Annotated in this window: 104 protein-coding genes, 2 tRNA genes and 1 pseudogene (1 of these 107 only partly in view); 63 read left to right on the top strand and 44 right to left on the bottom strand. The window is 61.6% G+C overall.

The genetic code is table 11. The features are described from left to right. Positions 1–586, top strand: partial view of an SDR family NAD(P)-dependent oxidoreductase gene (locus tag C0V97_RS04750; RefSeq protein WP_127101204.1) — the 3' portion only. It extends 176 nt beyond the left edge of the window; the window shows 586 of its 762 coding nt (coding positions 177–762); its start codon lies beyond the left edge, outside the window; it ends in the stop codon at positions 584–586. 69 nt (positions 587–655) lie between these two features. Here C0V97_RS04750 and C0V97_RS04745 read toward each other — a convergent pair whose 3' ends face one another. Next, positions 656–1300 carry an SDR family oxidoreductase gene (locus tag C0V97_RS04745; protein WP_233581986.1) on the bottom strand — a complete coding sequence of 215 codons (645 nt, stop codon included), beginning with the start codon at positions 1298–1300 and terminating at the stop codon, positions 656–658. A 261-nt stretch (positions 1301–1561) separates the two neighbouring features. Between C0V97_RS04745 and C0V97_RS04740 the strand changes: the two genes are divergently transcribed. Both C0V97_RS04740 and C0V97_RS04735 read left to right on the top strand, forming a co-directional pair. Then, the gene (locus C0V97_RS04740; RefSeq protein ID WP_127101202.1) at positions 1562–2461 is read left to right on the top strand and encodes a LysR substrate-binding domain-containing protein; all 900 of its coding nucleotides are present in this window, start codon (positions 1562–1564) and stop codon (positions 2459–2461) included. 350 nt (positions 2462–2811) lie between these two features. After that, positions 2812–5784, top strand: coding sequence for a TonB-dependent receptor domain-containing protein (locus tag C0V97_RS04735; protein WP_127101200.1), 2973 nt, complete (start codon positions 2812–2814; stop codon positions 5782–5784). Positions 5785–5878: 94 nt separating this feature from the next. On the opposite strand, the gene C0V97_RS04730 is transcribed toward C0V97_RS04735, so the two are convergent. Both C0V97_RS04730 and C0V97_RS04725 read right to left on the bottom strand, forming a co-directional pair. Further along, positions 5879–6934 (bottom strand): glycosyltransferase, encoded by a 1056-nt coding sequence (locus C0V97_RS04730; RefSeq protein ID WP_127101198.1) that lies wholly within the window; start codon positions 6932–6934, stop codon positions 5879–5881. 10 nt (positions 6935–6944) lie between these two features. Continuing rightward, a complete protein-coding gene (locus C0V97_RS04725) occupies positions 6945–9857 on the bottom strand; it encodes an ATP-dependent DNA helicase (protein ID WP_127101196.1) in 2913 nt (970 codons plus the stop codon). 290 nt (positions 9858–10147) lie between these two features. Between C0V97_RS04725 and C0V97_RS04720 the strand changes: the two genes are divergently transcribed. From C0V97_RS04720 to C0V97_RS04710, 3 genes are read left to right on the top strand one after another with little or no spacing between them, the layout of a single operon-like run. After that, positions 10148–11767 (top strand): lysine--tRNA ligase, encoded by a 1620-nt coding sequence (locus C0V97_RS04720; RefSeq protein ID WP_127101194.1) that lies wholly within the window; start codon positions 10148–10150, stop codon positions 11765–11767. Positions 11768–11811: 44 nt separating this feature from the next. Beyond that, positions 11812–13905, top strand: a complete 2094-nt coding sequence (locus tag C0V97_RS04715) for a lysylphosphatidylglycerol synthase domain-containing protein (protein ID WP_127101192.1) — start codon at positions 11812–11814, stop codon at positions 13903–13905. Beyond that, on the top strand, positions 13905–14627 hold the full coding sequence (locus tag C0V97_RS04710; protein WP_127101190.1) for a MarC family protein: 723 nt from the start codon (positions 13905–13907) through the stop codon (positions 14625–14627). Before C0V97_RS04715 ends, C0V97_RS04710 begins: the two co-directional genes overlap by 1 nt. On the opposite strand, the gene C0V97_RS04705 is transcribed toward C0V97_RS04710, so the two are convergent. After that, positions 14619–15287 carry a uracil-DNA glycosylase family protein gene (locus C0V97_RS04705; protein ID WP_127101188.1) on the bottom strand — a complete coding sequence of 223 codons (669 nt, stop codon included), beginning with the start codon at positions 15285–15287 and terminating at the stop codon, positions 14619–14621. The genes C0V97_RS04710 and C0V97_RS04705 overlap by 9 nt on opposite strands. After that, the gene (gene thpR / locus C0V97_RS04700) at positions 15281–15844 is read right to left on the bottom strand and encodes an RNA 2',3'-cyclic phosphodiesterase (protein WP_127101186.1); all 564 of its coding nucleotides are present in this window, start codon (positions 15842–15844) and stop codon (positions 15281–15283) included. The genes C0V97_RS04705 and thpR overlap by 7 nt, the downstream gene beginning before the upstream one ends. Before the next feature lie 317 nt (positions 15845–16161). Between thpR and C0V97_RS04695 the strand changes: the two genes are divergently transcribed. Further along, positions 16162–16944, top strand: coding sequence for a Bax inhibitor-1/YccA family protein (locus tag C0V97_RS04695; RefSeq protein WP_127101184.1), 783 nt, complete (start codon positions 16162–16164; stop codon positions 16942–16944). Between the two features lie 458 nt (positions 16945–17402). Here the strand turns inward: C0V97_RS04695 and C0V97_RS18775 are convergent, their stop codons facing one another. After that, entirely contained in the window at positions 17403–17537 is a 135-nt protein-coding gene (locus C0V97_RS18775; protein ID WP_255424151.1) for a hypothetical protein, read from the bottom strand. Between C0V97_RS18775 and cyoA the strand changes: the two genes are divergently transcribed. The 4 genes from cyoA to cyoD are packed head-to-tail and all read left to right on the top strand — an operon-like array spanning position 17537 to position 21416. After that, entirely contained in the window at positions 17537–18466 is a 930-nt protein-coding gene (cyoA, locus tag C0V97_RS04690) for a ubiquinol oxidase subunit II (RefSeq protein ID WP_127101182.1), read from the top strand. The genes C0V97_RS18775 and cyoA overlap by 1 nt on opposite strands. Positions 18467–18472: 6 nt before the next feature. Continuing rightward, positions 18473–20461 carry a cytochrome o ubiquinol oxidase subunit I gene (gene cyoB / locus C0V97_RS04685; protein ID WP_127101180.1) on the top strand — a complete coding sequence of 663 codons (1989 nt, stop codon included), beginning with the start codon at positions 18473–18475 and terminating at the stop codon, positions 20459–20461. 2 nt (positions 20462–20463) lie between these two features. Then, positions 20464–21081: a cytochrome o ubiquinol oxidase subunit III gene (gene cyoC, locus C0V97_RS04680; protein ID WP_127101178.1), complete on the top strand. Its 618-nt coding sequence runs from the start codon at positions 20464–20466 to the stop codon at positions 21079–21081. Next, the gene (gene cyoD / locus C0V97_RS04675) at positions 21081–21416 is read left to right on the top strand and encodes a cytochrome o ubiquinol oxidase subunit IV (protein ID WP_127101176.1); all 336 of its coding nucleotides are present in this window, start codon (positions 21081–21083) and stop codon (positions 21414–21416) included. The genes cyoC and cyoD overlap by 1 nt, the downstream gene beginning before the upstream one ends. Positions 21417–21648: 232 nt before the next feature. Here the strand turns inward: cyoD and fdxA are convergent, their stop codons facing one another. The 3 genes from fdxA to C0V97_RS04660 form a co-directional block, all read right to left on the bottom strand. Continuing rightward, a complete protein-coding gene (gene fdxA, locus C0V97_RS04670; RefSeq protein WP_025841814.1) occupies positions 21649–21981 on the bottom strand; it encodes a ferredoxin FdxA in 333 nt (110 codons plus the stop codon). A gap of 156 nt (positions 21982–22137) precedes the next feature. Beyond that, on the bottom strand, positions 22138–22434 hold the full coding sequence (locus C0V97_RS04665; protein ID WP_127101174.1) for an RNA-binding S4 domain-containing protein: 297 nt from the start codon (positions 22432–22434) through the stop codon (positions 22138–22140). Further along, a complete protein-coding gene (locus C0V97_RS04660; RefSeq protein WP_233581972.1) occupies positions 22431–24977 on the bottom strand; it encodes a helicase-related protein in 2547 nt (848 codons plus the stop codon). Before C0V97_RS04660 ends, C0V97_RS04665 begins: the two co-directional genes overlap by 4 nt. A 108-nt stretch (positions 24978–25085) precedes the next feature. On the opposite strand from C0V97_RS04660, the gene C0V97_RS04655 reads away from it, so the two are divergent. From C0V97_RS04655 to C0V97_RS04645, 3 genes are all read left to right on the top strand, one after another. After that, positions 25086–26528, top strand: coding sequence for a M17 family metallopeptidase (locus tag C0V97_RS04655; RefSeq protein ID WP_199751634.1), 1443 nt, complete (start codon positions 25086–25088; stop codon positions 26526–26528). A 261-nt stretch (positions 26529–26789) separates the two neighbouring features. Next, positions 26790–27194: a MarR family transcriptional regulator gene (locus C0V97_RS04650; RefSeq protein WP_127101172.1), complete on the top strand. Its 405-nt coding sequence runs from the start codon at positions 26790–26792 to the stop codon at positions 27192–27194. A 164-nt stretch (positions 27195–27358) separates the two neighbouring features. Then, complete coding sequence (locus C0V97_RS04645; RefSeq protein ID WP_127101170.1) at positions 27359–27889, top strand: GNAT family N-acetyltransferase; 531 nt, start codon at positions 27359–27361, stop codon at positions 27887–27889. 8 nt (positions 27890–27897) lie between these two features. Here the strand turns inward: C0V97_RS04645 and C0V97_RS04640 are convergent, their stop codons facing one another. Beyond that, on the bottom strand, positions 27898–28908 hold the full coding sequence (locus C0V97_RS04640; protein ID WP_127101168.1) for a hypothetical protein: 1011 nt from the start codon (positions 28906–28908) through the stop codon (positions 27898–27900). Positions 28909–29038: 130 nt separating this feature from the next. Here C0V97_RS04640 and C0V97_RS04635 point away from each other — a divergent pair, with 130 nt between their 5' ends. From C0V97_RS04635 to C0V97_RS04625, 3 genes are all read left to right on the top strand, one after another. Further along, positions 29039–30997: a nucleoside-diphosphate sugar epimerase/dehydratase gene (locus C0V97_RS04635; RefSeq protein ID WP_127101505.1), complete on the top strand. Its 1959-nt coding sequence runs from the start codon at positions 29039–29041 to the stop codon at positions 30995–30997. Positions 30998–31072: 75 nt separating this feature from the next. Then, positions 31073–32230: a DegT/DnrJ/EryC1/StrS aminotransferase family protein gene (locus C0V97_RS04630; RefSeq protein WP_127101166.1), complete on the top strand. Its 1158-nt coding sequence runs from the start codon at positions 31073–31075 to the stop codon at positions 32228–32230. After that, a complete protein-coding gene (locus C0V97_RS04625) occupies positions 32227–32688 on the top strand; it encodes a hypothetical protein (protein ID WP_127101164.1) in 462 nt (153 codons plus the stop codon). Before C0V97_RS04630 ends, C0V97_RS04625 begins: the two co-directional genes overlap by 4 nt. A 173-nt stretch (positions 32689–32861) precedes the next feature. Here C0V97_RS04625 and C0V97_RS04620 read toward each other — a convergent pair whose 3' ends face one another. Beyond that, the gene (locus C0V97_RS04620; protein WP_158625340.1) at positions 32862–33668 is read right to left on the bottom strand and encodes a MerR family DNA-binding transcriptional regulator; all 807 of its coding nucleotides are present in this window, start codon (positions 33666–33668) and stop codon (positions 32862–32864) included. A gap of 716 nt (positions 33669–34384) precedes the next feature. After that, positions 34385–35704 carry an aspartate aminotransferase family protein gene (locus C0V97_RS04615; protein ID WP_127101160.1) on the bottom strand — a complete coding sequence of 440 codons (1320 nt, stop codon included), beginning with the start codon at positions 35702–35704 and terminating at the stop codon, positions 34385–34387. Positions 35705–35813: 109 nt separating this feature from the next. On the opposite strand from C0V97_RS04615, the gene C0V97_RS04610 reads away from it, so the two are divergent. Further along, positions 35814–36983 (top strand): MFS transporter, encoded by a 1170-nt coding sequence (locus tag C0V97_RS04610; protein ID WP_127101158.1) that lies wholly within the window; start codon positions 35814–35816, stop codon positions 36981–36983. Positions 36984–36995: 12 nt separating this feature from the next. Here the strand turns inward: C0V97_RS04610 and C0V97_RS04605 are convergent, their stop codons facing one another. Together C0V97_RS04605 and C0V97_RS04600 are read right to left on the bottom strand one after the other, a co-directional pair. Beyond that, positions 36996–38270, bottom strand: coding sequence for a Zn-dependent hydrolase (locus C0V97_RS04605; RefSeq protein ID WP_127101156.1), 1275 nt, complete (start codon positions 38268–38270; stop codon positions 36996–36998). A 320-nt stretch (positions 38271–38590) separates the two neighbouring features. Then, the gene (locus tag C0V97_RS04600; protein ID WP_127101154.1) at positions 38591–39187 is read right to left on the bottom strand and encodes a TetR family transcriptional regulator C-terminal domain-containing protein; all 597 of its coding nucleotides are present in this window, start codon (positions 39185–39187) and stop codon (positions 38591–38593) included. A gap of 328 nt (positions 39188–39515) precedes the next feature. On the opposite strand from C0V97_RS04600, the gene C0V97_RS04595 reads away from it, so the two are divergent. From C0V97_RS04595 to uraH, 8 genes are read left to right on the top strand one after another with little or no spacing between them, the layout of a single operon-like run. Further along, entirely contained in the window at positions 39516–40250 is a 735-nt protein-coding gene (locus C0V97_RS04595) for an HAD family acid phosphatase (RefSeq protein ID WP_233581971.1), read from the top strand. A gap of 1 nt (position 40251) precedes the next feature. Continuing rightward, the gene (locus C0V97_RS04590) at positions 40252–41694 is read left to right on the top strand and encodes an NAD(P)-binding domain-containing protein (RefSeq protein ID WP_127101152.1); all 1443 of its coding nucleotides are present in this window, start codon (positions 40252–40254) and stop codon (positions 41692–41694) included. Continuing rightward, positions 41691–41864 carry an AtzG-like protein gene (locus C0V97_RS04585; protein ID WP_127101150.1) on the top strand — a complete coding sequence of 58 codons (174 nt, stop codon included), beginning with the start codon at positions 41691–41693 and terminating at the stop codon, positions 41862–41864. Before C0V97_RS04590 ends, C0V97_RS04585 begins: the two co-directional genes overlap by 4 nt. Beyond that, positions 41861–43186, top strand: a complete 1326-nt coding sequence (locus tag C0V97_RS04580; protein WP_127101148.1) for an AtzE family amidohydrolase — start codon at positions 41861–41863, stop codon at positions 43184–43186. Before C0V97_RS04585 ends, C0V97_RS04580 begins: the two co-directional genes overlap by 4 nt. Then, entirely contained in the window at positions 43186–44763 is a 1578-nt protein-coding gene (locus C0V97_RS04575; protein ID WP_127101146.1) for a gamma-glutamyltransferase family protein, read from the top strand. Before C0V97_RS04580 ends, C0V97_RS04575 begins: the two co-directional genes overlap by 1 nt. A gap of 20 nt (positions 44764–44783) precedes the next feature. Next, entirely contained in the window at positions 44784–45680 is an 897-nt protein-coding gene (gene puuE, locus C0V97_RS04570) for an allantoinase PuuE (protein WP_127101144.1), read from the top strand. Continuing rightward, positions 45677–46171, top strand: coding sequence for a 2-oxo-4-hydroxy-4-carboxy-5-ureidoimidazoline decarboxylase (uraD, locus tag C0V97_RS04565; protein WP_127101142.1), 495 nt, complete (start codon positions 45677–45679; stop codon positions 46169–46171). The genes puuE and uraD overlap by 4 nt, the downstream gene beginning before the upstream one ends. After that, the gene (uraH, locus tag C0V97_RS04560) at positions 46168–46500 is read left to right on the top strand and encodes a hydroxyisourate hydrolase (protein WP_127101140.1); all 333 of its coding nucleotides are present in this window, start codon (positions 46168–46170) and stop codon (positions 46498–46500) included. The genes uraD and uraH overlap by 4 nt, the downstream gene beginning before the upstream one ends. Before the next feature lie 108 nt (positions 46501–46608). Here the strand turns inward: uraH and C0V97_RS04555 are convergent, their stop codons facing one another. Beyond that, the gene (locus C0V97_RS04555; RefSeq protein WP_127101138.1) at positions 46609–49329 is read right to left on the bottom strand and encodes a DUF4175 domain-containing protein; all 2721 of its coding nucleotides are present in this window, start codon (positions 49327–49329) and stop codon (positions 46609–46611) included. Between the two features lie 3 nt (positions 49330–49332). Further along, positions 49333–50646 (bottom strand): diaminopimelate decarboxylase, encoded by a 1314-nt coding sequence (gene lysA / locus C0V97_RS04550; protein ID WP_233581970.1) that lies wholly within the window; start codon positions 50644–50646, stop codon positions 49333–49335. A gap of 91 nt (positions 50647–50737) precedes the next feature. On the opposite strand from lysA, the gene C0V97_RS04545 reads away from it, so the two are divergent. The 4 genes from C0V97_RS04545 (at position 50738) to C0V97_RS04530 (ending at position 53265) form a co-directional block, all read left to right on the top strand. Next, positions 50738–51160 (top strand): cytidine deaminase, encoded by a 423-nt coding sequence (locus C0V97_RS04545; RefSeq protein WP_158625339.1) that lies wholly within the window; start codon positions 50738–50740, stop codon positions 51158–51160. Beyond that, complete coding sequence (locus C0V97_RS04540; RefSeq protein ID WP_233581969.1) at positions 51157–51933, top strand: serine protease; 777 nt, start codon at positions 51157–51159, stop codon at positions 51931–51933. The genes C0V97_RS04545 and C0V97_RS04540 overlap by 4 nt, the downstream gene beginning before the upstream one ends. Before the next feature lie 80 nt (positions 51934–52013). Further along, positions 52014–52418 (top strand): response regulator, encoded by a 405-nt coding sequence (locus tag C0V97_RS04535; protein WP_127101134.1) that lies wholly within the window; start codon positions 52014–52016, stop codon positions 52416–52418. A gap of 142 nt (positions 52419–52560) precedes the next feature. Beyond that, a complete protein-coding gene (locus C0V97_RS04530) occupies positions 52561–53265 on the top strand; it encodes an SDR family NAD(P)-dependent oxidoreductase (RefSeq protein WP_158625338.1) in 705 nt (234 codons plus the stop codon). 24 nt (positions 53266–53289) lie between these two features. On the opposite strand, the gene C0V97_RS04525 is transcribed toward C0V97_RS04530, so the two are convergent. From C0V97_RS04525 to C0V97_RS04515, 3 genes are all read right to left on the bottom strand, one after another. Further along, positions 53290–53366: transfer RNA gene (locus tag C0V97_RS04525), tRNA-Arg, on the bottom strand. A gap of 32 nt (positions 53367–53398) precedes the next feature. After that, positions 53399–53475: transfer RNA gene (locus tag C0V97_RS04520), tRNA-Arg, on the bottom strand. Between the two features lie 64 nt (positions 53476–53539). After that, positions 53540–54001 (bottom strand): hypothetical protein, encoded by a 462-nt coding sequence (locus tag C0V97_RS04515; RefSeq protein WP_233581968.1) that lies wholly within the window; start codon positions 53999–54001, stop codon positions 53540–53542. Between the two features lie 134 nt (positions 54002–54135). Here C0V97_RS04515 and guaA point away from each other — a divergent pair, with 134 nt between their 5' ends. After that, positions 54136–55731, top strand: coding sequence for a glutamine-hydrolyzing GMP synthase (gene guaA, locus C0V97_RS04510; protein ID WP_127101130.1), 1596 nt, complete (start codon positions 54136–54138; stop codon positions 55729–55731). A 280-nt stretch (positions 55732–56011) separates the two neighbouring features. On the opposite strand, the gene C0V97_RS04505 is transcribed toward guaA, so the two are convergent. Together C0V97_RS04505 and C0V97_RS04500 are read right to left on the bottom strand one after the other, a co-directional pair. Then, a complete protein-coding gene (locus C0V97_RS04505) occupies positions 56012–56839 on the bottom strand; it encodes an SDR family oxidoreductase (RefSeq protein WP_127101128.1) in 828 nt (275 codons plus the stop codon). Between the two features lie 433 nt (positions 56840–57272). Beyond that, a complete protein-coding gene (locus C0V97_RS04500) occupies positions 57273–58106 on the bottom strand; it encodes an SDR family oxidoreductase (protein ID WP_127101126.1) in 834 nt (277 codons plus the stop codon). Between the two features lie 136 nt (positions 58107–58242). On the opposite strand from C0V97_RS04500, the gene C0V97_RS04495 reads away from it, so the two are divergent. Together C0V97_RS04495 and C0V97_RS04490 are read left to right on the top strand one after the other, a co-directional pair. Next, positions 58243–59139: a LysR family transcriptional regulator gene (locus C0V97_RS04495; protein ID WP_127101124.1), complete on the top strand. Its 897-nt coding sequence runs from the start codon at positions 58243–58245 to the stop codon at positions 59137–59139. A gap of 168 nt (positions 59140–59307) precedes the next feature. After that, the gene (locus C0V97_RS04490) at positions 59308–59667 is read left to right on the top strand and encodes an ArsC family reductase (protein ID WP_127101122.1); all 360 of its coding nucleotides are present in this window, start codon (positions 59308–59310) and stop codon (positions 59665–59667) included. A gap of 29 nt (positions 59668–59696) precedes the next feature. Here C0V97_RS04490 and C0V97_RS04485 read toward each other — a convergent pair whose 3' ends face one another. Next, positions 59697–60260: an HNH endonuclease gene (locus C0V97_RS04485; protein WP_025885762.1), complete on the bottom strand. Its 564-nt coding sequence runs from the start codon at positions 60258–60260 to the stop codon at positions 59697–59699. Positions 60261–60398: 138 nt separating this feature from the next. On the opposite strand from C0V97_RS04485, the gene gluQRS reads away from it, so the two are divergent. Beyond that, entirely contained in the window at positions 60399–61262 is an 864-nt protein-coding gene (gene gluQRS, locus C0V97_RS04480) for a tRNA glutamyl-Q(34) synthetase GluQRS (protein WP_127101120.1), read from the top strand. Between the two features lie 102 nt (positions 61263–61364). Here the strand turns inward: gluQRS and argH are convergent, their stop codons facing one another. Continuing rightward, the gene (gene argH / locus C0V97_RS04475; RefSeq protein WP_127101118.1) at positions 61365–62846 is read right to left on the bottom strand and encodes an argininosuccinate lyase; all 1482 of its coding nucleotides are present in this window, start codon (positions 62844–62846) and stop codon (positions 61365–61367) included. 60 nt (positions 62847–62906) lie between these two features. Here argH and C0V97_RS04470 point away from each other — a divergent pair, with 60 nt between their 5' ends. The 9 genes from C0V97_RS04470 (at position 62907) to C0V97_RS04430 (ending at position 71383) form a co-directional block, all read left to right on the top strand. Then, positions 62907–63680 carry an N-formylglutamate amidohydrolase gene (locus tag C0V97_RS04470; RefSeq protein ID WP_127101116.1) on the top strand — a complete coding sequence of 258 codons (774 nt, stop codon included), beginning with the start codon at positions 62907–62909 and terminating at the stop codon, positions 63678–63680. Then, positions 63617–64564 (top strand): shikimate dehydrogenase, encoded by a 948-nt coding sequence (locus tag C0V97_RS04465; RefSeq protein WP_233581967.1) that lies wholly within the window; start codon positions 63617–63619, stop codon positions 64562–64564. Before C0V97_RS04470 ends, C0V97_RS04465 begins: the two co-directional genes overlap by 64 nt. Before the next feature lie 2 nt (positions 64565–64566). Beyond that, entirely contained in the window at positions 64567–65160 is a 594-nt protein-coding gene (coaE, locus tag C0V97_RS04460; RefSeq protein ID WP_127101112.1) for a dephospho-CoA kinase, read from the top strand. Next, entirely contained in the window at positions 65157–65834 is a 678-nt protein-coding gene (gene dnaQ / locus C0V97_RS04455; RefSeq protein WP_127101110.1) for a DNA polymerase III subunit epsilon, read from the top strand. The genes coaE and dnaQ overlap by 4 nt, the downstream gene beginning before the upstream one ends. Continuing rightward, positions 65831–66742 (top strand): glycosyltransferase family 9 protein, encoded by a 912-nt coding sequence (locus C0V97_RS04450; RefSeq protein ID WP_127101108.1) that lies wholly within the window; start codon positions 65831–65833, stop codon positions 66740–66742. Before dnaQ ends, C0V97_RS04450 begins: the two co-directional genes overlap by 4 nt. A gap of 116 nt (positions 66743–66858) precedes the next feature. Beyond that, positions 66859–67878 (top strand): glycosyltransferase, encoded by a 1020-nt coding sequence (locus C0V97_RS04445; RefSeq protein ID WP_127101495.1) that lies wholly within the window; start codon positions 66859–66861, stop codon positions 67876–67878. Positions 67879–67881: 3 nt separating this feature from the next. Continuing rightward, the gene (gene asnB / locus C0V97_RS04440; RefSeq protein WP_127101106.1) at positions 67882–69630 is read left to right on the top strand and encodes an asparagine synthase (glutamine-hydrolyzing); all 1749 of its coding nucleotides are present in this window, start codon (positions 67882–67884) and stop codon (positions 69628–69630) included. A 13-nt stretch (positions 69631–69643) separates the two neighbouring features. Further along, positions 69644–70963: a dihydroorotase gene (locus C0V97_RS04435; RefSeq protein WP_127101104.1), complete on the top strand. Its 1320-nt coding sequence runs from the start codon at positions 69644–69646 to the stop codon at positions 70961–70963. 48 nt (positions 70964–71011) lie between these two features. Next, complete coding sequence (locus C0V97_RS04430; protein WP_127101102.1) at positions 71012–71383, top strand: hypothetical protein; 372 nt, start codon at positions 71012–71014, stop codon at positions 71381–71383. Between the two features lie 144 nt (positions 71384–71527). Here the strand turns inward: C0V97_RS04430 and bla are convergent, their stop codons facing one another. Then, positions 71528–72511 (bottom strand): class A beta-lactamase, encoded by a 984-nt coding sequence (gene bla / locus C0V97_RS04425; protein WP_233581966.1) that lies wholly within the window; start codon positions 72509–72511, stop codon positions 71528–71530. A 148-nt stretch (positions 72512–72659) separates the two neighbouring features. On the opposite strand from bla, the gene C0V97_RS04420 reads away from it, so the two are divergent. The 4 genes from C0V97_RS04420 to C0V97_RS04405 are packed head-to-tail and all read left to right on the top strand — an operon-like array spanning position 72660 to position 76746. Next, the gene (locus C0V97_RS04420; protein ID WP_158625337.1) at positions 72660–73352 is read left to right on the top strand and encodes a tetratricopeptide repeat protein; all 693 of its coding nucleotides are present in this window, start codon (positions 72660–72662) and stop codon (positions 73350–73352) included. Next, positions 73352–74743, top strand: coding sequence for a PQQ-binding-like beta-propeller repeat protein (locus C0V97_RS04415; protein ID WP_127101098.1), 1392 nt, complete (start codon positions 73352–73354; stop codon positions 74741–74743). The genes C0V97_RS04420 and C0V97_RS04415 overlap by 1 nt, the downstream gene beginning before the upstream one ends. Positions 74744–74746: 3 nt before the next feature. Then, on the top strand, positions 74747–76153 hold the full coding sequence (gene der / locus C0V97_RS04410) for a ribosome biogenesis GTPase Der (protein WP_127101096.1): 1407 nt from the start codon (positions 74747–74749) through the stop codon (positions 76151–76153). Continuing rightward, positions 76150–76746 carry an isochorismatase family cysteine hydrolase gene (locus C0V97_RS04405; RefSeq protein ID WP_127101094.1) on the top strand — a complete coding sequence of 199 codons (597 nt, stop codon included), beginning with the start codon at positions 76150–76152 and terminating at the stop codon, positions 76744–76746. The genes der and C0V97_RS04405 overlap by 4 nt, the downstream gene beginning before the upstream one ends. Before the next feature lie 27 nt (positions 76747–76773). On the opposite strand, the gene C0V97_RS04400 is transcribed toward C0V97_RS04405, so the two are convergent. Then, a complete protein-coding gene (locus C0V97_RS04400) occupies positions 76774–77412 on the bottom strand; it encodes a YitT family protein (RefSeq protein ID WP_233581965.1) in 639 nt (212 codons plus the stop codon). 97 nt (positions 77413–77509) lie between these two features. On the opposite strand from C0V97_RS04400, the gene C0V97_RS04395 reads away from it, so the two are divergent. Continuing rightward, the gene (locus tag C0V97_RS04395) at positions 77510–78466 is read left to right on the top strand and encodes a LysR family transcriptional regulator (RefSeq protein WP_127101092.1); all 957 of its coding nucleotides are present in this window, start codon (positions 77510–77512) and stop codon (positions 78464–78466) included. Positions 78467–78516: 50 nt separating this feature from the next. Here C0V97_RS04395 and C0V97_RS04390 read toward each other — a convergent pair whose 3' ends face one another. Continuing rightward, complete coding sequence (locus C0V97_RS04390) at positions 78517–79857, bottom strand: gluconate:H+ symporter (protein WP_127101090.1); 1341 nt, start codon at positions 79855–79857, stop codon at positions 78517–78519. Positions 79858–80120: 263 nt separating this feature from the next. Here C0V97_RS04390 and C0V97_RS04385 point away from each other — a divergent pair, with 263 nt between their 5' ends. The 4 genes from C0V97_RS04385 (at position 80121) to C0V97_RS04370 (ending at position 83886) form a co-directional block, all read left to right on the top strand. Then, positions 80121–80870 carry a dienelactone hydrolase family protein gene (locus C0V97_RS04385; RefSeq protein WP_127101088.1) on the top strand — a complete coding sequence of 250 codons (750 nt, stop codon included), beginning with the start codon at positions 80121–80123 and terminating at the stop codon, positions 80868–80870. Between the two features lie 3 nt (positions 80871–80873). Then, a complete protein-coding gene (locus C0V97_RS04380; protein WP_127101086.1) occupies positions 80874–82238 on the top strand; it encodes an MFS transporter in 1365 nt (454 codons plus the stop codon). Positions 82239–82330: 92 nt separating this feature from the next. Beyond that, positions 82331–82855, top strand: coding sequence for an HD domain-containing protein (locus tag C0V97_RS04375; RefSeq protein ID WP_158625336.1), 525 nt, complete (start codon positions 82331–82333; stop codon positions 82853–82855). Beyond that, positions 82852–83886, top strand: a complete 1035-nt coding sequence (locus C0V97_RS04370; RefSeq protein WP_127101082.1) for a DNA polymerase beta superfamily protein — start codon at positions 82852–82854, stop codon at positions 83884–83886. The genes C0V97_RS04375 and C0V97_RS04370 overlap by 4 nt, the downstream gene beginning before the upstream one ends. Before the next feature lie 7 nt (positions 83887–83893). Here C0V97_RS04370 and C0V97_RS04365 read toward each other — a convergent pair whose 3' ends face one another. Together C0V97_RS04365 and ubiA are read right to left on the bottom strand one after the other, a co-directional pair. After that, positions 83894–84547: a methyltransferase gene (locus C0V97_RS04365; protein ID WP_127101079.1), complete on the bottom strand. Its 654-nt coding sequence runs from the start codon at positions 84545–84547 to the stop codon at positions 83894–83896. Continuing rightward, complete coding sequence (ubiA, locus tag C0V97_RS04360; RefSeq protein ID WP_127101077.1) at positions 84544–85464, bottom strand: 4-hydroxybenzoate octaprenyltransferase; 921 nt, start codon at positions 85462–85464, stop codon at positions 84544–84546. The genes C0V97_RS04365 and ubiA overlap by 4 nt, the downstream gene beginning before the upstream one ends. A gap of 75 nt (positions 85465–85539) precedes the next feature. Here ubiA and C0V97_RS04355 point away from each other — a divergent pair, with 75 nt between their 5' ends. From C0V97_RS04355 to C0V97_RS04345, 3 genes are read left to right on the top strand one after another with little or no spacing between them, the layout of a single operon-like run. Then, positions 85540–86262: a 16S rRNA (uracil(1498)-N(3))-methyltransferase gene (locus C0V97_RS04355; protein ID WP_127101075.1), complete on the top strand. Its 723-nt coding sequence runs from the start codon at positions 85540–85542 to the stop codon at positions 86260–86262. A 57-nt stretch (positions 86263–86319) separates the two neighbouring features. Then, positions 86320–87702: a glutamate--cysteine ligase gene (locus tag C0V97_RS04350; RefSeq protein WP_127101073.1), complete on the top strand. Its 1383-nt coding sequence runs from the start codon at positions 86320–86322 to the stop codon at positions 87700–87702. A 10-nt stretch (positions 87703–87712) separates the two neighbouring features. Then, positions 87713–88336 (top strand): outer membrane lipoprotein carrier protein LolA, encoded by a 624-nt coding sequence (locus tag C0V97_RS04345; protein ID WP_199751631.1) that lies wholly within the window; start codon positions 87713–87715, stop codon positions 88334–88336. A gap of 12 nt (positions 88337–88348) precedes the next feature. Here C0V97_RS04345 and rsmI read toward each other — a convergent pair whose 3' ends face one another. Continuing rightward, a complete protein-coding gene (gene rsmI, locus C0V97_RS04340) occupies positions 88349–89308 on the bottom strand; it encodes a 16S rRNA (cytidine(1402)-2'-O)-methyltransferase (protein WP_199751628.1) in 960 nt (319 codons plus the stop codon). On the opposite strand from rsmI, the gene C0V97_RS04335 reads away from it, so the two are divergent. Further along, entirely contained in the window at positions 89293–90672 is a 1380-nt protein-coding gene (locus C0V97_RS04335; RefSeq protein WP_127101069.1) for a penicillin-binding protein activator, read from the top strand. The two genes, rsmI and C0V97_RS04335, sit on opposite strands and share 16 nt — an antisense overlap. A gap of 116 nt (positions 90673–90788) precedes the next feature. Here the strand turns inward: C0V97_RS04335 and C0V97_RS04330 are convergent, their stop codons facing one another. From C0V97_RS04330 to pdxH, 6 genes are all read right to left on the bottom strand, one after another. After that, positions 90789–91160, bottom strand: a complete 372-nt coding sequence (locus C0V97_RS04330; protein WP_199751625.1) for a hypothetical protein — start codon at positions 91158–91160, stop codon at positions 90789–90791. Positions 91161–91346: 186 nt separating this feature from the next. Next, complete coding sequence (locus C0V97_RS04325) at positions 91347–92270, bottom strand: lauroyl acyltransferase (protein WP_127101065.1); 924 nt, start codon at positions 92268–92270, stop codon at positions 91347–91349. 9 nt (positions 92271–92279) lie between these two features. Further along, positions 92280–93272, bottom strand: coding sequence for a tetraacyldisaccharide 4'-kinase (gene lpxK, locus C0V97_RS04320; protein ID WP_127101063.1), 993 nt, complete (start codon positions 93270–93272; stop codon positions 92280–92282). Next, positions 93263–95212, bottom strand: coding sequence for a glycosyltransferase N-terminal domain-containing protein (locus C0V97_RS04315; RefSeq protein WP_158625335.1), 1950 nt, complete (start codon positions 95210–95212; stop codon positions 93263–93265). Before C0V97_RS04315 ends, lpxK begins: the two co-directional genes overlap by 10 nt. Positions 95213–95290: 78 nt before the next feature. Next, complete coding sequence (locus C0V97_RS04310) at positions 95291–96178, bottom strand: universal stress protein (RefSeq protein ID WP_127101059.1); 888 nt, start codon at positions 96176–96178, stop codon at positions 95291–95293. A gap of 95 nt (positions 96179–96273) precedes the next feature. Continuing rightward, positions 96274–96885 carry a pyridoxamine 5'-phosphate oxidase gene (gene pdxH, locus C0V97_RS04305; protein ID WP_127101057.1) on the bottom strand — a complete coding sequence of 204 codons (612 nt, stop codon included), beginning with the start codon at positions 96883–96885 and terminating at the stop codon, positions 96274–96276. 142 nt (positions 96886–97027) lie between these two features. Here pdxH and fabI point away from each other — a divergent pair, with 142 nt between their 5' ends. Further along, complete coding sequence (gene fabI, locus C0V97_RS04300) at positions 97028–97870, top strand: enoyl-ACP reductase FabI (protein WP_127101055.1); 843 nt, start codon at positions 97028–97030, stop codon at positions 97868–97870. Position 97871: 1 nt separating this feature from the next. Beyond that, complete coding sequence (aroC, locus tag C0V97_RS04295; protein WP_127101053.1) at positions 97872–98969, top strand: chorismate synthase; 1098 nt, start codon at positions 97872–97874, stop codon at positions 98967–98969. Positions 98970–99011: 42 nt separating this feature from the next. On the opposite strand, the gene C0V97_RS04290 is transcribed toward aroC, so the two are convergent. Continuing rightward, positions 99012–99440 carry an OsmC family protein gene (locus C0V97_RS04290; RefSeq protein WP_199751622.1) on the bottom strand — a complete coding sequence of 143 codons (429 nt, stop codon included), beginning with the start codon at positions 99438–99440 and terminating at the stop codon, positions 99012–99014. Positions 99441–99845: 405 nt separating this feature from the next. Between C0V97_RS04290 and C0V97_RS04285 the strand changes: the two genes are divergently transcribed. The 3 genes from C0V97_RS04285 to C0V97_RS04275 are packed head-to-tail and all read left to right on the top strand — an operon-like array spanning position 99846 to position 103551. Then, positions 99846–101699 carry a ribonucleoside-diphosphate reductase subunit alpha gene (locus C0V97_RS04285; protein WP_127101485.1) on the top strand — a complete coding sequence of 618 codons (1854 nt, stop codon included), beginning with the start codon at positions 99846–99848 and terminating at the stop codon, positions 101697–101699. Then, entirely contained in the window at positions 101690–102529 is an 840-nt protein-coding gene (locus C0V97_RS04280; RefSeq protein WP_127101051.1) for an META domain-containing protein, read from the top strand. Before C0V97_RS04285 ends, C0V97_RS04280 begins: the two co-directional genes overlap by 10 nt. Continuing rightward, complete coding sequence (locus tag C0V97_RS04275) at positions 102526–103551, top strand: ribonucleotide-diphosphate reductase subunit beta (protein WP_127101049.1); 1026 nt, start codon at positions 102526–102528, stop codon at positions 103549–103551. Before C0V97_RS04280 ends, C0V97_RS04275 begins: the two co-directional genes overlap by 4 nt. Before the next feature lie 870 nt (positions 103552–104421). Here the strand turns inward: C0V97_RS04275 and C0V97_RS04270 are convergent. Further along, positions 104422–105237: a tRNA1(Val) (adenine(37)-N6)-methyltransferase gene (locus C0V97_RS04270; protein ID WP_127101047.1), complete on the bottom strand. Its 816-nt coding sequence runs from the start codon at positions 105235–105237 to the stop codon at positions 104422–104424. A gap of 158 nt (positions 105238–105395) precedes the next feature. Between C0V97_RS04270 and C0V97_RS04265 the strand changes: the two genes are divergently transcribed. Then, positions 105396–106460, top strand: a complete 1065-nt coding sequence (locus C0V97_RS04265; RefSeq protein WP_199751619.1) for a polyprenyl synthetase family protein — start codon at positions 105396–105398, stop codon at positions 106458–106460. A gap of 163 nt (positions 106461–106623) precedes the next feature. On the opposite strand, the gene murI is transcribed toward C0V97_RS04265, so the two are convergent. Together murI and C0V97_RS04255 are read right to left on the bottom strand one after the other, a co-directional pair. Continuing rightward, complete coding sequence (murI, locus tag C0V97_RS04260; RefSeq protein WP_233581964.1) at positions 106624–107448, bottom strand: glutamate racemase; 825 nt, start codon at positions 107446–107448, stop codon at positions 106624–106626. A gap of 1 nt (position 107449) precedes the next feature. Then, positions 107450–108202 carry an orotate phosphoribosyltransferase gene (locus C0V97_RS04255; RefSeq protein ID WP_127101043.1) on the bottom strand — a complete coding sequence of 251 codons (753 nt, stop codon included), beginning with the start codon at positions 108200–108202 and terminating at the stop codon, positions 107450–107452. 177 nt (positions 108203–108379) lie between these two features. Here C0V97_RS04255 and C0V97_RS04250 point away from each other — a divergent pair, with 177 nt between their 5' ends. After that, a complete protein-coding gene (locus C0V97_RS04250) occupies positions 108380–108616 on the top strand; it encodes a hypothetical protein (RefSeq protein ID WP_127101041.1) in 237 nt (78 codons plus the stop codon). 117 nt (positions 108617–108733) lie between these two features. Here the strand turns inward: C0V97_RS04250 and C0V97_RS04245 are convergent, their stop codons facing one another. The 5 genes and pseudogenes from C0V97_RS04245 to C0V97_RS04225 form a co-directional block, all read right to left on the bottom strand. Further along, entirely contained in the window at positions 108734–110050 is a 1317-nt protein-coding gene (locus C0V97_RS04245; protein ID WP_127101039.1) for a citrate synthase, read from the bottom strand. A gap of 99 nt (positions 110051–110149) precedes the next feature. Next, positions 110150–110713, bottom strand: a complete 564-nt coding sequence (locus tag C0V97_RS04240) for a histidine phosphatase family protein (RefSeq protein ID WP_127101037.1) — start codon at positions 110711–110713, stop codon at positions 110150–110152. Then, positions 110682–110984: a chorismate mutase gene (locus C0V97_RS04235; RefSeq protein ID WP_127101035.1), complete on the bottom strand. Its 303-nt coding sequence runs from the start codon at positions 110982–110984 to the stop codon at positions 110682–110684. The genes C0V97_RS04240 and C0V97_RS04235 overlap by 32 nt, the downstream gene beginning before the upstream one ends. Further along, a complete protein-coding gene (locus C0V97_RS04230) occupies positions 110977–111693 on the bottom strand; it encodes a metallophosphoesterase (RefSeq protein ID WP_233581984.1) in 717 nt (238 codons plus the stop codon). Before C0V97_RS04230 ends, C0V97_RS04235 begins: the two co-directional genes overlap by 8 nt. A gap of 96 nt (positions 111694–111789) precedes the next feature. Beyond that, positions 111790–113385, bottom strand: a pseudogene (locus tag C0V97_RS04225) (chromosome segregation protein SMC); the annotation flags it as partial.

The following is a 113385-nucleotide window of genomic DNA, read 5'->3' as shown; positions in this document are numbered from 1 at the left end:
CCTGCAACTCGATGTTGGCGATACACGCAGCTTTGCGCAATTTGCCACTTCTGTGGACGAGATCCTGAAGGGATGGGGCCTCACCCATTTCGACTATCTCATCAACAATGCGGGCAGCGCGCATAATGGCGGTCTGGCCGATACTACTGAGGATGAGTTCGACCGGATCTATCGCGAGCATCTCAAGGGGCCTTTCTTCCTGACGCAGGCGCTTCTGCCCTTGCTCCGGGATGGCGGGCGTATTCTCAATATCAGCAGCGGTCTGACCCGTTTCACCTTCCCCGGCCGGATCGTGTACGCCTCGATGAAGGGGGCCGTAGAGGTTATGACGCGTTATATGGCCAAGGAACTCGGGGTACGGGGGATAACGGCCAATGTTGTCGCGCCCGGTGCCATTCAGACCGATTTCTCGGGGGGCATGGTACGCGACAATCCCGAGATCAGCCGCCATATTGCCGGGCTGACCGCGCTCGGGCGCGTGGGCGTGCCCGAGGATATCGGCCCCATGATCGCTTCGCTCCTTTCGGAGGATAATCGCTGGGTGAACGCGCAGCGTATCGAGGTTTCGGGCGGGCAGTCTCTCTGAAGCAATAGTCTTCGGGAGACGCCTATGGTCTCTCCATGATTGGAGAGGTCTCGAGCAAAGGAAAGTCGCTCAGGGATTCAGGCGCGTCAGTCGGGCATGGCGCGCCGCCTTGACCGGTTCGGGCGTGAGCCTGTTTTCCTCCACCATTCGCCTGGTCGCATCATCACCGCCCACAACATGGTCGAGATCCTTCATCAGGGCCTCATAGCCCTGACGAGCCACCAGGGTCTTGTCATTCTTGGGGCCTTGATCGATCGCGCTGCGCGCCATGCCAGCATTTTTGTGAAAGCGGCTATCTGTGGCGCCCGGTAGCAGGGCAGTGACGGTGACGCCGCTTCCCCTCAGTTCCTCGCGCAGGGATTCCGCAAACATGAAGCCGAAGGCTTTCGAGGGGCCATAGACGGTCTCGAAAGGTGTGGGGAGCGTCGCAGAGACCGAGGAGGTGATGAGAATACGCCCGTGGCCCTGTGCGACCATGAAGCGCGCCACATTCTTGGCCATATGGACAGTGCCGGTGATGTTGATCGCAATCACGCGCAGGTCGTCCTCCAGGGCCGTATCAATGAAAGCGCCCCCAAGCCCAATCCCGACATTCAAAGCCGCAGCCTCAAGAGGTCGGCCAAGCCCTAGAGTAAATTGCCAGAAGCTTTCCACCCCCTCATGGGTCGCTGCATCGGCCCGATGGGCATAAGCGGTCGCACCGAGGTCCTCAATGTGTTTCGCGGCATCGAAAATCTGCGCGCTCGATCCGGAGAGGGCGACATCATATCCGTTTCATATCCGTTTCGCGCAAATTCGAGCGCAAGTTCAAAGCCGGTGCCGGATGAAGCGCCGGTCACGAGAGCGAGGGGGCGATGGGTCACGGGGTGAGTCCTTTCCTGAAAGCGATCCGTCTGATCGCCGGGACAGGGAACATTCCGGGCCATTTCCGGTTTACAGCGCTCATTTTGATGGTGCGATGAAAGAAATTCACGAATGAACGCGAGTGGGATCAGCAAGGACAGCCTGGAGAGCTTTCTTGCCATCGCCCGGGCGGGCAGCTTCACCCGTGCAGCCTTGCAACGTGGCGTGACGGGTTCGGCACTGAGCCACGCCATGACGCAGCTCGAGCGCAGACTGGACGTGCGACTATTCCATCGGACGACACGACAGGTCAGGCTTACCGGCGCGGGTGAGATGCTTCTTGCGGAGATCGCCCCGCATTTCGAGCGGATCGACGCCTCGCTGGCGCAGCTTGAGGCTTTTCGGAGGCTTCCCTCGGGCAGGTTGCGTATCACGACCCTGCGCGATGCAGCGACTTTGCTCCTGGCGCCAAGGCTGGCGGCGTTCATGGCGCTTTATCCCGCCATCGAGCTCGATATCGTGGTGGATGATCGCGTCGTGGATGCAGTATCCGAGGGGTTCGATGCGGGCATACGCTATGGGGGCACTGTCCCTGAAGGCATGATTGCCAGACGTCTGACCGACGATCTCAACTGGGTTGTTGTGGGTGCGCCGGCTTATCTCGACGTCATGGGACGTCCCCGCCAGCCAGAGGATCTGATGCGCCATCGCTGCATTCGTATCCGCACGGGAACCGGACGGCTCTATTCCTGGGAGTTGGGCAGAGGCGAACGACAATGCGCGCTCGATGTGCCGGGCCAGGTCATTCTGGGCGATAGCGAATTATCGCTGGCCTGCGCTTGTGCAGGGGGAGGGTTGTTTTACTGCCTTGAGAACAGAGCCCGAGCGGCTCTCGATTGTGGCGCGCTTGAACTCGTCCTGCCCGAATGGACGTCAGTGGGAGAGGGCTTTCACCTCTATTATCCCTTCCGCAAACACGTACCCTCCGCATTGCGGGCTTTCACGGCGTATTTCTCGACCCGCAGCGCCTGAGAGATTCACCTCGATTGCACGGACGGCGCGTAAATCCCGCATGGGACGGCGCCTCTTCCCCATAGATGAGAGATATTCAAGGGGTGATCATCTACCCATCTGTCTGCATTCCCCGTCCGGAAAGACGTTATCTCCGGAGACGTTTCTGAGTGATTCTGATTATTTCAAAAGTGTATCTATAATAACCGAAAGTAATATATGAGTTCAATTTACAACTCAGGTAAGTAACTTTGTGATAAAAATACAATGATTCGCTTCTGCGCGCCCAGATCCGCAATAACCCTCTGGACGTAATTTCGTTTGTGAAATCTTTTCGCTTCCAGAACGCCTTACTGGAGGTCAAAAGCATCATGAAGATCATCAGGAACAAGCAAAGACTGCTGCTTGTCTCCACACTCGGCGCCGGACTGGCCCTCGGGCATTTCCACGCTGCGCAAGCCGCTGCCGCATCGTCGTCTTCAATAGGAACGACTCACAAGGCTCATAAGCGTACGGCATCCAAAAGCGCGCAGAACAGCGTCCGCCGCCCGGCCGCGGCATCTATTGCGGCAACTCCGGCGGCTGCGTCGTCTGCCATGCCCGTCACGCGTACGGCTACGGCACAGCGTAATGCCTTCGCGCCGGTCAATGATTCGACCGGCCGCAGCGGGAGCGAGAATATCGTCGTGACCGGTTCGGCGCTCAGCACGTCGAACAACGTCAATGCCAATCCGGTGCAGATCGTCACCGCCAAGCAGATTATGCAGACAGGCGCCACCACGGTGGGCGACTATCTGCAGCGTCTGCCCTCGGTCGGTTCCTCGGGCACCTATAACTCGCAGACCAACGGCACAGGCGGCTCGTCATGCGTCGATCTGCGTAACCTCGGCCAGAACCGCACGCTGGTGCTTATTGATGGCAAGCGCACCACGCTCAACGGCAATAACAGCTGCGTCGACCTGAACACGATCAACGTCTACCAGGTTCAGAGCATTGAAATTCTCAAGGATGGCGGCTCTGAACTCTACGGCGCCGATGCGGTTGCGGGCGTCATCAATATCAAGATGCGCCACGACCTGAACGACGCGAACATCACCGTTCGTGGCGGTATCACCGATGTGGGCGATGGCCAGACGGGCCAGATCTCCGGCTACAAGGGCTGGAATTTCGATCACGGCAAGGGCAATGTGACGCTGTTCGGGTCGTACATGACCAAGAGCGGCATCATGCAGCGCAACCGCGCCTGGTCGCGTAATGTGCAGACCAATGACCCGACCGATGCGTCCGATCTGCTGTTTGGCTCGTCCATCCCGACCACTGGCAAGTACTTCACGGATTCAGGCACTTATGTGCCGAATGCCAGCGGGACAGGCTATCACACCGCGACCTCTGCCGATCGGTATAATTACGGTTCGCAGCAATCCCTGACGAATTCGCTGCAAAACTCCACGCTGTCCTTTGACGCGCATTATGACGTGAACAGCCATTTCACGCCCTATGCCAATTTCCAGTACAGCCACCGTACCTCCAGCACCACTCTGGCGCCGGAGCCGATGACGGGCAGCATCTACCCGTCCAACCTGCCATCCAGCCTCGTGATTCCGGCCGATGCGCCCTACAACACGTTTGGCGAAGATGTGCTGATGTACAAGCGCTATGGCGAATGGGGCAATCGTCGCACCGAGACGGCGACAGACACCTATACTGCCATCGCAGGGGCCAAGGGTGAGATCACCCATGGCTGGATGTACGATCTGTCCTACACCTATGGCTGGAATCAGGTGACCTCGCAGATGTCCGGCGTGGGCAATTATGCGAAGCTTCTGCAGGAATACGGTCTGGAGCAGGTTGACCCGACCGACTCAAGCTCGGCTCTCGTGTACAACCCTTCGGTCTGTCAGACGTCGTCGGGGTGCGTCCTGTCCGATCCGTTCAAGCCGCTTTCTTCGGCTGCCGCGGCTTATTCGAATTATACCAGTCACGATCACTATTATTACCAGCTGCGCGACCTGAATCTGCGTATGCATAATAACCATGTCGCGACCATGCCCTGGAAGGGCGGTGGCGATCTGGGCTTCGCGCTTGGTATGGAACATCGTGGCGAACAGCTGGCCTATCATCCAGATGCCGTCGTGGCCTCTGGCGATACGCTGACCAACTCGGCCTCCTATACTGGCGGCGGATTCAACGTCACGGAAGGCTATCTGGAAGGCAAGGCCACGCTTTTGCGTGATGTGTTCCTCGCGAAGGATCTCACCATCGACGCCCAGGGCCGCTATTCGTCCTACAGCACATTCGGTGGCACCAAGAACTGGAAAGCCTCGATCAATTGGGCACCGATCCGCGATATTCGCTTCCGCGCCACGATCGGCACCTCCTATCGTCAGCCGAATGTCTACGAGCTCTATTCGGGCGGCAGCCTTGGTTATGCGTCGGCAACCGATCCCTGCGCCCAGGCCAGTTCCTATGGCTCGCTTTCTGCCAATGTCGTGGCCAATTGCGCCAAGCAGGGCATCAATACCTCGACCTTTGTGGCCGCAAACTCGGGTCAGGTGCCGACGCTTTACGGTGGTAACGCTTCTCTGAAGCCGGAAACCGGTCGTACCTATACAATTGGTACGGTGATCACCCCGCGCTGGGTGCCGGGTCTCTCGGCTTCGGTGGAGTACTGGCATTACACGATCAAGAACATGGTCTCGTATCTGAGTTCCCAGTACATTCTCGATCAGTGCTACACGGGAGCCAGTACGAATTACTGCAACAACATCACCCGCGTCTCGAGCACAGATCAGCTGAACTCGGTGACGGATTACTACGCCAATATCGGCGGTCTGCGGACGAGCGGCATCGATTTCGATCTCGATTATCGTATCCGCGTGACGCGCAAGGACGTGGTGACCCTGGGCAACAACTTCCAGCAGCTCATCAGCTATCTGCAGCAGAACGAGCCGGGTGGGCAGTGGTACAACTATGCCGGTCGCCTGATGTACCAGTCGGGAACGGGCCAGCCGCGCGTGCGTGACTATGCGACGGTCAACTGGCAGCACGGCAACTGGGGCGTCACCTATATGATGAAATATACGGGTGGCATGGTCTGGAATAACGGATCGCAGGATCTGAGCACGGCCCTTGGCTATGGCCGCTACAAGACCCCCGGCGTGTTCTCGCATGATCTGACGATCGATTATCGCCTGAACAAATGGACGTTCCAGGCGGGCGTAAACAATCTGTTCGACAAGCAGCCGCCTTTCGTGGCCGATGCCTCGACCAACAGCGCCGCCGGTCTTTATGGCGACCTTTATTACGGGCGCTATGTGTTCCTGCAGGCCGGGGTCAATTTCTGATCCCTCCACGCGCCCCGGCATTCATGCCGGGGTGTCACATTTTCCGCTGCCCTGACGGGATAGGCGTAAGACTGCGCGCCGGGTGCGCGTGCGCTCAAAGGCGATAGGTTTCATTGCCTGTCACGAGGGCCGTCTGAGCGGTACGATAATTACTGCCGCTGCGTGCGCGATGGTCTTCCATCACTGAATAGACGAGTCCTTCCGTTTCGGAATCGATCATCCTGTGCGGATGATCGTCGCGCACAGGATAGATGGCTTTGGTAAAGGCATGCGGTCCGGTGACGTTGAAGGTCGTGACCGCGCCGATCCCATGCAGATCGGGGCGATAGATTGCGATCCTTGTCAGAACGAGCTGGATCACCCGGCGCAGATAGGGGTGGAGCGGTCGGGCGATCAGAAACCATTGCTGATACTCGCCGCCCTTCACATGGGCGATGGTGGCACCGAGCCCCCAGTTCCTGTGCACGCCGGACCCTGACATGTTCCATTGCGAGAGGATGAATGTATCGTCTTCGCGCAGGATCGCATCGAGAGGGCGTGCAGTGGTGGATTTCAGATCGAGATACACGCCGCCTAGCTCGTAGATCAGCAAATAGCGGAACAGATCGGCCTTGGCTGCGCCATATTCCGGCCCGATCATCAGATAGAGCTTGAGCACATCCCAGCCATAATGCTCGGTGATGAACTCGAAACGCGCGGCTTCGTCCCAGAGGGTGACTTCCCAGCCGGGATTGATCGCGGCGGTACGCTCGATATTGGCGACAAGCGCTGGATCGAGCGTCGCTCGGTCGTTGCAGATGAAATGCAGTCGGCGCGGTATGGGCGAGAATGCATCCGAGGCGGGGGTGATGGCGGGAAATCGCCTCAGGGCGAGGCAGGAGAGGGTGCTCCAGCTCGGACGGTCCATCGCCTCGTCACGGGTTCCGTCAGGCGCGCAGGACCAGATCCTGCCGGTTGCATCGCGCAGGTGATAGAGTGCGGGCGATGTCTGATACAGGGTCAGCCCGGCTGGCGCATTGATCATGCATTGTCTGACCGGATCGATGCCGAGAAACGGGCGTGACAGGTCATCGAGCACGGTACCCTCGATCCGGTCGCCAGTTGCCACAAGCGCATCGCCGAACAGCGAGATCAGGGCTGTCTCGTTCACAGGGCGTGCCTCATTCGTCTAACTCTATCCTCGGAATAGACCCTGCATGCGGGACGTCGCCGGTGTTGACGCCGGGCAGGAACGCGCCGATCTGTCGAACAGCCTCCGCAAGACTGACCCGTTCGATAGAGACCCCTTCCGGAAAGGCGGAAAGCAACCGCGAGGGCATGCGCCGGTCGAGAATGACAAATACACCCCGGTCATCGCCCTTGCGTATCAGCCGCCCGAAGGCCTGACGCAGCTTCATGCGGGTCAGCCTGTCATCGTAATCGCGCGGGTCATCGGGGGAGAGAGCCTTGCGTCTCTCGCGATGGAGGATGTCGGGCCGTGGCCATGGTGTGCGCTCGAACACGACGAGCCGAAGCGCCTGACCTGGCACATCCACGCCATCTCGCATCGCATCGGTGCCTAGCAGGCAGGAATGGAGCTCGGTACGGAAGATGTCGACCAGGGTCGCATTATCCATCGTATCGACATGCTGGGCATAGAGCGGCAACCCGGCTTCTTCGAGTGGTGCGGCGATACGCTGATGGACGGCGCGTAGGCGCGAGATGGCCGTGAACAGTCCCAGCGCGCCGCCGTGCGATGCCAGAAACAGCAGACGATAGGCGCCGGCCAGCGCATCGAGATCATTCTGCGGTATATCGGTCACGACGAGCGCGCGCGTCTGGCGCGCGTAATCGAACGGGCTGAGCAGGGAGGCCCTGAAGGGTGGCTTGATGAAATGCGGGGTTCCCAGACGAATCTCGGCCGCATGCCAGCTCTGCTCGACCTGTCTCGGATCAGGGCCATCATTCATTCGGGCGGGCGTTTGGTCGCGCAACGTCGCCGAGGTGATGAGCATGCCATGCGCCGGGCCCTGCATGACCGAGGCAAAGGGGATGGTCGGGTCACGCCAGTGGCGATGGAGCCCGATATCCTGCTCACCGGGGCGTCCGGGGATATACTCGGCGCGGATGAGGTCGATATAGGCGCTCTGGGCTTCGTCCTGCGGGTCGAGCACGGTATCGAGCATGGCGATCCAGCCCTCGACCCGCGCGATGGCGCGCCGACGCAGGGAGCGGATCATGGCCTCTATGCGCAGGCGCTGCGCCGCCTCGAGCGCATCGTCGGGCTCACTCAGCAGCGCTTTCAGACGCTCCACAAGTGTGTTGAGCGGTGCCAGCAGGCGGCGCAGTGCCGTGTCGAGTGGGGCAGTGGCCTCTCGCAGCGCCTCGCCAGCAGGATGCAGGCCGCATTCCGAGGAGTCGTTTCCCTGCGCGCCGATGCGGCGTGCCTCAAGCTGAGCCCTTAGGGCCTGAAAGAATTGTTCGGAAGGATTGGTGATCAGTTCCGGCACCGCAGGCTGCGGGGCATCGTCCTGACCGTTCAGGCGGCCCAGCCAGCCGGGGGCAGGAAGCCCGTGGGCTGCACCCAGTATGGCCTCGAGCGGGGCGTCGAGCACCGGCGATCCAGCGACCAGATCCTCCAGCCTGCGACGAAGCCCGCGCGCCCGGGAGCGGCTCCCCTCGGCCCCAAGCAGCCATCGGCGTAATTCCGCCGCTTCAAGCCCGGAAAGCGCGAGGGAGAAGGCGCTATCGGCAGCCTCGGGAAGATGATGCCCTTCGTCGAAGAAATAACGGGTCGGGAGTTGGTCCTCATCTGGCACGTCGTCGCGCCCCAGGCTGGACCAGCTGGCCTGCGACAGGACAAGGGCGTGATTGGCGATCACGAGCCTCGCACCCCGTGCGCGTCGGATGGAATGCTCGACGAAACAGGTCTGGTAGTGCGGGCAGGCTCCGTGGATGCATTCGCCCCGGCGATCGGCCATGCCGAACAGGGTACCGGCGCCGAAGATATCGCCAAACCAGCCAGGCAGATCGCCCCCCATCAGATCCCCGTCTTCGCTCGCCTCGGCCCATCGGGCCAGCATGGCAAGACCGATCAGGGCAGGAAACGAGGGGGCAGGGCGCGAGGCAAGCGTGTTGACCGCATCTTCCATGTTCAGAAGGCAGAGATAATTCTCGCGACCCTTGCGCAGCACGACCGCGTTGCGCCTTTCTGACTCATCGGGATAGAGACGCCTTACCTCCTGCTCGATCTGGCGCTGAAGATGCCGCGTATAGGTCGAGATCCAGACGGGCCCGTCATTCTGCTCCGCCCAAACGCTGGCGGGGGCGATATAACCCAGGGTCTTGCCTGTGCCCGTCCCGGCCTCGGCCAGCACAATTTCAGGAATGCCTGCGCCTTCGCGAGGGGCCAGGGCCTGGGTCACCGCCGAGGCGTAATCGGCCTGGCCGGGGCGTGTTTCCGCCCCGTCACCAAGAATGCGTGTCAGGCGCAGACGGGCTTCGGCAGGGGCGACCGGACGGCTGCCCGGCGGCGGTCTCTGGGCCATTTCCTCCCAGCGCGGGAGACGACGCCAGACGCGCAGCGCCTCATAAGGGTGGCGATGTTGGCCCGGATTGGCCTGCAGGACGGACTCGACAAAGCCCGACCAGACCCAGCCTGCGCGTGACAGGAGGGGTAGCAGAGCGCTGAGCGTTTCCGCTTCGCGGCTGTCCTTCATGGCCTCGAGCGCCTGGCGGAGGCTCTCAAGGATCAGCAGGAGGAAATCGGCCTCGCAAGGGTCGGGAGGCGTCAGGCCGAGCGCCAGCCCCATGCCGCGCGGTGTGGGTACCACTGAGCGCGTCGGGAAAAGGAAGAGAAACAACTCCAGCAAGTCGAACCAGGGCACAACCTGTCCGGGCGGGGTCAGGCCCAGACGGCGAATGGTCGCTGGACCATGGATGAGCAGCGGAGGGGGCAGGGTGGCCAGCACGGCCGCAGACTCGCTTGCATCGAGCGACAGGATCTCGCCATCGGGCGTGAGAATTGAGGCACGCGCGCGCGTCGTGATCAGGGCGGGGGCATCATAGGGCGAAGCGCGGGAGGGCGTGGGCATCGCCCTCATGATAGAGGCAGCGGACCCAGATCGCCAGTACGTGTTCACGCTTCGTCCGCCTGAACGTCTTTTACAGGGACGAAACTGCGGGTGAACGTTATCCTTCTCGCGCATCGGGCGGCCAGGATGCGTATTCAGGTTTCACAAGAGGGAGGAGATCACAGCGTGGCAAGCGATGCGCAATTAATCGATCGATAGGGTTATTATGCGGTATTCGGGGGGTGCGCACGGGGCGCATAACGCCATGTTGCTTGACCCGGAACGGAACTATTTCTAGTTTTCATCCAATCATGTCCGACCTTGTCCAAAACACCGCTCCTGTCCCTCCCGATGCTCTCGCCCTGCCAAAAGCCTGGCCGTTCGAGGAGGCGCGAAAAATCGCGGCGCATGTCGAGGCGCGCGGTGGAGAGGCTCCGGCCCTTCTGGAAACCGGGTACGGGCCCTCAGGCCTGCCTCATATCGGCACGTTCGGCGAAGTGGCACGTACAACCTGGGTGCGTCTTGCCTATGAGCGTCTGACCGGTCGCAAGACGCGTCTTCTCGCGTTTTCCGATGATATGGACGCGCTGCGCAAGGTGCCGACCAATGTGCCCAATCAGGAGATGCTCGCCAAGCATCTTGGTCTACCGCTCAGCCGAATTCCCGATCCTTTTGGTCGCTTCGAGAGTTTCTCGGCCCACAACAATGCCATGCTCTGCGAATTTCTGGACCGTTTCGGGTTTCAGTACGAATTCGCTTCCGCCACGGATTATTACACCTCGGGGCGTTTCGATGCGGCCCTGCGTCGCATGCTTGAAGTGCATGACGAGGTGGTGGCAACCATCGCCCCGACACTCGGCGCCGAGCGCCGCGCGACCTATTCGCCAGTACTGCCCATCCATCCGCGTACCGGTCAGGTCATGCAGGTGCCGGTGACCAAGGTTGATCCTGTTGCCGCGACCGTGCAGTGGCAGGACCCTGAAACGGGCGAGACCTTCGAGACCTCTGTGCTCGGCGGTCATGCCAAGATGCAGTGGAAGGCCGACTGGGCCATGCGCTGGTATGCGCTGGGCGTCGATTATGAAATGTCGGGCAAGGACCTGATCGACAGCGTCAAGCTCTCGAGCAAGATCTGCCGTATTCTGGGCAAGGCGCCCCCGGCTGGGCTCACCTATGAGCTCTTCCTTGACCAGAACGCCCAGAAGATCAGCAAATCCAAGGGTAACGGCCTGTCGATAGAAGAATGGCTGCACTATGCGCCCCCCGAGAGTCTGGCGCAGTACATGTTCAACCAGCCCACACGAGCCAAGCGTCTGTTCTTCGATGTGATCCCGCGTGCGATGGACGAGTATCTGGCCAATCTCGACAAGGCCGTGGTGACCGAGGATGAGTCAGTGCTGCGCGCCAATCCTGCATGGTTTATCCATGGCGGCGCGCTTGATACGCGTCTGTCCAGCCCGGTTTCCTTCACCGCGCTGCTCAATCTGGCCTCGGTGGCCAATGCGGAATCCAGCGACACACTCTGGAAGTTCCTGCGCCGTTATGATCCGAGCCTTTCGCCGGAAACCCACCCTTACGTGGATCGTCTGGTCGGGCACGCCCTGGTCTACTTCAAGGAGTTCGTGCGACCGGCCAAGACATTCCGTGCGCCGACCGATCTTGAACGCGTCGCGCTTCAGGATCTGGCAGATGCCTTGAAAACTGCCGATCCCGGCCTATCTCCCGTCGAGGTTCAGGATATCGTCTTCGAAATCGGCAAAAAGCATCAGATCCAGCCCCTCCGTGCCTGGTTTGGGTGCCTCTATGAGGTTCTGCTTGGCCAGACGGAAGGGCCACGTTTCGGGATCTTCGCTTCCCTGTTCGGCCTGCCGGAAACGGTTTCGCTGATCGAGGCAGCGCTCGCCCGTGACATTTCCGACGCTGCAGAGTGAAAGTGACCGCAACAGAGACGATCAGCTTCCTTGGTTGAGGGTTCATGACCGTTCAGGAACAGACAAAAAGCAGCTGTGAGGAAAGCGAGCCCCGCTCGGCGAGTGGGTGGCGCCGTCTGGCTTGTCGGCTGCCCGCGCTGCTCGGGCTGATTCTTCTCGTTGCGGCCATCTATGTCATCCAGAAGGAGCTCAAATCGCTCTCTCTGGCTGACATCAGGACAGCATTTCAGTCTATTCCGGCCGAGGCGCTCGCTGCCGGTGTGGGATGCACGGTGCTCTCCTACTTCATCTTGTCCTTCTACGACCGGCTGGCCTGCTATCATATCGGCACAAAGCAGTCCTTTCTGAGGACCGCCTTCGCCGCTTTCTGCTCCTATGTGCTCTCGCATAATCTTGGATGCTCGGCCATTTCGGGTGCTGCGGTACGCTTTCGGCTCTATCGCAACTGGGGCGTCTCACCCGTTGGTATCGCCCAGATCATCGCGTTCTGCTCCACGACCTATCTGCTGGGCGCCATGGCGCTTATCGGCGGCGTGTTCCTGTTCGAGCCGGGTCACATACCGCTGGTCGATCATCTTCCCCATATGGTGCTGCAACTGGCCGGTGCGGTAGCCTGGCTGGGTGTGCTCGCCTATCTGGGCGTCTCCCTGCGGTACCGCCAGATGCGCATCTGGCGGTACACACTTGATGTTCCTGGCTTTCGCGTGGCGCTGGCCCAAGTCGTGGTCAGTGCTGCGGACATGGCCATGACGGCCATGATCGCCTACGTGCTGTTGCCTCCCCAGGCGGCGATCGGTTTCCCGGCTTTTCTGGCGATCTATATCGCCTCCTACACGGCAGGCCTCGTGGCCAGCGTGCCAGGCGGTCTGGGGGTGTTCGACGGGGCCATGTTGCTCGCGCTCGGGCCCTATCTGCCGACACCGCAGATCCTCGGCGTCATCCTCACGTTCCGGCTGTTCTATTACATCATCCCGCTTTTCCTCGCGGGCGGCATGTTCGCAGCCCATGAGCTGTTCCTGCGTGGGGATGCCGCCTGGGCGCGCCGTCGCGGTGCTGTGGCGGGGGCTTTGGCCGTACGCCGCCCCAGCCAGGTCGTGCGCGAATCAGAAGCGGATTTTTCGGTCACGGTCGCAACGGGTGTGGTAGCCGGGACCGGCATTCTGCTCGTGTTCTATGCGGTGGCGGTACCAGCGCCCCTGGTCGGCAGCGCCTTTACCCATCTCATGCTTCAGGCAGCTGAATTTCTGCTCTGCCTGACGGGGGTGATGTTGGTGGGTGTGGCGGCAGGGCTGGCGCAGCGCGTTACGGCCGCATGGCGTGCCGCACTGACCCTGCTCGGTCTGGCTATCCCGCTTGTGATTCTGCGTCAGGGTCCGCTCGGCATCCCGCTCTGTCTGATGATGGTGATGTTCCTGATCGCGCCATTTCGGTCCTGCTATTACCGCAAGGCAAAGCTGTTTGCGGAGCCGCTCAGCCCGACTCTTATGGCGCCTGTAACTCTCTGGGTCGTCAGTCTCGCCAGTGTGGGGCTGTTTGCGCTGCGGCACCACCTTGGCCATTCCTGGTGGCGTTCGCTCATCTATGATGCGCATACGTCTGTTGTACGCTGGGCGCTGGGTGTTTCTGCTGTTTTTGGTATTGTTGCGGTTATCCAGATGTTGAGGCGCAGCCATGTTTTGGTACGCCCTTGGAACAGTGAGAGCGAGGTCTTGTATAGAAACCTCGCTCATGCTCTTGAGGAGCTGGGCCCTAGGCGTCCAAGCGGACTTATACTGAACGACAACGGGCGGGCAGGTATTCCGTTTCTTCGAACGGGTCAATTCATTATTGGGGTTGGGGATCCGGCGGGCGCGGAGGCCGAATGCATTGCCGCGATCTGGCGTCTGCGCGATCTTGCCGTGGAGGAAGGGCGCCATCCTGTCTTTATCAAGGTGGGTCAGGCTCTGCTTGGGGTCTATCATGACATCGGCATGACCGTGTGTCCCAATGGCCCGGGGGAGAGTGGGGTGCTCTGCTGTCTTGCCCAGGATCTGCAGGCCGTGCGGGCAGTTCTGGACGGCGAGCATCGGCGCTTGCGTCGCTTGCTGCATTCGCGGAATTTTCTGTCCGTCAAGGCGCGTCACGACAGGGCAGGGTAATGCATCTGCCGCATGTGCTGACGCAGCCTGTCAATTTCAGTGATGTCACCGCAATCTGGCTCATGGCGTATTCGGCGCTGTTTTCCATCGTGAATCCGCTCGGGGCCTCCCTCATCTTCGCTCAGACGACACTGGGCCGGCCACGTCCTCAGGTCGTTAAGCTTGCCCGTACGGTCGGGTTCTATTCCTTTATCATCCTCATGGTTTCGGTCTGGCTGGGTGGCTGGATCCTGAGTTTTTTCCGTATCACCATCGACGCCCTGCGCGTGTCCGGCGGGCTCGTAGTGGCTTCCCGCGCTTGGACGCTGCTCCTTGCACCAGAGGAGAGCGAAGCGCGCAAGGAACGGCAGGTCTTCGATCACGATACGGCCAACCAGGATAATGATCTGGGCGACCGCGCATTTTTTCCACTGGCCATGCCCTTCACTGTCGGACCAGGGAGCATCGCCGTGGCGATCGCTCTCAGCTCGGGGCGTACATTGGGCGCATCTTCAGCAAGCTATATCATCGGCCTGTCGCTTGCAGTCCTTGCCATCGCGCTGACGGTGGTCGTGCTTTACAGCTATGCCGAGCGGATCGTCAGTTCGCTTGGGCGCACCGGGGCGCGCATCGTCAGTCGGCTGGCTGCTCTGATCCTCCTTTGCATCGGCATTCAGATCCTGTTCGCGGGGCTGGAGGGTTTTGTCGTGTCCACGCTGAAGCACGTACGCGCGCTAGGCTGAGCCATTCCGTTCTTGTGCCATTGAGACAGGATGAGTTCCGGAGGGCGGGTTATCGTCCGATAGCGCTTTTTGTATGGCCTCGCGCAAGGCATGGATGACCTCGGCTTGAAACCAGGGCGCGCGCTTTTCCCACACCCCTGTGCGCCATGAGGGGTGTGGGAGTGGGAAGTACCGCGGCAGATAGCGCCTGAATTCCCGGACCCGATCCGTAACGGCGCCGCGACCCAGCGTATAATGCTGGCTGTAGGACCCGACGAGCAGAACCAGGCGCAGTTCGGTCAGACGCGCAAGAACCTGATCGCGCCAGGCCGGCGCACATTCAGCTCTGGGTGGTTTGTCTCCCCCATTGGGGAGGCGTCCCGGATAGCAAAGCCCCATGGGCAGGATCGCGACCTTGTTCGTATCGTAAAACGCTTCCTCATCCAGGCCCATCCAGTCGCGCAATCTGCGACCGGATGGGTCGTAGAAGGATTTGCCGCTCTCATGAGCGATGGTCCCGGGTGCCTGGCTCGCGATCAGGATCCGCGAATGCGGCGATACGTGGATAAGCGGCTTGGGGCCAAGGGGAAGATGGGGCGTACAAAGGCGGCATTGCCGGACACGACCGACCAGATCTGCAAGAGTTTCGCCAGCGCCCCCGGGGGCGTGAGCGTTCACCATGCCTCGTTCCGCGGCAGAGCATGGGCACCGAGCGGATAGTCGGCGCAAGCTTCGTAATGTGGCTCGTCCGCTGTGCGATGAGAGCGGAAGAGAGTGAAATGTTCCACACTCAGGGCTTTTCCGCGCATCAGATTATTTTGCTGCATCCAGCGTATGATATCCGCGCCCGGCTCATCCGGGCCTATCCCAAGGGCGATATGCGGAACGAAACGCCTCTTTTCCACACCAACTCCGCAGCGACGCAGGACGCTCTCAACGCGCGACTGAAGGGTGGTCAGGCTGGGGGAGGGGGCGACACCGGCCCAAAGTCTCGTGCGCGCCGTTTGCGGGGTCAATCCCACACCGCAAGGGGTCAGGTCGAACGGCTCGGCCGTGATTCCTGCCAGAGCGTGGTCGATCTCTTCCATCATGGGACGTGCGCGTATGTCGCCGATGAAGCGCAGCGTGAGATGGTAGCTCTCCGGGGGATACCAAGTCACACCTGCAAGCGGGCGACGAAGAGAGGAAAGAAGGCGCTTATGTTCGCTTGCAAGATCGAGAGCGATGAAGAGGCGCATGGAGAGATCCTGCTGCAAAGGGGGGAAGGCCCAAACGGCATGCGTGATGGGCAGGCTTTGGCGTGGCGCTATCTTACCGAGGTTTGCCAGTGGCGAGCGCACCCGAGCCTGGCGCTTCGGGCGCGCAATTCGATGGCGCGTGGTGAGGGTTTTGCATTATCATCACAAACCTTAACGCGCGGCTTCGCTCCGGTTTCAGAACGGGTCGCCTCTGTATCTTAGCATGTCGGATGACCTGCCTCACTTGACCGCTATGTTAAAAACGCCACATTGAAACGATAAAAGGCCGGTCCGGCCATATTTCAGGAAAGGGTGTCATGGCTTTCGTTCCAAATCCTCGTTCTAGCAGCCCGTCGCAGAAAGCAGGGGCTGCCAGCTTCGATACGGTCGATGCCGGTCTGCGCGCCTACATGCTCAGCGTGTATAACTGGATGACGGCCGGTCTGGTTGTCACCGGCGTTGTGGCCTTTGCTGTGGCCGAGACTTCGCTGCGCGATCTGTTTTTCCATCATGTGCTGACCCCGGCAGGGATGCAGATACGCCCGACAGGGCTCGGGATGCTGACCATCTTCGCGCCGCTTGCGTTCGTTATGGTCATGTCGTTTGGTGTCAATCGCCTTTCGCGCCAGGCGGCGCAGGGTTTGTTCTGGGCGTTCTGCGCCGTCATGGGGGCAAGCCTTTCGAACATCCTGCTGGTCTATACGCACACCTCGGTGGCGAGCACGTTCTTCGTCACTGCAGCGACTTTCGCCGCTATGTCGCTCTGGGGGTACACCACGAAGCGCGACCTCAGCTCCCTGGGCTCGTTCCTGTTCATGGGTCTGATCGGGCTCGTGATTGCGTTGGTGGTGAATATCTTCCTCCAAAGCGCGATGATGGCGTTCGTTGTCAGTGTGGTCGGTGTCGCGCTGTTCACCGTGCTGACGGCATTCGATACTCAGCGTATACGGGCTACGTACCAATACTACCTGGCCTATGTCGGCCCTGAGGAAATGGGCAAGCGCAGTGTTTATGATGCGCTCTCCCTTTATCTGAACTTCATCAACCTCTTCACCTTTCTGCTCCAGTTCATGGGCGTTCGTAATAACAATAACGGATAATTAGTATCCAGCTTGTCTGTATACTTGGCGGGGCGCATCTCAGATGCGCCCCGTTTTTGTTTATCCGTACTATTTCGGTCTAATTAACTTGTCATTTCTATCTGAACTGAATCTAAAAAATCCGCAATGAATTGAGGCGAAAACGTGCCTCTCTGCGTTAACCTCCTGAAAAACAACGCTTTAGCCTGTGTTCAAATTGTGAACAGACACCGGAAAAGTAAGGATCAGTGCTTGCTTTGCTGGCCAATCGGGCGGAAACAACAGAACAGTGCTGGGCGCCGATGCCCGGTGTGCAGGCATGCGGGATTTCCGATCGGAAATACTCCATGCTGAAGTAAGGCGAGGCAAGGATGACGCATACCAACGCTGAGGGTCGATGTGCCATCAGCATACGTAACGTTATATCTTCATTCGACAAATGCCGGATGCAGGTATCACGTTGCGCAACCGATGCGTCGTCAACTGGAATAGGAGAGATGGATGACATCCCCTGAAGGTGTTGTCGCCATGTTCGACCAAGCCGTGGTCGGGTTGAGCGGCAGCGTAGCGCAGCCAAAGAGCTTGACGGTCGGTTCAACGAGCGGGGCAGACAATGAACAATAGACTTTTGCCGAAGTTGCGGCGGCTCCTGCCGCTAGCGCCGGCACTTCTTCTCTCTGGCTGTACGCTCGATCTGCTCGATCCGCGTGGGCCGGTGGGAATTCAGAACCGAAACGTTATCCTGATCGAACTGGGCGTGATGCTGTGCATCGTGATTCCGGTGATCCTGATGACGCTTTTCTTTGCCTGGAAGTATCGCGAGGGTAATCAGTCGGCCGAGTATCTGCCGAACTGGGATCATTCCACGAAGATTGAGTTCTTCGTCTGGGGTGTTCCGGCGGTCGTGATCGTCATTCTGGGTGCGATTGCGATCTGGACGAGCTATACACTCGACCCGTATCGCCCCCTTCACTCGGCTGAGGCGGCAGGGCGCAAGCCCCTGAATGTCGAGGTTGTGGCGCTCGACTGGAAATGGCTGTTCATCTACCCGGATCAGGGTATCGCAACGGTTAACCAGCTTGCGGTTCCGGTGAACACACCGATCAACTTCCGCATCACGTCTGACTCCGTCATGACGTCATTCTTCATCCCCCGTCTGGGCACGCAGGTCTATGCAATGGCCGGCATGCAGACCCAGCTTCATCTTCTGGCCAGCGCGCCGGGCGATTATCTGGGTGAAGCAGCGCATTACACGGGTCGCGGCTTTTCGGACATGAAGTTCCGTACGCTGGCAATGACTGATGATGACTTCAACCAGTGGGTCGACAAGGTGAAGGGCGCGTCTGACTCGCTCGACTCAGCCGACTACCCGCAGGTTGCTGCTCCCCAGGAAGCGGCGCCGGTCAAGTATTTCGCGCATGTTCAGCCTAACCTCTTCGACACGATCGTGGCCAAGTACAATAACGGTACGGTCATCGACAAGTCGACAGGTCAGGTGATGCACATGCAGTCCGCCATGTCCGACATGCAGATGAAGGAATAGGGACACATGCTAGGTAAGTTAACCCTTTCAGCGATACCGTTGGATGTGCCTATTCTTGTTGGCACATTCACCGGTGTCGTTATTGCCGCTCTCGCCGTTCTGGGTGCCATCACCTATTTCGGCAAATGGGGCTATCTGTGGCGTGAATGGCTGACCTCGGTCGACCATAAGCGTCTGGGCATCATGTATATTGTGCTTGCCCTCGTCATGCTGTTCCGCGGCTTCGCCGACGCCATCATGATGCGCAGCCAGCTCGCTCTGGCCTATAATGGCAACCCGGGCTATCTGCCCCCGCACCATTACGACCAGATCTTCTCCGCCCATGGCACGATCATGATCTTCTTCATGGCCATGGCGTTCATGACGGGTCTGCTCAACGTCATCGTGCCGCTGCAGATCGGCGCACGTGACGTGGCCTTTCCGTTCCTGAACTCGCTGAGCTTCTGGATGACCACGATCAGCGCGGTTCTGATCAACGTCTCGCTGTTCATTGGTGAATTCGCTCAGTGCGGCTGGCTGGTTTACCCGCCTCTGTCCGAGCAGCAGTTCAGCCCCGGTGTCGGTGTGGACTATTACATCTGGGCGGTGCAGCTCGCAGGTGTCGGTACCTTGCTCACTGGCGTGAACTTCTTCGTCACCATCGTGAAGATGCGCGCTCCGGGCATGGGCTGGATGCAGCTCCCCGTTTTCACCTGGACGGCTTTCGTCACGGTCGTTCTGATCATGGCGGTCTTCCCGGTTCTGACGGTTACTCTCGCGGAGCTCGCGCTCGACCGTTATCTGGGTATGCACTTCTTCACCAATGATGGCGGCGGCAGCGTTCAGCTGTATCTTTCGCTCATCTGGACGTGGGGTCACCCGGAAGTTTACATTCTGGTTCTGCCGGCCTTCGGTGTGTTCTCGGAAATCACCCAGACATTCTCGCGCAAGCCCCTCTTCGGCTATCGCGTGATGGTTTACGCCACGCTTGCGATCGGCGTTCTGTCCTTCATCGTCTGGGCTCACCACTTCTTCACCATGGGCGCAGGCCCGAACGTCAACGCCTTCTTCGGCGTCGCCACGATGATCATCGCCGTCCCGACGGGCGTGAAGATCTTCAACTGGCTGTTCACCATGTACAAGGGTCGTATTCAGTTCAACGGCATCATGTACTGGGTCATCGGCTTCATGGTCACCTTCTCCATCGGTGGCATGACGGGCGTCATGATGGCGATGCCGGCAGCCGACTTCGTGCTGCATAACTCGCTGTTCCTTGTTGCCCACTTCCACAACGTGATCATTGGTGGCGTTTACTTCGGTTACGTTGCCGGTCTGAACTTCTGGTGGCCGAAGGTTCTCGGCTTCAAGATGAACGAGGCCTGGGGCAAGCGCGCCTTCTGGCTCTGGTTCGTTGGCTTCTATCTTGCATTCGTGCCGCTCTATATCGCGGGCTTCGAAGGCATGACGCGCCGTATGAACCATTACGACAATGCCGACTGGCATGTTCAGATGCTGATCGCAGGCTTCGGCGCTGCCGTCATCGCTCTGGGTGTCGTCTGCCAGCTGATGCAGATCTACGTGTCGATCCGCGACCGCAACCTGCCGGAAAGCCGTGATTTCACGGGCGATCCGTGGAATGCGCGTACGCTGGAATGGTCGATGTCCTCGCCTCCGCCGGCTTATAACTTCGCCGTCCTTCCTGACATTCACGGTATCGATACGTTCCATACCGAGAAGCAGATGGGCCGTCGCAGCTATGAAGGTAAGGTGCTCGCACCGATCCATATGCCGAAGAACACGGCTGCCGGTTTCTTCGTCGGTGCCTTCAGCTTCGTGCTTGGCTTCGCGGCGATCTGGTACATCTGGTGGCTCGCAGCGCTCGCCCTTATCGGCGTGTTCGCAACGGTCATCCTGCGCAGCTTCAACAATGATGTGGACTACTATGTCCCGGTCAGCGAAATCGAACGCGACCAGGAAAACTATGTCCGCTCGCTGACAGCACAGGCGGCAGAATAACAATGGCAAATATCTCAGCAACGCCGCACGGCACCGCACACGGCATCGACGACCACGAACACCACCACACGAATAACGTGTTTGGTTTCTGGGTCTATCTGATGACGGACTGCCTCCTTTTCGGAACGCTGTTCGCCACCTTCGCTGTCATGCGCACCCAGTTCGCCGGTGGCCCGACGGGCAAGGAGCTGTTTGATCTGAACGGGGTGGGGCTGGAAACGGCCCTCCTCCTGCTCAGCTCGATCACCTTCGGTTTCGGCATGCTTTCGGCCTATGCCCGCAAGCAGGGCGCCATGCTCGCATGGCTCGCCGTCACCTTCCTGCTCGGCCTGGGCTTCCTCGTCCTCGAGGTCAATGAATTCGCTCACCTCATCCATGAAGGTGCCGGTCCGGATCGCTCAGCGTTCCTTTCCGCCTTCTTCACGCTGGTGGCGACACACGGGCTTCACGTTACCTGTGGTCTGGTCTGGATCGCCGTTCTGATGGTCCAGAGCTTCAGCTCGCAGGTGTTCAGCACACGCTACATGGACAAACTCCAGTGCCTGAGCCTCTTCTGGCACTTCCTGGACATCGTCTGGATCTGCGTGTTCACCTTCGTTTATCTGTTGAGTGTGATCTGATGAGCCAAGCATCGACCCATCAACACGAAGGCGAGTCTCACGGCAGCTTCGCCTCGTACATCATCGGCTTCGTGATTGCGGCCATCCTGACGGTAGCGGCGTTCGCTATCGTCGAGATGCACCTTATGTCCCCCGGCATGACCTTTGGGGTCATCGCTGCGCTGGCAGTGGTTCAGATCTTCGTGCATCTGATCTACTTCCTGCATATGAACAGCAGTTCGAGCCAGTCCTGGAACAACACGGCATTTGCCTTCGCGGTCATCTGCGTGCTCATCATCGTCGGTGGAACAATCTTCATCATTCACGATGTCAGCATGAACATGATGTCGCGCTGACATTTTCCCGTCTGCAGGCGCCCCCCTTAACGGGCCGGGGCCTGCAGCGAAAATGCCGCGTCATGAAAAAAGGCCCCGAGGATGTCCTCGGGGCCTTTTTCCTTATCTCAAGCGTCTCAGTCACAGAGACCGTCACCGGATGATCCGGTGAAAACACCGCCTTGGGCCGGGCTCCTGCCAGGGCGTTCGGGGCCAATGTCGGCCCAGAACGCGTCGGGCGTCCTCTGCCAGATCAGTCCTTGTGCGGCTCCGGGGACAGCATCGCGTCCTTGCCCGGTTTGTCTTTCCATTCATCAGCATCGGGCATCGAGTCGATCTTGCGCGTGATGTTGGGCCAGACAGCCGCGTATTTGCTGTTGACCTCGAGCCACGGCGTCGCTCGGTCGTCGCTATCGGGGAAGATCGCCTCGGCAGGGCATTCCGGCTCACAAACGCCGCAATCGATGCACTCATCGGGATTGATCACGAGGAAGTTCTCACCCGCATAGAAGCAATCGACGGGACAGACCTCGACGCAATCCGTATATTTGCAGCGTATGCAGTTTTCGGTGACCACATAGGCCATTGGTGTCTCCGATCTTAGGCTGGGGCCACTCGGCCCGAGATGATCCCGACTGGGGTAAGTCACCCCAAGGGGATTATGCAAAAAGGAATGCCGCAGATAGGCGGAACTTCCTGCTTCTGGCAAGCATATGTTTACTTCGTATGAGGCAAAGCACGGTCAGGCGGCGCTGTTCTCACTGATGACTTCATAGAGCAGGGCAGCCTGGGTGGCTGACCCGCGGCGCTCGGCCAGATCCAGTACACGCCAGATCCTAATCTCGGGCCAGGGATGTCCGGGCAAACCCAATACATCGCCAATCCGGACGCGGGCATGGGGTTTGTTTGTCACCTGTCGGTTGATCCGCACTGCCCCCTTGGTGATCAGGGCGGCGCAGTCGCTGCGCTGGCGGCAGACACGCGCATGCCACAGCCAGAGGTCTAGGCGCTGGCAATCCTTGTCGTTGTCGGCCGTCAACGCTGTTTCCTCCCTAGATCAAGTGCGGACAGGGCCGCGAAGGGACTGTCCGGCGATGGACGGTTGGCATGCGCTGCGTGCGACACTTTTCGGTGCGGGGCAGCATGATGACGGTTTTTGACTGGCCCGAGCAGCAGGGCCGGCGCTTCGGGACCAAACTGATCCGGCGCGAGTGTCAGGGGCGCGCGCACACGGATAGTGAGCGCCTTGAGGGTTTCCATCAGGGTTTTGGGCGGCAGACCGTAGCGGGCGGCCAGGCCCTCCGGCAAGGGGCAGGGGCCATGGCGTGTCGCCCGATGAAGCTCACCGAGAAGCTTCTCGACACGGTCTAAACGCAGCCACACCCGGCAGGCATGTACCCAGCCCAGTGTTGCCAGGGGCGCAATGGCGGGGGCGTCGAACGTGACCTGGCGGGCATCGAAGGAGGGGAGCGCATGACCATGCCACAGGCTGAGCAGGATCGCCCTGAGCGTCATGGGTGCGGGCTTGAGCAATGCGGGCATAAAGACACCGTAAGGGGTGAACAGAATGCCGAGCCGGCGAAAATGGGCGATGGCCTGTCCCCCATGGCTCGCTGGCTCCAGAGGAAGGAGAGGCGCGACACCGCCATATTCCATGAGACGATGGGTAAGCCCCCGCAGGGCCGGGTTGGGCTGACGTAGGGCCGCCAGGGCATAGAGCGGCGCGAGGGAAGCACGCAGATGGGCCCTGACAAAATCCTGCAGGCGCTCCTGAACGAGGTCGCGCTGCTTCGTATCCGCAAATTCCCCCCCGAGAATCTGGATGGCGGGTGAGAGGAGCGCCGTGCCGCGCACCAGTCGGGCGATCACGACATTCTCCCACGAAAGCCGACCCGTTGCGGGATCGAGCGAGAAAGCCTCGTCCGACGCGGTAACGAGGGCCTGAACGCGTCGTGGGATCTCGTGCAGCAATGCGCGGCGACCTGCGCGCATCATGAGTTTCTTCTCCGGCAGGGCCTCCTCGCGGTCGGGCATGAGCGTGAAACCCTCGATCCGCCCCACTGCGTGTCCTTCCACGATCACCTGGCCTTCGCGCGTGACGGCCGAAAGCAGATCCCGGGCCCCCTCGCTATCGAGGCGGCGCAAGAGCGAGGTGGCCCGTCTGTCGACAAAGCGCGCGGTCAGCCGCTCATGCAGGGCATCGGAAAGCAGGTCCTCGACTTCCCGCGTCCGATCCTGCCAGTGCTGCGCGCGATCGCTCCATTCGCTCCTTGCGGCCACATAGGCGCAGATCCGAATCCCTGTCAGTCGATGCATGAGCGTGTCGATATCGCCCTCAAGCCGGGAAAAACCGGCTATATGAGAGTCGAACCACGACGCGGGAATGCCGCCATCCTGGAGCAGGTGAAGGAACAGGCGGTGGCAAAGCCGGACATGCGAGTCATCGCCCAGCTTGCGGAAATCCGGGATCTGGCAGACCTCCCAGAGGAGCTGTGTCGCCTTGCGCCCACGCGCCGCGTCGCGGATGTCGCCCTCGCCGGCGAGGCTCTCCAGCGTGAGTACGTCGGAAGCTGGTCTCCCGGCCACGAGTCCACGTCGCGGGGGGGGCGCGTTCAGGCTGTCGAGCAGGGCATAAGGTGTAGCGAAGTCCAGGTCTGCATTACGCCAGCTCACGCGCTCGATCGGGTCGAAACGATGGGCCTCGATGGCATCCACAAGCGCCTCTGACATAGGACGCGCTTCGCCAGTGGTACCGAACGTGCCGTCCTTCATGCCACGCCCGGCGCGCCCGGCGATCTGGGCACATTCCTGCGCCGTCAGGGGGCGCAGGGAGGCCCCGTCAAATTTGGTCAGCGAGGCGAGAGCCACATGGTTCACATCCATGTTGAGCCCCATGCCGATTGCATCGGTGGCGACCAGGTAATCGACATCCTTGTTCTGGTAGAGCTCGACCTGCGCGTTCCGCGTTCGTGGAGAGAGCTGTCCCATGATCAGGGCACAGCCGCCCCGCCTTCGCCGTATGATCTCGGCGATCGCGTAGACCTCAGCCGCCGAGAACGCCACGATGGCCGAGCGGGCGGGAAGCCGCGAAAGCTTGGTGTGGCCTGTGTGGATGAGGCTCGACAGGCGGGGGCGCGTATCGATTTCAATTCCCGGGACCAGCCGCTGCAGAAGGGGACGTATGGTTTCCGCCCCGAGGAACAGGGTTTCGACATTGCCACGCGCATTCAGAAGCCTGTCCGTGAACACATGGCCACGATCGGGATCGCTGCTGAGCTGGATCTCGTCCACGGCCACGAATTCGACCTTGCGGGTCAGGGGCATTGCCTCAGTCGTGCAGGAGAGCCATTTCGCGTCGGGAGGAACGATCTTTTCCTCCCCTGTGATCAGCGCAACATGGCGTACCCCTTTGAGCCTGACCATGCGCTCGTAGTTTTCGCGCGCCAGCAGGCGCAGCGGGAAGCCGATGATTCCCGAGTCATGGGCCAGAAGGCGCTCGAGCGCATAATGGGTCTTGCCGGTATTGGTAGGGCCGAGCACGGCGCGAACCCTGCGTGGCATGACATGGTGCTGCGACTTCATGACATGATGCTTGTGCATGATGGTTGGAATTGCAAGACGAGGCCGTGACTGTCACAGCTCGAGAAGGCCCGTCCGGCCGAGATGGATCTGTACGAAAGGGTGAATGAAATGCGCAATCCGGAACAACTCTGTCTGGTGCAGCACGCCTCTATGGCGGAACAGGAAACGCCCAGAGCAGTTCATATCGTCCCCGAGGGGCAGGACATCAATGCCCTGCTCGGCGCGCAATCCGAAGCGCTTCTTGAAATGGTCGGCCCCGTAGAGGCCGGACGGCTCTATCTGGTGCCAGGTTCCTCCGGCATCGCCCATGGGATTTTCGTTTTCGATCCCACCCGCAGAGATGCCGCCTGTTTCGGAGCGCTCGCAACCGGGCTTCCGAAAGGCACATGGATGCCCATGGTCGACGCGACAACAACGCAAAATTGTCCGGATATCCTCTCTGATGTGGTGCTGGGATTCTGCATGGGGGCCTACCGTTATGCTGTGGGTCGCACGCTCAGCTTCGACACGAAGCTCGTTCTGCCTGGAGCGGGGGTGCATTTGAGCCCCTGTGTACTTCCAACTGCGCAGGGTTTCTGGCTCGGACGGGATCTGATCAATCAGCCAGCCAATCTGCTGGGCCCAAAGGAGCTCGCCGAGAGCGCTGCCGAGACGCTCAGGGCGCACGGAGCGACATGTACGCTCCTGTCCGGAGAGGCACTCGAATACGCTTATCCGTGCCTCGCTGCTGTGGGGGCGGGTTCGGATCGTCCCGCCCATGTCGTTCTGGCGCAGTGGCGTGGAAGCTGTGCCGGGGAGTCCGCCCCTTTACTCTCCCTCGTTGGGAAGGGGGTCTGTTTCGATACGGGCGGGTATGACATCAAGCCCGCAAGCGGCATGCTACGCATGAAAAAGGATATGGGTGGAGCCGCACTGATGCTCGCACTGGCCCATGTCATCATGGCCATGGACCTGCCCATTCGAGTGGAGATACGGCTTGGGTGCGTCGAGAACAGCATCTCGGGCCATGCCATGCGTCCCGGCGATATTCTGGAAACACGCGCCGGGCTTAGCGTCGAGGTCGGCAATACCGATGCCGAAGGACGGCTTGTTCTCGCTGACCTGCTCACCGAAGCCTGCGAGTCGAAGCCGGACTGGCTGCTTGATGCGGCGACTCTGACAGGCGCCGCCCGTGTCGCCTTGGGTCCGGATTTGCCTGCCTTGTTCTCGAACAACGCCGAATGGGCTCAAATCCTCTTGAGCGCTGCCGAGGCAGAGGGAGACGCCATGTGGCAATTGCCACTCTGGCATGGCTACAACGCATGGCTCCGCCGCAAAAATGCCCATCTTGGCAATGTGACCGATAAGCCGATGGCGGGGGCGATTACGGCAGCGCTCTTCCTGCAGCACTTCGTCGAACCCACTGTAAAATGGGCACATATCGACACTTACGCCTGGAATGACAGTGCGGCGCCAGGCCGTCCGGAGGGTGGCGAAACGCTCGCACTTCGCGCCCTCGTGGCCGCTACATTACGTATGATTAATGAAAACGCAGGGTTTGCGCAGGCTTAGTCACTGAGTTTCAACAAAAAGATACTAAACCGATTACCAAAACGAACCTATATGACTGCGTATCGTTTGGCGGATGTTGTAGGAATGCAACGCTCATCGGGATTGAACCCGGGACCATTCCCTCCGACAGGCGTCAACAGGACACGCACCCAAGGCGTGGCGTCCCCGGAAGCAGAGTGGCTGCGCGGGGTGGCTTACTTGGGCGACGGGTAAGACCATTTCAGCCGCGCCCCCTGCGCGATGCATTCAGGAGTTTTTTCGATGGCCCAGGCACAGAACGACCAGATGCTGAACCTTCTTCGCGACACGATCGTCTCACTCGTCCGCAAGGATGGTCCCGATCTTTCCGCACGCCAGCTCGGTGTTTTCCTGACCTGCTACCTGCAGGACGGCGCGCATACGGTGCGTGGACTGGCGCAGGAGCTCAACGTTTCGAAGCCCGCCATCACCCGCGCGCTTGACCGTCTCGGCGAACTCGATCTTGCCCGCCGCAAGGTTGACCCGCTTGATCGTCGCTCGGTGCTCGTGCAGCGCACCCTGAAGGGCTCGGCTTTCCTGCGTGAGATGCGTTCGCTGATGAGCGAAGCTTCGGGCGTGGTCAAGCCGGCCGCCAAGACCAGCCGTGGCTCTGTCGAGCGTATGAACGTACGCCGCATCGCAGGCTGATCTGCCTCTTAGGCAGGGGCGAGGGTGCTGACTGGTTCCGCCTCCACGCCTCTTTAGACAGGAAACCGCGTCCCGTAAGGGAGCGCGGTTTTTTTTTACCTGGTTTCTCGCGCTTGCCGGCGTGGACGCTATGATCCAGGCTCTTTCGGGTGAGGGAGAAGACAATGACGGTAACGTCCTTCGCGCTTGAAACAGAGCGCCTCATTTTAACTCGGCCTGAACGATGCGATTTCGACGATTTCGCTGCCATGCGGGCCGAGCCGGAAGTGATACGCTACATCACCGGCATACCGTCCACGCCCAGAGAGAGCTGGGAACGCCTGATACGCTATCGAGGCTTCTGGGATATCCTTGGCTACGGGTTCTGGGTCGTCAGATCCCGCGAGACAGGGCGTTTTGTTGGAACCGTGGGCTTTGGAGAGAACAGGCGCGGGCTTCATGAGGCCTTCGAAGGATTCCCCGAGGCAGGATGGCTGCTCGCCTCCTGGTGTCATGGTCAGGGTTTCGGCAGCGAAGCAGTTTCCGCCGCTTGTGCGTGGCTCGATTCCGCGACCCGCCATAAACGCAGCGTCTGCATGATCGACAAGCATAACGCTGCCTCTTTGCGGCTGGCGCAACGTAACGGCTATGCGTTCTTTACAGATGCCTCCTATATGGACACGCCGGTCGTGCTCATGGCGCGCCAGAAACCCTGATCAGCCCTTCACCATTTTCCCAGATCCGAGGCGCGTGCGCGGCTGATCACCAGCGAGGTCCAGCCGATCTGGGGCAGGAGTACCAGAAAGGCGCGGGCCCAGAGTGGCCAAGGCTGCAGGTACACCACCCCTCCCCAAAGAACGAAACACCAGGAGAGCAGGGTCACCGCCATGGGGGAGACGCCGCTTCGGGTCGCGAGCTGGTAGAGGTGGCTCCGATGCGCCTGGGCGAGCGGATCGCCCGCGAGAAGTCGCCTGACCAGGGTGAAGCCAACATCATAGAGAATTCCGAAAAGCAGGAATGGCATGATCAGCGGCCATACCGTCACCCGAGCGGCCTCGAGTCCTAACCAGGAGAGCGCGAGCCCCGCTCCCTGACTGCCGACATCGCCCATGAAAATACGCGCCCTGGGAAAGTTGAAGGGCAGGAACGCCATGAGGCAGCACGCGAGAATGAGCGCTGCATCCATCAGACCGCTCCGACCCGCCAGGTGAAAGAGAACGGCCACCACCAGCGCACTCAGACACATGGCCCCTGCGGCAAGACCATTGATGCCGTCGATGAAGTTCAGCGCATTCGTGACATAAACCAGCCAGAAGAAGCCGATGCCTCCCATGACAGCGAGCGCGACTAGCGCTCCCGTCGAGACCGGGAAAATCTGTACGCTCAAACCGGCGAGCGCCATGAGGGCGGCAAGGCCCTGAACCCCAAGCTTGAATGACGCCCGGTAGGAGTGGATATCGTCGAGCCAGGAGAACAGGGCGAGCAGGGCGACCGCGATCAAGGGCAGCAGCAGGGAAGGGCCTGGCAGATCGCCCTGGGTCCAGAGCTGCGAGAGCGGGAAGACGAGCAGGAAGGCTATCACGATTCCGATTCCGCCCCCTTTGGGGGTGGGACGCGTGTGGGAACTGCGATGACCCGGAACGTCCATGACGCCCACGCGGATCATGTGACGGATAAGCAGCGCGCTAAGAGCAGCGGCACCTGCGCAGCAAATGACCAGGGGTATCATCGACATATCCGATATTTTTTCGTGACCGGGCGAAAAGCCCGATGAGAGGGCATCGCAGAAAATGGGATTTGGGGGCTATAAGTGCGGTGTGAACACGAAGCAACACTCTCATAACCCGGCACCCGTCTCTCCATCCATGGTGCGACGCCACCGATCTTCAGGGCGCATCGCCGTCAATGTGCTGGCTGATGGCCTGATTTCGGCTGTTGCAGCGCCTCTCGCACGCTTTCTGGCCGCGCCGCATGACGGGCTGCTCCACCCTTTGTGGTTCATCATGGGAGGCGCTATTACCCTGCTGCTCAGCGGTTTGCCCTTCAGAATTCCGCAGCAATACTGGCGCTTCTCGGGCGTTGCAGATCTGAGAGGCATCGCGGCTGCTTCGATAGGCGGCTCTGCCCTCTTCTCGCTGACGCTTTGGCTCTCGGGCTTTCCACTTCCATCGCCTACCTTTCCCCTGATCTATGCGCTGGTCCTGCTTGTCGGTCTGGGGGGCGGACGGCTTCTGACGCGGGTCTATGGCACAATGCGCAGCCAGGCGCAGGGGCAGAAGATCCGCGTTCTGCTCGCGGGGTCCGATCTGAGTCTCGACCTGTTCCTGCGAGCGCTCGAGCGCGCTTCGGATCGCCCCTATCACGTCACTGGCCTGGTCACCCGTTCGCGCGGGCAGCAGGGCCGACGCCTGCACGGTGTGCCCATTCTGGGCGTTGCGGAAGATCTCGGGAGCGTGCTCGATCGCATGACCCGTAATGACATGCTGCCTGATAGTGTCATCGTAACCGATCCCGAGTGGCGTGGCTCCCAGCTTTCGGTGGTTCTCGATGCCGGACAGGCCCATGGTATTGCGGTGCAGCGTGCGCCCTCCATGACGAGTCTGACGCCTGCGGACGAAATCCAGATGCGCCCGATTGCTCTGGAGGATCTGCTCAATCGTCCCGAGGTGCCCCTCGATCGCGAGGGGATGGCGCGGCTGATTCAGGGCCAGGTGGTGCTCGTCACCGGGGCCGGCGGGACGATCGGATCAGAACTTGCCCGTCAGGTCGCACAGTTCGGGCCAGCGCAATTGCTTCTCCTCGATCATGGTGAATTCGCGCTGTGGCAAATCGATCTCGAATTGTCGGAGTCCTGCCCGGATGTCACCCGTCGCGTGATCATCGCCAATATACGCGATGCCCAGCGTGTGGATGAGGTTTTCCAGACCTACAAGCCCGCTCTGGTTTTCCACGCCGCTGCGCTCAAGCACGTGCCGATTGTCGAAGCCAATCCCTGTGAGGGTGTGCTGACGAATCTGATCGGTACGCGGATCGTGGCTGACGCGGCCATACGTCATGGCGCCTCTGCCATGGTGCTGATTTCGAGTGACAAGGCCGTCAATCCATCGAGCATCATGGGGGCGACCAAGCGCTGCGCCGAGATCTATTGTCAGGCGCTCGCCGTCGAGGCCGAATCCCGGGGGTCGAAATTCCGCTGCGTGACGGTGCGCTTTGGCAATGTACTGGGCTCGACCGGCTCGGTCGTCCCCCTGTTTCGCAGGCAGCTCGAGCAAGGGGGGCCGCTCACGGTGACCCATCCGGACATGACGCGCTATTTCATGACCGTGCCTGAGGCGGTGGGACTCGTCCTGCAAGCCAGTGTGCGCGGCACGGCCTCGCGCCGACAGGCGGACGAGACCGATCAGCGCCTGCAGCAGGGGGGCATCTTCGTACTCGATATGGGTGAGCCCGTGCGCATTCTGGACCTGGCCCGCCAGATGGTACGCCTTGCAGGGCTCAGGCCGGATGAGGACGTCGCCATACGGTTCACAGGCCTGCGGCCGGGTGAAAAGCTCTATGAAGAGCTGTTCCACGGACGTGAGGCCCCCGTGCCGACCGATGCGCCCGGCCTCAAAATGGCTACGCCGCGCATGACCGATCTGCAGGCCGCGACAGCCCTTCTTCAGACGCTGGAGGCAGCGAGCCTGCGCGACGACGTCGACGAAGCCCTCGCGATCATCAAGGCGCTGGTACCCGAATTTGCGCATAACCCGCTGGGGGAGGTGCGTCATCCTTCTTCCTCGGGTGAGGAAGAGCGCCAGTCATCTGGCGCGGCGGCTTCGTAAAACAGGCGTCTTGTGGCATGGTCGCGCGCCATAGAGGGTCGCCGTCCGGTGGCTGAAGACGGAAAAACAGGTGCAATGAACAACAACGCCCCCATTTCCTTTCTGGATCTGCCCAGACAACAGGCCCGGCTGGGCGCCCCCCTGCGCAAGCGCATCGACACCGTGCTCGAACACTGCAAATTCGTGATGGGCCCGGAAGTCGACGAGCTCGAAGCCCGTCTCTGCGACTATAGCGGCGCGGCTCACGCAGTCAGTGTTTCCTCCGGCACCGACGCCCTGCTCATGGTGCTCATGGCCGAGGAGATCGGCCCGGGCGATGCGGTTTTCTTGCCGGCCTTCACCTATACGGCCACGGCCGAAGTCGTGCTCCTCCTCGGCGCGACGCCGGTTTTCGTCGATGTCGATCCTGCCACTTTCCAGATCGATCCTGCCAATCTCGAGGCCCGCATCGCCTCCATACGAGCGCAGGAGGAGTTGGAGCCCCGTGTCATCATCGGTGTGGATCTCTTCGGCCAGCCAGCCCCCTGGGAGGTTCTGCGCCGTATTGCCTCGGAGCAGGATCTCGTCCTGGTTGCTGATTGCGCACAGGCTTTCGGTGCGTCCCTGGCCGGGCGCAAGCTCGGGCGCGAGGCGCTCGCGACCACGCTTTCTTTCTTCCCCTCCAAGCCGCTCGGCGCCTATGGCGACGGCGGAGCCATTCTGACCGATGATGCCGAACGCGCGGCACTCTATCGCTCGCTGCGTACTCATGGTGAGGGCCGGACGCGTTATGAGGTTCTGCGCATCGGGCTGAACGGGCGTCTGGACACCTTGCAGGCGGCCATCTTGCTCGCCAAGCTCGATGTATTCGAGGCGGAACTTGCGCGTCGCGACGCCATCGCTACCGCCTATGACGACGCGCTCGCGGATCTGGTGCAGACGCCGATGCGTGTCGCGCAGTCGCGCAGCGCCTGGGCGATCTATTCCATCCTATTGCCCGACGCTGCCACGCGCGATGCACTCCAGGCCCATCTGGGCCGTGAGGGTGTACCCAGTGTGGTGTACTATCCGCGTCCGCTTCACGCGCAGCCCGCCTATGCGGAGCATCATGATGAGACGGTATCTCTCCCGGTCTCGGAGGGGCTCGGCGCCCGCATTCTGGCGCTGCCTCTGCACCCGGAACTGAAAGATGACGAAGTGGCACGTGTCTGTGCGGCCGTTCAGACGTTTTTCCGTCAGGAGAGCGTGGCGTGAGAAAGGAGACCCTGCTTGTCGTCGGGTTTCTGGCGGTTGTTTTCTCCACCGTCGCCGTGATCTGGTTTTTTGCACTGCCGTCGCTGCGACCGCTCAAATTCGAGCGTCTGGCCGAGGCGAGCCTTACCATTGAGCAATCCGGACAAAACCGGATACTGAATGGGCAGGAGATTGCACAGCTCAATGACTGGCTGCAGGCCCATACCCATGGCTGGGCGCCCCTGACCTCACCGGCCCCTTCGACGGGTGACGTCATTATCAAGGGTCGAAGCGTCCAGGGTGATGCCTTCGAATTGGCGCTATGGACCGGGGTGAGCGGTGCTGACTGGAACAACACCGCCATCACCCGCGCCTCCTCCAAATCCCGTCTCAAGGTGCAGAGCTTCGGCGATGAGGATTGGGCGCGTCTGCGCCATCTCATTGATGGGCAGGGCTTTGAGAAGACAGATGTCCCCTGAGGCGAACGGCCCTTTGAGACGTCCGCTTCCTCCGACAGGGGCCCAATGTCATTCCGATTGGGTCAACCCTGCGCGGCCGCGATCGCTCGCCCAACGCTGACGTGCCAACTCGTCACGCATGACGCGTAGCCATGTCTTCGCGTCATGCGGGTGCCTTGTGCATGGTGGGTTGGTCAACCTCGATACGGGCGCTGCCTATCCTGGTTTCCCCGTCGGACGATTTCCGCGGTTTCGGACATGAAGCGATAGACCTCGGCACTGAAGGGACCCTTCAAAGTCTCGGTCTGCCAGCTCTCCATTTCCGCATACATACGCGCCATCTTGGTCCAGTGCTCGGTACCCAACGCGTCGACCATCGGGGTCTGAAGAATACGCCACTCATCGAGCAAGGCGCGGGCCAGTGGTGCGCCCGGGGGCGTGCCTCGCGCCATGGCCGCCTCGCATCGTGAAATCAGGGAATGCCATTGGGCGGTATAGCCCTTCTTTTCCTCCTGAGCGCGGAAGAGGCTTGGGGCGACTTCCTCCCATCGCGCCATTTCTCCCGGTGTCAGGTAGCGTTGTACAACGGCTTTGAGGTCGTGGTTGTTCATGATTGTCTGTGCCTCCTTGATCAGGGAACAGAGCGTATCCACGTCCGAGGCCGGGCGCTTTTCGAGCAATGTCCGTGTGTGACGAAGTCGTCGCAACATCTGATCGATCTGCCGATATCTGGCGCTCAAATGCAGAATCTGATTATCGATCAGGCTCCGGGAGTCGAGATCTGGGGTGAGCATCGCCGTCGAGATCTCCGCAAGGCGATACCCTGCCTGACGCAGGAGCACGATCTTCATGATCAGTCTGGCTTCCCGTTCACCGTAGAAGCGCCTTCCGGCCTCGCTTCGTCGGGGCGTGATGAGGCCCTTCGCTTCGAGATGACGCAGAGCACGGACAGAAAGCCCGCATTGTTCTGCCATCTCACCGATCGATCGATTACGCGTCATGGCTCCCCTTTCTTCTTCTCCACCCACACCATGCGATCCTCCCCCTACGTCAGGAGCAAGCGGAAAATGAGGTTTTCGTCTCTCTGACGCGCGGGGCCAGCACGCCTTCGCCAGGTACCTGAGCCATATGAGCATTGTCCGAACGCGCGAATGCTGACAGCGGGCGAGGCTCACAAATCGCCATCATGGCGAAGGGTGATACGATCGATACGCGGTACAGCTCGATAGAGGAGGGGCTTGCGTACTGGAGGAGCCTTCCCGGCAGGCCTCACGCAGGGACCAGTAATGTCGCTATGGCCGCCCCAGCACACCATGACCGGAACCGGTCTTCGAAGTGGCGCTTCGGCACCCGGGTGTCGCTCCTGCGCGGCGCTGCAAGCCGGAAGCGACCTTTAGACGATCATCGCACGCGATTGAGTCGCGTGCCGACTCCCGGTGAGAAGTAGCTCATCACGCGGTTCGACATCCTGCGTTGTCGCTTGAAATCCCGTCCGGTGTCTCCCGCAGGAATCCTGTCGCTCAAAGCCACGATGGGGATGGGCACATTGTTCCGCGTCTCAGCAGCATTAGTTTTGAGATGAGCACCCGTATCGGCGGTGGCGGGCGCGATCAGGGTCGATGATGCGCTTTGACCAGGAGGTCACGAAAGCTCTGTCCAACTCACCAGCGTTTCGGAGGAACCCGAGCCCCATGTTTGTGGGACCCGGATCTGATTCTTAGTCGACCGATTTGAGAATGCGGCCAATCGTTTCGAAGATACGATCGATCTCGTTTTTCTCGATGATCAGGGGCGGCGAGATCGCCAGAATATCGCCGGTGTAGCGAAGCAGGAGCCCTTCATTGAATGCCTTCTCGAACACTTCGAAAGCGCGCGTCGTCTTCGCCTGGCGTGGGGCGAGTTCGATTCCGGCGACAAGGCCCTCATTACGGATGTCGACCACATGCCGCGCGCCCTTGAGCGCGTGCGCGGCTTCTTCAAAATAAGGAGAGAGGGCGGCGGCGCGCTCGAATAGATGCTCTTCGGCATAGGTATCCAGTGTCGCGATGGCGGCTGCACAGGCGATCGGATGGGCCGAGTAGGTGTATCCGTGCGGCAGATCGATGGCTTCGCGCGGTCCTTGCATGAAAGCCTCGAATATTTCGTCCGAGACGATATTCGCGCCCATCGGGATTGTCCCGTTGGTGATGCCCTTGGCGACCGTCATGATGTCGGGCACGACGCCGTATTTTTCGGCAGCGAACGCGGCACCGAGGCGACCGAACCCCGTAATGACCTCATCGAAGATCAGCACGATGCCGTGCTTGGTGCAGATCTCGCGCAGACGCTTCAGATAGCCTTTGGGAGCCGGAAGCACGCCTGTCGATCCCGCCATGGGCTCGACGATGACAGCAGCGATGTTGGAAGCATCATGGAGAGCGACGATGCGCTCCAGATCATCGGCAAGCTCCGCACCATGTTCGGGGAGGCCGCGGGAGAAAGCGTTGCGACGCAGATCGAGCGTGTGCGGGAGATGATCCACTCCAGTCAAAAGCGAGCCGTATAGCTTGCGGTTGCCCGAGATCCCACCGACCGAGATGCCGCCAAATCCGACGCCATGATAAGCGCGCTCACGACCAATCAGCCGGGTACGCGTGCCCTCGCCACGCAGGCGATGATAGGCAATGGCGATCTTGAGAGCGGTATCGCCTGCTTCTGACCCTGAATTACAGAAGAACACATGGTTGAGCGGGTTGGGTGCAAGTCGCGCCACGCGATCGGCCGCTTCAAAGGCGAGAGGGTGACCCATCTGGAAGGCCGGGGCGAAATCGAGGGTCGCAACTGTCTTCTGCACCGCCTCGACAATGCGGGGCTGGCTGTGACCGGCATTCACGCACCATAGCCCTGCGCAACCATCGAGCACTTCACGCCCTTTATCATCGCGATAATACATGCCCTTGGCCGAAACGAGCATACGCGGTGAATCGCGGAACTGGCGATTGGCCGTGAAAGGCAGCCACAGGGCGTCGTGATTGCTATCGGCAAAGGGCGTGGTCATTGTCTTGCTCCGGCTCCTTGTGGAAAAATCAGGTCCAAGTGGTGGCATGGCGCGCGGGTTCTGCAAAGTAAGAAGAACTTGCGTGAGCTTTAATTCTTCGGGGGGTAATATGGCGTCTGCTCGCAGCGCGCTGCTTTCTCTGGCAGTAGGGGCCTTTGCCATTGGCACGACCGAATTCACCCCAATGGGGCTGTTGCCGGTCATTGCGCAGGATCTGCATGTCAGCGTGCCGAAGGCAGGAGGGCTCGTGAGCGCCTATGCCTTCGGCGTCATGATCGGCGCGCCGTTCATGACGCTCCTGCTCGGAGCGGTCTCACGCAAGGCCGCCCTGATCGGGTTGATGGCGCTTTATATCATCGGCAATCTTGGGGCCGGATTGAGCCACAGCTACGCCCTGCTCATGTTCTGGCGCGTGGTGACCAGTCTCTCACACGGCGCCTTTTTTGGTCTCGGCGCGGTCGAGGCATCGAGTGTGGTCGCGCCGGAGCGGCGTGCATCGGCAGTGGCCTCGATGTTTCTGGGCCTGACCATAGCGAATATCTTTGGCGTGCCGGCGGCAACCTGGCTTGGCGATACCATGGGCTGGCGCAGCGCGTTTCTGGTCACGGCCCTGCTCGGTGCCCTTGCCGTATTGGCTCTTTCCGTCGCACTTCCGCCACGAGGCCGATCGGCGCGACCGGATGTTCTGGGCGAGTTGCGCGTGCTCATGGGCGGGGAGGTGCTCCTGGCCCTGACGGTCACGACACTCGGGGCTGGGATCATGTTCGTTCTCTACACCTATATTGCGCCCTTCCTGCACACCATCACACGGGCGAGCGATGCACTGGTGACGCTGGCCCTGATGACCATCGGGGTCGGGTTCAGTATCGGCGCGGCTCTTGGCGGAAGGCTGGCCGATCGCTCCACGGGCTTCGCGCTCAAGGTGATGCTGCCCGTGCTCGGCGCGGTCATGCTCGTCTATCCGTTTCTCGCCGTTAGTTCTGTGGGCGCGATCGCAGGTATTCTGGTCTGGAGCGCAGCTTCTTTCGCCATCATGCCAGCGCTTCAGATGCGCACCATGCAGGCCGCCCGAAAGGCGCCTGCGCTCGCTTCCTCTGTCAATATCGGGGCGTTCAACCTTGGTAACGCCCTCGGTGCGTGGCTGGGGGGCGGCGTGCTCTCCGCCGGGCTCGGCTACGGAGCGGTCTCCATGAGCGGCACGGCTCTGGCTGGGATCGCGTTTGTGATCGTCCTGCTTGCCCGCAAGAACGCGGCGGGGCCTGTGATTAGTCAGGAATGATACTGCGCCCCGTCACGCAGTCGGCGGATCCAGTCGTACGTCGATAGCCAGCAGGCTTTGCATCAACACTGCAGCCCCGGCAGCGATGTCTTCTTTCGTCGCGGACTCGGCTTCATTATGGCTGAGGCCACCGGCACATGGCACGAAGATCATGGCGCTCGGCACGACACGCGCCAGATAGACAGCGTCGTGTCCCGCGCCTGAAATGAGTTCTCTGGCAGTGAGGTGCAGGCTGCGAGTGGCATGGGCGATCGCATCGATCACGCGTTGGTCGAACTGGGTGGCAGGCAAGTCCCACACCTCTCGGATACCGATATTCACCCCATATTCGCGCGCAAGGGCAGCGGCACGGTCGCGGAAGCTGTTTTCCATGGCGAGCACGACCGCGTCATTCGGGTCACGCAGATCCACGCTGAAGCAGACCTCGCCCGGCACGGTGTTGGGGTTGTTGGGCTTGAGGGAAACCCTGCCCACTGTTCCCACGGCATGAGGCGCGCGATTGAGCGCGATCTCCTGTACCGAGGCCATCAGTCGTGCTGCGGCCTGCAAGGCGTCGGCACGCATCGTCATGGGGGTGGTACCCGCATGGGTCTCCCGACCGCTTACCGTGACTTCGTACCAGCGCATGCCCTGAACGCCGGTCACTATGCCAATAGCGCAGCGCTCCGCCTCAAGAACGGGGCCCTGTTCGATATCGAGTTCGAGATAGGCGGTGAGTTCATGAGAACCGCGGGCCGCGCTCCCTGCGGCCTCTATCGCACCCAACGCTTCTTCGAAGAAGGTGCCCGAAGCGTCCACGCGACTCAATGCGAACGCCGACGTGAAGACGCCCGAAAAAACGCCCGATCCGAGCATGGCCGGGGAGAAGCGCGCGCCTTCTTCGTTTGTCCAGTTCACGATCTCGATAGGGTGACGGGTCCGGACCCCGCTCTCGCGCAACGCCCGCAAGATGGCGATACCGGCGACCGCGCCGACGACGCCAGCGAATTTCCCGCCGCTGGGCGGGCTGTCGAGATGGCTCCCGATCGCAATGGGGGCGAGGCCAGGCTCACGCCCCTCGAAGCGGGCGAACTGGTTGCCCATCCCATCGGTAGAGAGGGTCGCCCCTAGCGAGATACATGTACGCGCAAACCAGTCGCGCACCTGACGGTCTTCCGGCGTCAGGGCGAGACGAGACACGCCGCCCTTGGCAGTGGCCCCGAATTCGGCTGCTTCAAGCAGGTCATGCCAGAGAGCCTCGGCGTCAATGCCGTTGTTTTCCGGCAAGATGGGCTGATGATTTGGCATGTTCCGAACTCCTGTGGTCGCCATGATGGTGAACGCGAAAGGGGCCGTGGGCCCGACGCGCCGAAACGGGAGGCGTCATGTCGGCGAGCGTGTGAAACGATGACGGGTGGGATCGCCTTTGGCAATGGCACGGTTCGGGCCCTGACCAGAGTGTCTTTCCCTGTAGATCCGGCCTGACCGAGACGGACGCGCGCTGCCTTGCGAATGGGGGTGGAAGTCCGAAGATGCGCGATCATAGGGAGACCGACGGCCCCAGCCGTAGCGATGAACGCGATGAGGCGTATCCTCGGCTCGTCATCGAACATGGGAAGAAGTGTGGCTCAGGCCCGTGTGACGAGGGAGAGGATGGTCCTGGCTGCTGCGCTGAAATCCTTCTCCTCCAGTGATTTCTGGCCCAGAAGACCGGTGAGTTGTGGCTGCATGTCCGCGTACCACTGTGTCATCGCCCAAAGACAGAACAGGAAGTGGAGGGGGTCGCCCCTGGGGATTTCCTGCCGGTCCATCCACACCGCAATTGTCGCTTCGAATGGACGGATCGCCTCGCGCAACGTGCTGGAGATATAGTCCTGCAGGTAGCGCGCGCCCCCAAGAATTTCGTGCGCAAATACGCGTGAGGCCTGGGGATTACTGCGCGAGAAGGCGAGTTTTGCCTCGATATAGCCCTCCAAGGCTTCCGATGCGGGCATCTCGGGCTTGAGCCAGGCTTCGCAGCCCCCAAGCCATTCCTGCATCGTCCGACGCAGGACTTCCTGATACAGAGTTTCTTTCGTTGAAAAATAATAATGAATATTCGCCTTGGGAATGCCCGCGACCCGAGCAACTTCGGCGATGCTTGCGCCACTGAATCCGTGTTCCGCAAAAACTTTTTGCGCGGCGTCCAGAATTGTGACTACGGCTATTTCGCGAGGAGCACCCAACGCTTCATTCCTCCTAGGGCGGCGCGATGTGATTACGCCCGAACATCACGCCACTATGTTCAAGTATTTGAAAAAGTAAAGACACGTCTCCTTGCCCCTGCCGGCGGAGCTCCTTTTTCTGGTATACAAGATGCTGGACGTTGCGCTCGTGATCTGTTTCACTTGCGGTGATAACGCGCTGCGCGAAGGATGAACGCCTCGCCTTACACGAAGCGATCATGCCCATGATTTATGTCATGGGCATGATCGCTGATTTATGCTGCGCTGCGATGCATTGACCGGAGTTACAACCCGGAGAGTGAGGCGGCAAAAGGGAGAGACGGACCAGGTGAGTGAGAACGTGATGTCCCTGCACAGGAAGGATACGGGCAGGAAGCAGGTGCTTGGTCGCCTGAGATGCCTGGGCCCGCTGCTGATGACGATGGCTTTACCCGGCTACGCCCTGGCCGCGCCTGTCAATGTGGGGGATGCCGCCCTGAACGCCACCCGCTACCATGATAGTGGGGCATATGAGCGCGATTTCAATTCCGTGCTCCAGGACGCCGAAGACTGGATACGCCTGCGCTCCTCTCACGTGGTCAAACCGGCCGTCATCCTCGATATCGACGAGACGTCTCTGTCGAACTGGCCCGAGATCGCGGCAAATCAGTTCGCCTATTTCCGTGAGGGTCAGTGCGCCTCTCTACCCAAGGGACCTTGCGGGGTCGAGGCCTGGGAGCAGAGCGCGCGAGCCGAGGCCTTCCCGGAAACGCTCTCGCTCTACAACATGGCGCAGCAGCACGGGGTATCCCTGTTTTTCGTGACTGGGCGCTATGAAAGGGAGCGCAACGACACGGCACGCAACCTTGAGAGCGCTGGCTATCACGGCTGGGTAAAACTCGTCCTGCGTCCCGAGGGCAGCCATACCCCCTCCGCTTCGGACTACAAATCAGCCGAGCGCGCCAGGATCGAGCAGGAGGGCTATCACATCATCGCCAATATTGGTGACCAGCCTTCGGACCTCGCCGGCGGCCATGCCGAACGCGGTTTCCTTCTTCCCAATCCTTTCTATCGGGTGCCCTGACATGCCGAACAAAGCGCTAAACGATCTCACCCGCCAGGTTCACGAGGATCTGGAGAAAATCGCTTATGCCTCGGGACCCTGGGTTTCCTCTGTGCTTACCCATCATGGCGAACCGGTTCTCGATGTCGCCGTGATTGGCGGGGGGCAGGGGGGACTGGCGACATCTTTCGCCCTGCGTCGCATCGGCGTGCATAATGTGCGCGTTTTCGAGCGCGCGGTGAAAGGCCAGGCGGGCCCTTGGGTCACGTTCGCGCGCATGATCACCCTGCGTACGCCCAAACATGTGACAGGCCCCGATCTGGGGATACCCTCTCTAACCCCACGCGCCTGGTTCGAGGCGCGCTATGGGGCCGATGCGTGGCGCTCACTGGGCAAAATCGACCGACGGGACTGGCAGGAATATCTGGACTGGTATCGTGACACTCTCTCCCTGCCGGTCGAGCATGATCGCGAACTGGTCGAGATCACCTGGCAGGACGGATTGCTGCATCTGGGCTTCAAGGACCAGGAGGGATCGCTTCACAGCGTCTGGGCGCGCCGGCTGGTGCTCGCAACCGGCATCGAGGGCAGCGGGTCCTGGCATGTGCCGGAATTCGTTCGCAATAATGTGCCTGGGCATCTTTATGCGCATACCCATCAACCGATCGATTTCGAGGCTCTGCGTGGCAAGCGCATCGGAGTGCTCGGCGGTGGCGCCTCCGCCTTCGACAACGCCGCAACGGCGCTTGAAGCCGGGGCGCAATCGGTTGCCGTCTGTATCAGGCGCAAGACCCTGCCGCGGATCAACCCGTATCGCTGGATGGAAAATGCCGGGTTCCTGGCCCATTTTCCCGCTTTGCCGGATCTGACACGCTGGCGCTTCATGCGGCGTATCTTCGATCTCAATCAGCCCCCGCCGCAGGATACGTTCTGGCGGTGCAGCCGCCATGACGGTTTCAGCTTTCACGGTGATACCCCGTGGCTCGATGCCCGACGCGATGGCGAGACGATCAGGGTTACGACCCCCCATGGCGAGAAAGTATTCGACTTCCTGATCATCGGAACAGGGTTCGTGATCGATTTCTCCAAGCGTCCGGAAACAGCCTCTTTCGCGCAGAATATCGCTCTGTGGGGGGATCGTTTCTCCGCGCCCGAGGGCGAAGAAAGCGCCGTGCTGGACTCCTATCCCTATCTTGGGCCGCAGAGCCAGTTCCTGCCTCGTGAACCCGAGCATCCCGACTCAGCGATGCTGGGCATGATCTATAATTTCACTTTCGCAGCAACGCCCAGCATGGGCCTGTCCGGCGCATCCATCAGCGGTATGCGTTACGGGGTAGACAGACTCGCACGCGCCATAGCGGGTGACCTTTTCGTGCAGGATGGGGAGAAACATCTCGAGAGCCTCCTGGCGTATGATGCCGAGGAACTGGTGAGCCTCGGGCGCGAGGGTGAGGAGCAGGCATGATCGGAGAGGACGAACTCGCTGCCCGTGCGGCAGCTCTTGGACTGGTTATTCCGGAAGAATATCGTTCCGAGGTAATGCGCAATCTCGCGCTGATAGGGCAGTATGAGGCGCTCGTCATGGCGCTTGACCTGCCTGAGCGCCTCGAACCGGCTTTCGAGTATCATCCATGAATGCCCTTGAACTGGCCCGCGCCATCCGCACGGGCGAGCGACGCGCTGTCGGAGTGATTGAAACCTGTCTGGATCGGGTGACCCGACGTGATGGTGGGATCAATGCGGTCACTCGGCTTCTTGCCCGGCGTGCTCTCGATCAGGCGCGTCATGTGGATGCGCGCGTGGCTGAGGGCATCGATCCGGGACCGCTGGCCGGGGTGCCTTTCGGCATCAAGGATCTGTTTGATGTCGAGGGGGTGGTTACCACGGCAGGGTCTCGCGTGCTTGCCGATCGGCCCGTCGCCGATTGTGACGCGGCGCTCGTCAGCCGTCTGGTCGAGGCGGGTGCAATTCCGCTGGCTACCACGAACATGGACGAATTCGCCTATGGCTTTGCGACAGATAACGCCCATTACGGGCTGACCCGCAATCCGCATGATCCGTCCCGCCTCGCAGGGGGATCATCAGGTGGGTCGGCAGCGGGCGTGGCAGCAGGGTATTTTCCGCTCTCACTTGGTTCGGACACGAACGGCTCGATCCGTGTTCCGGCGTCGCTCTGCGGCGTCTGGGGATTGCGTCCCACCCAGAATCTGTTCCCGACAGAAGGGTCGTTTCCCTTCGTCGCCAGCCTCGATACGGTCGGCCCATTCGTCTCGAGTGCGGCCGATCTGCGGGTCGTGACCGAGATCCTGTCGGGGCAGGCGCTTAGGGCCGTTGAGGCAGGTTCCCTCAGGCTGGCCCGGCTTGGAGGATGGTTCGACACCGATTTGTCAGCTCCCATGGCCGCGGCACTGAACAATTTCTGCCGGGCCCTTTCCATCACGCAGGAGGTCGACCTGCCGCGCGTTGACGCGGCGCGCGCGGCAGCGTTCGTGATCAGCGCCTCGGAAGGAGGGGCGCTGCACCTCCAGACGTTGCGCAGCCAAGCGTCGCTCTATGACCCTGCCGTGCGCGATCGCCTTCTGGCCGGAGCGCTCGTTCCGGCCCCCCACGTCTTTCAGGCGCACAAGCTGCGACGCTGGTTCCGTGCGGCCATGCATGAGGCGTTTGCGCAGGCCGATATTCTCGTGGCTCCCGCCGTTGTCGGGGAGGCGCCGCCGATCGACGCGCCCATGATCATGGTGAGCGGGCGCAGCGTGCCTGCACGGGCCAATCTGGGCCTCTATACCCAGCCCCTCACCCTGGCGGGGTTTCCAGTACTTACCGTGCCCCTAGCCGTTAAGGGCCTCCCTCTGGGTCTGCAACTCGTCGCCCAGCCGGGACGCGAGGATCGTCTGGTCGCCCTTGGTGAAACCCTCGAGCGCGCGGGTCTTGCCCGTGCCAGAATCCTGGAGGATTGATGCTTTACAGCGCGCGCTCCCGCAGGGGGATGGTCACGGCCCCCCATCATCTCGCGGCTCAATCGGGCAGGGATATCCTCAAGGCCGGGGGCAACGCGGTCGAGGCGGCTGTTGCGGTCGCCGCCACGCTTTCTGTCGTCTATCCCCACATGACCGGGCTCGGTGGTGACGGGTTCTGGATCATCCGTCGCCCTGACGGGGCGATGATGGCCATCGATGCCTGTGGGCGTCTTGCCCAGTCTGCCACACCGGAACTCTATGCAGGGCTCGATGCCGTGCCCTGGCGTGGGGGACTGGCCGCCAATACGGTTGCAGGCACGGTTGCCGGGTGGAGCCGGGCTCTGGCCTATGCCGGAGGGACGATGCCGCTCACGCAGATTCTCGACGATGCCATCCATCACGCCGAGCATGGCATGGTGGTGACCGAAAGCATGGCTGGGCTCATGGCGGCGCATCTCGATGTGCTGAGCTACATGCCCAATTTCAAATCGCTGTTTCTGCCGAATGGCGATATGCCGATTGCTGGGGCGGTGCATCGTAATCCGGCTCTGGCGCGGACGCTCAGGAGGCTGGCCAATGCCGGATTGGGCGATTTCTATCATGGCAAGCTGGCGGATCTGATCGCGGCTGAACTTACCGCTTGTGGCTCACCGGTCAGTCTGGACGACCTGGCGCATCATCAGGCCGTGGCCTCCAAGCCGCTCGAGACCACGCTGCATCAAGGGCAGTTCTATAATATGCCCGCTCCCACGCAGGGGGCTGCTTCGCTGCTGATTCTGGCCTTGGCCGAGAGGCTGGGGGTAAAGGGGGCCGATACGGTTGAGGACATTCACCGTTGGGTGGAAGCGACCAAGGCAGCGTTCCTCTGGCGCGACCGTGTGATTGCCGATCCTGCTATCATGGCGACCTCCCCGCAGGAACTGCTTTCAGACGATGCCGGCCTCGATGCCATGGCGGAAGAGATCGATCTATCCCGTGCGGCGCCTTGGCCGCATCCGGTCCAGCAGGGTGACACCACGTGGTTTGGTGTAATGGACGAGCAGGGTTGGGCGGTCAGCATGATCCAGAGCCTGTATTTCGAATTCGGCTCCGGGGTGGTCCTGCCTGAAACCGGCCTGGTCTGGCAGAATCGTGGCTCCAGCTTCGATCTGGCTCCCGGGCGCCTGCGCAGCCTCGTACCGGGGCGCAAGCCGTTCCATACCCTCAATCCGGCAATGGCGACGCTGAATGACGGCAGCCTTCTGTCCTATGGCACGATGGGAGGGGAGGGCCAGCCTCAGACCCAGGCGGCCATCGTGGCCCGCAATGTGATTGCAGGGCTGAGTCTGCAGGACGCCATCACGGCGCCACGCTGGCTTCTGGGCAGGACCTGGGGGGAAACCACCACCACGCTCAAGATGGAGACACGATTCGAACCGGCGATCCTCGACGGGTTGCGCGAACTCGGTCACGACGTCGAGAGCCTGACGCCTTTCGCGACCGCAATGGGTCATGCAGGCGCCATTCGACGCTATGAAGACGGCACCATGGAGGGGGCGACCGATCCCCGGAGCGATGGCGGTGTGGCCGCCCTCTGACACGTGCGAGAGAGACATTCATGACACAGGACTACCCGCGGGATCTGCTGGGCTACGGGGAAGCCCCCCCTGATGCGAACTGGCCCAACAGCGCACGCATCGCTGTACAATTCGTGCTGAATTATGAAGAGGGCGCTGAGAACAACGTGCTCCATGGCGATGCGGGGTCAGAGGCCTTTCTCTCTGAGATGGTCGGGACGCGCTCCATTCAGGGCGCGCGCTGCATGCAGATGGAGAGCCTGTACGAGTACGGCGCGCGTGCGGGGTTCTGGCGTCTGCATCGTCTCTTTACCGGGGCGAAGATGCCGCTCACGGTATTTGGTGTGGCGATGGCACTGGCGCGCAATCCTGCCGTGGTGCGCGCTATGAAGGAGGCCGGGTGGGAAATTGCGACTCATGGCCTGCGCTGGATCGATTACCAGGACGTGCCGGAATCAGTGGAGCGCCAGCACATACGCGAGGCGATCAAGCTGCATCGTGAGGTCACGGGCGCGGCCCCGCAGGGCTGGTACCAGGGGCGCACCAGCCCCAATACCGCCCGGCTCGTCGCTCAGGAAGGATGCTTCATCTACGACGCGGATTCCTATGCCGACGATCTGCCCTACTATGATCGGCGCTATGGGAAGGGTCAGTTGATCGTGCCCTACACACTCGATGTAAATGACATGAAATGCGTGGCGCTCAACGGATTTACCGAGGGCGAGCAGTTCTTTCGCTATCTGCGTGACAGTTTCGACATGCTCTATGAGGAAGGCGGACGCATGATGTCCGTCGGTCTGCATTGCCGTCTGGCGGGTCGGCCGGCACGGGCGCTCGCGCTCAAGCGCTTCCTCGCCCATATTCAGGAGCATGAGAATGTCTGGGTGGCGACGAGGCTCGATATCGCACGCCATTGGCTGGAGGAACATCCGCTATGATTGGCGCGGAAAGCCGTGATGCCTTTGTGGCGCGCTATGGCGACATCTATGAACACACGCCCTGGATCGTGGCGGCAGCCTGGCCTCAGGCTCCCTTCGAAGACGCGCAGACGATGATCGCCGCCACGTCGCGGATCATCCATGACGCGGGAGAAGCGAGGCAGAAAGCTCTGGTGCAGGCGCATCCGGAACTGGCCAGAAAATTCGGGGTCGATCCCGATCTGGGCAAGCTCTCCGCAGCGGAGCAGGAGGGAGCCGGGCTGGATCGATTGACACAGGAAGAATTCGTCGCCTTTCGGGCGCTCAATGACGCCTATCGCGCCCGGTTCGATATGCCATTCGTGATCTGTGTGCGCCGCGCGACCAAGGATCTCATGCGTCGCGAGATCGAGCGTCGCCTCGATCAGTCGCCCGAGGTGGAACTGGCGGAGGCGCTGAGGCAGATCGATCAGATAGCCCTGCTGCGGCTGAAAGACAGGACAGGCCAATGACCACGCTTTCGACGCATATACTCGACACGGCCAGCGGCCGTCCCGCAGAGGGAATGCAGGTAACGCTGCTGCATGATGACCGCGTGCTATTCGAAGGCGTCTCCAATGCTGACGGACGCTGTCCGGATCTGAAGGAGATTGCGGTCGGGCAGGGTGCCTATGTGCTGCGATTTGCGGTTGCGGCCTATTTTCGGGCACAGGGGCAGGACCTTCCCGAGCCGCCTTTTCTGGATATCGTGCAGATCGATTTCGGCATGGGCAAGGAAGGGCATTACCACGTGCCGCTTCTGGTCTCGCCTTACGGGTATTCGACCTATCGGGGGAGCTGAGCCGCCTCCCGCATGGGGATGCGCGGAAGGTACCGATAATCCCACTCGGACTGATGGCCAGCGCCGTGCATTTACCGCCCTGCAAGACCTGTGCGCGTCGAGTCCGGCTCAGTAGGATTTCAGGAGGCGATCCAAGTAATCGAGTTCGCTTTGCGGGCGGGTACGATCGGCATCGCGTCGGCGTAGCTCGCGCTCGATTTCGCGCGCCTTCTCGCGGCTATCGGCGTCTGGAACGGTGCCGTCAGTATCGGCGCCCGAATGTCCCTTGCCCATCTTGCGTCCCAGCGGATCGCGGTCGTTCTTGTCACCGCCATCACCCTGCGTGTCGTCATCTTCTGATGATTCCTGGCTCTGACCGCCTTTCTTGCCGCCGCCCTGGGCGTGCTGTCCTGTGCCCATGGTCGGCAGGAGCGCAATCGGACCCCCACCGTGATTCTTGCCCTTTTGCGCTTCGGTCATCTGCTGACCCGTCTCGGCCAGATCCTTGAGTACCTGCCGGATGGCGGTTTCGGCTGGGCCGTCTTTTGCTGAAGCGAGAGCCTGGCGCGCCGCCTTCATGTCGCGATCGGCTTTGGTCAGCCCATCCATGGTCTTGCCCGTGAGTGCTTTGATGTCGTCATTGAGCAGGCGCGCCACCATCTGCAGGGCGCGCTGCGCGGCATGATCGCTGCGTCTCTGCTCGTGCTGGGCCGTGAGTTCTTCCGGCGTGAGGGGGGCAGGAGCGGCAGCATCGGGTGGGGGCGACGGTACGTCCATGTCGGGCGGAGGCGTCATGCCCAGGCGACGCAGTAATTCCGCCGTCGGCATGGTGCTTACATCCTCTCCCGCTGCGTTGGAGCCCGACTGGTTCTGCTCGGCTTCGCGTGCGGCGCGCTGTCCAATGCCGAGCCGGGACTGCACATGATCGAGCAGAGTGGTTTCGCGGCGCACGAGATCATGCAATGCGGCGCGCTGGGCCTGCGCGCGGGCGCGGGCCTGCAATTGCTGTGCAATCTGGGCGAGGTCCTGTGGCGTGGCGCTGCGCATGCGCTCGGCCATTTTTGACAGTTCCTCAAGACGCTTGAGGGCCTCATCGGCCTGTCCGTTGGCGGCATCGGATTGCAGGCGGCGCATCAGGCGCGAGGCCGGATCGGTTCCGCCATCCGGCGTCTCCCCGATATCGGGCATGGCCGTACCCATCTGCAGGCTGCGCTGCATGAGTGCCTGCATGCGCTGGTCCAGCGCGTCTTTCAGCCGTTTGAGCCGGTTGCTGAGTTCCTGCTGTTCCTCTTCCGTATGTCCGGCATCGCCAAGCGCGCGCATGTGGGCAATCTGATCCTGCACTGCTCTCTGGGCAGCGCGTATCTCCAGATTGGCCTGTGCCGTCTCTCGATCGCTCGTTGCGAGATCTTCCAGATACAACGCCACTGCCCAGCACAGGCCGAGCGTGTTGCCCTGCGCCTGATCGGCGTCCGGATCGTCGAGCTGGGCTGCGGCATAGAGCAGCGCAAGCATGCTGCCCTTTTCGTCCTGCGGCAGGGTTCCTGCCAGCGCCCTGAGCTCGTCTGCCGCTTCAGGAGGAGAGTCCTGACCAAGGCCAAGGCGATGACGCAGGCTGATCAGGGCGCGGGCGGTAGGGTTGTGAAAAACCCGCGCAGGCAGGGTCACGGTCTCGGCCTTGCTCGTATTTTCCTTGCCGCCACGGCTGGCAGCGTGGAGGCGTATCGTTACCTTCTCTCCGGCCCAGAGAGATTCGGTCAGATCAGTGGCGAACACGCCTTCCGGTTTGGTTGGCATGGCTTTGAGAGGGATCGGTACCGTTCGGGCCGGAAGATCCTTGCGCGATGGCAGCGTGATCTCGGCCCAGAGGCGGGCAATGCCATGGGCTTGAGACGCATGATAAGGCAGGAGGAGGGTGGTGCCATCTTCGGCTTTGTGCGGCGCGGCTTGCCACGAGATCTCGGGAGGCAGGTCAGGCTCGATTTCGAACTGCCACTCTCCCACCGTGCGGCCGCGTGACCGTATCGATACCCGACCGCTATGCATCAGATGGGTTGTGAAGCTCCAGCTTCCGGGGTCGAGCTGACGGACGGTGACATCACCCGTCTCCACACCCAGAAGATGTGGACCCGAGCGCGCGCCCGTCACGTGGATGGTCAGGGTTGCGTCCTGAGGGATGCGGGGCGGTGATGCGGCGGCAGAGAGGAAGACGGGAGCCCCCGGAGCATAGGCGGGGAGATCGATCCAGGCTTCGATCTGCGGAAGGGCCACGTCGCCATCATCGACTCCGGGCAGAAAGGCCGCTTCGAGCCGGGAGGGGGCCTTCGAGCCCGCCATGACAAGCGCGAGCGCGAGGCAGACGCCAAAACCCGCCCAGCCTGCCATGCGCCTCGGGGTCCAGGACAGGGCGGGCCATCCCGCACGCAAGGGACCGATGGCCTGGCGGAGCCGCTCCATGTGGGCCTGCCAGAATAAAGTCTCGTCGCCATCGGCGGGGAAGTCGTCCAGAGCCGCAAGCGGTCTGTGTCGCAGGTTCGATTTCTGTTCGAGGCGTCTGTCGATGGCCTGCAGCCGCGGGGGCTTCATCCGTGACAGATTGCGCGCCGCGAGTGCCAGGGCGCCGCCGCCTACACCCGCCAGCAGAAAGGCATGAAGTGTGTCTGGCAGCGATTGAGGAACGCGCACCAGGCCGCTGAGCGCATAGCCTCCAATAAGGGCGAGTGGCCACTGCACCGCAATCCACGCCGACTCGACGCGAAGCACATGCCTGGCGCGCTGACGTGCCTGGCTGACCCGCGCCTCGAGCGAGAGCGAGGCGGCCTTGGCGGGGGCGGGCTGCGCCGTGCTCACGGATTAACCGGCCGACCCGGCGCCATCCAGCCAGTCGGGAACGCCGTCGTCATTCCAGAGGGCTTCGAGGGGCTGTCTCTTGCGAATGATCTGCCATTTGCCGTTTTCGATCATCACCTGAGCCGCCAGCGGGCGACTATTATAGGTCGAGCTCATGACCGAGCCATAGGCCCCTGTATCGAGAACGGCGATCTGGTCACCCGGGCGCAGTGCGGGAAGGAGACGATCCTTGGCGAGAACGTCGCTCGATTCACATACAGGTCCGACGACGGTCTGGGGGGCGGTTTCCGCATAGGCCAGATCTGGGGCGAGGGGGATGATGCCGTGCCAGGCACCGTAAAGGCTGGGGCGGGCCAGGTCGTTCATGGCGGCGTCGACGATGACGAAATCTGACACGCCTTCGCGTTGCGCCTTGAGGTCGATGATCGAGGCGAGGAGAAGGCCTGCCGGTGCCGCGATCCAGCGACCTGGCTCAATGGCGAGTTTGAGATCGAGCGCGCCCAGGGTCTCGACGATGGCGCCCGCCAGAGCCGCAGGCGGGGGCGCCAGCTCGTCACGATAGCGTACCCCCAGCCCCCCCCCGCAATCGACCACGGCAACAGGCAGACCTTCGGCGCGCAGCCCGACCACGAGCTCGGCGATACGCGCATAGGCTGCCTTGAACGGTGTGGGGCTCAGGATCTGGCTGCCGATATGAGTCGCGAGCCCTCTGATCTCGATTCCTGGCAGGGTGCTGGCTTCGCGATACAGGAGGGGCGCGTCGTCCCAGTCGATTCCGAATTTGTCTCCCAGTCGGCCCGTGCTGATCTTGTCATGGGTTTGCGCATCGATATGCGGATTGACGCGCAGCGCAACGCGGGCGGTCAGGGTCGAGGCGCGAGCAAGCCTAGACAGGCGCCGTAACTCCTCGACACTCTCCACATTGATCTGGCCGATTTCCTCCTGAAGCGCGAGCATCAGTTCGGCATCGGTCTTGCCCACGCCCGAGAATACGATATGCGCCGGATCGATCCCAGCCTGAAGCGCACGGCGCAATTCGCCTCCGCTCACCACATCGGCGCCGCAGCCTTCCTGACGCAACACGGTCAAGGTCGCCTGATGATCATTGGCTTTCATCGCGTAGTGCAATGCGATGTCGACGCCACGCTCCGTGAAGGCCTTGCGCAGGTTACGCGTGCGGCGACGCAGCGTCCCGGCACCCGTTACCCAGCATGGCGTCCCGACCGCGCTGGCGATGGTCTGAAGGGGTACGCCCTCGAAAAGCAGTCCGTCCTGCCCGTCCATGTGAAGAGAGGGGCGAGACGCGAGAAGGTTCATGATATCAGGGTCGTGGCGTGTCATGCTGGACAGACTACAAGGGCAATCTGCAGCTTCCAAGCTGGGATTGCGAAGCGAGGAGGGATATTTGATGACCGGGGATCTGATCGAGGCGGCCCTCGCTGCCAGGCTGCGCGCCTATGCGCCCTATTCGCGGTTTCAGGTAGGGGCGGCACTCCTCTGCGAGGGGGTGATCCATGCAGGTTGCAACGTCGAGAACGCCGCCTATCCACAGGGCAACTGCGCCGAGGCGAGCGCCATTGCCGCGATGGTAATGGCGGGTGGGCGCCGCATCGAGGAGATCGTGATCGTGGGATCGGGTGAGGCCCCGTGCACGCCATGTGGCGGGTGCCGTCAGCGCCTGAGGGAGTTTGGCGCGCCGGAATTGCCCGTCAGGATTATCAATACGGAGGGGAAGCTGGTTCTGGACACAACTCTCGAGGCACTTTTGCCCTGGTCATTCGGGCCGGACCATCTTTCGGCGGGAAACACCGGCGAAGAACCTGGCGCATGATAACGGGATCAGAGTTTTCGCCTGCTGCCCCGTCGCGCCGTCTTCGGCGTCTGATGCGGATCGGCATGATGCTCGCTCTGGGTACCCCCTTGCCCTACGAGTGTGTCTCGGCACGCCCCTCGGCTGCCGCATTGCCCGGTGTGGGGCAGGGCGCGCGCCACGCGATCGATGTTGGCCATATGCCGTGGCGTATACTGGGGCGGGTGCAGACTGAACTGGGCGCACGATGCACAGGCTTCATGGTCGCACCCTCTGTGATCATGACGGCAGCACATTGCCTGTGGCGGGATGAAGCCGCCAATTTCGTTCAGCCTTCGAGCGTGCATTTCATGCTTGGCTACGACACGGGTTCTTGGCGCGCGACGGCCCGGGCGGTCCGGTTCATCATCGCACCCGCTTACGATCCGTTCCATCCCCTGCGAACGAGCCAGGCCGACCATGCTACGCTGATCCTGGATCATCCACTGGTAGCGTCGGGTGAGATCCTTCCCATGGTGACGCCTGCGCCTGGCATGAACGCGATGTTGGCGGGGTACCAGCAGGACAGGAAAGAGTTGGCCATTGGCGATACGCAGTGCCACGTGGTGAAGGTGCGCGGGCAGCTGATCGATCATGATTGTGCCGCAACGCGTGGCGCAAGTGGCGCTCCGTTGTTGGTGCAGAAGGATGGGCGCTGGGGAGTGGCGGGTATCGATGTGCTTGCCCATGACGGCCAGGGCGGCACCGCGGTCGGTTTCGCCAGCGAACAGAATCCTGACGAAACTGTTAGATAGAAGTAACAAGGTCCTGAACGAACTGTAAGGCATTGGCGCCGTTGATGTAGCTCAATGCTCTTTCGGGAGAGACGGGGACCATGTGCGCAGATTTATCGTTCGGTACCGCTCGCTCTGGCGAGCATCATGCAGCGCCAACCGTTCTCGTTGTTGAAGATCAGGTTCTGCTGCGTCTTTACGTATCCGATATGATCGAACAGGCCGGCTACACGGTCATTTCTGCCGAGGACGCCGATGAGGCGCTCAGCATGATCAGCCTCAATCCGCAGATCCAGATTGTCTTCTCCGATTTCGAGATGCCGAGTGCGATGACCGGCTTGGAACTGGGTCATCATCTCTCACGCACGCGGCCCGATATGGGCTTTGTACTGACGTCAGGGCGGCAAATGCCCGGGAGTACCTTGCTCCCGCCCCGCAGCCTTTTCGTCGCCAAACCCTTTCTCGAAAGTGATGTCTGCGCCGCCTTGGCGCATTGCATTCACTGACCTCATCAATACTCTCCCCTAACGATCCCCAATAAAAACAAGAAGATGGGATTGCACCATGGATACGACCGATCAGGGTCGCGGACCCAACGGGCGTATCCCGTTAGGGTCTGTGCCTCGCTCTCTCCGGCCGAGGCCAGCCGTGTTGATCACTGGCGGAAGCCACGGCGTTGGCCGAGCTGTTACCCTCCGTTTTGCCCAGGCGGGCCACCCTGTGATCCTGACCTACAGGGGGGATCCGGTCCAGGCGCAGGCACTCGCCTGCGGAATCGCGCAACGGCAGGGACGCGCTCTGGCGCTTCCTCTTGATATACGCGACCATACCGAGATCGCTGCCGTGTTCCAGAAAAGCGCCGTCGTCTTCGGCCCTATCGGTGTGGTGGTCAACACGACTGGCATCTCCTGCATAGCCGTCCCGCTCACAGCAGTCGAACCACAGGAAATCGAGACGGTCATCGACACGAATATCCTAGGCACGGTGCTCGTCAGCGCTCAGGCGGTGCGTCACATGGCGCTTTCAGCCGGGGGCAACGGGGGTGTGATCATCAATATCTCGGCTGTTCCCGTGCGATCGAAAGGGATGTCCCTTCATGTGCCCCAGGCAACTTCGGTCGGCGCTGTCGAGGCTCTCACGAGGTCCCTGTCCGACGAGGTCGCACCGGATGGCATACGGGTCGTGGCGGTAGCCCCGGCACTGGAAGGGCACAGGGAATGCGTGGGCCCTACCGCGAACAGATCATGCGGGGCCGGAGTTATCACAGCGGAGGATATCGCAGATGCGGTGTTCTTCCTGGCCTCTGATCAGGCGCGCGCCATCACGGGTACGATACTGACAGTGTCAGGCTGATTGGTTTGTCGGCGAAGGAATGAATGGCGCACCCGAAAGGACTCGAACCTCTAACCCCCAGATTCGTAGTCTGGTGCTCTATCCAATTGAGCTACGGGTGCGTGGTGATCACTTGAGCGATCACGATATATACTGGCGCACCCGAAAGGACTCGAACCTCTAACCCCCAGATTCGTAGTCTGGTGCTCTATCCAATTGAGCTACGGGTGCGTCGTGGGGCGGGTTCTACTGCGAGTTTCCCGACCCTGCAAGAGGGAAAAAGAATTTTTTTCAATCAATGATTTGGACGTGTCATGACGATATGGGCGCGGCAGGTGGGAGCCCCGTAAATGCCGCCAATGGCATTCCCGACCGGATAGCCGTTGAACACGATGCTATAGGTTTTACCCTGTGCGTCCTTTAGGTCGAGCTGGGCATGATAATGGTGTGGGTCCGTGCCCCGCACGCCCTTGAGCACCAGCGCGTTATCTCCCGGTGTGAAGCTGATGACTCTGGTGCCGATCTGAAGGGTCGAATCAGTGGTCGTCGGACAACTTCCCTCATCGGCCACAAGCGCTCCGGTCCAGAGCCCGATGGGATCCTTGCTTGGAGGGGCAGGCGGGGAGCAAGCGGTCAGGCTGGCGCTGAGCCCCAGGAGAGCCAGGCATGCTGTCCTTATGCCGGAGCCACACCGCATATTTGCTTCAGAAGCCAGGCGAACCCTCGCGGAGGCGGTGAGGAGGGGGAGGAAGGGCATGATTCTCTCGTCCGGGTGAAGAAATGGTGACATTTAGCGGGGGGCAAATGCGTGCTTTGGGATGACGATGCCCTGCGAACATCCTATACGATGCCCACAGAACTTGCCCATGCACGACGTGTTGAAAGAGCGCCATGACTGAAACCGCCCCGCAGAACGCCGATAACCTCGACCTTCAGCTTCACGAGGATCGTATCCTGATCCTCGATTTCGGCAGTCAGGTCACGCAGCTCATTGCGCGTCGGGTGCGCGAGAGCGGCGTCTATTGCGAAATCTGGCCATTCACCGCAACGGAAGAGAAGATCCGTGGTTTCCATCCGCGCGGTATCATCCTTTCCGGTAGCCCGGCCAGCGTGCATGACGACAATGCGCCGCAGATCCCTGAGATCGTCTTTGATCTCAACGTACCCGTGCTTGGCATCTGCTATGGCCAGCAGGCCATGTGTGCGCGTCTTGGTGGCAAGGTCGAAACCCATGAGCATCGCGAGTTCGGCCGCGCCCATATCGAAATCGCCGAAGATTGCGCATTGTTCCGTGGGGCCTGGTCGCGCGGGCATCGCGAGCAGGTCTGGATGAGCCATGGCGATCGCGTTACGGCACTTCCCCCCGGCTTCCGCGCCGTGGCCTGGTCGGAAGGCGCGCCGTTTGCGATCATCGCCGATGAAGGGCGTCGTCTCTATGGGGTGCAGTTCCACCCTGAGGTCGTGCATACACCGCATGGCGCAGCCCTGATCAAGAACTTCACCCATGATGTGGCCGGGTGCAAAGGCACATGGACCATGGCCGGGTTCCGCGACCTCGAGATTGCCCGCATTCGCGAGCAGGTCGGGTCGGGCCGCGTGATCTGTGGTCTCTCGGGCGGTGTGGATTCTTCTGTTGCGGCCAAACTGATTCATGATGCCATTGGCGATCAGCTCACCTGCATCTTCGTCGATCCGGGTATTCTGCGGGCGGGCGAAGCTGATGAAGTCGTCAAAACCTTCCGTGGCCGCTTCAATATCAGCCTCGTCCATCGCGATGCGTCGGATCTGTTCCTGAATGCTCTTGCTGGGGTGACGGACCCGGAGGTGAAGCGCAAGACCATCGGGCGCCTGTTCATCGAAGTGTTCGAGGAAGAAGCGACGAAGCTGGGTGGGGCGCAATTCCTTGCCCAGGGCACACTTTATCCGGATGTGATCGAGTCTGTCAGCTTCACCGGCGGGCCTTCTGTCACCATCAAGTCGCACCACAATGTCGGTGGTTTGCCCGACCGTATGAACATGGAATTGGTCGAGCCGCTGCGCGAATTGTTCAAGGACGAGGTGCGTGCGCTCGGTCGTGAGCTTGGAATTCCCGAGGCCATTGTCGGGCGTCATCCTTTCCCCGGACCGGGGCTGGCCATTCGTATTCCGGGTGCGATTGACAGGGAGAAGCTCGATCTGCTGCGCAAGGTAGATTCGATCTATCTTGAAGAGATCCGCAATGCCGGGCTCTACGATGCCATCTGGCAGGCTTTTGCCGTATTGCTGCCGGTTCGCACCGTCGGCGTGATGGGCGATGGCCGCACCTATGACCAGGCCTGCGCGCTGCGCGCCGTCACCAGCACGGATGGCATGACGGCTGAGGTCTACCCCTTCGATTTCGGTTTCCTGAACCGCGTGGCGGGACGCATCGTCAACGAGGTGCGCGGCATCAACCGCGTGACCTACGACATCACGTCCAAGCCGCCGGGTACGATCGAGTGGGAATGATTCTCCCGGTTTCGAACACCTGATTAGAGGGCCTTGTTGGCGTGGGCGGGGTTGACGACCCACGCCGTTCGGGAGTTCTGCCCTCCCGACACGTCAAGACATGGCCTGGCAGGCTCGGCCCACAGAGAGCCAAGATTGGCACGACCCTGTGATGTGCTCCCGGTATCGATACAGTCGCGCCGACAGGACGTGGCTTGACCACGTCGCGAAGACCGGAATCACCGGCGAGGCATTTTCAAACGAAGGCAGATTTCCCTTTTCCGGGCGGGTATCCGCCTTGTCAGGTCCGATCCCACTCCTTGCACCAATGAACGGCGGTCGTGCCGCCATCGATCAGGAAATCACTCCCGGTGATGAAGCGTCCATCGGGGCTCATGATGAGCGCCGCGAGCGTGGCAATTTCGTCGGGTGTGCCTGCGCGCCCGGAAAGTGAGCTCTCGATCATGCTGCGATAGCTGGCGCCTCTCGGGCCACGCAATTCGTCATTTGCCAATGGTGTGATGACGATGCCCGGACTGATGGCATTGACCCGTGCGCCGCGCTTGCCCCAGTCCATGGCCTGAGCCCGTACCCGCAAGCCATTGGCGCGCTTGGAGAGTTGATAGGCATGCAGCGTGTCGCGTACAGCGTCTGGCTGCAGAAAGGGCAGATCCAGCAATGCATCCACGGGCGTCACGGCCAGTTCGCGGTCCTGCTCAGGGGTGAGCGCGCCCATTCGGTGGCCGGATTGTGACGAAATGACGAGGGCGGCGCCATCGCCTGCCATCACCTTGCCAAAGCATTCGAGAACGAGCGCCGTCCCGTAGAGATCGATTTTGAGAATCGTCTCGACGGAGGCCTGGGAAGGCGAGACACCGGCAGCCTGTATGAGACCGGTGATCGGCCCCAGCGCTTGGGCCTCCTTTGCCAGCGCCTCGACCGAGCGGCGAGACGCGATATCCACGTTGGTGGTACGCACATCGTAGCCCGCATCTGCGAGGGTTTTCGCTGCGGCTTCGGCATTGCCAGGCGTCACATCGGCAATGAGCAGGATCTTGCCAGCGCTTATGCGCCGCGCAACGGCCTGACCGATCGAGCCAGCACCGATGAGAACGATGACATCAGACATTGAGGTTTCTCCTTTCTTCGTTGACACAGTGTGTTGTTGAGACCTCCCGGGTCGAATGGATTGGAGACCGGGGAGGGTGTTCTGGCGAACTCAGGCATCGTCTTTGAGAGGCTGGCTTTGGCGGTCAGGGAATAAGGTCGGCCCGCCCGGGAAGAAGGTGGCGACATACGGTCCTGTCATGGGTTCACTTTCGGGCATGACAGGCTGCACCACCCCTTGCCGTCAACGGGGATTGCGCTCCCAGATCCATGGGCTCGGAGTAATGCATGAGTCACGCGCAGCAAGGAAGGGTGGGCCCTCCCAGCTCCGGTGAAGTGCCTCGATAGGGAGCCATTGCGCGTGTGAGGCGGCGTGACGCATTGCCAGTCCCGCTCGATAACCGCTGATAGGATGAACCGGTTTTGGCACGCGGTCCGGCGCGCATGGGGACGGACTAACTCGGCGCGGGGAGCCGCCCGGCACGCATGGCTGCGATTACGCCGCCATCAATAAGAAGATCGCTCCCCGTGATAAATCCGGCATCCGGTCCAAGCAGGAAGCTTGCGGCGATCGCAATTTCATCCGGGGGCGCCATGCGTTTGGCTGGTGACGCTTCAACCATGGCGCGATAGACAGGACCGATCTCGGAGGCGAGTTCATGCGCTGCGAGTGGTGTGACGACGATGCCGGGGCTGATGGCGTTGACGCGCGCAGCTTTCTCACCCCAACGGACCGCCTCGGCCTGGACTCGCAGATAATTCGCGCGCTTGGCGACCATATAGGCGATCATGCTATTTGGGATCGCCTCTGGTTGAAGGAACGGCAAGGCGAGCAATTCATCCGCTGGTGTCGAGGCGAGTTGCTTTTCCTGGTCTTCAGGCAATGGGCGTATCATGTGACCTGCCATGCTCGATATGATCAGCCCCGCGCCCCCTGGTGCGATCACGGCGCCGAACGCCTCGAAAACGAGCGCCGATCCGTAGAGATCGACCTCGAGCACAGTCTGCGCCGGGGCCATATTGGGCGATAGCCCCGCCGTGTTGATGACCTGCATGACCCGGCCGAGCTCCTGTGCTCTGCGAGCCAGCGCCTGCACTGAAGCGCGAGATGTCACGTCCACGTCTTGTGTGACGACATCATAGCTCGCCTCACGAAGGCGCATCGCGGCAGCCTCGAGCGTTTGCACGTTTCTGTCGGCGAGCAGAAGCGTCTTGCCGACACCCTGGCGCCGGGCGATGGCTTCACCGATACCGCCTGCGCCGATGATCACGACTAGGTCTCTCGTCATACTCAATCTCCGCTCTCTGCACCTCTCGCGGGGGGTGAATTCGCCACGGAGGTCATTCGGGAAGACAGATATAGCCGCAGGTGATTTTATAAATTAGACGCTGTATTCTGCATGGGCTTATCATCAGGGTTAATCAATGAGACGTGAAGAGCTGAGCGATCTGGTGGTGTTCCTTGCTGTTGCCGAGGCACGCAGCTTCACGCGGGCAGCGGCCCTTCTGGGCGCATCCCAGTCCGCAATCAGCCAGATCGTCCGTCGGCTCGAAGCCGGGATGGGTGTCAAGCTGCTGACCCGCAATACGCGCAATGTCGCGCCGACCGAAGCGGGAGAGCAATTGCTGGCAACGCTGCGTCCCGCTCTCAACGACATCGACGCCCAGCTCTCGCGCCTGAGTGCGCTGAGGGAGAAACCTTCCGGCACAGTGCGCGTCACCTCCAGCCGTCATGCAGCAGAGACCATACTTTGGCCCACTGTGGGGCGTTTGCTTGAAGCCTATCCCGAACTGGTGATCGAGATCTCCATCGACAGCCAGTTGACCGATATAATCACTGATCGTTTCGACGCAGGCATCAGGCTCGGCGAGCAGGTCGCAAAGGACATGATCGCCGTGCCGATCAGCCCGGAACTGCGCATGGCTGTCGTCGGCTCACCCGATTATCTGGCTGCCCGAGGCGTCCCCGCGACCCCCCATGATCTTACGGGACATGCCTGTATCAATATCCGTATGCAGACACGTGGCGGCCTTTATGCATGGGAGTTCGGCCGCGACGGGCGCGATCTCAAGGTGCGTGTTGAAGGGCCGCTCATCCTCAATGACGTGCCGATGATCCTGCATGCTGCGACACAGGGCGTGGGCCTTGCCTGCGTTCTGGAAGATCAGGCCCTGGCCCTTCTGGCATCGGGGCGGCTCGTACGGGTTCTGCAAGACTGGTGCCCCCCGTTTTCGGGCTATCATCTCTATTATCCCGATCGCCGGGAGCTACCCCCTGCTTTCAGGATTCTGGTCGATGCGTTGAGGTACCGGAAGCCGTGATAGGGGGCGGTGCCTTGGCGTGCTTGCGCGGAGTCGAGGGCGGTGCAGTTGCCGTGCTGCGCTCAATGCGGATGATGATCGATTGGTTGGCGCAGTTACCGTGACCCGCAGTCCGGCCCGGCATGGGCAGGGTCGAGCTCATCGGGAAAGTTGGGAAAGGAGACGCTCATGGAAAATCAGCCGGTATTATACGGAATCACCACCTGCGACACGGTGCGCAAGGCACGGCGTTGGCTTGAGGGAGAGGGGATTGCCTATCGCTATCACGACCTGCGGAAGGACGGATTAAGTGCGGATGATCTTGCCGTCTGGATGCGTTCTGTCGGATGGGAGGCGCTGCTCAATCGGGCCGGGACGACCTTCCGCAAGCTGCCCGATGCCGAGAAGCAGATCGCCAATGAAGCACAGGCCTTGGCTGTGATGCTGGCCCATCCCACCGTGATCAAACGGCCGGTTCTGGTGCAGGGAGAGAGGGTGACGCTCGGCTTCAAGCTCCCTGTCTACGAGGCCCTCTTCGCGCAAGGCTAAATGCAACACGAACGCGGGTGTAAAAAGGGTCAGCCTTCGAGTTCGCTGTCCCAATACAGATAATCCCGCCAGCTTTCATGCAGGTAGTTCGGCGGGAAACTGCGTCCGTTCTCCTGCAGGCGTCGCGTCGAGGGCTGGACCGGGCGAATACGGGGATGCATGCCGATTTCGGAAGGCAGTTTGGAGCCCTTGATGAGATTGCAGGGGCTGCAGGCTGTCACGACATTCTCCCAAGTGGTGCGCCCCCCCTTGGCGCGTGGGATAACGTGATCGAAGGTCAGCTCATGCGTCGGCAATCGATCATGGCAATACTGGCATGAAAAATTATCGCGCAGGAAGACGTTGAACCTTGTGAAGGCAGGACGTCGTGCCGTCGGGATGTATTCCTTCAGCGCAATGACGCTCGGCACGCGCATCACGCAGCTGGGCGAATGCACCTCGATATCGTCATATTCGCTCAAGACCGAGACGCGGTCGAGAAAAACGGCCTTGACGCTTTCCTGCCAGGACCATAGCGACAGCGGGAAGTATGAAAGCGGACGAAAATCCGCGTTCAGCACAAGGGCGGGGAAATGCTGGGCGCTGGCAAGCATCGATCGCATCCTCTTTTACAGGGCGGCACGATCGGATTATCTCAAGCGCGACGGGAAACCAGCGCCTATAGATACGCGCCGTCTGTCTGATAGCGCTGACTATTTCAGCTTTCCGTGAACAGGGCAAGCGAAGGTTTGATGACAGGATTTCGCACACGTTTCGCCCCGAGCCCGACGGGATATCTGCATTTGGGGCACGTGGCTTCTGCCAGCTACGCGCGCGCCATGGCGGGCCCTGAAGGATCGTTCCTGATTCGTATTGAGGATATCGACCCGCAGCGCTGCCTGCCGCGTTTCGAGCAGGCCTTGCGCGAAGACCTCGACTGGCTCGGGTTTGCGAGCGCGCTTCCCGTGCGACGTCAGTCTGATGATCTGGAGACCTATCGGTCCGAACTTGCGCGGTTGCACACCATGGGGCTCGTCTACCGCTGTGCCTGTTCGCGCGCGCAGGTGCAGGCGGGCACGAAGGGGCGGGCTCCCGACGGGAGCGCGGTTTATGGTGGGAGTTGCCGCACGGCGCGTATAGGGGCTGATACGCCCCATGTTTGGCGGCTCAATATGCAGCGGGCACTCGCTGCCATCGGGCACGCACCGGGCTGGGAGGAATGGTCGCCTCATGGCAGGCGTGCTGTTTCCAGCCGGGCTGCCGAATTTGGCGATGTGGTTCTGGGTCGCCGCGACAACGGCGTATCCTACCATCTCTGCGTCACGGTGGACGATGCACGCCAGAAAATCACCCTCGTGACACGCGGGGCGGACCTGTTCGAGGCGAGTTCGGTCCATCGTGTGTTGCAGACGCTGCTGGGATATGAGGCGCCGCTCTATGCCCATCATGGCTTGATTTGCGATGAGTCGGGCCAGAAGCTCTCGAAGCGCGATGGGGCGGAGAGCCTGCGTGCCCTGCGCGACAAAGGGTATGACGCACGCCAGATCATGGTTCTGGCGCGCGCCTCCTTGTCAGATGCGCCCGTTATTCCGGTGGGTAGGAATGTGGATAGGTGATCTTGCTGGCTGGGCCAGGGGCATGGGGGGCGCCCTTCTTGCCGCAGGCTGTCAGCATGACGCACGCGATAAGGCTCAGTGAAAGCAATTGCGCTGTGATTTTCACGCGTTTTTCTCCTCGAGGCGTGCGAGCCAGAGTTGTGCAGCCTTGGTGACGTTGGCAGGCGCCGTGCCGCCTTCGCTGGTGCGGGATGCGAGCGAGGATTCGACGGTCAGGACGTCGAAGATCGTGGCATCGATCTGCGGCTCGACGCCCTGCATCTCCTCAAGCGTCAGATCGGCGAGATCGCAGTTCTTCGCTTCCGCCATGCCGACCAGACGCCCGGTGACGTGATGCGCCGTGCGGAAGGGCAGGCGCGGCACACGCACCAACCAGTCGGCCAGATCGGTCGCGGTCGCAAATCCTGCCCCGGCCAGAGCGCGCATCTTGTCGGTATTGGCCGTCATGTCCCGGATCATCCCGTCCATGGCCGCGAGGGACAAGGTTGCGGCTTCGGTCGCGTCGAATACCGGTTCCTTGTCTTCCTGGGTGTCCTTGGCATAGGCCAGAGGCAGGCCTTTCATGACCATGAGCAGCCCCATGAAATCACCGGTAATGCGCCCGACCTTCGCGCGCACAAGTTCGGCAGCATCGGGATTCTTCTTCTGCGGCATGATGGAGGAACCGGTCGTGAAGCCATCGGAAAGCCGCACGAAGCTGAACGGTGCGGAGCACCACAGAACGAGCTCTTCGGACAGGCGCGACAGGTGCATGCCGAGCAGGGAAAGCGCAGAAAGATATTCGAGCGCGAAGTCGCGATCGGAAACCGCGTCGAGAGAATTGGCCGTCGGGCGGTCGAAACCAAGGGCGTTCGCCGTGAAGCGGCGGTCGATTGGAAAGGATGTGCCGGCCAGCGCGGCCGAGCCGAGCGGGCACTCATTGAGCCGCGCGCGGGCATCGCGCAGACGGTCGCGATCGCGTGACAGCATCTCGACATAGGCCAGAAGATGGTGCCCGAAGGTCACTGGCTGGGCCACCTGCAAATGGGTAAAACCCGGCATGGCATCTGAGGCGTGTTCGAGCGCGCGCGTAGCGAGGGAACGCATGAGGGCGGTGATTTGCCCGCTGATCCCGTCAATGGCGTCGCGCACCCAGAGGCGGAAATCGGTCGCAACCTGGTCATTGCGCGAGCGCGCCGTGTGCAGGCGCTTGCCTGCCTCCCCGATGCGTTCCGACAGACGTGCCTCGATATTCATGTGAATATCTTCGAGGTCCTGCGAGAAGGTGAAGGCGCCGGCCTCGATGTCGCGCGCGATGCCATGCAGACCGTCGCGGATTTCCTTCTCTTCCGACATGGTCAGCAAACCGACGCGTGCGAGCATGGCCGCATGGGCCAGAGAACCACGGATGTCCTGACGCCACAGCTTTTGGTCGAAATCGATCGAGGCATTGATATCCGCCATGATGGCCGCAGGTCCGGCCGCAAAGCGCCCGCCCCATTGCGGGTTCGCCAGACGGGCCTCGCCGTGAGTATTCGTCTCACCACTGGCGGAGGGGAGCTGGGGCGCGGTCGGTCGATCTGTCTCGGTCACGGGGTTGTCCATGGCGTAGGGATTATGGTCAAGAAGGGGTAACCTAGTCAGTCAGCATGGTGCGCGCAATTCATGAGCGGGTTTCCTCCTCTTCTCGGCCCAGACGATCCTGCTCCCTTCAGGATCACGAAGGCGACATCGGACTCGCCTTTCCTTCTCGTCAGCGACCACGCCGGGCGCGCCGTCCCGCAAAGCCTGGGACGGCTCGGTGTTGCCGAGAGCGATTGGGGGCGCCATATCGCCTGGGATATCGGCATCCATGGCGTGGGGGTAGCGCTTCAGGCCCTGCTGGGCGCTGATCTGGTCGAGCAGGTCTATTCCCGCCTCGTCATCGACAGCAACCGGGCGCCGGGCCACCCGACCTCGATTCCGGCCATCTCCGATCACACACCGATCGACGGGAATGCCAATCTCTCGGTGGCGTGTCGTGCGCGCCGCGAGAGCGAGATCCTGCATCCTTATCACGACCAGATCGCGGCCCTGCTGGCCGCCAGAACCCGGCCCACTGCGCTGATTGCCCTGCACAGCTTTACCCCACGCATGAACGGGGCGGAACGGCCCTGGCATGTCGGGATTCTGCATCATCGCGACACGCGCTCAGCCGGAATCATGCTCGATCTGCTGCGCGGCGAGGGCGATCTCTGCGTCGGGGATAATGAGCCCTATGTGCTGACCGCCACATCGGATTATACCGTGCCCTATCATGCGGAACGGGGCGGACTGCCCTATCTGGAAATCGAGATCCGTCAGGATCTGATCGAGAACGAGGCAGGGCAGAACTCTTGGGCACAGAGACTGGCGCGGCTATTGCCGCTTTACTGGAACGCCATCTCAACGGCGAAATGAGCCTCGATCAGGCCAGGGCCGCGCTCGACGCTTTGTTCACGAAGGATCTGTACCCGCAGGGGCGGCCCGTCCTCGCCGCCGTGACGGGTTGGCCGCTCACCTATACGCGCTCGCCGATCCTGCATAATGGCTGGTGCGCGCAATACGGGATCAACGGGTTCTATCTGCGCCTGCCTCTCAAGCCCGAGGATTTCGAGCGCGGTGTGCGAGCGCTTCAGGCGCTTGGGTTTGCAGGGCTCAATGTCACCATTCCGCACAAGGAAGCCGCCTATGCGCTGGTGGATCGCCACACCCATGACGCGCGGCGCGCCGGGGCGGTGAACACGCTTGTGTTCGAAGAGGACGGGGCGATCGAGGGCGGCTGTACGGACGGTATCGGCTATCTCGATTCCCTCCGTGAAGCGGGGGTGACCTTGCCACGTCGCGCGCTGGTTCTGGGGGCAGGCGGGGCCGCCCGTGCCGTATGCGCCGCCCTGCTCGATGCAGGTTGTCGCGTGACGCTCGCCAACCGTACGAAAGCGCGCGCCGAGGCTTTGAGTGCCGCGCTGGGCGGTGGCCATGTGATCGACTGGAAGGACTGGCCCGAGCATCTGGCAGAGGCCGAGCTGCTGACGAACACCACATCGCTCGGCATGACGGGGCAGAATGTCTTTGACTGGGCGGGGAGCCTGACGAAGGCTGCGGGATCGTTGGTTGTGTCCGATATCGTCTATGTCCCGCTCGAAACACCGCTCCTCGCCGCGGCGCAGGCACGCGGTCTCGCGACGGTGGACGGACTCGGCATGCTTATCCATCAGGCCCGTCCCGGTTTCGAGGCCTGGTTTGGGCGTCGGCCCGAGGTCACGCCGGGCCTGCGTGCGCGTCTGATCGAGACTCTGGACTGATCATGCGTGTTCTGGGGCTTACCGGAGGTATGGGGGCGGGCAAGACCACGGTAGCGCGTTTCCTGCGCCGCGCTGGCTGGTCGGTCTTTGATGCCGATGCGGCGGTCCATGTCCTGCAGGCGCGTGGCGGTGAGGCGGTTCCAGCGATCGCGCGCCGCTGGCCCGACTGCGTGCGGAACGGAGCTGTGGATCGGAGTGCCCTTCGTCAGGCCGTCATCGGCCAGCCTGCCGAGATTGTGACGCTGGAGGCGATCATCCATCCTCTGGTGCGCCGGGCACGCCGCGTTTTTCTGGGGCAGATGCGTCGCCGCAGCGTGGCCATCTGCGTGCTCGATATTCCGCTCCTCTTCGAGACAGGGGCGGATCGCGACTGCGATGCGGTTATCGTGGTCACGGCCCCGCTCGATATCAGGCTGCGCCGGATCATGAAGCGGCGCTCTCTGACTGAGCCACAGGCCCGCGCCCTGCTCGCGCGCCAGATGAGCGATAGCGAGCGTAACAGGCGCGCCGATATCCTGTTGCGCAATGGCCTCTCTCGCGGCCATACCGCGCGGCAGATGAAACGCCTGATTGCCAGAATGGAGAACCCGGCATGAAACGCTCGATCCTGTTCGATACGGAAACGACGGGGCTCGATCCGGCGACGGGGGACCGTGTAATCGAGATTGCAGCGCTCGAGTTGATCGACGATTTGCCGACGGGCGAGACTTTTCACGTGCTGATCAACCCGGAGCGCGATGTCCCCCCCGAGGCGAGCCGCGTGCATGGTTTTACGCTCGATGATCTGCTCGACAAGCCGAAATTCGCCGAGATCGCCGACGCATTCCTGGCCTTCATCGGTCAGGACGAAATGATCGCCCATAACGCGCCCTTCGATTTCGGCTTCATCAACGCTGAGCTGAAAGCGTGCGGCAAGCCGATCCTTGAGCGTTCGCGCATGGTCGACACGCTCGAAATGGCCAAGAAGCGCTATCCGGGACTGCCCAATTCGCTCGATGCCCTGTGCCGTCGCCACGATATCGATCTTTCGGCGCGTACCACCCATAACGCGCTGCTCGACTGTAAATTATTGTCCGAAGTCTATCTCGAACTCATGGGCGGCCGTCAGCGCGGGCTGGGCCTCGCCGTATCAGGCAGCGGAGGGGGTGTCGCCACCTACCGCGCCAATCCCGACCGTGTGCCCCGGCCGATGGCCCCCCCCGATGACGAGACCCGCGCAGCGCATGAGGCGTTCGTATCCGGGCTCAAGGAGCCGATCTGGCTGCAATGAAGCGTATCCTGTTCATCACCGCTAACCGTCTGGGCGATGCGGTCATCTCTTCGGGTGTGCTGGCGGAACTCATGCGCCGTCACCCCAGGGCGCGCATCACCGTGGCATGCGGACCCGTAGCGGCCTCCTATTTCGAGCCATGTCCCGCAGTCGAGCGGGTGATCGTGGTCGACAAGAAGCCGTTCGATCTGCATTGGGCGGGGCTCTGGTGGACATGTGCGCGGCGTTTCTGGGATCTGGTCATCGATCTGCGCGGATCGGGGGTGTCGTTTTTCCTCCCGGCATTACGCCGACGCATCCTCCGCGGCGGTCGCCGGCCGGGCGCGCGTATCGGGCATCTGGCCGAGGCCTTTCCCGATCCAGTCACGTTGATGCCTGAGGTCTGGTGCCGCCCCGAACAGGAAACCCTCGCGGCGGAAATCCTGCCCGCATCCCGGACCTATGCGGCCCTCGCACCCACAGCCAACTGGGAGGGCAAGATCTGGCCATCTGCCCATTTCGTCGAGATAGGGCGCAGGATGCAGGCGAGAGGCCTCGTGCCGGTGGTCTTTTACGGCCCCGGAGAAGCCGAAAAAGCACTTGCTTTGCCTGTTATTGAGGCGCTGGGACACGAAAACGGGGTGGTGCTCGATATGGGCGGCCAGACCAGCCTCGGTCTGGTTGCGGCGTTGCTGAAGCGCTGCGCGGTGTTTGTGGGCAATGATTCCGGGTTGATGCATCTTTCCGCTGCCGCCGGTGTGCCCACTCTTGGCCTGTTCGGCCCGAGCCGCGCTTCCGAATATGCACCGACCGGGAAGGCGGCCCATTTCGTGGCTGCGCCCGGCCCCGAGGGGGAGGCACCCATTGCGGGGCTCCCGGTCGAGACCGTCTGGCACGAGGCTTGTAAGCTGATGCTGGATGAAGGATGAACACGGTCATGGGTCACGTCTCGTTCGATATGCCATCGTCTCCTGCCTCACTCTCTGACGCTGGGGCTCGGTGCTTGGCCCCTGAGAGTCTCCCCCCTTTGCGCCTGGCGCATGTGATGGCCGGCGCGCCGAGTGGCGGCGCCGAGCTCTTCTATGAGCGGCTCTGTATGGCGCAACATGAGGCTGGGCATGAGGTGCTGGCGCTTCTGCGCCGTGATCCGGGACGGGAGTCCCGGTTGCAGGCGCGAGGGGTCGCAACAAGAGCGCTCCGTTTTGGCGGCAGGCTCGATCTGCTGACCACGCCGCGCCTGAAGCACCATCTGGCATCGTTCAGACCGGATATTGCCGTCGCCTGGATGAGCCGCGCGGCCCGCATGATGCCCAAGGGGGACTGGCCGGTGGCCGGGAGGCTGGGCGGCTATTATGACCTCTCCAACTACAGGCGCTGCACCGATCTGATCGGGAATACGCGCGGACTGGCGCGCTGGATGGTCGGGCAGGGCTGGCCCGAGCACCATGTGCATTATCTGCCCAATTTTGCGCATGATCTGGCCGATATCGCACCGGAACGGCCGTCATGCGTGCCCGACGGCCAACCCTTCATTCTCGCTCTTGGCCGGTTGCATCGGAACAAGGCGTTCGATGTGCTGATACGCGCCATGACGAGTCTGCCTGGCGTGCATCTTGTGATCGCCGGGGAAGGGCCGGAGCGCGAGGCTTTGACGGCTCTTGCCCGGGGGGAAGGGGTCAGCGCCCGGGTGCATATGCCCGGGTGGGTGCAGGAGAGCGGGGCGTGGTTGAAAGCGAGCGACCTGCTTGTCTGCCCGTCGCGCATCGAGCCTCTGGGCAATGTCGTCATCGAGGCGCTCTCGGCAAGCCGTCCCGTTGTGGCAAGCGCCATACAGGGGCCGCAAGAAATCCTGTCCGGCACGCAGGATGGTCTGCTCGCCGAGGTAGAGAATCCGGCCTCCTTCGCACAGGCTATAGGGCGGGTGCTCGGTAGTGCCGCGCTCGCGGCTAAGCTGTCACAGAACGGGCGCGCACGCTTCGAGCGTGAATTCTCCGCTCCGACGGTTCTGGCGCGCTGGGATGCGTTTTTGCGGCAGGCTGCCTCAGGGCGCGGCAAGGAGAGTTGAGCCATGTGCGGCATTGCAGGAATGGCTTGTCTTCCCGGCTATCATCCCGATCCGGTCGTTCTGCACCGTCTTGCCGGGGCACTGGCGCATCGCGGCAAGGATGGAGAAGGGTTCCATGAGACGGGCAATGCCGCCCTGGTGCATCGTCGCCTCTCCATCATCGATCTGGAAGGGGGCGCGCAGCCCCTGATCCAGGGGGATCTGGCGCTGGTGGCGAATGGCGAGATCTATAATGACCCCGCCCTGCGCGACAGGTTGCACGATGCGCCGTTCAAGACAGGCAGCGATTGCGAGTCCCCGCTTTTTCTATGGCCCGAATGCGGGGCAGGATACGGGTTCGAGTTGCGGGGCATGTATGCCATTGCCCTTCTCGACAATACGGGCCCCGACACGGTCCTTGCGCTCAGCCGTGATCCGTTCGGGATCAAGCCGCTCTATTATGCCGAAACCGGACAAGGGGTGGTCTTCGCTTCCGAACCGCAAGCGATTCTCGCGACCGGGCTCGTGGCGCGCAGCATCCGTCCGCTGGCACGCGATCAGCTGCTTCAGGCACAGTTCGTGGCCGGGCGCGAGACGATCTTTCCGGGCATCATGCGCGTCCTTCCCGGTGAGACGCTGCGTTTCGTCAATGGCAGGCTCGATCATGCGAGGAAACTGCCTGCGCGCCATGGCCGGATAGACAGGGATCTGACGGAGGCCGAGGCGCTTGCGCGGCTCGACGCGGCTCTGATGGACAGCGTACAGGCCCATGAGCGGGCGGACGTGCCTTTTGGCATGTTCCTCTCCGGCGGGATCGACAGCACGGCCGTGCTCGCTGCCATGACGCGTCTGGGCAATGGCGCGCCTCTGGCCTGGACCGCGCGTTTCGATGCGGGTGAGATCGATGAAAGCGCGCAGGCCGCCAGCATGGCCCGATCGCTCGGGGCGCAGCATCATATCCTGACGGTCACGGAGACAATGGTTTGGGACCATCTGCCGCAGATCGTGGCCTGTCTGGACGATCCGGTAGCCGATTACGCGGTTATCCCGAGCTGGTTTCTGGCACGTGAGGCCCGAAAGGACGTGACAGTGATCCTGAGCGGCGAGGGAGGGGACGAACTGTTTGGCGGATATGGTCGCTACCGTCGCGCCATGCGGCCCTGGTGGCGTGGCGGGCGTCTGCCGTGGCGCCGTGGCATGATGGATGGTCTGTGCACCCTGCCCACGGGCAAGGCCTGGCGTCAGGGTTTTTATCCCCGCCCTGACGAGACCAGGCTGCGCGCGGTGCAGGGGCTCGATCTCGACGAATGGCTGCCCAACGATCTGCTGATCAAGCTTGATCGCTGTCTGATGGCGCATTCGATTGAGGGGCGTACGCCCCTGCTCGATCCGGTGGTGTGCGCGCTGGCCTGGTCATTGCCCGATGACCTCAAGATACGGGGCGGGCATGGCAAATATCTGCTGCGTCGTTGGGTTGAGGCCCATGTACCGGGGGCCGAACCCTTTGCGCCCAAACAGGGATTCACAGTGCCCGTCGGGCAATGGATCGCCGCGCAATCAAAGCGTCTGGCGCCATTGGTGGCGTCGAGCCCCGCTTTCGCCGGGGTCATCGCGCCTGAGACGATCAAGACCATTATCGAGAGGGCAGGAGAGCGCCGCGCGCGCCATGCCGCCTGGGCTTTGCTCTTCTATGCCCTCTGGCACCGCCTTCACGTCGAGACTGGCCCGTCAGGGGGGGATGTGTTCGAGACACTTGCCTCTGCCGTGCCCTGAGAAGGAGAACACCATGCATTATGATCTGATCATCAAAGGGGGCACCTGCGTCTTTCCCTGGGGAGAGGCGCAGGCCGATCTGGGCGTGACGGATGGGCGTATCGCGAGTCTTGCCGTCGGCACGGGGGACAGTGCGACGCAGGTAGTCGATGCCAAGGGCCTGCATGTGCTGCCGGGCATGATCGATTCCCATGTCCATCTGCGCGATCCCGGCAATGCGGCCATCGAATCCATCGCCACAGGCACGCGCGCCGCGGCTCTGGGCGGGATCACGATGGTGTTCGACATGCCCAACACCTCGCCCTCCATCACCTCTGCCGAAACCATCGCTGACAAGCGTCGTACGGTGGCGGAAAACGCGCTGATCGATATGGGTCTGTATGTTGGCGCGACGCGCGCCAACACGCCGGGACTCGCAGCCCTGGAACAGGAAGAGGGGATCTGTGCGATCAAGGTCTTTGCCGGGTCTTCGACGGGCGATCTGATGATCGAGGACGATGAGGGCATCGAGGCGGTCCTGCGCAGCGGTCATCGCCGCGTCGCTTTCCACTCGGAAGACGAATACCGCCTTCAGGCGCGCAAGCCGCTTTTCGAGACAGGTATGCCTCACGTGAACCATATGATCTGGCGTGATGAGGAATGCGCATTCCTCGGCACGCGCCGCATCACCGCGCTGGCACGCAAGACGGGACGCCCGGTGCATATCCTGCATACCTCGACCGCCGAGGAGCTGGAATGGCTCGCTGCTCATCGTTCCCATGTCAGCGTCGAGGTGCTGGTCAATCATCTCACCCAGATCGGCCCGGAATGCTATGAGACACTGGGCGCCTATGCCGTGATGAACCCGCCCATCCGGGATCGCCGTCACTATGACGCGTGCTGGGAGGCCGTGCGCGACGGGCGCGTGGATGTCGTTTCCTCCGATCATGCGCCGCATCCGCGCGAGGCAAAGGAAAAGCCCTGGCCGCAATGTCCGGCCGGACTGACGGGTGTGCAGACCATCCTGCCGCTCATGCTCGACCATGTGAATGCGGGCAGGCTGAGCCTCAGCCGTCTGGTGGACCTCATGGCAGCCGGACCCGCCCGGATCTACGGCTTGCTGACGAAGGGGCGTCTGGCAGTTGGCTTCGATGCAGACTTCACCCTCGTCGATCTGAAGGCGCAACGCGCAATCCGGAATGACTGGATTGCGAGCCCCGTGGGGTGGACGCCTTTCGACGGCAAGCAGGTCACGGGCTGGCCGATGGCCACCATCGTGCGCGGCCATGTGGTGATGCGCGATGATGCGATCGTCTCGGCACCGATCGGGCGTCTGGCCCGATTTGCGCCGTAATTATCGCGCACTCCCCCACACTCCTTCTCTCCAGCAGATCGCCTGATCATGAATCGCATCGCTCTCACGCTTCTCACGACCGCCTGCCTTGCCGGTGGGTCTACTCTGTCTTCGGCTCATGCCGACCCACGCGCCAAATGCGGGCAGGAGCCGAGCGCGCCGTCGATCGCGGCGACCGATACGGCGCATTACAATGCGAGCGTGGACAAGTTCCAGGCCTATGAAAAGGAGGCCCGCGCCTATAATAGCTGCGTCGCTGCGGCGGCCCAGAAGGAAGAGCAGGCGATCAGCGAAGATGCGCGCGATCGCATCGCCAAGATCCATGCTGTCAGTACCGGTGTTCAGCAGCGCATTGCCGCCAATTTCAGCCATCTTTCGGCTGAACTGACGGCAGCAGGCAAGAAGCTCGCCAAGCACTGAGAAACGTCGTCCTGCGTTCATGCAGGGCCGTAAAGTCTTCATGCCAGGGATGGGCTCGTGCCCATCCCTTTTTCTATGGCGGTCCTGCGAGGTTCGGACCTTCCCCAATGCGGAGGGCGCAGCACGAGCCTCTTGTTTGCAGGATCAGGCGATCAGCCGCGGTGCAAGGGCGCCGAGCTCATGGAACACGTTCCTGAAGCGTGTCTCGTCAGGTGTCCCGCCAGCCGTATAGACGGCGATGATCAAGGATTTGCCGATGCCTGGGTCCGGTGCCGCGAAAGCGATATCGGCGGCAATATCCTGGCCGTTATTGCCTGTCTTGTCGCCGGAGATCCAGTGGGGTGGCAGGCCTGCGCGCAGGCGATGGGTCCCTGTGTTGCAACTGATCATCCAGTTCCGCAGAAGTGCCGCCGAATTCGGGTGGAGCAACGTTCCGTGCACAAGGCGATGCAATGTGCGCGCCATGGCGACAGGGCTGGTCGTGTTGGCGGCCGCATCGGCCGAGGGCCGGTTCAGCTCCGGCTCGTAGGCATCGAGACGGGTAATCTCGTCTCCGCTCTCGCGCCAGAAATGGGTGAGGGCAGCGGGGCCGCCGATGTGACGAAGCAGCATGTTGGCGCACACATTATCGCTGGCGGTCACGGCTCCGGCGCAGAGCGCAGCAAGACTTAGACTGCCCGCATCACGGTTTTTGCGGGCTACTGGGGCCCAGGCAGAGGCGGTGAAATCGCTGTCGAGGAAGGGGAGGTGGGTGGTGAGCTCATCTTCATCGCGGTCGCATCGGGCCAGCACGCAGGCCACCAGCGAGGCCTTGAAGCTGCTGCACATCAGAAAGCGCTCATTGCCGCGCCATGTCAGGGCAGCCCCGGTTTCCGGGCAGAAGATATGGACCCCCAGTCGGCCTCCACATCCCTTTTCGTAGCCTGTCGCGATCATGCCCAGAGCCTGCTGGGCATCGAGAGAATGATCGGGAATCAGGGTCGTCGTACCCGCAAGTCTGGTGGCGGGCTGGGTCTTGGCCGAAGGGGGGGTGGCGAGGGCAAGCGTGGCTCGGGAAGCGACCCCGATCAGGGGCAAGCCGAGGATAAGCCGTCGTCTCACCATTGAAAAAGCGGGATCAGGATGCATGAAAGGGCCTCGTGTAACTGCAAAGATGCTCTTCTGACGCTCGGTTGTGTCTGAAGTTTGTCCGGTCCATGTCCGAAATGACAAAGCGATTTGCCGCATGGTCCCGGCGTCTGTATGGTTGGAAAGATAGTGTCGCAAGAGGATGACGGTGGCAGACGAGTTTTTCAGTCAGGCCCAGGCGGAAATGCGTGCAGCTGAGATGCGCGCAACCGCCCGGCGTTTCGGGGGTGTAGCGGCTGGCGTGGCGATTATCGCCCTGATCGGTGTCGGCGGGTGGCAGTGGCAGATCCATCGTCATCATCAGGCTCAGGCCGAGGCATCGGGGCGTTATTACACGGCCATGGAGGCCCTACAGGCCCCGCAGCCCGATGCCGCCAAGCGTACCCAGGTCGAAAAGACACAGGAAGCTGTCCTGGCCGATCTTGCAGCGAAGGCCCCGGGTGCGACGCGTGAATTTGCCGCCATCAGGCTTGCCCAGCTCAAAGCCCAGGCGGGCGATCTCGCGGGGGCGCGCAAGGTCTGGCAGGGTGTCATCGACACGAAGGACGCCAACCCGGCCTTTACAGCGCTGGCTCGCCTGCTGCTGCTCAATAGCCATATCGACGATAGTGACACGACCGAAACTCGCAAGGGCTTCGAGCTTCTGGCCGCCAATCCCGGCCCCTGGCGCGCTTTTGCGCAAGAAGGTCTGGCCGCTCTCGACCTGCGCGCGGATGCCACGCCTAAGCAGCACGAGGAGGCACGCAGCCTTCTGACCGGGCTTGCCCAGTCTCCTGACGCGCCTGACGGTGTCCGCCAGCGCGCTTCCATCCTTCTACAAACATTCGGCGGAGCCGGTTGATGCCCACGACCCCCAAGAACTCCCTGCGTCAGCCGGGGCGCCGTTTCTTCCTCGGTTCGACACTGGCGGGAACGGCACTGCTGACCGGGTGCGGCATCTTCAAGGATGAACCCAAGCAAATTCTTGCCGGCAAGCGCTACGACGTGCTGTCTACGGGCGCGGGGCTGGTGATCGATGAGGAAGACCACACCCCGATCAACTTCCCGGCCGCGCAGAACGTCGTCTCCTGGCCGATGGTGGGGCGTGTGCCCGATCATATGGGCGTCAATGCCAGCTGGGCCGGTCCGCAACTCGCCTGGTCGCGTTCGATCGGTCACGGTATTTCGGAACCCGCCTTTCTGCATTTCGTGGCACTCGGACCAAATGGTCGTGGCGCCATTCAGTCCCCACCCGTGATTGATGGTGGTCGTATCTATACCCGCGACGGCGTGGGGACGGTGCGCGCGTGGACCTGGCCCGCCATGAGCGCGCTCTGGACCTTCATCCCCAAGGGCAGCAAGATGCGCTCGAGCGATCTTGGCGGCGGCATGGGGCTGTCGGGCGATACGCTTTATATCGTCGACGGTGTTGGCCAGGTGATCGCGGTTGGCGCCGAGACCGGCAAGGTCAAGTGGCGTTCCGAGACAGTCGTGCCCGGACGCTCGGCTCCGACCATCGTGGATGGGCGCGTGTTCTTCGGGACCATTGATGAGCGGCTTTTTGCCCTTAATGCCGAGACAGGCGAGCAGATCTGGACCTATCAGGCGACTGAGGCCGACACGGTCATGTTCGGCCAGTCCGCTCCTGCCGTTGCCAATGGCGTGGTGGTGGCCGGTTTCGGCAGTGGCGATCTCGTCGCCCTGCGGGCAGAATCGGGCGAACTGGTCTGGAGCGACAGTCTTGGTGGGTCCAACGGCCGTGGCGCCATGCTCGATCTGGCCTGCGTGCGTGGCGCGCCGGTCATCAAGGATGGCACCGCCTACGCCGTCTCCCTCTCAAAGGTCCTGGTGGCGATCGACATGCGCTCTGGACGCCGTCTGTGGGAGCGTGAAGCAAGCGGGCAGAATACGCCGCTGATCGTCGGTGACTGGCTCTATGTCATCTCGTCCGATCAGCAGCTCGCCTGTGTGGACCGTCTCTCGGGCCATGTGCGCTGGATTCATGACCTGCGCCGCTTCAAGAACGAGACGAAGCAGAAATACGCCGTGACCTGGTTCGGGCCGGTCATGGCTGATGGCAAGCTCGTCTGCGTGTCCTCGCTCGAGGAAAACGGTCTGCAGGTGATCGACGCTGTGACGGGCAAGGCCACCGCTCCGCTCAAGACCAAGAAACCGACCCTGGTCGAACCCATCATCTGTGACGGCAAGGTTCTTGTGCTGTCCACGGATGGCAATCTGAACGCATATGGTTGATCCGTGACTGACTCTTCTACTCTTCCGCTCGTTGTTATCGCCGGGCGTCCCAATGTCGGTAAATCGACTCTTTTCAACCGGCTGGTAGGGCGGCGTCAGGCCATCGTGTCTGACATGCCGGGCGTCACACGCGATCGCAAGGAAGGAGAGGCCCTGCTGCGCGGGCGCAAGGTGCGCCTGATTGATACAGCCGGTCTTGAAGAGGCGGCGCCTGACACCTTGTTCGGCCGGATGCGCGCCTCATCGGAATCGGCGGTGGCCCAGGCCGATCTGGTCCTGTTCTGTATCGATGCCCGCGCGGGCGTCACCCCCGCTGACAAGCATTTTGCCGCCTGGCTGCGCAAGCAGAACAAGAAGGTGATGCTTCTGGCCAACAAGGCCGAGGGCGCAGCAGCGACCAATGAGGTGCTCGAGGCCTATTCGCTTGGCCTCGGTACCCCTCTCGCGCTTTCTGCGGAGCATGGCGAGGGTATCGCGCATCTGATGGGCGAGATTGCCGACCGTCTGCCCGAGGGGGAGCGCGTACGCGAGAAGCCCCGCTCGCGTGCCAAGCCGCTCGATGAGGATGGCGAGGAAATCGAGGAGCGCCCTGCGGGGCCGTTGCGCCTCGCAATTGTGGGACGACCCAATGCCGGAAAATCGACGCTTCTGAATTGCCTGCTCGGCGAGGAACGCATGATCACCGGGCCAGAACCCGGTCTCACGCGTGATTCAATTGCTGTGTCGCTTCATGATGAAATTGGCCCGATTCAGCTTGTGGATACGGCAGGTTTGCGTCGCAAGGCACGCATCGAGCAGGATCTCGAGCGTATGTCGGTCTCCGCCTCCATCGAGGCCCTTAAAATGGCCGAGGTGGTCGTGCTCACGCTCGACGCCACACTTGGCGTACACGAGCAGGACCTGCAGATTGCCCGGCTGATCGAGCGCGAAGGCCGCGCCTGCGTTCTCGCTCTGAACAAATGGGACGCGGTCGAAGATCGTGCGGCAACGCGCCAGGCGATCGCGGATCGTATCGAGACGTCGCTCGCACAGATGCGTGGCATTCCGGTGGTCACCTTCTCGGCCCTGACCGGTGCGGGGGTGAACAAGCTGCTCCCCGCTGTGCGCCGTGCGCATGAGGTCTGGAACAGCCGCGTGACCACGGGCGAACTGAACCGCTGGTTCGAGGCGGCACTGGAGCGGCATCAGCCGCCACTGGTGGATGGTCGTCGCCTGAAACTGCGCTACATGACGCAGGCCAAGTCGCGTCCGCCGACCTTCATTCTGTTCGGTACGCGCGCCGAACTGCTGCCTGACGCGTATAAGCGCTATCTGGTCAACGGGCTGCGCGAAACCTTTCACCTGCCCGGCACACCCATCCGTTTGCAGTTGAGGGGCACCAAGAACCCCTATGCGGAGAACAAGTCATGAGCCATACCGCCCTTGTGTTGATCGAATATCAGAATGATTTCGTCACCGAGGGCGGGGCGTTGCATGACGGTGTGAAGGCGGAGATCGCGCGCACAGGGATGATCGATCGTACTATTGCCCTGGTGCGTGAGGCGCGCGCCAGAGGCGTGCAGATCATTTGGGTACCGATCGAATTTGCCCCGGGCTATCCCGAGCTTCCTGCCGAACCCTACGGGATACTGGCCGGGGTCAAGGCCACCTCGGCATTCCGCAAGGGCGAGTGGGGCGCGCAGATCATTGAGGCATTGACGCCGTACGACGAGGATGTCGTAATTGCCGGCAAGCGGGGACTTTGCGGCTTCGCGAGCACCAATCTGGATTTCGTTCTGCGTCATAACGGCGTCACGCGTGTGGCGCTGAGTGGTTTTCTGACCGATTGCTGTGTGGAATCGACCATGCGTACGGCTTATGAGCTGGGCTATGACGTGATCACTCTGACCGATTGCACGGCCAGCCTCTCGCAGGCGCAGCATGAGGCCGCTATCGCCTATACCTATCCCATGTTTTCACGTCCCATGACGTCGCGGGACTTTCTGGAAACGCTCCCTTCCTGACCGGATCATGAACGCGTATCGGGAGTCTCAATGCCCGATATAGCGTCCCGGCCGGTGATAAACGATCAGGATACCGCTCGTCGCGACGGCGCTGACAAGAGACAGAACGATCTTGTCTTTGGGCAGGAAGAACGCTGAGACGGTCAGGATGACGACGTCGATCGCGATCTGCACACGCCCCGCATTGATGCCCCGCGACTTCTGTAGCCACAACGTGACAATGCCTGTGCCGCCGACACCGGCCTGATGACGGGCAAGGCACAATATACCGAGCCCGATGATCGTGCCCGCAAAAAGGGCGCAGAAGAGCGGATTAATGTCCGACACCGTGATGACGCGCGGCATCAAACCGCCAAAGACCGTGACCCCCATGCTCGCGATCATGGTCCTGACCGCAAAATTCGGGCTCATGGCTTTCAGGGCGAATGCGAGGAAGGGAATGTTGATGAGCGTGAAGAGCAGACCCGGCGAGAGCGGCAGGAAATAGGACAGCAGAAGCGCGATCCCCGCCATCCCGCCCGTCACCAGCCCGGCCTTGTGCAGACAAAGGATGCCCATCACGATCAGAGAGCATCCGATCAGAAAGGCATAGACGTCCTCAGCGAGCGAATGGCGCAATCCGCCTGTATGCGGCGTCGATATAACGGTCGAGGCAGATGGGCCCATGGGAGCGAACTCGCAATTGCGTGAAAGCGCCTGCTTTACGCCTGCCTATAGCAATAAGATAATATGATCTTCAGATCGGCTATATAGGATTCTACCTATGGTACCCCCGCAGATCACTTTTCGTGAATTGAGCCATTTCCTTGCGGTTGTCTGTCAGGGGGGATTCGTCAGAGCCAGCGAAGCGCTACATGTCAGTCAGCCTTCGGTCAGCCAGAGTGTCCAGTCTCTCGAGACAAAGCTCGGCACGCAACTGATCGTCAGGGGTAGAAAAGCGATTGCCCTGACCGAGAAGGGGGAAGTCCTGAGGCGTTACGCCGAGCGTACCTTGCGAGAGGAGATGAGCCTGCGCGACATCATGGGTAGAGACAGTCAGGGCCTGGAGGGGCGTTTGCGCGTCACCGTACCTCCGGCGCTTTCCTCGGTATGCTTCCCCGCAATCATCGAGAGTTTTTGTCGTGAGCATCCCGGCGTGATGCTCGAAATCGACGAATCACCGTCTGAAAAGCTTATGCCGCGCTTGCGTGGAGGACAGACAGAAATTGCGGCACTCATCGTGCCTGGCGGTGAAGAAGCGCTGCATTTTTACCCTCTCGGGCGGGACCATCTCTGCCTCGTAGTGCCTGACGCCCATGACCTCGCGGAACGGCGTTCCTGCGCCCTGTCGGAAATCATCCAGGAGCGGGTGGCGCTGCTCCGAGAGGACTTCAAGATCAACCGTTTCATCCTTCAGGCCTATGCCGGGCATGGCGCGAAGCCGCGCGTGGTTGGGCGCACAGGGGATATCCATCTGCTCATGGCCATGGTCCGGTCGGGGCTCGGGCTCGGTATCATCCCTTCCGCCCTGTGTCGTGGCGTCTGGATGGAGGGGGTGAGGGCGCTGCATCTGCACTCACCTGTCATGGGTTTCGATTGGGCACTCGCCACGCGGCGGGACCATGGGCTTTCACCGGCTGGTGAGGCATGGCGCAAAACCTGCCTGGAGCATTTCACCCACTCGATCCTCCCGGAGGAAAACCTCCTGGAGGAAGGCTCCTCGCGGGGGCGCCCCTCGTAGGTCAGTGTTCAGAAGGAACGCCCCTAGGCGCCGTATCGGCCCGCCCTTGGTCAGATCACCAGCGAGGCCAGAAGGCAGAAGCCGAGGCCAAGAAACGCGATCAGGGTTTCGATCACGCACCAGGTCTTGATGGTCTGGGGCACGGTCAGGCCCAGATATTCCTTGATCTGCCAGAAGCCCGCATCATTCATGGGGCCGAAGGCGACCGAACCGGCACCCGTAACAAGCACCATGAGTTCGGGCGAGACGCCATGGCTCTTGAGAAGGATCGGTCCGGCAATGCTCGAGGCCGTGCTCATGGCAACAGTCGCCGAGCCACAGGCCACACGCACGATCACGGCCAGAAGCCAGCCCAGCACCAGAATTGGGACGTTGAAATTCAGCGCCGTGTCGGTGATTACCTTGGACACACCACTATCGACCAGTTCGCGGCCAAAACCACCGCCGGCTCCAACCAGAAGCATGATCAGCGCGGTCGGGCCAAGGCACTCATTGGTAAAATGCAGGATCGTCTCACGGGAGAAACCGCGCGCCAGACCTAGAACGTAGAAGGACAGGATCACTGCCAGAACGAGGGCGATATCGGTATTGCCGATGAAATGGAGCGCCGTATTCAGTGTCGTGTCGGGCGCCGAGACGCGATCGGCTACCGAGGCGACCAGCATGAGCACGACGGGCGAAAGAATGGTGAACACCGTAATCGCAAAGCCCGGCATGTTCTTGGGTTGCTCGCGATTGACGAATTGTTCGGCCAGCGGATTGGCCTCTGTCAGCGGAACGCGCGGTGCGATGAACCGCGCGAAAAGCGGTCCGGCGATGATCGCAATGGGTGTGCCGATCAGGATACCCAGGAAGATCGTATGGCCGGTATTGGCATGATAGGCCGAGAGTGCCAGCAGGGTCGCCGGATGGGGCGGGATCATGGCATGGGTCACGGACAGTGCTGCGCCCATGGGCAGGGCCACGCGCAGCAGCGGCATATCGGTACGCGCCGCCAGCACGAAAGCGAGCGGGATAAGCAGTACGAACCCGACCTCGAAAAACACCGGGAGTCCGATAAGGAGCCCGATGATCATCATGGCCCAGTCCACACGCGACCGGCCCGCGCGGTTCGAAATCGTCAGGGCGATCCGGTCTGCCCCTCCTGATTCGGCCAGCATCTTGCCCAGCATCGTACCGAGCGCGATCACGGTCCCGACATGGCCGAGCACATGGCCCGCGCCCTCCTCGAAGGATTTCACCACCTTGTCGGCAGGCATTCCGGCGGCGAGCGCGAGAGCAAGCGATGTCGTGAACAGCACGATGAACGGGTTGAGCCTGAAATAGGCGATGAGGACGACGATCGCGAGGATCGCGGCGGAGGCAAGGGAGATGGCAAAAAGCGCAGACATGGCGTGATCTCGGGGGCCGAAACGGGTTTCTGTCAACGTGTCGAACCCTGTCAGGATGTTCACATATTGGGCAGGTTTCTTACAACCCGCATCCTCGCTGGCTTTGCGCGTCGGGATTTCTGGATCGATCCAACGGACGTTGTGGGGGGTGACGCGAGTCGGCGCTTGCGGCGGGCATGGCGCCGCGACCCCGGAGGCTCTATGCACGAAAGCCCTGCGTGATCGGCTCGCCCGATTCCATCACCGTTGAAGGAGAGATTTCCGTGCTGATTCGTAGCGACGAGAAAGCAGATATCGACACCCCGACAGGGACGATGCGGGTCCACCTCTTTCGGCCGACGCGCCCCGGTCATTTCCCGGCAGTGCTGCTTTTTTCCGAGATCTATCAGGTAACGGCACCCATCGAGCGCCTGGCGGCCATGATTGCCGGGCAGGGCTATCTGGTAGCCGTGCCGGAAGTTTATCATGAATATGAGGCTCCGGGCTGCGTGCTGGCCTATGACAAGCCAGGCACGGATCGTGGTAACGACCTCAAATATACCAAACCCATCGGGCAATTCGACAGCGACAACATGGCCCTCATCGATTGGCTGCGAGGCCATGACGCCTGTAGCGGCCGGTTTGGCGCCTTTGGCGTGTGTCTGGGCGGGCATCTGGCGTTTCGTGCGGCGCTGCATCCGGCCATCGAGGCGACGGCCTGTTTCTATGCGACGGATCTGCATACCGGAACGCTCGGTGGTGAGCGTGCAGATGGGACGCTGGCCCGGGCGGCCGAGATCAGGGGTGAACTCATGATGGTCTGGGGACGCCATGACCCGCATGTTCCCTATGAAGGCCGCAAGCAGATACGTGATGCACTGGAGGCAGCTGCGGTCGCTCTGGAATGGCATGAGGTGGACGGTCAGCACGCGTTCCTGCGTGACGGCGCTCCGCGTTTCGACGCCGCTCTGTTCCTGGCCGGGATGACCTGGACCAACACGCTGTTCCAGCGCGTCTTCATCGCCCAGAGCTGAGCCATGAGCCCGGCACCACAGGCAGATGGACTGTACGGAGCCGAGCGCGCCAAGGCGATGCTGGCGGTGGCGCTCGCTGTCCTGCTTTCGGTGCTGGATTACGCTGTCGCCAATGTCGCTCTGCCCAGCATCGCGCATGATCTGCATATTGCATCGTCGCAATCCATCTGGGTGATCAACGCCTATCAGCTCGCCTCGCTCTCGATGCTACTGCCGCTCGCATCGATCGGGGCCCGGATCGGCTTCGCGCGGATGTGTCGCCTGGGGATCGCGATCTTCCTTGTCGCGTCCATTCTGTGCGCGTTGTCGCATACCCTGCTCGAACTGGCGCTTGCCCGCGCGCTGCAGGGCATGGGGGGTGCGAGCATCATGAGCGTGGCCATCGCGCTCATACGGTTCATCTATCCCAAGGCAGAGCTTGGGAAGGGTCTGGCCCTGAACGGGCTGATCATCGGCACCGGGGTGGCGCTGGGGCCGACCGTTGGGTCGCTTGTCATGTCCGTGGCCGACTGGCCCTGGATTTTCTGGATCAATGTGCCGCTCGGCCTGGCCGCCCTGGGGCTGGCCAGCATTGCCTTGCCCGTCACGCCGCGCTCGGACAAGAACGTCGATCTTCCGGCCGTCGCGCTCACGATTGCGGCTTTCACCTTCACGGTCATTGGGGTTGACGACGCGGTGCATGGCGGTTTGCTCAGCGCTCTCGCCCTGTCCGGGATCGGGGTCGGGTGCTGGGCGGCATTGCTGCGCTATCAGCGTGGCAAGAGCGAACCTGTCGTGCCGGTGGATCTTCTGGGAGTGCCGTCGTTCCTGATCGCCTTCATCGTGGGGCTGACCGGGTTCGTGGCGTCGAATTTCTTTATCATCGCCATGCCCTTCACGCTTGAGACCGTGTTCCATCGCCCTGCTACCGTGACGGGGTTTCTGATCACGCCCTGGGCGGTTGGCGTTGCGAGCATGTCGTTTCTGATCGGTCGATGGACAGACCGGATTCCGGCGGCCCAGCTCTCAAGTCTCGGCCTCGCTGTGACAGGGTGTGGCTTCGCTCTGCTCTGGCAGCTACCCAGCGATGCCAGCAATTTCGATATCATCTGGCGTACCTGGCTCGCAGGATCGGGGTTCGGCATGTTCCAGCCGCCGAATAACCGCGTGATGATGCTGGCTGCTCCGCGCGGGCGTGAGGGTAGCGCGAGTGGCCTTGTCTCGGTGGCCCGGCTGGGAGGGCAGACGCTCGGCGCCTTGCTGGTGGCAAGTGTCTTCCGGTTCAGTCTTCATGCCTCCACACTGTGTCTGCTCTGCGCCATGATCATTGCCTGGCTTGGTGCAGGTTTGAGTCTGGGACGGACGATCCGGTTCAGCCGCAGAGGTTGATCGCTGAGCTGTGAGGCGGCGCATCGCCCGAGCTGCGCTATGCCGGGGGTGGATCCGGTGTGAGCCGGAAGATGTACAAGAGAGAAGAGCTCATGAACGGCCTTGTTCGTCGCGCCAAGATCTTCGCGACCCGAGCCCATGCCTCGATCGGGCAGAAACGCAAATATGACGGTCAGGATTACATCGTCCATCCAGAGGCGGTTGCGCTGATCGTGGCGACCGCCGGTGGGCGGCCCGAGGCTGTGGCGGCCGCATGGCTGCATGATGTGGTCGAGGATACGCCAGTCACCCAGGCCGAGATCAACGCTCGTTTCGGGCCGGATATCGGCGCTCTGGTAGAGATGCTGACCGATGTCAGCCGCCCCGAAGACGGTAATCGTGAAATGCGCAAGGCGCTCGATCGGGCGCATTCCGCCCGAGCGAGCGCCGAGGGGCAGACGATAAAGCTGGCGGATCTGCTCGATAATGCCCGCTCCATCATCCGGCACGATCAGGATTTTGCCGTGACCTTCCTGCGTGAAATGCGCCTGCTGATGCCCCTTCTGACCAAGGGGGATCGCGGTATTCATGACACGCTCGACACCGTGCTGAGTGCCTGGGAGCGTTCACGCTCATGACTCCGGTCATACGCATGGTCGCGGGGGCGCATCTTTATGGCACCGACACCGTGTCTTCCGACACGGATCTCAATGGCGTTTTCCTGCCCGATGCGCGTGATATCCTCCTGCAATCCTGCCGTGATGTCGTCGTACAGCAACGGAAGAAGCATCGCGGGGAGCGCAATCAGCCCGGCGATATCGATGAGACCGGTTTCGCCCTCCATCGCTTTCTCGATTTTCTGGGTCAGGGTCAGATCGTCGCTCTCGACATGATCTTCACTCCGTCACAATTCTGGCTTGAGAAGCCCCACCCGGTCTGGCACCGCATCGTCGAGAACCGGCGCAACCTGATTGGTCTGAATGCTGCGAGTTTTCTGAAGTATTGCCGAGCCCATGCGGTGCGGCTTGGCGCGCGTGGAACGAGGCTCTCCGAACTGACCCGCATGGTCGATTTCATCGACAACGCGCGATCGGAACACGGCGCTTCGACCAGGCTGGATGATCTTGGAAGCTCGCTGCCGGACTTCATCGCGGCGTCAGGCTTTTCACATATCGCGATCGTCCCGCTCGATCAGCCGGATCCGAGAAGGGCTGTTGCCCATCTTGACTGTGCTGGCCGCAAAATGCCGCTCCGCACCAGGCTGAACGATGCGCAAGCGCTTTTGGCCCGTGCTGTTGCCAGCTATGGTGATCGCGCGGCCGCCGCTGGTACGGGGCATGACTGGAAGGGGCTCAGCCACGCGTTGCGCGTGAGCTATCAGACCAGAGAATTGCTGGGCACGGGCCACATCACCTTCCCGCGCCCCGAGGCAGCGCTTCTGCGCGCCATCAAATGTGGCGAGCGTGATGCGGAAGAGACGGGCGCGCAGCTTGAAGCGCTCATGGCCGAGATCGAGGGTCTGACGGAAACCACCCAATTCCTGCATACAGAGCCCGACGGAGCGCTGCGCGATTCTCTCGTCTGCGATAGCTATGCCGAGATCATAAACGCCCAGCGTGATGGTGGTTTCGTCCACCCTCAGGGTCAAACCGCGAGCGCACGACGCTAAGAATCTCTTAGCCGGGCGAAGGGAGGATACGGCAAAGCCTTGTCTCCCGCTCGGTCTTGCCTTCGAGTTCCATTGTCGTCGGGAGTGTCGCCGAAACGAGGATCTCGATACCGTCTTCAGGGGCGTAGGGACGGCCCGGATCGGCCATCCACACGTCCATGGTCCGGGCGCAGCGGCGAAGCCAGGGGATGATGCGATCCGCCATCTGCTGATTGTAGCAGACGTCGCCGCAAAGCAGCAGGTCGATCCCTTCAGGCACGATGCCGACCAGATCGCTCGTCACCGGTAACACAGACATCTTGTTCAGTGCGGCGTTCAGGCAGGCGGCTTCGAGCGCGAGCGGATCGATATCGTTGACGCGCACGGCCCCCGCGCCAGCCTGGGCGCAGGCGATCCCCGCAAGGCCCCCGCCACAGGCGAAATCAAGCACAGACTTCTCCCTGACCCGTTCGGGCTGATCCAGGACGAAGCGCGCCAGCAACTGACTTCCTGGCCAGGCAAAGGCCCAGAAAGGCGGCTCGATATTCAGTGCTGCCAGATGCGCCTCTGTCGCCTGCCAGATCGGCGTGATCTCGGTGGCGAGATGCAGTGCGATCTCGGGTACCAGAGGCGCCGCCGTTATGACCGTCTGACTGCTGATGAAGGTGCGGGGGTCTTTCATGAGAGGGCTCTGCCGCAGATCAGGGCAAGGGCCAGCACCATGCCGAAGGGAACGTTCTGACGAAAAAGGGCCAGGCAGAGCGCGGGCTCGCGGATATCCAGCCGCCCGATCTGACGAAAGAGCATGAAAGCCGCCAGGGCTGCGATCGGCCAGGCGATCCAGTGAAGGGGGGACAGCGCCATGGCTGTGGCAATGAGAAGCAGGGCAGCGCCATAGCAACTCCCGATGAAGCCACGCGCCTGTCCAGCCCAGAGCCGCGAGGTAGAGCGCACCCCGATACGGGCATCGTCATCCATGTCCTGGAACCCGTATATCGTATCAAATCCAAGCTGCCAGAGGATGGTGCCCGCATAGAGCAACGCACACACCCAGTCGATCCTGCCCGCGCTGGCGGCATAGCCCATGGGCGCACCAAATCCGAAGGTGAATCCCATGACGAGCTGAGGCCACCAGGTCACGCGCTTTGCGGCGGGGTAAAGCCCGACGAGCAGCAGGGCGAGCGGTGCCAGAGCCCAGCATAGAGGAGGCAACTGAAACAACACGAAGGCACCGATGGCGAGCAGAAGCGCAAGGGTGACAAGCGCCTGACGTACCGTAAGCCTGCCGCTGGCAAGGGGGCGCCCCGCCGTGCGCGCGACCTGAGCATCGATCTTGCGATCCCAGATGTCATTGACCACGCATCCCGCCGAGCGCATCGCGAGCGAGCCAATTGCGAAAAGCAGGATCAGCGCGGCGCGATGCAGGGAGGATGCGCCCTCGGCCAGTTCAATGCCCCAGATACCCGGCAGGAGCAAAAGCCAGGTCCCGACCGGACGATCGAGCCGTGCGAGCAGGATATAGGGCCTGATACCCTCAGGGAGGCGGGCTACCCAACCATGAGCGCGTATATCGGTGTGGGGCACGGTCTGGCGCGTCATTCGGGTCTCCATGTCGTCATCCCGGTTCAATGCGTCTATGAACGGGGAACGTCAATCGCGCATCAAGAGGGTTTCATGCAGGACGCTCCCCGGCTTCATATCGACTCGCTGCAGCCCATGATGGGCGAGGGTGCCGCCATAGCGCTCGATCCGGGCCAGATGCGTTATCTTGCGACCGTGCTCCGGCTCGTGACGGGCGATAGCGTACACCTGTTCAATGCCGAGGCGGGAGAGTGGGAGGCACGGCTGGAGATCCAGCGCAAGGACAGGGGGCAGGCGGTGCTCACCCGACAGCACCGCGCCCCTGTCGTGACGCATGGCCCGGTTCTGGTCTTTGCGCCGCTCAAGCGCGATGCCACCGATCTCGTGCTCCGCATGGGCACCGAAATGGGGGTGACGCGTTTCTGCCCGGTCATTACGGAGCGTACCAACACGCATCGCATCAATGCCGAGCGTTTTCACGCGATCGCGCTGGAAGCCGCCGAACAATGTGAGCGGCTCGATATACCGGCGATCGAACCGCTCCGCCCGCTAATGCAGGTTATGGATGAATGGGATCGGTCGCGGCCGCTTTTTGCGGCTCTGGAACGACAGCCAGGCGCGCTCGTTGAGAGCGTACCCCAGGACCATGCGCTTCTGATCGGACCGGAGGGCGGGTTCACGGAAACCGAACGTCGCCTGCTGGGCGCGCATGGGGCCGTAACCCCGATTTCGCTCGGGAATCTGATTCTGAGAGCCGATACCGCAGTGGTTGCCGGTCTTGCCCAGTTGGCGTTTCGCGTCTCACAGTCCATATAGGACGAAACTTCTCAGTTTCTTTTTCCAGAAATCCCCTTCGAGGCTCCAGTACCGCCCATGTCTAATCCCGGTGACCTGAACGATACGCCCATCGAAAACAAGGCCCAGCTCGTCGCTCTGCTTGCGGAGGGGGCCAAGCCGCAGGAATCCTGGCGTATCGGTACGGAGCATGAGAAATTCGGTTTCGTTCTGCCGGGTGATCGATCCGGCCGCGAGGCGTTTTCGCCGCCACCCTATGCGCCGGGCGGTATCGAATCCCTGCTCGAGGCACTCAAGGGCAATGGTGACGACTGGCAGGCCATAGAGGACCACGGCAAGCTGATCGGCCTCAAAGGGCAGGGCGCGCATAAGGGCGAGTCGGTTTCTCTTGAGCCGGCAGGGCAGTTCGAGTTATCCGGCCGACCGGTTGCTGACCTGCACGAGACCCGCGCCGAAATGGATGCCCATTTCTCTGCGCTGCGTGAGCCCGCTGCGGCTCTCGGATTGGGTTTCGCGCCGCTCGGGTTCCAGCCGCTCTGGTCCCGTGACGCCATGCCGATCATGCCGAAGAGCCGCTACGCCATCATGCGTCGTTATATGCCCAAGGTGGGATCGCTCGGTCTCGACATGATGACCCGTACCTGTACGGTCCAGGTCAATCTCGATTTTGGCTCCGAAGAGGATATGGCCCGCAAGATGCGCGTCTCTCTGGCCTTGCAGCCATTGGCCACCGCGTTTTTTGCGAACTCTCCCTTCTATGAGGGCAAGCCCAATGGCCTGCTCTCGAACCGCGCCCATATCTGGACCGATACCGATAATGCCCGTTCGGGCATGCCACCCTGCTGCTTCGACGAGAATTTCGGCTTTGAGCAATATGTCGACTGGGTTCTGGACGTGCCGATGTATTTCGTGATGCGCGAAGGTGAGATCCGTGATGTCGCCGGTGCATCCTTTCGTGACTGGCTTGCGGGAAAGTCGCAGAGCGTCCTGGAAGGGCTGACCCCGACCATGGGTGATTTTGAAGATCATCTGACTACGGTTTTCCCCGATGTGCGCCTCAAGCAGTTTCTGGAAATGCGCGGTGCCGATGCAGGAAGTCCGGCGATGATGCTCGCACAATCCGCGCTCTGGGTCGGTCTGCTTTATGACCCGGCCACATTACTGGCGGCTGAAGCTCTGGTGCGCGAACAGGATTGGTCCAGCTATCGCGCCTTGCGCGGGGCGGTGCCAGCCCAAGCCATGAACGCGTCCTTTCCCGGGGGGCTGCGCACTTTGGCGCAGCGCGTAGTTGCTCTGGCAGGGCAAGGGCTGCACGCGCGCGGCCTGGGTGAAGAATCCTACCTCGCCCCTCTTGAAGCCATTGCCGCTGGCGCGCCGACCCAGGCTGAGACCTGGCTCGAGCGCTTTAACGGTGTGTGGCAGGGCGATGTCCGCCCGATCTTCCAGGAAGCCTCGATCTGAGCGCCCGGCCATGAAAATCCGTTCTTTCTGCCTCCTTGCTCTTCTGTCTGTGTCACCGGGCCTTGCTGACGCGGCCCATGCGCAGGCCACACCCGCCGCTCTGCGTCCTGCTGATGCCGGCTGGATTGCGCGCGTGCAGGACGTGCTCAACGCGACCCATGCCATCAAGGCAAGGTTTCAGCAGATTGCCCCGGACGGGGCGCGTTCAACCGGGCAGGCCTTGCTGAATCGACCGGGGCGCATGCGTTTCGATTACGACAAGCCGAGCCCGCTCCTGCTCGTCGCCAATCAGGGGCAGATTGTCTATCAGGACCGCGAACTCGGTCAGGTCACGACGTTGCCCCTCGACAGGACACCGCTCGGGTTATTGCTCCGCCCTGATCTGAAACTTTCGGGTGATGTGACGGTCACGGGCTTCGAGCATGATCATGGTCTGGTTCAGGTCACTGTCGTGCGTAGTGCGACACCGGGGGAGGGCAGCCTGACGCTCCTTTTCAATGAGGCGCCGCTGAGCCTGCGGTCCTGGGTCGTCAAGGACTCGCAAGGGCGTGAGACGCAGATCGATCTCTTTAATATCGAAACCAATCCGAGGCTCCCTGACAGTCTGTTCGCCCTGCCGAAGGAACAGGACTGATCAGGGTACGGGTCAGTCCCTTTCTGGCCCTTCGGAACCGATTTCGAGCGCGCGCGCATAGACGACGCGCCTCGGCAGATTGACAGCTCCTGCCACGAGTGTCGCGGCATCCTTGACCGAGTGGCTTTGCAGCGCCTTTCGCAGGCGCGCGTCGAGGTCCGCCTCGCCGCTGTTTTCTGCTTCGTCGGCCGGTCCAACGAGGATTGTGATCTCGCCCCGGGGGGCAGTCTGCAGGAAGTGCTCCTGCAATTCCCGCAATGTCCCGCGACGGATCTCCTCAAACCGCTTCGTGAGCTCGCGGGCGACCGCTCCCTGCCGTTCCGACCCGAACACGACGATCAGATCCTCGATCATGTCGAGCAGACGGTGCGGCGCTTCGTACCAGATGAGCGTCGCTGAGAGTCCTGCCTGTTCGGCGGCACGCAACACGCCGAACTGGGTGCGACGGGCCGAGGAGCGTGGGGCGGCGAAGCCGCTGAACAGATAGGGATGGGGGGGCAGGCCGGAGAGGGTGAGGGCAAGCGTCGCTGCGTTGGCCCCTGGCAGGGCGCCTACGTTCATTTTCTGCGCAAGGGCGGCGCGCACGAGACGAAAGCCGGGATCGGACACCAGAGGCGTGCCTGCATCCGAAACCAGCGCCATGCGTGCGCCGGAAGCAAGGCGGCTCAGCAAGCCGGGAATGCGGTCTTCCTCGTTGTGATCGTGAAGAATCTGTGTCGGTGTGGAAACATTATAGGCCTTGAGCAGTTTGGCTGTTACCCGTGTGTCCTCGCAAAGAATGACATCGGCAGCCTTCAAGGTCTCGATGGCCCGCACGCTCATATCGCCCAGATTGCCGATAGGTGTGGCCACCAGGGTCAGGCTGCCAGCGGGGAGGGTCGCAGAACTGTCCGAATTGTCATAAGCATGACCCGGACTCTCGAGAGTCGAATCGTTATCAGGAGTATGGGTGTAAGATGGTAGGTCGGACATTCGGTCCCCGTCAGCGCGTGATTTCCTTCACATCGCTCAGGTCGGCCTCTGCATGCAAGGTTTCCGCTCTTGCCGGTGTCGCGCTCTTTGCCCTCAATGCCTGTAATGGCCCCGAGACTGCCCCACCGGTTAGCCCGGTAGGCCCCACCGCGCAGGAAACCGGAACACGCAAGATCGGCATGCTCCTGCCGCTGACAGGTCGTTTCGGCAAGCTGGGTCAGCAGATGGCCAATGCCGCTCATATTGCCGTGCCGGATGGGCATGGGGTGACCCTTGATATCCGTGACACCGACGCTCCCGGCCAGACCGCAGAATCGGCCGCGCGTGCGGCGATCGATCAGGGCGACCGTGTCATTCTCGGCCCGCTGACCGCCCCGCAGACGGCTTCGGTGGCAGCGCTCACCCAAGCCGCCAGCCTGCCTGAATTCGCTTATACGAGCGACCAGGCGCAGGCGCGCCCCGGCGTGTGGGTCATGGGGGTTACGGTCGAGCAGCAGGTCGATCGCCTTGTTGATGCCGCAACAGGTGAGGGACGCAAGACGCTTGCGGCTTTCCTGCCCGATAACGCATTGGGGCATGCATTGGGCGATGCGCTGCTCAAGGCATGCACGAACAAGGGTCTGACCCCGCCTCAGATCGTCTTTCATACCGGGGCCTCTGACTCGATCATCTCCGGGCTCAAGACCCTCGCTGCCGTTCAGACACGACAGGATCAGGCAGGGCAGCAATCCGCTTCCGTTTCAGGCCCTGCTCAGCCTGCCTCGACCGCTCCAGCAGAGCCCGACGCGATCAACCCGCTTGGTGCTGATACCGCTGCGCCAGGCAAGACCGCGCCGCCATCGGGCGCCCCGGCGCAGGCTCCTTCCATCCCTGTGGCGCCGGTATCCCTGCCACCTCCGCCCTTCGATGCCTTGCTGCTCGGTGATACTGGACTTCAGCTCGCAACGGTCATCGATGGCTTGAAACAGGCCTCGGTCGATCCGCACCAGACGCGTATCCTCGGTCCGGCCCTGTGGAGTGCGTTCGCGGGCAAGCTTGGGGCGTTGCAGGGAGGGTGGTTCGCGGCGCCTGATCCGTCGTCGCGCACCGACTTCGTGCAGCGTTATCGCAGCCGCTATGGCTATGCACCGTCGGTACTGGCCAATGTCGCTTACGATACTGCCACAATGGCGGCCGTGCTTAGCCAGCAGCCGGACGGTTTTTCACAACACTCGCTGCTGCGCCCAGACGGATTCGCGGGGGCAGATGGAACGTTTGTGCTTCAGGCCGATGGTACGGTGGCTCGTGGCCTTGCCGTCTTCGAAATCCTGCCGGGTGGCGGTGTCAAGATGGCCTCGGCAGCGCCTCGGCGGCTGGGCAGATGATGCAGCCCTGGCAGGCTGAGGGGTGTCAGATCAGGGAACTCTGACTGCGGCTCCTCGCCCCGTCTCTTTGCGTCGGGGCGAACGGTCCTGACTGGCGCCTGATACGGCGCGCTGTGTCAGGCTGCCGCGATTGATTTGAGCGGCAGGACGGGGCGCACTGTGTGCAGGGCCAATTCCAGACTCGCATAGACGCCGAGCTCGTGATCGCGGATGTGATCGACCAGAACCCAGCGCAAACCGCGTGGCTTGATCATATAGGCGGGGTCAGCATTCTCACGGACCCAGATCAGGATATGGGCGACGGCCTCCTCGCGTCCGTTGAGACACTCGGTTTCGATATCGGCGTCGCAAAGCCCCATGGCGAGGCCAGCCTGCAGCCACTGCGACAGATATTCGCGATGACGAGGCAGCACATTGAAGCGCAGTGGAATCACATTGCTGAGAGGTGCTGGAGTTTCGTTCTTGGGAAACGGCAGCGTCTGGGCCATACGTTGCGTCCTCATTTCTGGTGCAACTCTGAGGCTAGACGGCAAAAGCGGCGTCTCTCAACGTAAAATTGCGCAGAGCGCCCTTTTTTCCGCATCGAAAACGCAAGGTGTTGCAGAAAAGCAATGCTTTGTTTCGCCTCCCGTTAGATCGGAAAAACGGAACTCGTAGAGCCTATTTGGCGTTAATTAGCCCTTTTTTCTTGTATACAATTCCTTGGGCCAGCGACGATGTAGCCAGAGCCAGGATTCCGGCTTTTCCGTAATCCATCTCTCGAGGAAGTCATTGAGCTGCTGTGTGAGGCTACCAATCTCTATTTGGCGCGGTGCCTGCGTGTCTGGGTGGAGCACGGGACCGACTTCGAGGTGGAGCCGGGCTGGGCCAAGTCGGACGATACGTCCGGTCACGATGGGACAATCGTACTTCACGGCGAAACTGGCTGCGGCTGAAGCCGTCATCGCGGGGAGTCCGAAAAAGCGACACTCGATTCCATCATTCATTTTCTGGTCGCCCAGAATGCCGAGATGATGTCCGTGAGAGAGATAGCGCAGTGCAAGTCTGGCACCCTTGGCGCCCTTGGCGAACATTGGCACGTCGCATCCCATCGCCCTGTTGCGCAGCCTGATGATGAGACGATCGATCAGAGGATTGCCGGCTGCGCGATAGAAAGAGGCGAAGGGCAGTCCGTGGCGTGCGACGATGGGGGGCAGCATTTCCCAATTGCCGATATGGCCGGAGAAGAAAATGACAGGGCGTGAGGCGCTCGCCATGGCATGAAGCGTCTCGGCATTCGTGATGCTCCATCCCGGCCCCTCGGGGGTATCCCGTTCCAGACGGGCAAGATGGGGAAACTCAGCGACCGTTCGCCCCAGATTATCCCAGACGCCAATGAGAATCCGCTCATGCTCCTGCGCCGTGAGCTTCGGCAGAGCCATCGCCAGATTTGCACGTGCAACTCGGGTGACAGGCAGTCTCGGGCCGATTTTGCGTGCAGCCCACCCGCCTAGATTCGACGCTGCCGCCGGGGTGAGAACGGAAAGCCCGGCCAGGGCGATGCGTGCCACGCCGTATTCGACGCGGTTGAGGAGGGTGACAGCAGGTTTATCGCTCATGCGGCGGCTCTACACATTCGCCAGTAGCAGGTCCAGAAGCCGCTCCGGAGCGCCGGGATCAGCCCAGAGCAATTCCACATCGATGACCGTGACTTCCGAGCGCAACCATTCCGGCAGCTTGACCCAGTCCTTGCGTGTGGTGACGAGAACGGCCCCGGGCTGGCGTGAAAGGACGGAGAGACGACGGCAGTCGCGCTCATTATAATCATGATGATCGTCGAACGGGATGCAGCGCATGGGCGGTGCCCCGGAATCGGTGAGCATTTCGAAGAATTTCGTGGGTCGGCCGATCCCGGCAAAGGCAATGACCTGGCGCCCCTGCAATTTACGGATCACTGAAGAGGGTATAAGGCGCGCCGTCAGAGCGGGAAGCCCGGGTGGGAGGGAGGGAACGAGCCCTGTATCATCCCGGCCGATCAGGATGACCGCATCGGCGCGGGCGAAACCGCGCGATGCCGGTTCACGCATAGGGCCGGCAGGCAGGATACGGCCATTGCCCAGGCCCACGCTTCCATCAATGGCGATCAGCTTCATGGTCTGACGCAAGCTGTGATTTTGCAGCCCGTCATCCATCAGCAGGCAGGTCGCACCGGCCTCGGCGGCAAGGCGGGCGGTCTCGGCGCGATTGGCACCGATCCAGACGGGAAAGTCCTGCGCCAGCATAAAGGGTTCATCCCCTGTATCGCGGGCGGTGTGATGCACTGGATCGACGCGCAGAGGCCCCTTGAGCTGCCCCCCATAGCCACGGCTGAGAATATGGGGCTGCTCGCCACGGGCGACGAGACGCTGCGCCAGATCCCTCACGATGATCGTCTTGCCTGTACCGCCTACCGTCAGGTTGCCGCAACATAGTACCGGGACGGGGGAAAGCGCCGGTGTGGCCCTCAAGGCCCGGAATGTGCCAAGTGTATCGACCGCCCATGCCAGCGGGGTGAGGGCGCGCGCCTGCCAGCGAGGGGACTGGTCCCTCCAGAAACCGGGTGGTCCGGGCTTCAGCCGCATAAGGCGTCGATCCTGTCCAGGAGGGCCGCGGGGACCGCTTCTTCTGGTGCCACCGCAGCACGGGCTTCGCTCGCTCTGGCCTGCCAGGATATCGGGTCGGTCATCACGGCATCAATCCATCCAGCCAGTTCCTGTTCGTCATGTATAGTCGAAACCAGACCGTTGAGTTGCGCGAAAGCCGGGCGGAAATTGCTGCAATGCGGCCCGCTGCTGAGGATCACGTCAAGGCGTACGGGCTCGAACGGGTTATGGCCACCGCCGGGTGAGAGGAGCGAATTACCGATGAAGGCGCAGGTAGCGAGCCGGTAGAAAAGTCCCAGCTCGCCCAGTGTATCAGCGATCCAGAGCGGAGATCCTGTATCGGGGAGTTCGCCGCGTGATCGAAGGGGCGGCGTGGCTGAGCAAAGCGCAGCGATTGCCGGGCCGCGCACTGGGTGGCGTGGTGCGATGATGGTCAACAACTCGGGATGTTTTAGCCGGGCGAGGGCTGAGGCGCGTAGAATGATCTCGTCTTCGCCAGCATGCGTCGAGGCCGCCAGGAACACCGGTCGCGCGCCGAGCGTCTGCCGCAAACGGGCAAGTTCGGCCTCATCGACCGCCGGGGGGGGGGCATTCTGCTTGAGATCGCCGTGGCAGAGCACCTCGCGCACCCCGAGGGCACGAAAATGGCGCGCATCTTCTTCCCCGCGGGCAGCGACGAAATCGAGACGGCTGAACAGAGGTGGGGCAAAAGGCTTCAGGCGTTTCCAACGTTGCCAGGAGCGGGCAGAGAGGCGCCCATTGAGCACACCGACCGGAATGGCCCGACGCGTGCAGGCCAGAATGAGCCCTGGCCAGAGTTCACTATCGGTCAGGAGAAGCGCCGAGGGTCTCCAGTGATCGAGGAAACGGCGCGTCCACAGAGCAACGTCATACGGAATGAACTGATGAATGAGCCGGGCTGCAGCCAGACCGGCGCTTGCCTGATGGGCGGCCACGATCGCCGCTCCGCCGAGCGTGGCCGTGGTGATCAAGAAATACCGTGCGGGGTGACGGGTGGCGAGCGCTCCAAGCAAGGGAAGGATGGACTGAACCTCCCCCACACTGGCGGCGTGCAGCCAGATCAGTTCGCCATGCGGTCGCTCCAGAGTGGTGCGGCCGCGACGCTCCGCCAGCCTTGCCGCGTTCTCCTTGCCGCGCCTCAGACGCCACAACATCATCCCGCGCAGGGCGGGCATCAGCGCAGCGCCCAGCCCCTGCCAGAGGCGGTCGCTGATCCCGGCGCGCCCGAGAGACAGCGCCGTTTCCGCGCGTCTCGTCAGGCGATCGAGCCGCTCTGTCACCGCCTCGGTTGTGATCGCCTCGGTACAGGGCTGCCCATACAGCAGATACCCCCTGCCAAAGGGGAGAGGCAGACGCAATCCGTCCCAGGTGGGTAGGCGCAGCGAGGTGCAGGCCGTGCCAACGGGCACGAAGGGTTTGCCGGTCAGGCGTATCAGCGTTTCGGTACCGCGCTGGGCAATCCGCGCAGGTCCGCGCGGCCCGTCCGGGGTAAGCGCGAAGATCGCGCCATTGCGCAGGATCTCGCATGCCTGACGTAGGGCGCGACTCCCTCCCTTGTTCTTGCCGCCACGGTCGCTCGATCCCTCCACACCGATGATCCCCCAGGGTGCAACGAGATCATTAATGAAACGACCATCGCGATTGCGGCTGATCATGACGGTGATCGTGAGTTCGGGATTGCTCTGATGTCCCCAGCGGCACATGGCGGGAAGCATCAGAAGCGTGGCATGCCAAGCCGCGACGATCGCGCCATCGGTCTTGCGTTCGGGCGATTGCGTCAGGACAGGCACGGCATCGGGGGCGCCGGTGATCGTCCAGCGCGTGGTGCGCAGCGCAAGGGCGAGATAACCGCGCGCCAGAATGAGAAGAGCCCGGCTTATCGTCCCGCTTGCAGTCATGCGGTTCATTCGGCGTCAGAAAGGAAAGCGCGCATACCGCGCCGGTAGCATGTCCGGTGCGGCAACGCAAAACCCGCCTCAGCGGCTCATGAGAACAGTCAGCTCGGCGTGCTCAAGAACATGTCTTGTTGCGCCGCCCAGGATCATCTGCCGCAGGCGCGAATGCGAATAGGCGCCCATACACAGCATATCCGCGCCAAAATCGGCGCAGGCGGCGAGGATACCTGCGCCCACATCGCGCTCGACCCCCTTGAAATCACGGATTTCGGCCTCGACGCCATGAAGGCGCAGATAATCCTGGACCGTGTCCGCTTCCGGCCCCCGCCGGTGGTAATCGACACTGGTAAGGATCTGGACACCCTCAGCCCGTTTGGCATAGGGCAGCGCACCACGCAGGGCGGAGGCGGCCTCGGCCGTGCCGTTCCAGGCAATGCACAGGCGCGTGCCCGACGTGACCGGTGGGCTCGGCGGTGCGATGACGAGCGGGCAGCCGCTATCGTACAGAACGGCGTGAAGCACTTCGGAGGCACGCGCATTATCGTTGGGGCCCAGATGCGGCATCAGGGTCAGATCCGAGAGCCTGGCGCGCCATGTGACGGCCTCGTGCTCCGAGCCTGTGAGGAACTCGAGCGATGCGCTGAGCTTCGAGTGGGCAAGCGGGTCGTTTTCCAGAAACCCCTGCTTGGGCTCGATGTCATTATCGCGGATGAATGCGTCGAATTTCAGCCGCACCTGCAGCATGCGGCGATGCGCCTCGTGCTCGGCGGCTTCCATCATCTCGTTGATCATGGAGCTCGACAGGCCTTCACCGGTCAGGGCCGCCATCTCATTGGGATCATCACCGACAAGCACCGTGGAGAGATGAGCGTTGAAGGCGCGTGCATGCAGCAGGCCCACGCGGAGTACCGCATCGATATTACCCGCGCCGTTGAGGGGGACGAGAATGTTTCTGACGTCGTTGGCCATGGGAAATCTCTCTTTAAGGTACGGAGTGGCGGCTTGGTGAACGCCTTGCATGAGGAATAGATCGGCAAGACCGGGCTGGCCGCGGCTTGAGCGGCTCAGGGATAGAGGCGCGTTACCGCCCAGTCATTTTCCGTCCGTGTCCATGTGGCCCGGTCATGCATGCGGTAGGGGCGATCCTGCCAGAACTCGATCTGGCGCGGCACAAGCCGGAAGCCGGACCAGTTGGCAGGGCGCTCGGGTTCCTTCCCCTCGAAGCGGGCGGCGACATCCCTGATACGATGCTCGAACTCGGCGCGGTCGGCGAGGGGGCGCGACTGATCGGAGGCGATGGCGCCAATACGCGAATTCCGGCTGCGGCTCGCAAAATAGCGATCGGCTTCCTCAGCGCTTACGGGTTCGACCGGCCCCTCGATACGGATTTGGCGACGCAACGATTTCCAGTGGAAAAGGAGCGCGGCCTGGGGGTTGGCCAGGAGCTCGCTGCCCTTGCGGCTCTCGAGATTGGTATAGAACACAAAGCCACGCGCATCCGCGCCCTTGAGCAGGATCATGCGTACCGACGGCACGCCCTCTGGCGTGGCCGTTGCAAGCGCCATGGCGTTGGGGTCGTTCGGCTCATGGGCCTCAGCCTCTTTCATCCAGTCCGCGAACAGCGAAAAGGGGTCCGCATCGAGCGGAATGAGGGGGAGGCTGGTATCGTCTGCCATGACAGGGTCTCTCCTGCGTCTATTCGGTCCGTATTCGTTGCCCTTCCTAACGTGTCATCTCGAGACTTGTTTGCGCGGCGGGCATGTGCGACGAAGCGGAGCGTTATTATTTCTTTGTCTGACATTAACCGGGATCTGCCTCATGTCCACCGCTTCGTTCGATCTCCCCACCGGGACGCTGATGGCGGGCAAGCGCGGCCTTGTGATGGGCGTCGCCAATGACCGCTCCATTGCCTGGGCCATCGCCTCTGCCTGCGCCGCACAGGGGGCGGAACTTGCCTTTACCTATCAGGGTGAAGCGCTCGGCAAGCGCGTGAAGCCGTTGGCCGAGAGTGTGGGGGCCAGTCTCGTCATTCCATGCGACGTGAGCGATGACGCTGATATCGACCGCGCCTTCGACGAAATCGAAAAGGCCTGGGGCAAGATCGACTTCGTGGTGCACGCCATTGGCTGGGCCGACAAACAGTTCCTGCGGGGACGTTACGTCGATACCCCGCGCGATGCCTTTCTCAAGGCCATGGATATTTCCTGCTTCTCCTTTACAGCAGTTGCGCGCCGCGCTGCCGCGCTGATGACGGATGGTGGCTCGCTGCTGACCCTGTCCTATCTCGGCGCGGAGCGCGTCATGCCTCATTATAACGTGATGGGTGTGGCCAAGGCGGCGCTCGAGGCCTCGGTGCGTTATATGGCGGCTGATCTCGGCAAGGATAATATCCGCGTCAATGCCATTTCCGCTGGTCCGATCATGACGCTGGCGGCCAATGGTATCGGCGATTTTCGGTATATCCTGCGTTGGAACCAGCTCAATGCGCCCATGGAGCGCAACGTCTCGCTCAAGGATGTCGGTGGCTCGGGGCTGTACTTTCTGTCAGACCTATCCTCCGGCACGACGGGCGAAGTCCACCATGTCGATTGCGGCTACCATATCGTGGGCATGAAGAACCCGAACGCCCCCGATATCGCCGTGGCCTCATCAGAAGGCTGATATGTCGGATAACAGCTTTGGGACGCTCTTCCGGGTCACGACCTGGGGCGAGAGCCATGGTCCCGCCATCGGCTGCGTGATCGATGGCTGCCCACCGAATATTGTCCTGAGCGAAGCCGATATACAGCCCTGGCTGGACAGGCGACGCCCCGGGCAGTCGAAATTCACAACCCAGCGACAGGAAGCCGATCAGGTTCGTATCCTGTCAGGCGTTTTCGAAGGCCGGACGACCGGCACGCCGATCTCGCTCATGATCGAGAATACCGACCAGCGGTCGAAAGATTACTCCGATATCGCTACGCGCTACCGGCCCGGCCATGCGGATGTGACCTATGACCTCAAATACGGTCATCGCGATTATCGGGGCGGTGGGCGTTCTTCGGCGCGTGAAACTGCCTGCCGCGTTGCGGCTGGTGGGGTGGCGCGCCGCGTGATTGCGGAATTGCTGGGCGAGATGGCGTTGATCCGCGCAGCTCTCGTACAGGTCGGTGGGCTGGAGGTGGACCGCACGCGCTGGGACTGGGAGGAAGTGACGCGTAACCCGCTATTCTGCCCCGATCCCGTGACGGCCATCGAATGGGAGGGGCTTCTGGCCAGCGTGCGCAAGGATGGCTCCTCAATCGGTGCCCTGGTCGAGGTGGTGGCAGAAAATTTCCCGGCGGGACTCGGGGCTCCGCTTTACGGGAAGCTGGATGCAGAGCTCGCCGCGGCGCTGATGGGGATCAATGGCGTAAAAGCCGTCGAGATCGGGGAAGGGTTTGGCGTCGCATCGCTCCGGGGCGAAGACAACGCTGACCCGATGCGTATGCGTGACGGCGCCCTGCATTTCGAACGTAATCGGGCAGGCGGTATCCTTGGGGGAATCTCGACCGGACAACCGATCGCCGCCCGTTTTGCCATCAAGCCGACCAGCTCCATTCTGGTGCCGGTACCCTCGGTCAATCGCGAGGGCGAAAACATCGAGGTGATCACGAAGGGGCGGCACGACCCCTGTATCGGCATTCGGGCAGTGCCCGTCGCCGAGGCGATGATGGCCTGTCTGCTGGTCGATCATCTGCTGCGTGATCAGGCCCAGAACAGCTGGCATCGCGCCCGTTGATAAGCGAACATGGCCGCCCGGGCAGGCGGCCATGGATCGGTGTCAGACAAGCGTTGCCGTCAGGCTGATGGCGGCCTTGAAAAGCTGCGAAACCGGGCAGCCATTCTTGGCCTTGGTGGCCAGTTCCTCGAACTTCGCCTGATCGGCGTCGGGTACGCTGCCCTTCAGATCGAGATGGATGGCCGAGATCTCGAACCCGCCTTCGGTCTTGTCGAGCGAGACCGTCGCCTTGGTCTCCAGAGAAGTCGCCGTGAGGCCAGCCTCACCCAGGATCATGGAGAGCGCCATGGTGAAGCAACCGGCATGGGCCGCGCCGATCAGTTCCTCGGGGTTCGTGCCGGGCTTGTCCTCGAATCGCGTATTGAAGCCATAGGGCTGGCTCGACAGCGCGCCACTCTGTGTCGAGATGGTGCCCTTGCCGTCCTTGAGGCCACCGCTCCACTGGGCACTGGCTGATTTCTTGATCGTCATGAAGGGATCTCCTGCGTTTCCGACGCCCGATCCGGGTCGGTTGCTCAGCCAACGCGGGGGAGGAGAAATTGTTCATCCCGCTCCCCTGTGTCATCGGGGCAACGCAGGGCAATCGACGTTAAATGAGCCGGTGGCGGGAACTCTAGGTTCTCCAAGGGCTTCTGGGCCTGTCAACACCATATGTAGTGCCCCCAGTGAAATTTAACCCGATATATTGCTTGTCTCGACCACGGGACTTGCGCCAAGAGGACACACGGAATGAGCGATACTGATCTCGATTTGATCTTGGGGAGATAGCCCGTGAGCCTGCTAGAAGACACGACCCGTGAGGCTGAGACCACTGCGGCCGATACCCTGCCAGAGCCCTGCGCCCGCGCACCCCAGGAAATTGAAGCCGAGCCTGACATGTTCGACGATGTCGTTCAGCTTGAAGGTCATCATCCCGTGCGCGTCAATCGCTCGCGTGACGCGCTTCTGACGGATTTCGGACGAGCGACGCTCGATAACCGCTACCTGCTGCCAGGGGAGCATTATCAGGATCTGTTCGGGCGCGTCGCTTCTTATTACGGCGCCGATGCCGCCCATGCCCAGCGCCTGTACGACTATATCTCCCAGCATTGGTTCATGCCGGCCACCCCCGTGCTCTCCAATGGTGGCACGACGCGTGGCTTGCCCATCTCCTGCTTCCTGAACGAGGCAGATGACAGCCTGCGCGGCATTGTCGATCTGTGGAACGAAAATGTCTGGCTGGCATCCAAGGGCGGCGGCATCGGATCCTATTGGGGCAATCTGCGCTCGATCGGTGAAAATGTCGGCAAGAACGGCAAGACTTCGGGCGTTATTCCCTTCATTCGCGTCATGGACAGCCTGACCCTTGCCATTTCGCAGGGCTCATTGCGCCGCGGGTCCGCCGCTGTGTATCTGCCGGTCTGGCATCCCGAGATCGAGGAATTCGTCGAGATGCGTCGTCCGACGGGCGGCGATCCGAACCGCAAGGCGCTGAACCTTCATCACGGCGTCTTGCTGACCGATGACTTCATGCGCGCAGTGGAGAAGGACGAGGAGTGGGGCCTGCGTTCGCCCAAGGATATGTCTGTCATTCGCAGCATACCGGCGCGCCAGCTCTGGATCCGTATCCTGACCGCCCGCATGGAGCAGGGCGAGCCCTACATCATCTACTCCGATCATGTGAACAAGGCGCGCCCCGAGCACCACAAGCTCGCCGGGCTCGAGGTCAAGACCTCGAATCTCTGCGCCGAGATCACCCTGCCGACAGGGCTCGATCACCACGGCAAGAACCGGACTGCCGTCTGCTGTCTGTCCTCGCTCAACCTCGAAACCTGGGAAGAGTGGAAGGACAACCCGCAATTCATCGAGGACGTGATGCTGTTCCTCGACCGGGTGCTTCAGGACTTCATCGATCGCGCACCGGATGACATGGAACGCGCGCGCTATGCTGCCATGCGCGAACGTTCGGTCGGGCTTGGGGTCATGGGCTTCCACTCCTTCCTGCAGGCCCGCAACATCCCGTTCGAGAGCGTGATGGCGCGTGTGTGGAACAAGCGCATCTTCCAGCAGATCAAGACACAGGCCGACGCTGCGTCGAAGCATCTGGCCGAGCTGCTCGGGCCCTGCCCTGACGCCGCAGAATACGGCATCATGGAGCGCTTCTCGAACAAGATGGCGATCGCACCGACCGCTTCGATCTCGATCATTGCGGGCAATGCAAGCCCTGGCATCGAGCCGATTTCAGCCAATGTGTTCTTGCAGAAGACGCTCTCCGGCTCGTTTACGGTGCGTAATCGTCATCTGCTGCAGTTGCTCGAGCAGAAGGGGCAGAACACGGACGCGATCTGGTCTTCGATCACCCTCAACAAGGGCTCTGTCCAGCATCTGGACTTCCTCACCCAGGACGAAAAGGACGTTTACAAGACCGCCTTCGAGCTCGACCAGCGCTGGGTGATCGAGCACGCTGCCGATCGCGCGCCCTTCATCTGTCAGGCACAGTCGATCAACGTCTTCCTGCCTGCCGATATCCACAAGCGCGATCTGCACCAGATTCATTTCCTGGCGTGGAAGCGCGGTGTGAAGTCGCTCTATTACTGCCGCTCGCTCTCTATCCAGCGTGCCGATGCTGTCAGTGACATGGTGCTGAAGAACAACATCCTCGAAGATGAAGACTACAGCACGAATGCCGCCGAGGCCGCAAAGAAGCCCACCGCCACGACGAGCTACGAAGAGTGCCTGTCATGTCAGTAGGAGCGCCGTTTGCACAGGCATTTCTGGTTTCGGGGCTTCTGCTCGGCTCGATACCGGGATATGTCGTGCGCGCTGAGGCTCAAACAGAGACACCAACACAGGCCCAGGCTCCTGCCGCGACATTGCGCGGTACGGTAACGATAAAGGGACCGGTTGATTTACCCCCCAATGCCCAGGTGAGCGTGGTTCTGGAGGATGTCAGCCTGGCTGACGCCCCCGCCATTCCGCTGAGCAAGACGGTTTTCTCGCCTGTCGGGGGTCAGACCTTTGGTTATGCGCTGGGTTATGACCCCTCGGCGCTGAAGTCAGGACACCGCTACGCCCTGCGTGCCGATATCAGGAATGGCGCCTCCTTGCTTTACATCAGCAAGGACGCAGTTCTTGGCCTTGGCGCGGTGCCCGAGCAGACAGCCCTCGTCGTCGAGGCCGTCGCATCGCCTCTCCCAAGTGCTTTGGTCGGCAGCTGGGCGATCGATCGGATCGGCTCTGATGTCGTCGATCCCTCGGCGCCGGCCTATCTCAGTTTTCGTGCCGATGGGTTTCTATCCGGCACGGGCGGATGCAATCGTCTCATGGGCCGGGTGACGGCAAGTGGCAGCGCGCTCAGTTTTGGCCCTATGGCTGGAACGCGAATGGCCTGTATCGGTAACCGCATGAGCCAGGAAGACGCTTTCTTCGCTGCCGCGCGCACGGTGGCGAGCTGGCAGATCGATCAGGGAATGCTGCTTCTGGCGGACGCCCAAGGTGAGATCGTGCTGACGCTCAGCCCCAACAAAAACAGCGACGCCTACAAGAATCTCCAGAATTCCAGAAGCAGGAAAAGCCGATGAGCGAAACTCAGGGTTCAGGCGTGTCACACGCCGAAGAACAGCATTTCGACCTCATGACCGCCAATCCGGTCTACAAGCCCTTTCGCTACCCATGGGCCTATGACGCGTGGCTGATTCAGCAGCGTGTGCACTGGCTGCCCGAAGAAGTGCCGCTGGCGGATGATGTAAAGGACTGGCATCGTACGCTCAGCGAGTCCGAGCGCCATCTGGTCACGCAGATCTTCCGCTTCTTCACCCAGGCGGATGTCGAGGTGAACTCGGCCTATATGAAGTATTACAGCCAGGTCTTCAAACCGACCGAGGTGCTGATGATGCTGTCATCCTTCTCGAATATCGAGACGATCCACATCGCCGCCTATTCGCATCTGCTTGACACCATTGGCATGCCCGAGACCGAGTACTCGGCATTCCTGAAATACAAGGAGATGAAGGACAAGTATGATTTCATGCAGTCCTTCAATATCGACAACAAGCGCGAGATCGCGAAGACCATGGCCGCCTTCGGCGCGTTCATGGAAGGGCTTCAGCTCTTCGCCTCTTTCGCAATCCTGTTGAACTTCCCGCGGTTCAACAAGCTCAAGGGCATGGGGCAGATTGTCTCCTGGTCCGTGCGTGACGAGACGCTTCACTGCCTGTCGATGATCCGGTTGTTCCGCACCTTCGTACGCGAAAACCGGGAGATCTGGACGGGAGACTTCCAGAAGGAGCTCGCCGACATCTGCGCGACCACGGTCGAGCACGAGGACGCCTTCATCGATCTGGCTTTCGAGATGGGCGACGTTGAGGGGCTGAGCGCCGATCAGGTAAAGCGCTATATCCGTTTCATCGCTGATCGTCGCATGACACAGCTGGGCCTCGATCCGTTCTACGGCATCGAAGAGAACCCGCTGCCCTGGCTGGACGATATGCTCAATGCAGTCGAACACGCCAATTTCTTCGAGAACCGTTCGACAGAATATTCCCGCGCCTCGACCTCCGGTTCGTGGGAAGAAGCCTTCGAGGCAGATGTGTTCGCCTCGTGAAGATCGAGGACAGCACAGACAGGGCTGTCCTTGCGGACATGGGGATCCGTGTCGCCGGTACTTGCCGGGGAACACGCGATCGAACGAGAGGGGGCAGCCGTCTCTGTCGTTCCTTCTCCGTGCAGTGCGGCATTGCGAAAGATCCGGCTGATATTCTGGTTTCGCTGCGATGCGATCACCGGCGGGTTGGGCATCTTTCGTACATCGCCCTCCGTGACTTTTATGAACCTCCCCCACTAGCCGCCGGGCCGTGATCGTTTTGCGACGCGAGTGACGGCGACCCTCAAGACGAGGTTCTCCTCCGTTACGACAATCGGGGCATAGACCAGATCTGCGGCTGTAGAGCGACGGTAGAATGTCACTTCCGCTCCTGCCCTGACAAAGCTGCTGTCATCGTGATGTGCCGCAGCGAACGGGATCTGCCATTTGCCGGCCAGGACGCCAGAGAAGGTGAAGACGCATTCATCTTGCTGCGGCGCAGGTCAGATCGCTGCCACCGCCTTGCGGCCAATTCCCTCCTTCAGATCCCATTTCGAAGACAGGACGGCGATCCAGTCTCTGAACTAGCGGGCGTCAGGCATCAGCTGTGCCGCGTATGTCAACCGGTCGCACGGCTTTTCCGTTCCCTGACGATCAATGGATGACCCTGTGACGATCAAGGATGCCTTCCTCTTTCCGCGGGCCTGGGCGCTCGTCTCCGGGTTACAGGTTTCATGGAAGCTTGCGCAGCCACTGAGGCTAAGCACCAAGGCGCAGGTCGACGGGAATCTCCCAAGCTGAGATTCTCCAGAGCTTTGCAGACTCCCTCCATCACTCGAGTGATGGGAAGCTCGGCGAAATCCCGGTCGAGGAGGAGCGGCCAGAGTCCTCCTATATCAGGGCGATACCGTCTCGCAGGATTGCGTCGCTCTCAGGCGTGTAACCGCCCTCCGCCCGATGGAGGGTCAGGCCGGGCATCAGGCGGAACACGCCTTTTCCCCCCCACACGCCACGCAGAAGGACGATCTTTGCCTGTCGTTCCTGTTTCGGCCAGAGGGGGCAAAGCACCAGGCTGCCGAAACCCGATCGACGCAGGGCCTCGCACGCTATGTCGATGACCGCTGCAGGAAGAGCGAGGGTAAGACTGCCTCCGGGCAGGATCCAGCGTGAGAGTGCCGAGATCCAGTCGATCCAGCCATTTTCCGGCATGGTCATCGCGAGCCTGCGTCGCGCATCTTCGGCACCCGTGTGATTGGCGGGATGCCAGGGCGGGTTGGCCATGGCATGATGAAACCGCCCATTGGCTCCGGGGGTGATCTGGCGCAGGGAGGTGGGGATGTCAGGCAGACTGCCGGTGACGATGGTTACACGCTCCGCGAGATTATTCTCCTGCATGTTTTCCCGCGCGAGAGACGCCGTCGCGTGATCCGCTTCGAGGCCAACCCCCGTAATTCCGGAGCATCGCGTGGCAAGGCATAGCAGCCCTGCGCCGGCGCCGCATCCGGCCTCCAGGACGCTCTGACCTGGTTGAGCTGGTACGAAAGCCGCCATGAGCACAGGTTCGATGCCCGTGCGATACCCCTCGACGAATTGTCTGTAGCGAACACGCTTGTCGAGCAGATATCCCGCCATTGTCTCGTGAGATGTCACCCCGGCAGCGTCGGCTTTTAGGGTGGCCGGGTTGACCGGAACGGTCCTGCCGCTCATATGGTTTGGACTGTCAGAGGGCTGGTGATCCGGTCTGGCTGGGTCATGCATGTCAGTCGGTTTCTGCCTCGGTACGTTGTCGTGCCGGGATCTGCACCGACTCGTGCCTTATACTGCATCAGGGTCGTCAGTGGCCAAGTAGGAAGTGGAGAGTTGCCTTGGGTGGTGCCGACAGCCTGACCGATAAAAAGACTCAGGAAGAGAACAGCGTAGCTAGCCCGGTCAGCGGGGAACGCTCCGCCCTGAATGCGCTCTCCGATTTTCTTCGTGACGATATGGAAGCCTGCAATCGCGAGATCGTCGCGCGCATGCAGAGCCCGGTACCCCTCATTCCGCAGCTCGGGGCGCATCTCGTAGCGGCGGGTGGCAAGCGCCTGCGTCCACTCCTGACACTCGCCTCGGCACGTCTTTGCGGCTACGAGCCGTCTCCCGAACGGCAGCGTCATGTCGGGCTCGCCGCCTGTGTGGAGTTCATCCATACCGCGACCCTGCTGCATGACGACGTGGTCGATGAGAGCACCTTGCGCCGTGGTCTGGCCTCGGCCAATGCCGTGTTCGGCAACAAGGCATCCGTTCTGGTGGGTGATTTCCTGTTCGCCCGTTCTTTCCAGCTCATGACTGCCGACGGCTCGCTCAAGGTCATGGCGATCCTGTCCGCTGCCTCTGCCACCATCGCTGAAGGCGAGGTGTTGCAGATGGCAACGCAGAATGATCTCTCGACCCCGATCGAGAAGTATCTGGAGGTCATCCATGGCAAGACAGCGGCGCTCTTTGCAGCGGCTTGTCGGGTTGGGGCGGTCGTGGCAGAGCGCCCCGAGGCCGAGGAAGCGGCGCTCGAGGCTTATGGCACCAATCTAGGCATGGCTTTCCAGCTTGTGGACGATGCCCTTGACTATGCCGCAGACCAGCAGGTTCTGGGCAAGACCGTGGGTGATGACATGCGCGAAGGCAAGATCACGCTGCCGGTCCTTGCCGCCTTCAATGCAGGTGACGAGACCGAGCGTGGCTTCTGGCTGCGCGTGATCGAGACGGGCGATCAGACGGAGGAGGATCTGCCTCGCGCGCTTGCCCTGATCGAGAAGACAGGCGCTATCCAGACGACGCTCGACCGGGCTCGCGTCTATGCCGACGCAGCGATCGAGGCTTTGTCGATTTTCCCCGATAGTCCCATCCGTCAATTGATGATCGACGCGGCCTCTTACACGGTAAGCCGTGCCAATTAACGCCAAAGCCGGTCCCTCGAACGAGATGGTGTGTGGCTTGAGGCTGCTCTGACACGCCCCAGGCGCGATCAGGGATAGTGTGTGTCGGGCCTTACAGTCGGACCGTATCGTCAGGCGTGAAGGATATGCATGGCTCCGCCGAACTGCGGGGAGGCGCGTCGCCTCAGACGCTGGCGTGCTCCAAGATCGTGATCTGGCCATAGCCAAGCCGGGCGACGGCCTTCTCAAGCGCTTCTTGGGCAGGGGGTGGCCCCGTCAGGCAGAGTGTCTCCGCCGTCATGGCTTCCGCACAGGCGGGCGATCGTTGGTCCAGGATACGCCCGACCTGCTGCGCGACCGGAATGGCGGGATCCAACCAATTGATATCCGGAGGACAGAGCCGCAGGAAGGCTTCGTTGAGAAACGTATAATGCGTGCAACCGAGCCCGATTGTATCGATACGATCGCCATTCGGGGCCTCGAAGAGATGGCGAAGTTCCTCGGCGACCAGTCGGTCATCGACGCTCTCGCCCAGATAGGCTTTTTCGGCGAGATCGGCGAGGGCGCGAGCGCCGTGTACGATCATCTCGCAGTCAGCAGCATAAGTGTCGCGCAGACCGCGCAGATAGGGTCGTCGTGCCGTTCCTCTCGTGGAGAGCAGGCCGAATACCCGGGTCTGGCTCACTCGGGCCGCCCAGCGCACCGGCGGGACACAGCCAACAAACGGCACGTCGAAACGCGCGCGAAGCGCGTCGAGCGCGATGGTGCTGGCGGTATTGCAGGCGATCAGTACGACATCGGGCCGCAGTCGCGCGATCCGCTCTTCCATGAGGGAGAGAATGCGCGCGACGAGCACGGAGTCTTCCTGCTCGCCATAAGGAAAGAGCGCGTTATCGGCCAGATAGTCGATCCGGGTGCCGGGGGGCAGGGTGGTGCGCAAAGCTTGCACCACGCCGAGTCCACCTATGCCCGAATCAAATGCCAGAACGCGCCCCGGGGGCAGGGGCAAGTCAGCCCTCCGCCTTGGCCTTGAGGGCTGCGGCCTCCTCGGCACTGCCGACGCCACCATGGGCCTTGGACCAGCCGCAGGGATCTTCTAGGAAGCGACGGACCTCGTGAATATCGCTCTCTGAAAAGTAATTGGCCCCTGAACAGGCCTCGAGCACGTCCCACCAGGTGCAGAGCGAATGCAGGGATACATTCATGTCGGCCAGCGTTTTCTGCGCACCGGGGAACACGCCATAGAAGAACACGACGAAGGTATGATCGACCAGCGCGCCCGCCGAACGCAGTGCATTGGCAAAACGGACCTTCGAAGCGCCATCCGTGGTCAGATCCTCAACCAGCAGCGTCCGCATGGCTTCTGGGACATCGCCCTCGATCTGGGCGTTGCGCCCAAAGCCCTTGGGTTTTTTACGCACATAGGCCATGGGCGCCATCATGCGATCCGCAATCCAGGCGGCGAACGGGATGCCGGCCGTCTCACCGCCGACTACGCAATCGATGCTCTCATACCCGATATGGCGGCCGATTTTCGCGACAGCGAGCTCGACAATCTTGGCGCGGGCACGCGGGAAGAAGATGATCTTGCGGCAATCGATGTAGACAGGGGACTTCCAGCCCGAGGTCAGTGTGTAGGGTTCGTCAGGCCGGAAATTGATGGCCTTGATTTCCAGCAGGATACGCGCCGTGGTCAGCGCGGCATCCCGGTCCCATTGTGTCTGACGAACCGCGCCACCATTGATCTCGTTGCTGAGAGCCATCTGTTATCACTCCATAATCTTTAGCGATGCAGGATTATCTGTCCTTTGCGAGAAAAGTAAGACAAATAAGAAGAGAAAATCCTCGCGCTTTCGTTCCATAGGCCGTGCTTGCATTTACCATCGGAAAAGATTTAGAATGCGCCAATTGAAAATAATTCTCAACTAGGATCAGTTTGCGTGACTGTCGATCTCAACCGCATTTCCCGAAAGTGCGAACGCGCCGTGATCACGGCGTATGAAGAATTGCGGGAAGTGGGCCAGCCTGACATCCAGGCTTTCACCGCATGCACGACCCTTTATCGTATCCACCATCCGGAGGCTTCATTGAACGAGGCACGCCGTCTTGTGTCGGAATGGATCGATCATCATATCGTTCGTCAGGACAAGGGCGCGACCCCAGGCTGCGATTGCTGAGATCGAGGGGCGAGCGTGAGGCCTGGCAGGGACAGGGATCGCGTTCTACCCGTGATGGAACAAAAAAAGCCGGGGGCATGTCCCTCGGCTTTTTTGTTTGCCCGCTTCAGGCCTAGGTTAGCTGCGGCGGCAAAGCGGTACGAAGTCGCGACGTGTCTCGCCCACATAAAGCTGGCGCGGCCGGCCGATACGCTGCCCCGGCTCCTCGATCATCTCGCGCCACTGGCTGACCCAGCCTACTGTACGGGCGACGGCGAAGAGGACGGTGAACATCGACGTCGGAATCCCCATGGCCTTGAGAATGAGGCCCGAATAGAAATCGACATTCGGATAAAGGCGACGCTGGACGAAATAGGGGTCATTGACCGCGATACGCTCCAGCTCAGCTGCAAGGTCGAACATCGGGTCATGTTTCAGCCCAAGCTCGGAGACGACCTCATGATAGGTCTGCTCCATGATCTTCGCACGCGGGTCGAAATTCTTGTAGACGCGATGGCCAAAGCCCATCAGCCGGACGCCGCTCTCACGGTTCTTCACCTGAGCAATGAAGGCCGGGATGTTCTCCTTCGTGCCAATCTGCGCCAGCATTCCCAGCACGGCCTCGTTGGCACCGCCATGAGCGGGGCCCCAGAGCGCTGCGATACCTGCCGCGATGCAGGCGAAGGGGTTCGAGCCTGTCGAACCGACCAGACGCACCGTAGAGGTCGAGGCATTCTGCTCATGATCGGCATGCAGGATCAGAATGCGATCGATCGCGCGCGCCAGGACCGGGTTCACCTTGTATTCGGCGTTCGGTCGCGCAAACAGCATCTTCAGGAAGTTTTCCGAGAAGGTCAGGCTGTTATCGGGATATACGAAAGGTTCACCGACCGTATATTTGTACGCCCAGGCCGCAATGGTCGGCACCTTGGCAATCAGGCGGCGCGTGGAGAGGTCGCGGGAGGCCTCGTTGGAGATATCGACGGCGTCAGGGTAGAAGGCTGAGAGCGCCGCCACTGTACCGCAGAGAATGGCCATGGGATGGGCATCACGACGGAAGCCGTTGAAGAAGTTCCTGATCTGCTCATGAAGGAGTGCCTGCTCCTTCAGATCCTGCTGAAACCGGTCATACGCATCACGATTGGGCAGCTCGCCATAGGCCAGGAGATAAGCCGTTTCGACAAAGCTGGCCTCGGTGGCAAGCTGCTCGATAGGATAACCGCGATGCAAAAGCACGCCCTCATCGCCATCGATGAAGGTGATGGCGCTTTGGCATGAAGCCGTCTCCCCATAACCCGGATCAAATGAGAACATCTGGGTCTGGGCGGTGAGCTTGCGGATATCGACCACATCGGGGCCGAGTGTACCCTTGAGCAGGGGAAATTCGGCAGAGCGCTCGCCAATGCTGAGGGTCGCCGTTTCGGGAGTGGATCCGTTTGTGTCGTGATCAGCCATGGAAAAACGCCTTACGAAGTTAACTGCGATGGGGCAATCAACATATGGGTGAACTCCGTCCGAAATGGCGGGCCGCGAAAGCGCGCCATGAGGCCGTTTTCACCCGGGTGGAAGCACTGCGCCAAGCGTGGCGGTGTTGGGAGAGAGCCCGGCCCAGTCCGAAGCGACCGCGAACATGGCCGCCGTGGCAGGCTCGAAGCCTTTCATCAGCTCTCGAGCGATGGGCCCGTCAATCGCATCACTGGCGAGATGGCGGCAGATTTCGGCGATCACCGGGTTATGCCCGACGATGATCAGCGTGCGGACTGAACCCGGCGTCTCCCGGATGAGTTCGAGCATGCCGTAGAGATCAAGATCATACAGGGCATCGAGCCCGAGCACCACGCGTGAGGAGGGCAGACAGGCCGCAATGCTGGCCGCTGTCTGGCTCGTCCGCGCGGCGGTGCTGTGCCATAGATGCGTACCGGCCAGAGCGATGTCGAGCGCTGCGATTGCGTGGGCGAGATGCTCCGCGTCAAGCTGGCCCCGTTCAGTGAGCGGCCTGTTGCGGTCGAGACCTCCCCATGCCTCGGGGGCAGCCTGGGCATGTCTGGCGAAAATGATGTGATGCGCCGTCATCTCCGTTTCCGTATCAGCGCGGGCTGCGCCCGGCGATTGAGTCATGATGACGGATCACCTCCCGGATGATGAATGCAAGAAACTTTTCCGCGAAGTCAGGATCGAGCCGGGCCGAGGAGGCAAGTTGGCGCAGGCGCTCGATCTGACGCGCCTCACGTGCAGGGTCGGCGGCAGGCAGACCGGAGCGGGCCTTGAGCTCGCCCACGGCCTGGGTCTGGCGAAAGCGCTCCGCCAGCATATGGATCAGCGCCGCATCGATATTATCGATGCTCTGGCGATGCCGTTCGAGAAGCGCGCGTGTTTCCTGTTCAGACATCCAGATCAATCCAGGCAAGATGGCCGCCTTTTCCGGCGCCCAGGTCAGTGAAAATGGCGCGACCCCCGTTGCGTCCGTCCCTGATCCAGGGGCGGCCATCGGTCGAGCGGCGGTCATGGCCACAATAAACGACATGGCCCTCGGGGATATGATCGATCCATCGCAGCCGCCTCTCGGGGTAGCCATCAGGCTGCATGCGGCCGGTTGTCTCGCCAAAGAGCGCGCGCGACAACAGCGGTGTCATCGAGCCCAGGGCCGGAGGGGGAGCCTCGATCAGCATGTCGGTATGGAACCCGCCATGGACGAAGATCAGTTCGTCCTGCACGATCCAGGCGGGGGCCTGAGCGATGGCCTCATAGGCGCGCTCGCGCAATCCCGCCTGAACGGGTCCAGAAAGCTGATCCAGCGTCTGTTCCAGAGGCGGATCCCGCCGCAGCCTTCTGCCCTCTAGCGCCCGGCCGAGCTTTCGGTCGTGATTCCCGAGGATGAACAATCCACGTCCGTCATCGATGAGGTCCAGCATGAGCCTTAGCGTGCCAGCGCTATCGGGCCCATGATCGACAAGATCGCCAAGCTGAATGATGAAACGATCGGTCGCCACAGCGTGTTCGAAAGCCGTCAGATCGCCATGAACGTCGCCCACCACGCGCAACCCGCGACCGGCGCTCAGTCGTGAAAGATCGGGTGGGGGAGGTGGGGGGAACGAAATCGGATCGGCCTTTCGGAGCTACGTCATGTCGAAACCGTCATTATGGGCAGGATCGGGAGAAAAACACAATAAAGACATGGTTATAACCCTCCTGCCTCAGGGAGCCACTGCCAGTGACCCATTCTCGGCAAAGCTGGCCGCCAGCGACAGATCGACGGACAGGACCTGACTGACACCGCGCTCCTGCATGGTCACGCCGAACAGCCGATCCATATGCGCCATGGTGAGTTGATGGTGGGTAACAACCAGAAAGCGTGTTTGGGCCTCTTCGGCCATATCCTTGAGCAGGCTGCACAGCCGTTCCACATTGGCATCATCGAGCGGAGCGTCGACCTCATCAAGAATGCAGAGGGGGGAAGGCTGGCATTTGAACGTAGCGAATATGAGCGAAAGTGCGGTGAGCGCCTGCTCGCCCCCTGAGAGCAGAGAAAGCGTCGAGAGTTTCTTGCCGGGAGGCTGGGCGAATATCTCAAGACCAGCCTCTAGCGGATCGTCACTGCCGACAAGGCCGAGATGGGCCTTGCCACCGTTGAACATGCGGCTGAACAGCGCCTGGAAATGGCGATCGACCTCGACGAATACCGCCTGTAGGCGCTCCCGCCCTTCCTTTTTCAAGGCGTTGATTGATCCGCGAAGGCGATTGATCGCAGATTCCAGCTCGTCGTGTTCGCGCGCCAGATGCTCTGACTGGCTATGGGCTTCGGCATATTCCTGCTCGGCCAGAAGATTGACGGGTCCGAGCGCCTCGCGTTCCTTCTGGTTGCGCGCCAGGCGACGCTTCAAGCTCGTCTCGCTCTGTTCGGTGAGCGGAAGGTCGAATGTCTCTTCCGGCGTATTGGCCCGGCCCTCGTCGAGTTTGGCGTACTGGGCGCGCGCCTGTTCGAGGCGCTCCTGCAGCCGTATTGCGTTTTCTCGAGCTGTCGCGCAGCGCTGCTCCTCATCACGCCGTGTGCGGGAGAGAGCCTCGATGGCCGAATCGATTTCGGCCAGAGCCTCGGCGGCAGATGCAAAGTCGCTTTCCGCTCTCGACAGCGCTTCGGCCGTTTCTAGCGTGACGGTTTCGAGCCGCGAAGCCTCAGCGCTGGCACGGGCAATCTCTTTTTCTCCCTCGGCGACACGTTCGGCGAGGCGTTGCAGGTCCTCTTCCAGTGCCGCGATCGTGCTCAGCGTCTCGACGCGCCGCGAGATCGTCTGTTCCTTTTCCTGCAGCGCCTTTTCCAGCGCGGCTTTTGTTTCGCGTAGCGCCTCACGGCAGGTCAGGTCATTCTGACGGCTGGTGGCTTCCCGTTCTCGGCACTGGTCCAGCTCTCGTTCCCTGGGCGTCAGATCGGGCACCGGCGCGAGGGTTGTCTGATGAGCCCGCATCTCTGTCAGGTTTGAAACGAGGGCCTCATGCTGAGGAAGCAGTGCGGAGAGACGGCTGGTCAGGCTCAGCTTCAGATCCCGCGCCGTCTGAAGGTCTCGGCTCGCCGCTCCGATGTCGCGTCCAAGCGCCTCTCCGGCGCCGCGTGCTGCGGTGAGCTCTTCCTCAACACGGGTCAACGTCGCGCGGTTCGACCGCAGCATCTCCTGGGTGATGCGCAGCGCGGTTTCATGATCCTGCGCCTCAAGCTGAGCGCAATGCGCGGCGATATCCTGCTGATCGCGCTTTTCCTGAGCAAGCACGCCCGTGAGCGTCGTGGCTTTTGCGGM

The organism is Asaia sp. W19, assembly GCF_003994335.1.
In the GTDB taxonomy this organism is placed as follows: domain Bacteria; phylum Pseudomonadota; class Alphaproteobacteria; order Acetobacterales; family Acetobacteraceae; genus Asaia.
The sequence above is the reverse complement of the archived record's forward strand: the minus strand, read 5'-3'. Positions and strand labels throughout refer to the sequence as shown.

Excerpts from the sequence above, each read along its gene's own strand:
- C0V97_RS04740 (WP_127101202.1), top strand. The coding sequence starts at position 1,562 with ATGAACGCGAGTGGGATCAGCAAGGACAGCCTGGAGAGCTTTCTTGCC.
- C0V97_RS04735 (WP_127101200.1), top strand. The coding sequence starts at position 2,812 with ATGAAGATCATCAGGAACAAGCAAAGACTGCTGCTTGTCTCCACACTC.
- C0V97_RS04725 (WP_127101196.1), bottom strand. The coding sequence starts at position 9,857 with ATGCCCACGCCCTCCCGCGCTTCGCCCTATGATGCCCCCGCCCTGATC.
- C0V97_RS04720 (WP_127101194.1), top strand. The coding sequence starts at position 10,148 with ATGTCCGACCTTGTCCAAAACACCGCTCCTGTCCCTCCCGATGCTCTC.
- C0V97_RS04715 (WP_127101192.1), top strand. The coding sequence starts at position 11,812 with ATGACCGTTCAGGAACAGACAAAAAGCAGCTGTGAGGAAAGCGAGCCC.
- C0V97_RS04710 (WP_127101190.1), top strand. The coding sequence starts at position 13,905 with ATGCATCTGCCGCATGTGCTGACGCAGCCTGTCAATTTCAGTGATGTC.
- C0V97_RS04705 (WP_127101188.1), bottom strand. The coding sequence starts at position 15,287 with ATGGTGAACGCTCACGCCCCCGGGGGCGCTGGCGAAACTCTTGCAGAT.
- thpR (WP_127101186.1), bottom strand. The coding sequence starts at position 15,844 with ATGCGCCTCTTCATCGCTCTCGATCTTGCAAGCGAACATAAGCGCCTT.
- C0V97_RS04695 (WP_127101184.1), top strand. The coding sequence starts at position 16,162 with ATGGCTTTCGTTCCAAATCCTCGTTCTAGCAGCCCGTCGCAGAAAGCA.
- cyoA (WP_127101182.1), top strand. The coding sequence starts at position 17,537 with ATGAACAATAGACTTTTGCCGAAGTTGCGGCGGCTCCTGCCGCTAGCG.
- cyoB (WP_127101180.1), top strand. The coding sequence starts at position 18,473 with ATGCTAGGTAAGTTAACCCTTTCAGCGATACCGTTGGATGTGCCTATT.
- cyoC (WP_127101178.1), top strand. The coding sequence starts at position 20,464 with ATGGCAAATATCTCAGCAACGCCGCACGGCACCGCACACGGCATCGAC.
- cyoD (WP_127101176.1), top strand. The coding sequence starts at position 21,081 with ATGAGCCAAGCATCGACCCATCAACACGAAGGCGAGTCTCACGGCAGC.
- fdxA (WP_025841814.1), bottom strand. The coding sequence starts at position 21,981 with ATGGCCTATGTGGTCACCGAAAACTGCATACGCTGCAAATATACGGAT.
- C0V97_RS04660 (WP_233581972.1), bottom strand. The coding sequence starts at position 24,977 with ATGAAGTCGCAGCACCATGTCATGCCACGCAGGGTTCGCGCCGTGCTC.
- C0V97_RS04655 (WP_199751634.1), top strand. The coding sequence starts at position 25,086 with ATGCGCAATCCGGAACAACTCTGTCTGGTGCAGCACGCCTCTATGGCG.
- C0V97_RS04650 (WP_127101172.1), top strand. The coding sequence starts at position 26,790 with ATGGCCCAGGCACAGAACGACCAGATGCTGAACCTTCTTCGCGACACG.
- C0V97_RS04645 (WP_127101170.1), top strand. The coding sequence starts at position 27,359 with ATGACGGTAACGTCCTTCGCGCTTGAAACAGAGCGCCTCATTTTAACT.
- C0V97_RS04640 (WP_127101168.1), bottom strand. The coding sequence starts at position 28,908 with ATGTCGATGATACCCCTGGTCATTTGCTGCGCAGGTGCCGCTGCTCTT.
- C0V97_RS04635 (WP_127101505.1), top strand. The coding sequence starts at position 29,039 with ATGGTGCGACGCCACCGATCTTCAGGGCGCATCGCCGTCAATGTGCTG.
- C0V97_RS04630 (WP_127101166.1), top strand. The coding sequence starts at position 31,073 with ATGAACAACAACGCCCCCATTTCCTTTCTGGATCTGCCCAGACAACAG.
- C0V97_RS04620 (WP_158625340.1), bottom strand. The coding sequence starts at position 33,668 with ATGACGCGTAATCGATCGATCGGTGAGATGGCAGAACAATGCGGGCTT.
- C0V97_RS04615 (WP_127101160.1), bottom strand. The coding sequence starts at position 35,704 with ATGACCACGCCCTTTGCCGATAGCAATCACGACGCCCTGTGGCTGCCT.
- C0V97_RS04610 (WP_127101158.1), top strand. The coding sequence starts at position 35,814 with ATGGCGTCTGCTCGCAGCGCGCTGCTTTCTCTGGCAGTAGGGGCCTTT.
- C0V97_RS04605 (WP_127101156.1), bottom strand. The coding sequence starts at position 38,270 with ATGCCAAATCATCAGCCCATCTTGCCGGAAAACAACGGCATTGACGCC.
- C0V97_RS04590 (WP_127101152.1), top strand. The coding sequence starts at position 40,252 with ATGCCGAACAAAGCGCTAAACGATCTCACCCGCCAGGTTCACGAGGAT.
- C0V97_RS04585 (WP_127101150.1), top strand. The coding sequence starts at position 41,691 with ATGATCGGAGAGGACGAACTCGCTGCCCGTGCGGCAGCTCTTGGACTG.
- C0V97_RS04580 (WP_127101148.1), top strand. The coding sequence starts at position 41,861 with ATGAATGCCCTTGAACTGGCCCGCGCCATCCGCACGGGCGAGCGACGC.
- C0V97_RS04575 (WP_127101146.1), top strand. The coding sequence starts at position 43,186 with ATGCTTTACAGCGCGCGCTCCCGCAGGGGGATGGTCACGGCCCCCCAT.
- puuE (WP_127101144.1), top strand. The coding sequence starts at position 44,784 with ATGACACAGGACTACCCGCGGGATCTGCTGGGCTACGGGGAAGCCCCC.
- uraD (WP_127101142.1), top strand. The coding sequence starts at position 45,677 with ATGATTGGCGCGGAAAGCCGTGATGCCTTTGTGGCGCGCTATGGCGAC.
- uraH (WP_127101140.1), top strand. The coding sequence starts at position 46,168 with ATGACCACGCTTTCGACGCATATACTCGACACGGCCAGCGGCCGTCCC.
- lysA (WP_233581970.1), bottom strand. The coding sequence starts at position 50,646 with ATGAACCTTCTCGCGTCTCGCCCCTCTCTTCACATGGACGGGCAGGAC.
- C0V97_RS04545 (WP_158625339.1), top strand. The coding sequence starts at position 50,738 with ATGACCGGGGATCTGATCGAGGCGGCCCTCGCTGCCAGGCTGCGCGCC.
- C0V97_RS04540 (WP_233581969.1), top strand. The coding sequence starts at position 51,157 with ATGATAACGGGATCAGAGTTTTCGCCTGCTGCCCCGTCGCGCCGTCTT.
- C0V97_RS04535 (WP_127101134.1), top strand. The coding sequence starts at position 52,014 with ATGTGCGCAGATTTATCGTTCGGTACCGCTCGCTCTGGCGAGCATCAT.
- C0V97_RS04515 (WP_233581968.1), bottom strand. The coding sequence starts at position 54,001 with ATGCCCTTCCTCCCCCTCCTCACCGCCTCCGCGAGGGTTCGCCTGGCT.
- guaA (WP_127101130.1), top strand. The coding sequence starts at position 54,136 with ATGACTGAAACCGCCCCGCAGAACGCCGATAACCTCGACCTTCAGCTT.
- C0V97_RS04505 (WP_127101128.1), bottom strand. The coding sequence starts at position 56,839 with ATGTCTGATGTCATCGTTCTCATCGGTGCTGGCTCGATCGGTCAGGCC.
- C0V97_RS04500 (WP_127101126.1), bottom strand. The coding sequence starts at position 58,106 with ATGACGAGAGACCTAGTCGTGATCATCGGCGCAGGCGGTATCGGTGAA.
- C0V97_RS04495 (WP_127101124.1), top strand. The coding sequence starts at position 58,243 with ATGAGACGTGAAGAGCTGAGCGATCTGGTGGTGTTCCTTGCTGTTGCC.
- C0V97_RS04490 (WP_127101122.1), top strand. The coding sequence starts at position 59,308 with ATGGAAAATCAGCCGGTATTATACGGAATCACCACCTGCGACACGGTG.
- C0V97_RS04485 (WP_025885762.1), bottom strand. The coding sequence starts at position 60,260 with ATGCTTGCCAGCGCCCAGCATTTCCCCGCCCTTGTGCTGAACGCGGAT.
- gluQRS (WP_127101120.1), top strand. The coding sequence starts at position 60,399 with ATGACAGGATTTCGCACACGTTTCGCCCCGAGCCCGACGGGATATCTG.
- argH (WP_127101118.1), bottom strand. The coding sequence starts at position 62,846 with ATGGACAACCCCGTGACCGAGACAGATCGACCGACCGCGCCCCAGCTC.
- C0V97_RS04470 (WP_127101116.1), top strand. The coding sequence starts at position 62,907 with ATGAGCGGGTTTCCTCCTCTTCTCGGCCCAGACGATCCTGCTCCCTTC.
- coaE (WP_127101112.1), top strand. The coding sequence starts at position 64,567 with ATGCGTGTTCTGGGGCTTACCGGAGGTATGGGGGCGGGCAAGACCACG.
- dnaQ (WP_127101110.1), top strand. The coding sequence starts at position 65,157 with ATGAAACGCTCGATCCTGTTCGATACGGAAACGACGGGGCTCGATCCG.
- C0V97_RS04450 (WP_127101108.1), top strand. The coding sequence starts at position 65,831 with ATGAAGCGTATCCTGTTCATCACCGCTAACCGTCTGGGCGATGCGGTC.
- C0V97_RS04445 (WP_127101495.1), top strand. The coding sequence starts at position 66,859 with ATGGCCGGCGCGCCGAGTGGCGGCGCCGAGCTCTTCTATGAGCGGCTC.
- asnB (WP_127101106.1), top strand. The coding sequence starts at position 67,882 with ATGTGCGGCATTGCAGGAATGGCTTGTCTTCCCGGCTATCATCCCGAT.
- C0V97_RS04435 (WP_127101104.1), top strand. The coding sequence starts at position 69,644 with ATGCATTATGATCTGATCATCAAAGGGGGCACCTGCGTCTTTCCCTGG.
- C0V97_RS04430 (WP_127101102.1), top strand. The coding sequence starts at position 71,012 with ATGAATCGCATCGCTCTCACGCTTCTCACGACCGCCTGCCTTGCCGGT.
- bla (WP_233581966.1), bottom strand. The coding sequence starts at position 72,511 with ATGCATCCTGATCCCGCTTTTTCAATGGTGAGACGACGGCTTATCCTC.
- C0V97_RS04415 (WP_127101098.1), top strand. The coding sequence starts at position 73,352 with ATGCCCACGACCCCCAAGAACTCCCTGCGTCAGCCGGGGCGCCGTTTC.
- C0V97_RS04405 (WP_127101094.1), top strand. The coding sequence starts at position 76,150 with ATGAGCCATACCGCCCTTGTGTTGATCGAATATCAGAATGATTTCGTC.
- C0V97_RS04400 (WP_233581965.1), bottom strand. The coding sequence starts at position 77,412 with ATGGGCCCATCTGCCTCGACCGTTATATCGACGCCGCATACAGGCGGA.
- C0V97_RS04395 (WP_127101092.1), top strand. The coding sequence starts at position 77,510 with ATGGTACCCCCGCAGATCACTTTTCGTGAATTGAGCCATTTCCTTGCG.
- C0V97_RS04390 (WP_127101090.1), bottom strand. The coding sequence starts at position 79,857 with ATGTCTGCGCTTTTTGCCATCTCCCTTGCCTCCGCCGCGATCCTCGCG.
- C0V97_RS04380 (WP_127101086.1), top strand. The coding sequence starts at position 80,874 with ATGAGCCCGGCACCACAGGCAGATGGACTGTACGGAGCCGAGCGCGCC.
- C0V97_RS04375 (WP_158625336.1), top strand. The coding sequence starts at position 82,331 with ATGAACGGCCTTGTTCGTCGCGCCAAGATCTTCGCGACCCGAGCCCAT.
- C0V97_RS04370 (WP_127101082.1), top strand. The coding sequence starts at position 82,852 with ATGACTCCGGTCATACGCATGGTCGCGGGGGCGCATCTTTATGGCACC.
- C0V97_RS04365 (WP_127101079.1), bottom strand. The coding sequence starts at position 84,547 with ATGAAAGACCCCCGCACCTTCATCAGCAGTCAGACGGTCATAACGGCG.
- ubiA (WP_127101077.1), bottom strand. The coding sequence starts at position 85,464 with ATGACGCGCCAGACCGTGCCCCACACCGATATACGCGCTCATGGTTGG.
- C0V97_RS04355 (WP_127101075.1), top strand. The coding sequence starts at position 85,540 with ATGCAGGACGCTCCCCGGCTTCATATCGACTCGCTGCAGCCCATGATG.
- C0V97_RS04350 (WP_127101073.1), top strand. The coding sequence starts at position 86,320 with ATGTCTAATCCCGGTGACCTGAACGATACGCCCATCGAAAACAAGGCC.
- C0V97_RS04345 (WP_199751631.1), top strand. The coding sequence starts at position 87,713 with ATGAAAATCCGTTCTTTCTGCCTCCTTGCTCTTCTGTCTGTGTCACCG.
- C0V97_RS04335 (WP_127101069.1), top strand. The coding sequence starts at position 89,293 with ATGGTAGGTCGGACATTCGGTCCCCGTCAGCGCGTGATTTCCTTCACA.
- rsmI (WP_199751628.1), bottom strand. The coding sequence starts at position 89,308 with ATGTCCGACCTACCATCTTACACCCATACTCCTGATAACGATTCGACT.
- C0V97_RS04330 (WP_199751625.1), bottom strand. The coding sequence starts at position 91,160 with ATGGCCCAGACGCTGCCGTTTCCCAAGAACGAAACTCCAGCACCTCTC.
- C0V97_RS04325 (WP_127101065.1), bottom strand. The coding sequence starts at position 92,270 with ATGAGCGATAAACCTGCTGTCACCCTCCTCAACCGCGTCGAATACGGC.
- lpxK (WP_127101063.1), bottom strand. The coding sequence starts at position 93,272 with ATGCGGCTGAAGCCCGGACCACCCGGTTTCTGGAGGGACCAGTCCCCT.
- C0V97_RS04315 (WP_158625335.1), bottom strand. The coding sequence starts at position 95,212 with ATGACTGCAAGCGGGACGATAAGCCGGGCTCTTCTCATTCTGGCGCGC.
- C0V97_RS04310 (WP_127101059.1), bottom strand. The coding sequence starts at position 96,178 with ATGGCCAACGACGTCAGAAACATTCTCGTCCCCCTCAACGGCGCGGGT.
- pdxH (WP_127101057.1), bottom strand. The coding sequence starts at position 96,885 with ATGGCAGACGATACCAGCCTCCCCCTCATTCCGCTCGATGCGGACCCC.
- fabI (WP_127101055.1), top strand. The coding sequence starts at position 97,028 with ATGTCCACCGCTTCGTTCGATCTCCCCACCGGGACGCTGATGGCGGGC.
- aroC (WP_127101053.1), top strand. The coding sequence starts at position 97,872 with ATGTCGGATAACAGCTTTGGGACGCTCTTCCGGGTCACGACCTGGGGC.
- C0V97_RS04290 (WP_199751622.1), bottom strand. The coding sequence starts at position 99,440 with ATGACGATCAAGAAATCAGCCAGTGCCCAGTGGAGCGGTGGCCTCAAG.
- C0V97_RS04285 (WP_127101485.1), top strand. The coding sequence starts at position 99,846 with ATGTTCGACGATGTCGTTCAGCTTGAAGGTCATCATCCCGTGCGCGTC.
- C0V97_RS04280 (WP_127101051.1), top strand. The coding sequence starts at position 101,690 with ATGTCAGTAGGAGCGCCGTTTGCACAGGCATTTCTGGTTTCGGGGCTT.
- C0V97_RS04275 (WP_127101049.1), top strand. The coding sequence starts at position 102,526 with ATGAGCGAAACTCAGGGTTCAGGCGTGTCACACGCCGAAGAACAGCAT.
- C0V97_RS04270 (WP_127101047.1), bottom strand. The coding sequence starts at position 105,237 with ATGAGCGGCAGGACCGTTCCGGTCAACCCGGCCACCCTAAAAGCCGAC.
- C0V97_RS04255 (WP_127101043.1), bottom strand. The coding sequence starts at position 108,202 with ATGGCTCTCAGCAACGAGATCAATGGTGGCGCGGTTCGTCAGACACAA.
- C0V97_RS04245 (WP_127101039.1), bottom strand. The coding sequence starts at position 110,050 with ATGGCTGATCACGACACAAACGGATCCACTCCCGAAACGGCGACCCTC.
- C0V97_RS04240 (WP_127101037.1), bottom strand. The coding sequence starts at position 110,713 with ATGACTCAATCGCCGGGCGCAGCCCGCGCTGATACGGAAACGGAGATG.
- C0V97_RS04235 (WP_127101035.1), bottom strand. The coding sequence starts at position 110,984 with ATGTCTGAACAGGAAACACGCGCGCTTCTCGAACGGCATCGCCAGAGC.